This is a genomic window from Roseovarius sp. (assembly GCF_030373445.1).
GTDB lineage: Bacteria > Pseudomonadota > Alphaproteobacteria > Rhodobacterales > Rhodobacteraceae > Roseovarius.
Genome location: NZ_JAUCYU010000004.1, coordinates 280481 through 371476, shown reverse-complemented (window position 1 = coordinate 371476; position 90996 = coordinate 280481). Strand labels below are relative to the sequence as shown.

Annotated in this window: 91 protein-coding genes and 1 other RNA gene (1 of these 92 running past the window's edge); 34 read left to right on the top strand and 58 right to left on the bottom strand. The window is 65.7% G+C overall.

Features of this window, described 5'->3' with window-relative positions; genetic code table 11:
• Positions 1-155: 155 nt before the first annotated feature.
• Positions 156-806: a hypothetical protein gene (locus QUV18_RS10205; RefSeq protein WP_300893789.1), complete on the bottom strand. Its 651-nt coding sequence runs from the start codon at positions 804-806 to the stop codon at positions 156-158.
• Between the two features lie 146 nt (positions 807-952).
• Between QUV18_RS10205 and QUV18_RS10200 the strand changes: the two genes are divergently transcribed.
• Positions 953-2356 carry a cytochrome P450 gene (locus QUV18_RS10200; protein WP_300893788.1) on the top strand — a complete coding sequence of 468 codons (1404 nt, stop codon included), beginning with the start codon at positions 953-955 and terminating at the stop codon, positions 2354-2356.
• A gap of 185 nt (positions 2357-2541) precedes the next feature.
• Here the strand turns inward: QUV18_RS10200 and QUV18_RS10195 are convergent, their stop codons facing one another.
• Positions 2542-4965 carry a DNA topoisomerase IV subunit A gene (locus tag QUV18_RS10195; protein WP_300893787.1) on the bottom strand — a complete coding sequence of 808 codons (2424 nt, stop codon included), beginning with the start codon at positions 4963-4965 and terminating at the stop codon, positions 2542-2544.
• A 136-nt stretch (positions 4966-5101) separates the two neighbouring features.
• On the opposite strand from QUV18_RS10195, the gene QUV18_RS10190 reads away from it, so the two are divergent.
• The 6 genes from QUV18_RS10190 (at position 5102) to QUV18_RS10165 (ending at position 9330) form a co-directional block, all read left to right on the top strand.
• On the top strand, positions 5102-5716 hold the full coding sequence (locus QUV18_RS10190; protein WP_300893786.1) for an SH3 domain-containing protein: 615 nt from the start codon (positions 5102-5104) through the stop codon (positions 5714-5716).
• A gap of 19 nt (positions 5717-5735) precedes the next feature.
• Entirely contained in the window at positions 5736-6563 is an 828-nt protein-coding gene (locus tag QUV18_RS10185) for an SDR family NAD(P)-dependent oxidoreductase (protein WP_300893785.1), read from the top strand.
• An 84-nt stretch (positions 6564-6647) separates the two neighbouring features.
• Positions 6648-6857, top strand: a complete 210-nt coding sequence (locus tag QUV18_RS10180) for a twin transmembrane helix small protein (RefSeq protein WP_300893784.1) — start codon at positions 6648-6650, stop codon at positions 6855-6857.
• Position 6858: 1 nt separating this feature from the next.
• Positions 6859-7431 (top strand): cob(I)yrinic acid a,c-diamide adenosyltransferase, encoded by a 573-nt coding sequence (locus QUV18_RS10175; protein ID WP_300893783.1) that lies wholly within the window; start codon positions 6859-6861, stop codon positions 7429-7431.
• Positions 7432-7645: 214 nt separating this feature from the next.
• Positions 7646-8404 carry an electron transfer flavoprotein subunit beta/FixA family protein gene (locus QUV18_RS10170; protein ID WP_300893781.1) on the top strand — a complete coding sequence of 253 codons (759 nt, stop codon included), beginning with the start codon at positions 7646-7648 and terminating at the stop codon, positions 8402-8404.
• A complete protein-coding gene (locus QUV18_RS10165; RefSeq protein ID WP_300893780.1) occupies positions 8404-9330 on the top strand; it encodes an FAD-binding protein in 927 nt (308 codons plus the stop codon). Before QUV18_RS10170 ends, QUV18_RS10165 begins: the two co-directional genes overlap by 1 nt.
• A 73-nt stretch (positions 9331-9403) precedes the next feature.
• Here the strand turns inward: QUV18_RS10165 and QUV18_RS10160 are convergent, their stop codons facing one another.
• On the bottom strand, positions 9404-10231 hold the full coding sequence (locus QUV18_RS10160; protein WP_300893779.1) for a DUF6473 family protein: 828 nt from the start codon (positions 10229-10231) through the stop codon (positions 9404-9406).
• A 184-nt stretch (positions 10232-10415) separates the two neighbouring features.
• Here QUV18_RS10160 and QUV18_RS10155 point away from each other — a divergent pair, with 184 nt between their 5' ends.
• Positions 10416-11291: a 3-hydroxybutyryl-CoA dehydrogenase gene (locus QUV18_RS10155; protein WP_300893777.1), complete on the top strand. Its 876-nt coding sequence runs from the start codon at positions 10416-10418 to the stop codon at positions 11289-11291.
• A gap of 55 nt (positions 11292-11346) precedes the next feature.
• Here QUV18_RS10155 and QUV18_RS10150 read toward each other — a convergent pair whose 3' ends face one another.
• From QUV18_RS10150 to QUV18_RS10120, 7 genes are read right to left on the bottom strand one after another with little or no spacing between them, the layout of a single operon-like run.
• Positions 11347-12231 (bottom strand): lysophospholipid acyltransferase family protein, encoded by an 885-nt coding sequence (locus QUV18_RS10150; protein ID WP_300893775.1) that lies wholly within the window; start codon positions 12229-12231, stop codon positions 11347-11349.
• A 43-nt stretch (positions 12232-12274) separates the two neighbouring features.
• A complete protein-coding gene (locus QUV18_RS10145) occupies positions 12275-12553 on the bottom strand; it encodes an HPr family phosphocarrier protein (RefSeq protein ID WP_300893774.1) in 279 nt (92 codons plus the stop codon).
• Between the two features lie 28 nt (positions 12554-12581).
• The gene (locus QUV18_RS10140) at positions 12582-12974 is read right to left on the bottom strand and encodes a PTS sugar transporter subunit IIA (protein ID WP_300893773.1); all 393 of its coding nucleotides are present in this window, start codon (positions 12972-12974) and stop codon (positions 12582-12584) included.
• Positions 12971-13906 (bottom strand): RNase adapter RapZ, encoded by a 936-nt coding sequence (gene rapZ / locus QUV18_RS10135; protein ID WP_300893771.1) that lies wholly within the window; start codon positions 13904-13906, stop codon positions 12971-12973. Before rapZ ends, QUV18_RS10140 begins: the two co-directional genes overlap by 4 nt.
• 13 nt (positions 13907-13919) lie before the next feature.
• Entirely contained in the window at positions 13920-14381 is a 462-nt protein-coding gene (locus QUV18_RS10130) for an HPr kinase/phosphorylase (protein ID WP_300893770.1), read from the bottom strand.
• A 3-nt stretch (positions 14382-14384) separates the two neighbouring features.
• Positions 14385-16100: a sensor histidine kinase gene (locus tag QUV18_RS10125; RefSeq protein ID WP_300893769.1), complete on the bottom strand. Its 1716-nt coding sequence runs from the start codon at positions 16098-16100 to the stop codon at positions 14385-14387.
• Positions 16100-16801: a response regulator transcription factor gene (locus tag QUV18_RS10120; protein ID WP_300893768.1), complete on the bottom strand. Its 702-nt coding sequence runs from the start codon at positions 16799-16801 to the stop codon at positions 16100-16102. The genes QUV18_RS10125 and QUV18_RS10120 overlap by 1 nt, the downstream gene beginning before the upstream one ends.
• 372 nt (positions 16802-17173) lie before the next feature.
• Between QUV18_RS10120 and QUV18_RS10115 the strand changes: the two genes are divergently transcribed.
• A complete protein-coding gene (locus QUV18_RS10115; protein ID WP_300893767.1) occupies positions 17174-18778 on the top strand; it encodes a phosphoenolpyruvate carboxykinase in 1605 nt (534 codons plus the stop codon).
• A 60-nt stretch (positions 18779-18838) separates the two neighbouring features.
• Positions 18839-19345 carry a DUF3859 domain-containing protein gene (locus tag QUV18_RS10110; RefSeq protein WP_300893766.1) on the top strand — a complete coding sequence of 169 codons (507 nt, stop codon included), beginning with the start codon at positions 18839-18841 and terminating at the stop codon, positions 19343-19345.
• A gap of 3 nt (positions 19346-19348) precedes the next feature.
• Here the strand turns inward: QUV18_RS10110 and QUV18_RS10105 are convergent, their stop codons facing one another.
• The 4 genes from QUV18_RS10105 to QUV18_RS10090 all read right to left on the bottom strand — a co-directional run bounded on the left by QUV18_RS10105 (position 19349) and on the right by QUV18_RS10090 (position 24355).
• A complete protein-coding gene (locus QUV18_RS10105; RefSeq protein ID WP_300893764.1) occupies positions 19349-19798 on the bottom strand; it encodes a YtoQ family protein in 450 nt (149 codons plus the stop codon).
• A gap of 71 nt (positions 19799-19869) precedes the next feature.
• Positions 19870-20829 (bottom strand): hypothetical protein, encoded by a 960-nt coding sequence (locus QUV18_RS10100; protein ID WP_300893763.1) that lies wholly within the window; start codon positions 20827-20829, stop codon positions 19870-19872.
• A 216-nt stretch (positions 20830-21045) separates the two neighbouring features.
• Positions 21046-23445: a phenylalanine--tRNA ligase subunit beta gene (gene pheT / locus QUV18_RS10095; RefSeq protein ID WP_300893762.1), complete on the bottom strand. Its 2400-nt coding sequence runs from the start codon at positions 23443-23445 to the stop codon at positions 21046-21048.
• Positions 23446-23593: 148 nt separating this feature from the next.
• Positions 23594-24355 (bottom strand): sulfite exporter TauE/SafE family protein, encoded by a 762-nt coding sequence (locus QUV18_RS10090; protein ID WP_300893761.1) that lies wholly within the window; start codon positions 24353-24355, stop codon positions 23594-23596.
• 187 nt (positions 24356-24542) lie between these two features.
• Between QUV18_RS10090 and QUV18_RS10085 the strand changes: the two genes are divergently transcribed.
• Complete coding sequence (locus tag QUV18_RS10085) at positions 24543-26231, top strand: acyl-CoA dehydrogenase family protein (protein WP_300893760.1); 1689 nt, start codon at positions 24543-24545, stop codon at positions 26229-26231.
• Positions 26232-26237: 6 nt separating this feature from the next.
• Here the strand turns inward: QUV18_RS10085 and QUV18_RS10080 are convergent, their stop codons facing one another.
• The 3 genes from QUV18_RS10080 to QUV18_RS10070 form a co-directional block, all read right to left on the bottom strand.
• Positions 26238-28187, bottom strand: a complete 1950-nt coding sequence (locus QUV18_RS10080; protein ID WP_300893759.1) for a cytochrome c3 family protein — start codon at positions 28185-28187, stop codon at positions 26238-26240.
• 44 nt (positions 28188-28231) lie between these two features.
• Positions 28232-28690, bottom strand: a complete 459-nt coding sequence (locus QUV18_RS10075) for a VOC family protein (RefSeq protein WP_300893757.1) — start codon at positions 28688-28690, stop codon at positions 28232-28234.
• Positions 28691-28753: 63 nt separating this feature from the next.
• Positions 28754-29380 (bottom strand): TetR family transcriptional regulator C-terminal domain-containing protein, encoded by a 627-nt coding sequence (locus QUV18_RS10070; protein WP_300893756.1) that lies wholly within the window; start codon positions 29378-29380, stop codon positions 28754-28756.
• Between the two features lie 221 nt (positions 29381-29601).
• Here QUV18_RS10070 and QUV18_RS10065 point away from each other — a divergent pair, with 221 nt between their 5' ends.
• The 8 genes from QUV18_RS10065 to QUV18_RS10030 all read left to right on the top strand — a co-directional run bounded on the left by QUV18_RS10065 (position 29602) and on the right by QUV18_RS10030 (position 38553).
• Positions 29602-30852 (top strand): Zn-dependent hydrolase, encoded by a 1251-nt coding sequence (locus QUV18_RS10065; RefSeq protein ID WP_300893755.1) that lies wholly within the window; start codon positions 29602-29604, stop codon positions 30850-30852.
• An 83-nt stretch (positions 30853-30935) separates the two neighbouring features.
• Positions 30936-32399 carry a dihydropyrimidinase gene (gene hydA, locus QUV18_RS10060; protein WP_300893754.1) on the top strand — a complete coding sequence of 488 codons (1464 nt, stop codon included), beginning with the start codon at positions 30936-30938 and terminating at the stop codon, positions 32397-32399.
• A 97-nt stretch (positions 32400-32496) separates the two neighbouring features.
• Entirely contained in the window at positions 32497-33282 is a 786-nt protein-coding gene (locus tag QUV18_RS10055; protein ID WP_300893751.1) for an ABC transporter ATP-binding protein, read from the top strand.
• 234 nt (positions 33283-33516) lie between these two features.
• On the top strand, positions 33517-34392 hold the full coding sequence (locus QUV18_RS10050; RefSeq protein ID WP_300893750.1) for an ABC transporter permease: 876 nt from the start codon (positions 33517-33519) through the stop codon (positions 34390-34392).
• Positions 34389-35234, top strand: a complete 846-nt coding sequence (locus QUV18_RS10045) for an ABC transporter permease (RefSeq protein ID WP_300893749.1) — start codon at positions 34389-34391, stop codon at positions 35232-35234. Before QUV18_RS10050 ends, QUV18_RS10045 begins: the two co-directional genes overlap by 4 nt.
• 30 nt (positions 35235-35264) lie before the next feature.
• Positions 35265-36257, top strand: coding sequence for an ABC transporter substrate-binding protein (locus QUV18_RS10040; RefSeq protein WP_300893748.1), 993 nt, complete (start codon positions 35265-35267; stop codon positions 36255-36257).
• A 270-nt stretch (positions 36258-36527) separates the two neighbouring features.
• A complete protein-coding gene (locus tag QUV18_RS10035; RefSeq protein WP_300893746.1) occupies positions 36528-38036 on the top strand; it encodes a D-alanyl-D-alanine carboxypeptidase family protein in 1509 nt (502 codons plus the stop codon).
• 166 nt (positions 38037-38202) lie between these two features.
• Positions 38203-38553, top strand: coding sequence for a hypothetical protein (locus QUV18_RS10030; RefSeq protein ID WP_300893744.1), 351 nt, complete (start codon positions 38203-38205; stop codon positions 38551-38553).
• A gap of 12 nt (positions 38554-38565) precedes the next feature.
• Here the strand turns inward: QUV18_RS10030 and QUV18_RS10025 are convergent, their stop codons facing one another.
• The 6 genes from QUV18_RS10025 to QUV18_RS10000 form a co-directional block, all read right to left on the bottom strand.
• The gene (locus QUV18_RS10025) at positions 38566-38919 is read right to left on the bottom strand and encodes a VOC family protein (protein ID WP_300893742.1); all 354 of its coding nucleotides are present in this window, start codon (positions 38917-38919) and stop codon (positions 38566-38568) included.
• A gap of 9 nt (positions 38920-38928) precedes the next feature.
• On the bottom strand, positions 38929-39087 hold the full coding sequence (ccoS, locus tag QUV18_RS10020) for a cbb3-type cytochrome oxidase assembly protein CcoS (protein ID WP_300893740.1): 159 nt from the start codon (positions 39085-39087) through the stop codon (positions 38929-38931).
• A 2-nt stretch (positions 39088-39089) separates the two neighbouring features.
• The gene (locus tag QUV18_RS10015) at positions 39090-41273 is read right to left on the bottom strand and encodes a heavy metal translocating P-type ATPase (protein ID WP_300893739.1); all 2184 of its coding nucleotides are present in this window, start codon (positions 41271-41273) and stop codon (positions 39090-39092) included.
• 111 nt (positions 41274-41384) lie between these two features.
• Entirely contained in the window at positions 41385-41840 is a 456-nt protein-coding gene (locus tag QUV18_RS10010) for a FixH family protein (RefSeq protein WP_300893737.1), read from the bottom strand.
• On the bottom strand, positions 41840-43279 hold the full coding sequence (gene ccoG, locus QUV18_RS10005; RefSeq protein WP_300893736.1) for a cytochrome c oxidase accessory protein CcoG: 1440 nt from the start codon (positions 43277-43279) through the stop codon (positions 41840-41842). The genes QUV18_RS10010 and ccoG overlap by 1 nt, the downstream gene beginning before the upstream one ends.
• 148 nt (positions 43280-43427) lie before the next feature.
• Complete coding sequence (locus QUV18_RS10000) at positions 43428-44324, bottom strand: LysR family transcriptional regulator (protein WP_366914630.1); 897 nt, start codon at positions 44322-44324, stop codon at positions 43428-43430.
• A 99-nt stretch (positions 44325-44423) separates the two neighbouring features.
• Between QUV18_RS10000 and QUV18_RS09995 the strand changes: the two genes are divergently transcribed.
• Both QUV18_RS09995 and QUV18_RS09990 read left to right on the top strand, forming a co-directional pair.
• Positions 44424-44576, top strand: coding sequence for a hypothetical protein (locus QUV18_RS09995; protein ID WP_300893735.1), 153 nt, complete (start codon positions 44424-44426; stop codon positions 44574-44576).
• Between the two features lie 212 nt (positions 44577-44788).
• Entirely contained in the window at positions 44789-45607 is an 819-nt protein-coding gene (locus QUV18_RS09990) for an alpha/beta fold hydrolase (protein WP_300893734.1), read from the top strand.
• 156 nt (positions 45608-45763) lie between these two features.
• Here QUV18_RS09990 and ccoP read toward each other — a convergent pair whose 3' ends face one another.
• Genes ccoP through ccoN form a run of 4 tightly spaced genes read right to left on the bottom strand, consistent with a single transcriptional unit; the run spans position 45764 to position 49263 of the window.
• Positions 45764-46630, bottom strand: a complete 867-nt coding sequence (gene ccoP / locus QUV18_RS09985) for a cytochrome-c oxidase, cbb3-type subunit III (RefSeq protein ID WP_300893733.1) — start codon at positions 46628-46630, stop codon at positions 45764-45766.
• 5 nt (positions 46631-46635) lie between these two features.
• Positions 46636-46830 (bottom strand): cbb3-type cytochrome c oxidase subunit 3, encoded by a 195-nt coding sequence (locus tag QUV18_RS09980; protein WP_300893732.1) that lies wholly within the window; start codon positions 46828-46830, stop codon positions 46636-46638.
• An 11-nt stretch (positions 46831-46841) separates the two neighbouring features.
• A complete protein-coding gene (ccoO, locus tag QUV18_RS09975; protein WP_300893803.1) occupies positions 46842-47612 on the bottom strand; it encodes a cytochrome-c oxidase, cbb3-type subunit II in 771 nt (256 codons plus the stop codon).
• 43 nt (positions 47613-47655) lie between these two features.
• Positions 47656-49263, bottom strand: coding sequence for a cytochrome-c oxidase, cbb3-type subunit I (gene ccoN / locus QUV18_RS09970; RefSeq protein WP_300893731.1), 1608 nt, complete (start codon positions 49261-49263; stop codon positions 47656-47658).
• A 228-nt stretch (positions 49264-49491) separates the two neighbouring features.
• Here ccoN and QUV18_RS09965 point away from each other — a divergent pair, with 228 nt between their 5' ends.
• Entirely contained in the window at positions 49492-50331 is an 840-nt protein-coding gene (locus QUV18_RS09965; RefSeq protein ID WP_300893730.1) for a universal stress protein, read from the top strand.
• 82 nt (positions 50332-50413) lie between these two features.
• Here the strand turns inward: QUV18_RS09965 and fnrL are convergent, their stop codons facing one another.
• A complete protein-coding gene (gene fnrL / locus QUV18_RS09960) occupies positions 50414-51160 on the bottom strand; it encodes a transcriptional regulator FnrL (protein ID WP_300893729.1) in 747 nt (248 codons plus the stop codon).
• 71 nt (positions 51161-51231) lie between these two features.
• Between fnrL and hemN the strand changes: the two genes are divergently transcribed.
• Positions 51232-52587 carry an oxygen-independent coproporphyrinogen III oxidase gene (gene hemN, locus QUV18_RS09955; protein ID WP_300893728.1) on the top strand — a complete coding sequence of 452 codons (1356 nt, stop codon included), beginning with the start codon at positions 51232-51234 and terminating at the stop codon, positions 52585-52587.
• Positions 52588-52627: 40 nt separating this feature from the next.
• Here the strand turns inward: hemN and QUV18_RS09950 are convergent, their stop codons facing one another.
• From QUV18_RS09950 to QUV18_RS09925, 6 genes are all read right to left on the bottom strand, one after another.
• Positions 52628-54235 (bottom strand): ABC transporter ATP-binding protein, encoded by a 1608-nt coding sequence (locus QUV18_RS09950; protein WP_300893727.1) that lies wholly within the window; start codon positions 54233-54235, stop codon positions 52628-52630.
• Positions 54232-54555 (bottom strand): hypothetical protein, encoded by a 324-nt coding sequence (locus tag QUV18_RS09945; RefSeq protein WP_300893726.1) that lies wholly within the window; start codon positions 54553-54555, stop codon positions 54232-54234. The genes QUV18_RS09950 and QUV18_RS09945 overlap by 4 nt, the downstream gene beginning before the upstream one ends.
• On the bottom strand, positions 54552-55658 hold the full coding sequence (locus tag QUV18_RS09940) for an ABC transporter permease (protein WP_300893724.1): 1107 nt from the start codon (positions 55656-55658) through the stop codon (positions 54552-54554). Before QUV18_RS09940 ends, QUV18_RS09945 begins: the two co-directional genes overlap by 4 nt.
• Before the next feature lie 118 nt (positions 55659-55776).
• Positions 55777-56859, bottom strand: coding sequence for a microcin C ABC transporter permease YejB (locus QUV18_RS09935; RefSeq protein ID WP_300893723.1), 1083 nt, complete (start codon positions 56857-56859; stop codon positions 55777-55779).
• 51 nt (positions 56860-56910) lie between these two features.
• The gene (locus tag QUV18_RS09930; RefSeq protein WP_300893722.1) at positions 56911-58851 is read right to left on the bottom strand and encodes an extracellular solute-binding protein; all 1941 of its coding nucleotides are present in this window, start codon (positions 58849-58851) and stop codon (positions 56911-56913) included.
• A 177-nt stretch (positions 58852-59028) separates the two neighbouring features.
• Complete coding sequence (locus tag QUV18_RS09925; protein ID WP_300893721.1) at positions 59029-60345, bottom strand: cytochrome c family protein; 1317 nt, start codon at positions 60343-60345, stop codon at positions 59029-59031.
• Positions 60346-60474: 129 nt separating this feature from the next.
• Between QUV18_RS09925 and QUV18_RS09920 the strand changes: the two genes are divergently transcribed.
• Complete coding sequence (locus QUV18_RS09920) at positions 60475-61308, top strand: prephenate dehydratase (RefSeq protein WP_300893719.1); 834 nt, start codon at positions 60475-60477, stop codon at positions 61306-61308.
• A 320-nt stretch (positions 61309-61628) separates the two neighbouring features.
• Entirely contained in the window at positions 61629-62378 is a 750-nt protein-coding gene (locus tag QUV18_RS09915) for a hypothetical protein (RefSeq protein WP_300893718.1), read from the top strand.
• A 54-nt stretch (positions 62379-62432) separates the two neighbouring features.
• On the opposite strand, the gene QUV18_RS09910 is transcribed toward QUV18_RS09915, so the two are convergent.
• The 3 genes from QUV18_RS09910 to nudC form a co-directional block, all read right to left on the bottom strand.
• The gene (locus QUV18_RS09910; protein WP_300893717.1) at positions 62433-63353 is read right to left on the bottom strand and encodes a PHP domain-containing protein; all 921 of its coding nucleotides are present in this window, start codon (positions 63351-63353) and stop codon (positions 62433-62435) included.
• Positions 63354-63411: 58 nt separating this feature from the next.
• Positions 63412-63879, bottom strand: a complete 468-nt coding sequence (locus tag QUV18_RS09905) for an SRPBCC family protein (RefSeq protein WP_300893716.1) — start codon at positions 63877-63879, stop codon at positions 63412-63414.
• Between the two features lie 83 nt (positions 63880-63962).
• A complete protein-coding gene (nudC, locus tag QUV18_RS09900; protein ID WP_300893715.1) occupies positions 63963-64934 on the bottom strand; it encodes an NAD(+) diphosphatase in 972 nt (323 codons plus the stop codon).
• Positions 64935-65180: 246 nt separating this feature from the next.
• On the opposite strand from nudC, the gene QUV18_RS09895 reads away from it, so the two are divergent.
• Both QUV18_RS09895 and ffs read left to right on the top strand, forming a co-directional pair.
• The gene (locus tag QUV18_RS09895; protein ID WP_300893713.1) at positions 65181-67106 is read left to right on the top strand and encodes a bifunctional 2',3'-cyclic-nucleotide 2'-phosphodiesterase/3'-nucleotidase; all 1926 of its coding nucleotides are present in this window, start codon (positions 65181-65183) and stop codon (positions 67104-67106) included.
• Between the two features lie 16 nt (positions 67107-67122).
• An RNA gene (gene ffs / locus QUV18_RS09890) (signal recognition particle sRNA small type) lies at positions 67123-67221 on the top strand.
• A 38-nt stretch (positions 67222-67259) separates the two neighbouring features.
• Here the strand turns inward: ffs and QUV18_RS09885 are convergent.
• The 4 genes from QUV18_RS09885 to QUV18_RS09870 all read right to left on the bottom strand — a co-directional run bounded on the left by QUV18_RS09885 (position 67260) and on the right by QUV18_RS09870 (position 69536).
• Positions 67260-68228 (bottom strand): lysophospholipid acyltransferase family protein, encoded by a 969-nt coding sequence (locus tag QUV18_RS09885; protein ID WP_300893712.1) that lies wholly within the window; start codon positions 68226-68228, stop codon positions 67260-67262.
• 64 nt (positions 68229-68292) lie between these two features.
• The gene (gene nthA, locus QUV18_RS09880; protein ID WP_300893711.1) at positions 68293-68940 is read right to left on the bottom strand and encodes a nitrile hydratase subunit alpha; all 648 of its coding nucleotides are present in this window, start codon (positions 68938-68940) and stop codon (positions 68293-68295) included.
• 1 nt (position 68941) lies between these two features.
• A complete protein-coding gene (locus tag QUV18_RS09875) occupies positions 68942-69205 on the bottom strand; it encodes an SH3-like domain-containing protein (RefSeq protein ID WP_300893709.1) in 264 nt (87 codons plus the stop codon).
• The gene (locus tag QUV18_RS09870; RefSeq protein WP_300893708.1) at positions 69198-69536 is read right to left on the bottom strand and encodes an SH3-like domain-containing protein; all 339 of its coding nucleotides are present in this window, start codon (positions 69534-69536) and stop codon (positions 69198-69200) included. Before QUV18_RS09870 ends, QUV18_RS09875 begins: the two co-directional genes overlap by 8 nt.
• Positions 69537-69639: 103 nt before the next feature.
• On the opposite strand from QUV18_RS09870, the gene QUV18_RS09865 reads away from it, so the two are divergent.
• The gene (locus QUV18_RS09865) at positions 69640-70044 is read left to right on the top strand and encodes a GFA family protein (protein ID WP_300893707.1); all 405 of its coding nucleotides are present in this window, start codon (positions 69640-69642) and stop codon (positions 70042-70044) included.
• A 32-nt stretch (positions 70045-70076) separates the two neighbouring features.
• On the opposite strand, the gene QUV18_RS09860 is transcribed toward QUV18_RS09865, so the two are convergent.
• The 4 genes from QUV18_RS09860 to acnA all read right to left on the bottom strand — a co-directional run bounded on the left by QUV18_RS09860 (position 70077) and on the right by acnA (position 74590).
• Positions 70077-70781, bottom strand: a complete 705-nt coding sequence (locus tag QUV18_RS09860) for a tetratricopeptide repeat protein (protein WP_300893705.1) — start codon at positions 70779-70781, stop codon at positions 70077-70079.
• Positions 70782-70850: 69 nt separating this feature from the next.
• Positions 70851-71222, bottom strand: a complete 372-nt coding sequence (locus QUV18_RS09855; protein WP_300893704.1) for an Imm8 family immunity protein — start codon at positions 71220-71222, stop codon at positions 70851-70853.
• 200 nt (positions 71223-71422) lie between these two features.
• Positions 71423-71626 (bottom strand): hypothetical protein, encoded by a 204-nt coding sequence (locus tag QUV18_RS09850; protein WP_300893703.1) that lies wholly within the window; start codon positions 71624-71626, stop codon positions 71423-71425.
• Between the two features lie 186 nt (positions 71627-71812).
• Positions 71813-74590, bottom strand: coding sequence for an aconitate hydratase AcnA (gene acnA / locus QUV18_RS09845; protein WP_300893702.1), 2778 nt, complete (start codon positions 74588-74590; stop codon positions 71813-71815).
• 218 nt (positions 74591-74808) lie between these two features.
• Here acnA and QUV18_RS09840 point away from each other — a divergent pair, with 218 nt between their 5' ends.
• Entirely contained in the window at positions 74809-75507 is a 699-nt protein-coding gene (locus QUV18_RS09840) for a thioredoxin family protein (protein WP_300893701.1), read from the top strand.
• Between the two features lie 74 nt (positions 75508-75581).
• Here the strand turns inward: QUV18_RS09840 and QUV18_RS09835 are convergent, their stop codons facing one another.
• From QUV18_RS09835 to rbfA, 4 genes are all read right to left on the bottom strand, one after another.
• The gene (locus QUV18_RS09835; RefSeq protein WP_300893699.1) at positions 75582-76142 is read right to left on the bottom strand and encodes a DUF1643 domain-containing protein; all 561 of its coding nucleotides are present in this window, start codon (positions 76140-76142) and stop codon (positions 75582-75584) included.
• Positions 76143-76144: 2 nt separating this feature from the next.
• On the bottom strand, positions 76145-77065 hold the full coding sequence (gene truB / locus QUV18_RS09830) for a tRNA pseudouridine(55) synthase TruB (RefSeq protein ID WP_300893697.1): 921 nt from the start codon (positions 77063-77065) through the stop codon (positions 76145-76147).
• 62 nt (positions 77066-77127) lie between these two features.
• Positions 77128-77862 carry a phosphodiester glycosidase family protein gene (locus tag QUV18_RS09825; protein ID WP_300893696.1) on the bottom strand — a complete coding sequence of 245 codons (735 nt, stop codon included), beginning with the start codon at positions 77860-77862 and terminating at the stop codon, positions 77128-77130.
• Positions 77863-77866: 4 nt separating this feature from the next.
• A complete protein-coding gene (gene rbfA, locus QUV18_RS09820) occupies positions 77867-78262 on the bottom strand; it encodes a 30S ribosome-binding factor RbfA (protein ID WP_300893694.1) in 396 nt (131 codons plus the stop codon).
• 86 nt (positions 78263-78348) lie between these two features.
• Between rbfA and dapB the strand changes: the two genes are divergently transcribed.
• Positions 78349-79167 carry a 4-hydroxy-tetrahydrodipicolinate reductase gene (dapB, locus tag QUV18_RS09815; RefSeq protein ID WP_300893693.1) on the top strand — a complete coding sequence of 273 codons (819 nt, stop codon included), beginning with the start codon at positions 78349-78351 and terminating at the stop codon, positions 79165-79167.
• A gap of 57 nt (positions 79168-79224) precedes the next feature.
• Positions 79225-79578 carry a dihydrodipicolinate reductase gene (locus tag QUV18_RS09810; RefSeq protein WP_300893692.1) on the top strand — a complete coding sequence of 118 codons (354 nt, stop codon included), beginning with the start codon at positions 79225-79227 and terminating at the stop codon, positions 79576-79578.
• Between the two features lie 6 nt (positions 79579-79584).
• Here the strand turns inward: QUV18_RS09810 and QUV18_RS09805 are convergent, their stop codons facing one another.
• Positions 79585-79761 (bottom strand): DUF1674 domain-containing protein, encoded by a 177-nt coding sequence (locus QUV18_RS09805; protein ID WP_300893690.1) that lies wholly within the window; start codon positions 79759-79761, stop codon positions 79585-79587.
• A gap of 69 nt (positions 79762-79830) precedes the next feature.
• On the opposite strand from QUV18_RS09805, the gene QUV18_RS09800 reads away from it, so the two are divergent.
• Positions 79831-81102: an RsmB/NOP family class I SAM-dependent RNA methyltransferase gene (locus tag QUV18_RS09800; protein ID WP_300893689.1), complete on the top strand. Its 1272-nt coding sequence runs from the start codon at positions 79831-79833 to the stop codon at positions 81100-81102.
• Here QUV18_RS09800 and glp read toward each other — a convergent pair.
• From glp to fdhD, 4 genes are read right to left on the bottom strand one after another with little or no spacing between them, the layout of a single operon-like run.
• On the bottom strand, positions 81099-83201 hold the full coding sequence (gene glp / locus QUV18_RS09795) for a gephyrin-like molybdotransferase Glp (RefSeq protein ID WP_300893673.1): 2103 nt from the start codon (positions 83199-83201) through the stop codon (positions 81099-81101). The two genes, QUV18_RS09800 and glp, sit on opposite strands and share 4 nt — an antisense overlap.
• On the bottom strand, positions 83198-83689 hold the full coding sequence (mobB, locus tag QUV18_RS09790; RefSeq protein WP_300893671.1) for a molybdopterin-guanine dinucleotide biosynthesis protein B: 492 nt from the start codon (positions 83687-83689) through the stop codon (positions 83198-83200). The genes glp and mobB overlap by 4 nt, the downstream gene beginning before the upstream one ends.
• Entirely contained in the window at positions 83686-84288 is a 603-nt protein-coding gene (mobA, locus tag QUV18_RS09785) for a molybdenum cofactor guanylyltransferase MobA (protein ID WP_300893669.1), read from the bottom strand. The genes mobB and mobA overlap by 4 nt, the downstream gene beginning before the upstream one ends.
• Positions 84285-85175, bottom strand: coding sequence for a formate dehydrogenase accessory sulfurtransferase FdhD (gene fdhD, locus QUV18_RS09780; protein ID WP_300893668.1), 891 nt, complete (start codon positions 85173-85175; stop codon positions 84285-84287). The genes mobA and fdhD overlap by 4 nt, the downstream gene beginning before the upstream one ends.
• A gap of 54 nt (positions 85176-85229) precedes the next feature.
• Here fdhD and QUV18_RS09775 point away from each other — a divergent pair, with 54 nt between their 5' ends.
• Positions 85230-85943 (top strand): AzlC family ABC transporter permease, encoded by a 714-nt coding sequence (locus tag QUV18_RS09775; protein ID WP_300893667.1) that lies wholly within the window; start codon positions 85230-85232, stop codon positions 85941-85943.
• Positions 85940-86266 carry an AzlD domain-containing protein gene (locus QUV18_RS09770; protein WP_300893665.1) on the top strand — a complete coding sequence of 109 codons (327 nt, stop codon included), beginning with the start codon at positions 85940-85942 and terminating at the stop codon, positions 86264-86266. Before QUV18_RS09775 ends, QUV18_RS09770 begins: the two co-directional genes overlap by 4 nt.
• Positions 86267-86270: 4 nt before the next feature.
• Here the strand turns inward: QUV18_RS09770 and QUV18_RS09765 are convergent, their stop codons facing one another.
• The 4 genes from QUV18_RS09765 to QUV18_RS09750 all read right to left on the bottom strand — a co-directional run.
• Positions 86271-88055 (bottom strand): ABC transporter ATP-binding protein, encoded by a 1785-nt coding sequence (locus QUV18_RS09765; RefSeq protein WP_300893663.1) that lies wholly within the window; start codon positions 88053-88055, stop codon positions 86271-86273.
• A gap of 165 nt (positions 88056-88220) precedes the next feature.
• Positions 88221-88802, bottom strand: a complete 582-nt coding sequence (locus QUV18_RS09760; protein ID WP_300893661.1) for an amino acid synthesis family protein — start codon at positions 88800-88802, stop codon at positions 88221-88223.
• The gene (locus tag QUV18_RS09755; protein WP_300893659.1) at positions 88795-89637 is read right to left on the bottom strand and encodes a UPF0280 family protein; all 843 of its coding nucleotides are present in this window, start codon (positions 89635-89637) and stop codon (positions 88795-88797) included. Before QUV18_RS09755 ends, QUV18_RS09760 begins: the two co-directional genes overlap by 8 nt.
• Positions 89637-90996: the 3' portion of a 6-hydroxynicotinate reductase gene (locus QUV18_RS09750; protein ID WP_300893657.1), read on the bottom strand. The gene runs 98 nt beyond the window's last position; only the last 1360 of its 1458 coding nucleotides appear in the window; its start codon lies beyond the right edge, outside the window — the gene reads right to left on this strand; its stop codon occupies positions 89637-89639. The genes QUV18_RS09755 and QUV18_RS09750 overlap by 1 nt, the downstream gene beginning before the upstream one ends.

The following is a 90996-nucleotide window of genomic DNA, read 5'->3' as shown; positions in this document are numbered from 1 at the left end:
CAATCGTGCCGATGTTCACGTGCGGTTTCGAACGGTCAAACTTTTCCTTTGCCATATCTCGGGGCGCTCTCATGCTGTTGGGGGGCCAGACGGCCCGAATTGATACTCCGCGCGCATTTATTGGGTTGCGCGGGGGAAATCAAGCGCTTCCTGCGTCATTCCGCCGGGGTGCGGGCGGGCGCGGAAGATGCGGCGTCATCGACTTGCGCCGCCTCTTTGGCGGGGGCGGCGGCCGGTTCGGCAGCCGTCTCGGGCTTGCTGGCCGGCGCGGTTTCGAACCAGCCTTTCGCCCGCTTTTCCTTCCGCAGCCAGGTCTCGATCTGCTTGGCGGCGTTGCGGGCGAGGTTCTGCATCTGCTCTTCCCGGGTCAGGGTCAGGCCCGAGCCCACGACCGTGTCGGCGGAAAAGCTTTCCGCGACGGTGATGCGCTTGGGCGAGGCGGTCAGCTTCTTGCCGGCCGCGTCATCCCAGATGTTGACGTTGAGGATCAGGAGGGACTTGGGCGCCGCGACCACGGGAATGCCGGGCTGGGCCAGCACGTAGCCGTCGACGCTGATGCCGAGGTGGTAGAGGCGCGTGCCCTCGTAGCGGCCGAAGCGTTCGTCGATCGCGGTTCTCATCACCGCGATCCACTCCTCCTTGCTGGCCTCGCGCGAGAACGGGCCCTTGTAGAGCTTGGGCGCGACCACGACGTTGTGGCCAAGGTGGAAGTCGCCGAGATCCACGCGCGGGCCGTCCAGATCGCCGGCATCGGTGCAGGCGATGAGCGCCAGCGCGACAAGACAGAACACGATCAGACGCGGCATCCGCGGCCCTTTCCGGTAAAATGCGTCCTGACTGGATACCGCAGGCCCGTATTCATCGCAACGCTGACGGGCGGTGGCATTTGCCCCGAATTTGCCCCGCCCCTGCCCCGCGCCTATATCTGGAACAGCGGAAAGGAAGCCATGTCATGAGCCCCAAGGACCCCCGCCCCACCACGCCCGTGAAGGTGCCGCTGGTCACCCGGCCGCTGGGTATCCTCGGCAGCCTGAACGCGGCGCGCAGCAACATCCTGTCGATCATCCCCGAGATTGCCACGAAGCAGCCGATGGTGTCGGGGCGCACGGCCAAGCGATGGCACATGGTGATGGACCCGGATGCCATCAAGCGAATGCTGCTGGAGAACCTCGATACCTATCCGAAATCACTGGTGACGAAGAACTTGCTGAAGCCGGCGATCGGCGAGTCGCTGTTCATCGCGGAAGGGGCGCACTGGCGCTGGCAGCGGCGGACGGCGGCGCCGGTGTTTTCGCATCGCAACGTGATGAACCTCGCCCCGGTGATGAGCGCTGCGGCGGAGCGCAGCGCCGAGCGGATCGGCGCGGCCCATAACCGGGCGGTGGACGTGGCGCAGGACATGGTGCGCACCACCTTCGACGTGATCGCCGACGTGACCTTTTCCGGCGACGGAATGTTCGATGCCGAGGGCGTGCACCAGGGGATCGACGCCTATATCGCCGAAGCGGGGAAGATATCGCTGCTCGACGTGCTGGGGGCGCCGAACTGGGTGCCGCGGCCCGGGCGACTGATCTATTCGCGGGGGCCGGTACGGGACATGCACCGGATCGCCGACCAGGCAATCGAGGCGCGGCGCGAACGGGGCCCCGATGGCGTGCCGGACCTGCTGGACCTGCTGCTGGAGGGGGAGGACCCGAAGACCAAGCGGCAGATGAACACGGCCGAGCTGCGCGACAACCTGCTGACCTTCATCGTGGCGGGGCACGAGACGACGGCGCTGACACTGTCATGGGCGCTGTACCTCTGCGCCTTCGATCCGCGGGTGCAGGAGAAGGCGCGGGCGGAACTGGCCGAGGTGCTGGGCGAGCGGCAGACGGTGACGGGCGAGGACGTGGCCAACCTGCCCTATATCCGGATGATCGTGGACGAGGCGCTGCGCCTCTACCCGCCGGCGGGCATGGTGTCGCGCACCGCCGTGGCGAAGGATGAGCTGTGCGGGCGGGAGGTGCGGCCGGGGGACACGGTGATGATCCCGATCTACGCGCTGCACCGGCATCACATGCTGTGGGAGGAGCCGGACGCCTTCCGGCCCGAGCGGTTCAGCGACCGCAAGGCGGTGCCGCGCTATGGCTACCTGCCCTTCGGGGACGGGCCGCGCATCTGTATCGGGGCGTCCTTTGCCATACAGGAGGCGGTGATCATCCTTGGTACGCTGCTGTCGCGGTTCCGGTTCACGCCGGTGGCGGGGAAGGAACCGAAGCCGGTGATGATCCTGACGCTCAGGCCCGAGGGCGGGGTGTGGCTGGAGGCCGCGCCGCTGGCCGGGCCGGGCAGCCCGTCTCGCGAGGCGGCCTAGGGTTCGGGCGTTGCGCGGGTGGAGGGTGAGGGATTGAGGGGCCAGCCCCTCAAGCTCCCCGGGATATTTCCGGCCAGAAGAAACACCAAAAGAAGCAGAGACGCGCGCGGGGCTTCTTCTGGCGTCAAATATCCCCGCCGGAGGCATCTGTCGCGACACCGCCTGAGAAGGCGGGGGAGCTGGGCTCAGGTGAAGGTGTTGTCGCGGGGGAAGCCGCGGGGGGCCATGCGGCCGGCGCCGGCGCGTTTGCCGAGCCATTCGGCAAGCTCGGTCTCGGTGCGGGTGCGGCCAGCCGGATCGCGCCAACTGAGGCCTTCGGCGAGGTTGAAAGTCGTGGCGTCGGAGAGGCCGCCATCCTTGTAGCGTTGCAGGCGGACGCCCTTGCCGCGGCCCATTTCGGGCAGCTCGTCGGCCGGGAAGACCAGCACCTTGCGGTTCTCGCCGACACAGGCGACATGGTCGCCGGTGGCCGGCTTGCAGACATGCGCGCGGACATCGCCGCGCACGTTGAGCACCTGTTTGCCGCTGCGGGTCTGGGCCACGACATCGTCCTCGCCCACGAGGAAGCCGTCGCCCGCGGAGGACGCCACGAGCAGCTTGCCGCCGGGGCGGTGGATGAAGAGCGAGATGATCTCGGCCTCGTTGGGCAGGTCGACCATCAGGCGCAGCGGTTCGCCCATGCCGCGCCCGCCGGGCAGGTTGGCGGCGCTGAGCGTGTAGAAACGGCCGTTCGAGCCGAAGACGAGCAGGCGGTCGGTGGTTTCGGCGTGGAAAATGAAGCGGGGGCCGTCGCCATCCTTGAACTTGAGCTCGCGGGTGAGGTCGATATGGCCGGTCATGGCGCGGATCCAGCCCATCTTGGAGCAGACCACGGTGATCGGCTCGCGGTCGATCATGGCCTCGAGCGGCACCTCCTCGACCTCGCCGGCCTCCTCGATGCGGGTGCGGCGGGCGCCGCCCGCGTAGTCCTTGCCGAAGGTCTTCTTGACCTCTTTCAGCTGGCTGGCGATGGCGGTCCACTGCACGGTTTCGTCTTCAAGCAGGTCCTCGATCTGGAAGCGTTCGGCCATCAGGTCGTCGCGTTCCTTGACCAGCGCCTCTTCCTCGAGCCGGCGCAGGCTGCGGAGGCGCATGTTGAGGATTGCCTCGGCCTGGACGTCCGAGAGGCCGTTCTCGCGGCCCTCGTACATCTGCGGCATTTCGCGTTCGGGGGCGGTTTCGGCGAGGATTCCGGTGGCCGCCGCGTCGGCCTCGGAGATCAGGGTCAGCGACGCGATATCGACACCGGCGAGAGGCGAGCGGTACTGGGTTTCGTCCATCGCGCGCGTAAGCGAGGCCTGGTGCAGTTTGCTCCAGTCCTCGTACATGAGCGCCGCCTTGGGATCGTCGTCGTAGCGGATGATCTCGATCACCCGGTCGAGGTTCAGGAAGGCCGTGATCAGGCCCTGCAGCACTTCGAGCCGGTGGTCGATCTTTTGCAGGCGGTGCCGAGAGCGGCGGATCAGCACCTCGCGCCGGAAGTCGAGGAAGGCGCGCAGCACCTCCTTCATCGAGCAGACCTTGGGCGTGACCCCGTCGATCAGCACGTTCATGTTGAGCGAGAACCGCACCTCGAGGTCGGAGTTGCGGTAGAGCATGCCCATCAGCACGTCGGGCTCGACATTCTTCGAGCGGGGCTCGAGCACGATGCGCACGTCGTCGGCGCTTTCATCGCGCACGTCGGCGAGGATCGGAACCTTCTTGGTCTGGATCAGCTCGGCCAGCTTCTCGATCAGCTTGGATTTCTGAACCTGGTAGGGGATCTCGGTGACGACGATCTGCCATTGGCCGCGGCCGAGATCCTCGGTGTTCCACAGGCAGCGCAGGCGGAAGGCGCCGCGGCCGGTGCGATAGGCCAGCGCCATGTTCTCGTGCGGCTCGACGACGACGCCGCCGGTGGGGAAATCGGGGCCCTTGACGAAATTGAGGAGCGTGTCGTCGCGGCAGTCGGGCGTCGCGATGATGTGCAGGCAGGCATCGACCAGTTCGCCGATATTGTGCGGCGGGATGTTGGTGGCCATGCCGACCGCGATACCCGAGGAGCCGTTGGCCAGCAGGTTCGGGAAGGAGGCGGGCAGCACCACGGGCTCGCGCAGGGTGCCGTCGTAATTGTCGCGGAAGTCGACCGCGTTCTCGTTCAGCCCGTCGAGCATCGCCTCGGCGACGGCGGTCATCCGGGCCTCGGTGTAGCGGCTGGCGGCGGGGTTGTCGCCGTCGATATTGCCGAAGTTCCCCTGCCCGTCGACCAGCGGGTAGCGCACCGCGAAATCCTGTGCCAGCCGCGCCATGGCGTCGTAGATCGCGGCGTCGCCATGCGGGTGGTAGTTGCCCATCACGTCGCCCGAGATCTTGGCCGACTTGCGGAAGCCCCCGGTGGAGGAGAGCCGGAGCTCGCGCATGGCGAAGAGGATGCGGCGGTGCACCGGTTTCAGCCCGTCGCGCGCATCGGGCAGCGCGCGGTGCATGATCGTCGACAACGCATAGGTCAGGTAGCGCTCGCCGATGGCACGGCGTAGCGGTTCTGCCACAGCTTCGGGGTCTATATTGGGGTCGTCGAGCAAATCACTCATAGATGCTGTGATAGCTTCGGCGGGAACGGTCGTAAAGCGTCAAGCGGGCCCCTTGCGCGCCTTTTCCTGTGATGGATGCAACCGAATCATGTAGTTTGGCGTTCGTTGCCTGAACACTTGGGGAGAATCGTACGCCATGTGGCGTTTCGTGCTGGTATCATTCGTGGCCCTTGGCTGGTCGTTCTACGTGCTGAGCGGCGGGTCCGACTACGCGCCGGTCGAGAATTCCATCCAGGTGCAATCCAGGATCGAAAAGCCCGAGCCGGAGCCGGAAGAAGACACGCGGCAGGCTGAGCTGAACAGGCAGTTGCAGACGCTGGCGCAGGTCGAGGCGATGATGGACAGCATGGAAGAGACCGAGGCCGAGACCGAGGAACTTTCCGTCACGCTGGCCGCCACCCGCAGCGACGGGCTGGGCGTCATAGAGGCCGAGGCGAGCCGGCCGAAGGCGGAGCTTCTGCAGATGAACATCGACGACCGGAATTTCGAGACGCAGGAATCGATCGACGCCGCCGTGTCCGCCGCGCTGGGCGATCCGAGTGTCGACCCGTCGCAGCTGCGCTGGGTCAAGGAAGGCATGGTCGATTTGCGCTCGGGCCCCGGCCTGACCTTCGACCGGGTCGCCCAGGTGACCAAGGGCACCGAGGTCGCCGTGCTGGAAGACCCCGGCCATGGCTGGCTCAACGTGCGGATCGTGGACAGTTACGAGACCGGGTGGCTGGCCGAGTGGCTGGTGACCGAGCCGGAATGATTTGGGCCGCGCGGCGCTGATGTCCGACCGATCACTTCTCATCACCGGGTGTTCCTCGGGCATCGGGTGGGATGCGGCGCAAGGGATGCGCGCGCGGGGCTGGCGGGTCTTCGCCTCCTGCCGGAAAGAGGAAGATTGCGCCCGGATGCGCGAGGCGGGCTTCGAGAGCCCGCGGATCGACTACGAGGACGGGGCGACCATCACCGCCGGGCTGAAAGAGGTGCTCGACGCCACCGGCGGCACGCTCGACGCGGTGTTCAACAACGGCGCCTTCGCCTGCCCCGGCGCGGTGGAGGACTTGCCGACAGACGGGCTGCGGGAGGTGTTCGAGGCGAATTTCTTCGGTTGGCACGAGCTGACCCGGCAGGTGATCCCGGTGATGCGCCGGCAGGGGCACGGGCGGATCGTGCAGAACTCCTCGATCCTCGGCTTCGTCGTGGCGCAGTGGCGCGGGGCCTACGTGAGCTCGAAATGGGCGCTGGAAGGGTTGACCGACACGCTTCGGATCGAGATGCGGGGTACGGGCATTCACGTCATCCTGATCGAGCCGGGGCCGGTGACCTCGAAGATAAGGGTGAATTCCATCCCGCATTTCGAGCGCTGGATCGACTGGAAGGGTTCGGCCCGGCGGGAGCAGTACGAGGGGCTTCTGCACCGGCTTTACGAGGACCGGGGGCGCGATACGTTCGAGCTGCCGGCCTCGGCGGTGACCAAGAAATTGGTACGTGCGCTGGAATCGCCCCGGCCAAGGCCGCGCTATTACGTGACCACGCCCACCTACCTGATGGGGGCGCTGAAGCGGGTGCTGCCGACGCGGGCGCTGGATTGGCTGATCTCGAAGGGGTGAGGCCCCCCGCGACGGTTTTTCCCTTTCGCCTGACGGCGCATCCGCTCTACATGGGCGGGCAGGACCGCAACGGAGGCCGACCCCATGCTCGACGACCCGCTTTTCATACTGGTGGCGCTGGCCTGTGGCGTCGTCGCCGCCATCCTTCTTTTCGGGATCAGCACGTTCGGAAAGGAGGGGCTCGAGAACTCCAAGCGGGCGAACAAGCTTATGCGCTGGCGGATCATCGCCCAGGCGGTGGCAGTGGTTCTGATCCTGCTTTTCGTCTTTATCCGACGCCAAGGAGGGCAGTGACATGGTCGTTCTGAACAAGATCTACACGAGGACCGGCGATGCCGGGGATACCGCGCTGGGCAACGGCGTGCGGGTGGCCAAGCACTCGATGCGGGTGATGGCCTACGGCACGGTGGACGAGGTGAACGCCACGGTGGGGCTGGCGCGGATGAAGGCCAGCGGCGAAAGCGACGAGGCGCTGGCGCGGATCCAGAACGACCTGTTCGACCTTGGCGCCGACCTGTGCCGCCCGGACATGGAGAAGGACAAGGAGGCGGAATACACGCCTTTGCGCGTGTCCGACACCCAAGTGGCGCGGCTGGAGACCGAGATCGACGCCATGAATGGCGAGCTGGAACCGCTGCGCAGTTTCATCCTGCCCGGCGGGTCTGAGCTGGCGGCGTATCTGCACCTGTGCCGGACCGTGTCGCGCCGGGCCGAGCGGCATGCGACCGAGCTGGCGGTGGAGGAAGAGGTGAACCCGGCGGCGGTAAAGTATCTCAACCGGCTGAGCGACTGGTTCTTCGTGGCGGCGCGAATCGCCAATGACGGGGGCAAGGCCGACATCCTGTGGGTGCCGGGCAAGAACCGCTAGGCAAAGAGCAAGAATCTTTCGTGTGCCCTCTCGCCGAGTTTCAAATGCGTCCTGCCCGATTTCAGCGGGAAACTGCGAAAACGCGACGTCTGTGGCCGCAAACGTGACGATTTTCCCCTGTTTCCCGCCATCACAAACCTATATCAACGCGCGGGAGACCGATTGATGAGGGGCCGCTTTGCGGCTCTTCAACCACTTTAAGGAGAAGAACGCGATGAAGGTGCTGGTACCTGTCAAGCGCGTGATCGACTACAACGTGAAGGTCCGCGTGAAAGCGGACGGATCGGGTGTCGATCTCGCCAACGTCAAGATGTCGATGAACCCGTTCGACGAGATTGCGGTGGAAGAGGCGATCCGTCTGAAGGAAGCGGGCAAGGCCGAAGAGGTCGTGGCCGTTTCGATCGGCGTGAAGCAGGCGCAGGAGACGCTGCGTACGGCGCTGGCGATGGGCGCGGACCGGGCGATTCTCGTGGTGGCCGCGGATGACGTGCACACCGATATCGAGCCGCTGGCAGTGGCCAAGATCCTTGCGAAAGTGGTCGAGGAAGAGCAGCCGGGCCTGGTGATCGCCGGGAAACAGGCGATCGACAACGACATGAACGCCACGGGCCAAATGCTGTCGGCGCTGCTGGGCTGGAGCCAGGGCACCTTTGCCTCGGAGCTCGACATCGAGGGCGACCATGCCAAGATCACCCGCGAGGTGGACGGCGGCCTGCAGACCATCAAGGTGAAGATGCCGACCATCGTGACGGTCGACCTGCGCCTCAACGAGCCGCGCTATGCGTCGCTGCCGAACATCATGAAGGCGAAGAAGAAACCGCTCGACGAGAAGACCGCCGAGGATTACGGCGTCGACGTCTCCCCGCGCCTCGAGGTCGTCAAGACCGACGAGCCGGAAGCGCGCCAGGCCGGTGAGATCGTGCCGGACGTGGATACGCTGGTGGCCAAACTCAAAGAAAAGGGGGTCGTGTGATGGCTGTTCTTCTTCTTGCCGAAGTCAATGACGGTGAACTGGCGCTGGACGCCACGGCGAAAGCCGTGGCCGCCTGTGCCAACCTGGGCGACGTGACCGCGCTGTGTGCCGGGGGCTCTGCCGCCGCCGCGGGCGAGGCGGCCGCCAAGATCGATGGCGTTTCCAAGGTTCTGGTGGCCGAGGATGCCTCGCTGGGGCACCGGCTGGCGGAATCGACCGCCGCTCTGATCGTGTCGCTGGCAGGTGATTACGACCACATCGTGGCCCCTGCCACCACCGACGCCAAGAACGTGCTGCCCCGCGTGGCCGCACTGCTGGACGTGATGGTGATCTCGGACGTGGCGGGCGTTGTCGATGCCGACACGTTCGAACGGCCGATCTACGCGGGCAACGCGATCCAGACGGTGAAATCGAAAGACGCCAAGAAGGTCGTCTCGATCCGGACCGCGAATTTCGACGCGGCGGGCGAGCAGGCGGCGGCACCGGTCGAGACCACTTCGGCGGCCGAGAACCCCGGGCTTTCCGAGTGGGTCGAGGACAAGGTGGCCGAGAGCGACCGTCCGGAGCTGACCAGCGCGGGCATCGTCGTCTCGGGCGGCCGCGGCGTGGGCTCGAAGGAAGACTTCGCGATCATCGAGAAGCTGGCCGACAAGCTGGGCGCCGCCGTTGGCGCGTCGCGCGCCGCTGTCGACTCGGGGTTTGCACCCAACGACTGGCAGGTCGGTCAGACCGGCAAGGTCGTGGCGCCGGACCTCTACGTCGCAGTCGGCATCTCGGGAGCCATTCAGCACCTCGCGGGCATGAAGGACTCCAAGATCATTGTGGCGATCAACAAGGACGAGGAGGCGCCGATCTTCCAGGTGGCCGATTACGGCCTCGTGGGCGACCTGTTCACCGTCGTGCCGGAGCTGACCGAGAAGCTGTAATGCCGGTCGGCGCGCCGAAAGCGCACCCCTTGGAAATCGAAAGGGCCCGCCAGCTTGGCGGGCCTTTTTGCGTTCAATTCTCGAGAATGCCGGCAAGCACCGGGCGCAGCGCCTCGGCGGCGCGTTCGTGGGCGCGGGAGCTCAGCATTTCCTGGGCGACGCGGCGGACCTGCGGCGATTGCCGTGGCGCCGGGTCGATCCCCCTGTCGGCGGCGCTCAGGCCCGGCTCGATGATGGCATGGGCGTGCTCGCGCAGCGCCTCGAGCATGTCGCGGGTGACGAGCGCCGGGTCGTCCCAGAGCCCCGCCCCTGCGGCGGATTCGGGGGCGCGTGCCGAGAGCCAGAGCAGCGCGACGGGAGCCTCGATGCGCTGGAGGATGTCCTTCATCCCCATCACCCAAAGGGTTTCCAGCTCGCGCCGGACATAGCCGAACCGCTGGCCGGAAAGCGCGTGCAGGCGGCGCATCATGTGCCGGGTGAAGCTGAACTCGGTAAAGTCGACCTCGGGGAACAACTCTCTCATCGCGTCGGTGGCCTGAAGGAAGCGGTCGTTCCGCCTAGGATGCACGCGGTAGTACATGTTCGACATGTTGATCGCGCCGGGCACCTGCAGCACGCAGAGCCGCGCCCGCCCCGCACAATCGAGCAGCGCGCCATCCTTGGCGAAGACGTCGACCCCGGCATTGGGCCAGCCGAAATTCACGCAAGCCGTTCCCGTTATCCCCTCCAGGAGGTCGGGATAGGGTTGTGAAATGAACTTGCCGAAGGTTTCCGTGCCGCCGAGACAGGCGACGAAATCGCCCTCGAGCGTGCGGCGCGGCCCGCGAAAGAGCAGCCGCGACCCGTCATACCGGCATTGATCGACACCCGAGGGCAAGCGCCCTGCATTTTCCTGGTACATGTTTCCCACCACGTTTTCGTTTTCCCGAGGACAGGATTCGCCGATGGGCGTTGAGAAACCGCTAAAGGGTGAAATCGTTGTGAGTTTTACGGGATTGGGCGCCGCCCGCGGGGCGCGCGGCCCCTTGCGGCCCGGCCTCCGGGGGGCCTATGGTGACGCCAAAGCGAAAGACAGAGGCGAGCCGATGGATATCCGGAAAGTAGGCGTGGTGGGCGCAGGTCAGATGGGCAACGGCATTGCGCATGTGCTGGCGCATTCGGGGTACGACGTGCTGCTGACCGACATCACGCAGGAGGCGCTGGACAAGGGTGTCGGCAACATCCGCAAGAACATGGAGCGGCAGGTGGGCCGCGGCAAGATGGAAGAGGCCGTGATGGAGGCCGCGCTTGGCCGGATCACCACGACGCTGGCGCTGAAGGACCTTGGCCAGACCGACCTGGTGATCGAATCCGCCACCGAGCGGGAGACGGTGAAGCAGGCGATCTTCGAGGATCTCGTGCCGCATTTGCAGCCGCACACGATCCTGACCTCGAACACCTCGTCGATCTCGATCACCCGGCTGGCCAGCCGCACCGACCGGCCGGAGAAGTTCATGGGCTTCCACTTCATGAATCCGGTGCCGGTGATGCAGCTGGTCGAGCTGATCCGCGGCATCGCCACCGACAAGGAGACCTACGAGGCCTGTCACGCCGTGGTGGAGAAGCTGGGCAAGACAGCGGCCAGCGCCGAGGATTTTCCGGCCTTCATCGTCAACCGCATCCTCATGCCGATGATCAACGAGGCGGTCTATACGCTTTACGAGGGGGTGGGGAACGTCACCTCGATCGACACCTCGATGAAGCTTGGGACCAATCACCCGATGGGGCCGCTGGAACTTGCGGATTTCATCGGGCTGGATACGTGCCTTGCGATCATGAACGTGCTGCATGACGGGCTGGCCGATACCAAGTACCGGCCCTGCCCGCTTCTGACCAAGTATGTCGAGGCCGGCTGGCTTGGCCGGAAGACGGGCCGCGGCTTCTACGATTACCGGGGCGAGACGCCGGTGCCGACGCGCTGAGCGGCGCGGCCGGGATTATTGAGTATTTTCGGAAAGATGAAAGTTGGGGCTGGGCCTATTTCTGGCCTTCGCCCAGCTTCAGCGTGTGTTCACGCAGCCATGCCATGAAGCCGCGCGGGTCGGAATGAAGCATTTCCATGTGCTCGGCGTCGATGGGTTTGCCGACCACGGGGCGCTGGGGATGGTTGCAGCTTTTGACCACCTCGTGCAGCAGGAAGCTTTGCCGCAGGGTGGCGGAGATGCGGTTGGCGGCTTGGTAGACGCGGGAGTTGGAGCCGGGGAAGAAGATCGGGACCACGGTCGCGCCCGAGCGGCGGATCATCTGGGCGGTGAAGACGTTCCATTCCCGCTCGATCACCGGGCCGAACATGGTGTCGGAGGAGGCGACGACGCCCGAGGGGAAGACCGAGATCAGCCCGCCTTCCTTGAGATGCGCCATGGCGTTGGCGCGCATCTCGACCGATTTGCGCTGGGCGTCGGGTTCGTGCGGGAAGGGCACCGGGATCATGTAGGAGGCCGCGACCTCGTCGATACCGGTCAGCAGGGCGCGGGTGAGGATCTTGTAATCGGTGCGGCGACGGCCGATCAGGTCGGCGAGGATCATACCATCGACCAGACCGTGCGGGTGGTTGGCCACCACGACAACCGGGCCGTCGGGCGGGATGTTGTCGATCTCTTCCTGCGGGGTTTCGAGGGGGATGCCCATCGTGTCGAGCGCCGCGCGCCAGAACGGCTGGCCGGTGGGGGCACCGCGCTTTTCGAACTCGCGGATCATCTTGATGATGGTCAGCTTGCCGGTGAACCACTCGATCGCGCGGATGGTGAAGGCGGTGCCGGGCGAATCGAAGGAATTGGCATAGGTCAGGCTGCGCCGGTCGTACTTGGTGAAATTCACCGTTTCGCCGGGCTGCTGCTGGGCCTGATCCTTTGCGTCCGCCACGTGGTTCAATCCCGTCCCAAGCCGCTGTTGTGCGGGGCGCGCGTCACATCGCCTCGCCGAAGCGGTCGGCGACAAGTGCCTCGACCGCGTCAGCGAGGGCTTCCGCGTCCGGGCCCCACGCGCGCACGTCAATAGTCTTTCCTTTCGACGCTGCCAACATCAAAAGCCCCATGATGCTGTCGGCGCCGCTCGACTGGCCGTCGAGGCTGACCTCGGCCGAGGCGTCGAACCCTTCGGCGACCTCGACGAGCTTGGCCGCGGCACGGGCGTGCAGGCCTTTCTCGTTCACAATCTTCAGATGCCGTGAAATCGCTTCGCTCATCGGGTCTTCGTCTTTTCTGGCTTCCAGCTCACTCGGGGGTCACGTTGTGGCTGTCTATGTATTTGCGCCCGGCATCCATAGCGGCCCGGGCGGCCTCTGCAACATCGAGGTGGCGGCTTTTGGCCAGTTTGATCAGCATCGGCAGGTTGGCGCCATAGAGAATGCGGCGGTCGTCCGGCTGGCAGGCCTTGAGCGAAAGGTTGGAGGGCGAGCCGCCGAACATGTCGGTGACGATGACCACCCCGCCGCCGGTATCGACCTCATCGGCCGCGGCGCAGATCTCGGCCTGCTTGCCGGCGCGGTCGCAATCGTTCTCGATGGTGATGCCGCGCAGGCCCGGCTGGGCGCCGACGACATGCTCGATCGCCTTCACGTATTCATGGGCCAAACCGCCATGTGCGACGATCACGATCCCGATCAAAGCTTGTCGCCTCCCTTCATTGCGACGGTCTCCGGCACGGGCCGGGGCGGCGGGCTTGCGGGCGCGTGCCGCTCAAGCTCGCGGTGCCTTATAGACACCTGCCAGCCGCCATCTGCAAGGGCCTTGGCAAGGGTTTCGGCCATGGCGACGCTGCGATGCTGGCCGCCGGTGCAGCCGAAGCCGATGGAGAGATAGGCCTTACCCTCGGCCTCGTAGGCGGGAAGCAGGAGCTGCGCGAGGTCGGCTACCTTTTCGCTGAAGGCCGCGAAACGCGGATCGGCGGCGACATAGGCCGCGACATCGCCGTCGCGTCCGTCGCGCCCGCGCAGGGATGGCTCCCAGTAGGGGTTCCGCAGGAAGCGGCAGTCGAGCACCATGTCGAGCCCGCGCGGCAGGCCGCGCTTGTAGGAAAAGGACTGGACGGTCACGGCCAGCCGCGTCTTGCCCTCGGGCGCGAACCAGCGGGCCAGCTCGGCGCGCAGGTCGTGCGGGGTCATCTCGGAGGTGTCGATCAGCATGTCGGCGCGCGCCTTGATCGGCCCGAGCAGGTCGGCTTCGCGCTGGATGCCCTCTTCGGGGCTTTCGGCGGGGGCCAGCGGGTGGCGGCGGCGGGTTTCGGAGAAGCGCCGCAGGAGCACGTCGGTGCTGCAGTCGAGATAGAGCACCTGGATGCCGACGGGATTGTCGCCGCCTTCGCGGTCGATGGCCTCGATCAGGCCGAAGGCCGAGAAATCGCGGTTGCGCACGTCGATGCCCAGCGCCAGCGGCTTGTCGGGTGCGGGCCCGTCGAGCAGGCGCGGCAGGAAGGAGAGCGGGAGGTTGTCGATCGCCTCGTAGCCGAGGTCTTCCAGGGCACGGATCGCGGTCGTGCGGCCCGCGCCCGAAGGGCCGGTGACCAGAATGACCCGATTTGTCACGGCATCCTGTGCCATGCGCGCCTTTCCTTTATGCGTCCCGTGTCCCGCATAGATATGTCAGGATCGCCGCCGGAAAATGCGTCAGTTCGGATTTTCTGGCAAGCGGTATGTCTGCTCCCAACAATGTGACCGTGCGGTGTTCCGGCAAGCGGTCGGTTTCGGTCTCGTCCATGTCGATGACCAGCGCCACCGGGGCGGGCCCGGCGGGCGGGGCCGTCAGGATGCCGACTTCGCGTGCCTCGATCCAGCCGCGGATCGCCGGCGGGGCATCGGCCATCAGCGTGTCGCCCTCGCGCCAGAGGCGGGTGCGGTCATCGGCAACCAGCCCGGCACCCAGTGCCATCAGTTGCAGCGCCAGCCCGGACTTGCCGCTGCCCGAGGCGCCGCGGATCAGCACCGCGCGCCCGTCGCGCGCAACGCAGGAGGCGTGGACGATCGTTTCGCCGTGGGAGGGGACCGTCTCGGAAAACTCGCTTTCGCCGCGCGGCATCGATCAGACCGGCAGGCCGACGACGAAGCGGGCGCCCAGCGGGTCGGAGGTGAGGTCGGCATCGGTGGGGCGAATGTTCTCGGCCCAGATGACGCCGTCATGCGCCTCGACGATCTGCTTGGAGATCGACAGACCGAGACCGGAATTGTTGCCGAAATCCTTCTCGGAGCGCTGAGAATAGAAGCGCTGGAAGATCTTGGTGAGCGCCTGGTCGGGGATGCCGGGGCCGGTATCCTCGACCACGACGACGACGCGGTTCTCGCGCTTGCGGGCCCAGAGGCGGATGGCGTCGCCATCCTCGCAGAAACTGATGGCGTTGGTGATGAGGTTGACGAAGACCTGTGCCAGCCGCCCTTCGAGACCGGTGATGATGATCGGCTCTTTCGGGAAGTCGGTGATGAACTCGACGCCCTTCTTCTCGGCCTCCTCGCCGAGGTACTGAGACAGGTTGGTCAGCATGCCGATCAGGTCGAAGGCTTCCTGTTCCTCTTTCACCAGCTCGCTGTCGAGGCGGGAGGCGTTGGAGATGTCGCTGACCAGCCGGTCGAGGCGGCGCACGTCATGTTCGATCACGTCGAGCAGTTTCGAGCGCTGATCCTCGCGCTTGGCCAGCCGCATGGTGCCCACGGCGGATCGGAGGGAGGCGAGCGGGTTCTTGATCTCGTGCGCCACGTCGGCGGCGAACTGTTCGTTGCCGTCGATCCGGTGGTAGAGCGCCGCGACCATGCCGCGCAGCGCGCCGGAGAGGCGGCCGATCTCGTCGGGGCGTGCCGTCAGGTCGGGGATGCGGATGCGTCCGCCCTGCCCGCCCTTGGCGCGGTTGCGGGCGCCGCCCACTTCGGCGGCGGCGGCCAGTTCGGCCAGCGGGTTGGCAATGGTCGAGGCGAGGATCAGGCTGAGCCCCACGGACACCAGCGTCGCGACCAGGAACATCTGCAGCACGCGCTCGCGCTCGACCCGGACAAGCTGGTCGATTTCGCCGGTGGTGTTGGCGACGGCGACCACGCCCACGGGCGTGTCGCCCTGGATGATCGGCGAGGCGACGGAGAAGACCGAGCTGTGCACGTTCTGGCCCCGGCCGACACTGGTGCCGTTTTCCAGCGTGGGGGCGACAAGGGCGCGCACCTGCTCCTCGACACTGGGGGGCGGGCGGCGTTCCGACTCGGGCGAGAACGGGGCCGAGACCCTGTCCCACACCCAGGAAATCGCGTCGGTGATATAGGTCGGGTGGCGGGCCGAGGGCATCTCGTAACCCTCGGTGCTGCTTTCGACATGGCCGGCCAGGCGGCCGTCGGGATCGAAGACATAGACCTCGATCCCCGGGCGCAGGTCGATCCCTTCGAGCGTGGCGTCGACATCGATGCCGTCGCCGGTGGCAAGGCTGACCGGTGCGGCCGATGGCAGCTGGGCCTCGAACACGTCGGCGATCAATTCGGTCTCGCTGGCGAGGCTGTCGGCGCGCTGTTGCGCGAGCCCGTCGCGGGACGAGTTGAGGTAGAGGATGCCGGCAACGAGGACGTTGAGGGCGATCAGGTTGAAGGTGATGATCTTGCGGGTCAGCGACGCCCCGCCACGCGAAAAATAGCCCCGCTTCTCGCGGCGAATACGAACCTCGTCTTCGACCACGTTCTCCGGGGCTACGAAATCATCTCCGAGGACGACGCCATCGTCGTCAGAGAGCGACTGATCGCGCACGTTTATCCCCTCGGCCAGCGCCATTATTCTTCGTTGTAACGGTACCCGATCCCGTAAAGCGTCTCAATGGCCGAAAACTCCGGATCGACCATCCGCATCTTCTTGCGGAGGCGCTTGATATGGCTGTCGATTGTGCGGTCGTCGACATAGACCTGATCGTCATAGGCTACGTCCATCAGCTGGTCGCGGCTTTTGACGAAGCCGGGGCGCTGTGCCAGGGCCTGGAGCAGGAGGAACTCGGTCACGGTGAGCGACACGTCCTGCCCCTTCCAGGCGACGGCGTGGCGCAGAGGGTCCATCCGCAACTCGCCGCGTTCGATCACCTTGGTATCCTCGGTGTCGGCGACGATCTCGCCGGCGTTCGCCTCCTGCCGGCGCAGCAGGGCGCGGATGCGTTCGACCAGCAGCCGTTGCGAGAACGGTTTCTTGACGTAATCGTCGGCGCCCATGCGCAGGCCCAGCACCTCGTCGATCTCGTCATCCTTGGAGGTCAGGAAAATCACCGGCATCGAGGTTTTCTGGCGCAGGCGCTGCAGCAGGTCCATCCCGTCCATACGCGGCATCTTGACGTCGAGAACGGCCATGTCGGGCAGCTTCTTGCTGAAGGCGTCGAACGCCTGTTGACCGTCGTTATACGTATCAACCTCGAAACCTTCGGCCTCGAGTGTCATGGAAACGGACGTTAGAATATTTCTGTCATCGTCCACCAGGGCGATTCTTGACATGATGTGATCCCTTTAGCTGCCCAAATTGCCTGCTTTTTTCGGCATTATGCGCCTTTTCGCCGTTTTTAATCAATCCCAAAGTGCGAATCGGCCGCCGGGACGCCTGCATTTGAGACCGAAAATGCTTAGGAATGGCTAAATTGACTCACTCGCGCCGCATTCGATCCGACCGATTTGGCGGTCTGCCGCTGTGGTTGCGCTAACTTGGGCTTGGTTGCGCTAACTGTGTTAAAGCGTCCTGTTCAATCAAGAAACCGTCATGTTAAGAGCCAAATCGCGAGGCGACGCGCATCGCCACACCGGGCGTGACCGGTGGCGAGTTTTTCTGGGCCGGCCTCGGCACGGCCACCGCGACCAAGGAGTTTGCAGAACATGGCATTCGGACGGGTAAACCCGCAATTCCGGCTGGAGGATCAAGGCATCACGGGGCTGGACAATGTCCATTACAATCTCATCGAGCCGGCCCTGATCGAAGCGGCGCTGCGCAACGGCGAGGGGCGGCTGGGCCGCGGCGGCACGTTCCTGGTGTCGACCGGCAAGTTCACCGGCCGTTCGCCCAAGGACAAGCACGTCGTCAAGACCGACAGTGTCGCCGACAGCATCTGGTGGGAAAACAACGCCGCGATGAGCCCCGAGGGGTTCGACAGGCTGTATGACGACATGCTTGCCCACATGACCCAGAGCGGCGGCACCTACTACGTGCAGGACCTTGTCGGCGGTGCCGACCCGGCGCATTCGATCAACGTGCGGATGATCACCGAGCTGGCCTGGCACGGGCTGTTCATCCGCCACATGCTGCGCCGCCCCGAGCGCGAGGCGCTCGACCGGTTCGTCGCCGATTTCACCGTCATCAACTGCCCCAGCTTCAAGGCCGACCCGAAGAAGCACGATTGCCAGTCGGACACGGTGATCGCGCTGAACTTCGACCGCAAGATCATCCTGATCGGCGGCACGGAATACGCGGGCGAGAACAAGAAATCGGTCTTCAGCCTGCTCAACTACATCCTGCCGGAAAAAGGCATCATGCCGATGCACTGTTCGGCCAACCACGCTCGCGGCAACCCGGTCGACACCGCCATCTTCTTCGGCCTGTCGGGCACCGGCAAGACCACCCTGTCGGCCGACCCCGAGCGGATCCTGATTGGCGATGACGAGCATGGCTGGTCGGATCGCGGCACCTTCAACTTCGAGGGCGGCTGCTATGCCAAGACCATCAACCTCGACCCCGAGGCCGAGCCGGAGATCTACGCCACCACGGCCAAGTTCGGCACCGTGATCGAGAACATGGTCTATGACGAGGACACGCTGGAGCTGGATTTCGCCGACGATTCGCTGACCGCGAACATGCGCTGCGCCTATCCGCTGGAGTATATCTCGAACGCCTCGTCCAACGCGCTTGGCGGGCATCCAAAGAACATCATCATGCTGACCTGCGACGCCTTCGGCGTGCTGCCGCCGATCGCGCGGCTGACGCCGGCGCAGGCGATGTATCACTTCCTGTCGGGCTTCACCGCCAAGGTGGCCGGAACCGAGCGCGGCGTGACCGAGCCCCAGCCGACCTTCTCGACCTGCTTCGGCGCGCCCTTCATGCCGCGCCGGCCGGAGGCCTATGGCAACCTGCTGCGCGAGAAGATCGCCAAGCACGGCGCGACCTGCTGGCTGGTCAACACCGGCTGGACGGGCGGCGCCTATGGCACCGGCTCGCGGATGCCGATCAAGGCCACGCGCGCCCTGCTGACGGCCGCGCTGGACGGGTCGCTGTCGAAGGTCGATTTCCGCAAGGATCCGAATTTCGGCTTCGAGGTTCCGATCAAGGTTCCGGGCGTGCCGGAGGTTCTGCTCGACCCGCGCCGGACCTGGGGCAACCCGGAAGGCTACGACGCGCAGGCCGCCAAGCTGGTGAAGATGTTCGCGGACAATTTCGAACAGTACCAGCCCTATATCGACGACGACGTAAAAGCGGCGGCGATCGGGTAGGGGCGGCGATCTCCGATGTTTCGGGCCACGCATACCGGTTTCGCGAAAGCGGCCCTGTGCGTGGCCCTTTTCGTTTGCGGCACTCCGCTGGCGGCCAACCCGGTCACCAACGGCGTGGCGCAGCTTGAATACGGCTACATGTGCAAGGTCGCGACGGAAGAGGAGATGGTGGCCGAGGATACCATCTCGGGCACCGTCTCGCTTGTCACCGACCCGCCGCCCTTCACCTATCGCGGCACAACCGTGCCGGCAGAGATCGGCGTGGAGTTCGGCGTGCGGGTGATGGTTCTGCCGCAATTCGAAGGGCCTGCCACGGTGCACGTGGAGCATCCGCCGCACGGCGCGGCGGGGATCACCCATGAAAGCTGGCAGACCTACCTGTCAGCCGATGACATGGGCTATGCAAGCTTTTCGTTCGAGGCCGATTACGAGGTCACGCCGGGCACCTGGACCATGTCGGCCAGCTCGAACGGCCGGATCGTGTATTCGGTGACCTTCGACGTGATCGCGCCGATGGGCTCTGCAACCGACGCGATGGGCTGCAACGAACCGGACTTCGTGTCCTGAGCCTCAGCCCGGCAAGGTACCTTCCAGCACGTAGCGCAGGATATCGACCACCTGCCCCGGCTCGCGCGCCACGGCCATCGCGGCGGCGTCGACCTCCTTCAGGGCGTGGTCGTGCTCGGGCGGTTGCAGGATGATCAGTGACTTGCCCAGCGCGCTGGCGACACCGGCATCGAAGGCGGCGTTCCACTGCTTGTACTTGTCGCCGAAGCGGACGACGACCACGTCGGCATCCTCGATCCCCTTGCGGGTGCGGATGGAGTTGACCAGCGCGCCCTTGCGGTCGTGCCAGAACTTGTCGTCCTCGGCACCCAGGATGGCCACCCCGCAATCGTCGGACGCCGCGTGATCGGTCACCGGTGAATTGAACCAGACGTCGAGCCCGTGGGCCCCCTCGACGATCTGCTGGCGCCAGTCGGTGTGGATTTCACCGGACAGGTATACTCTCAGCCCCATGGGTCATGTCTCCTTCTTGGTCGCCCCAAGGGATAGCGCCGGGACAGGCAGGGGCAACCCCTCGCCTGCCCCTAGAAGGCCATCTTCCAGAAAAGCGGCCTGTCCTTCGGCAACCGCGACAGGTGCTTGCGCCGCTTGCGCCGCAGGAAGGGCGGTACGTCGCGCGTGGGCTCGAAGCAGAAGGCTTTCGGCAGCGACGAATAGAGCGAGACGGGCGGGCGGGAGTGTTTCAGCACCGCCCCCGGTCCCGGCTGGTGATAATAGATTTCCGCAATCCGCAGCCGATCGCGCAGCAGCTTCAGCGCGGCCAGAAGCACGGCACGCGGCCAGACCTTCTCGTACCGCGCGGTTAGCGCCGCTTCGTAGGCCTGCGTATCGCGCAGGGCGCGGGAGCGGGGGCGGAGGTGGCGCAGGTCGTCCAGCTCCCACCGGACGAAGCGCAGCCAGTCGGACTGGATTTCCTCGATCAGCGCCACCCCTGCCCCGCGGTCGATATCGAGCCGCGCCCAGGCGAGCGTCGGCCGCCCGGTGCGGCGCACCGGGTGCTCCGGGCATTCGAACTTGCCACGGTCCTGCAGCCCAACGGTGCGTTCCAGGAGGGCTGCGTGATCGCCGGGAAAGTTAAGTTGCAGCACGAGGTTGCGCCCGGGGCGGCTGGTCTGGGCCCAGTGCCAGTTGCTGTTGCCCCAGACGGTGAAGCTCAGTTCGAAGTCGAGCCAGGGCAGATCGAAAGCACGTTCCAGCGCGGCCAGTGTTGCGGGGGTGAGGCTTTCGTAGGGGATGGGGCCGTCGGCATGGGTCAGCACCTGAAGGTCGGCGCGGCGGATCATCCCGTCGCCTGCGGCGGTGAGGGGTTTCACCAGCGGCCTGTCGAGCAACTTGGCCAGCGGCCCTTGGCGCACAGCGCGCACGGGAGCGTCGGCGGGCAGCAAGGCCTGAAGCAGCCAGGCGCTTTCGCGGTCGGTGTAGTAGTTGAACGGCTCCGCGCTCGGCAAGTCCTGCCGCAGGCGGATGATCTCGTCGGGGGTCATCGGTCTGATCCTGGGGTATGCGCCATCGCGCCCGCAGGTCAGGCCGCGGGCAACTAGAGGGTCTTGTCGGGCGGGCTTGGCCGCCAATCGTGTGCAGACATGTCTCTCTCCTGCAAAGTGGGAGTCGTTGCGTAAGGCGCCTGAATACGAGAAGGGCTCGAGTCGCCTCAAGCCCTTCTGAAATTCACTCAGGGAAACTGTGACCGGCGGGTCACGTTACTTGCGCAGCACGCCGCCGGTGGCTTTCTCGACCTTCTCGACGATCTTCTGCGACACGGCCTCGATATCGGCGTCCTTCAGGGTGCTGTCGGTCGGTTGCAGGCGCACGGTGATGGCGAGGCTTTTCTTGCCCTCGCCGAGGCTGCCGCCGATGAACTCGTCGAAAACGCGGACATCCTCGATAAGCGCCTTGTCGGCCCCGGCGGCGGCGTTGACGAGGTTGAGCGCCTCGACATTCGCATCGACCACGAAGGCGAAGTCACGCTCGACCGCCTGCAGCCCGCTCACCTCGAGCGCACCGCGGTTGGCGCCGGCCTTGCGGGGCAGCGGCACCTCGGCGGGCCAGATGGTGAAGCCGACGACGGGGCCTTTCACATCCATCTCGCGCAACACCTTGGGGTGCAGTTCGCCGAAGATGCCCAGCACCTTTTTCGGGCCCAGGCAAATCTTGCCGTGGCGGCCCGGGTGCCACCAGCCCTCGGCATCGCGCAATATCTGTACTTTCGCCGGGGCGCCGATGGCGGAAAGCACGGCCTCGGCATCGGCCTTGGCGTCATACAGATCGACGGCGCGCGACTGGCCGTGGACGTCCTTGGGACCGGTGCGGCCGACAAGGATGCCGGTGGCCAGCAGGTGCTGTTCACCCGGCTCACCGCCCTGGAAGGCGTGACCCACCTCGAAGAGCGCCATGTCCATGATCCCGCGCGCCTGGTTGCGGGCGGCGGCCTGCAACAGGCCGGGCAGCAGCGCCGGGCGCATGTGGCTCATTTCCGAGCTGATCGGGTTCGCCAGCATCTCGGCATCGGTGCCGCCGCCGAAAAGCTCGGCCGCCGGTTTGTCGATGAAGCTGTAGGTGACGCATTCGTTGTAGCCAAGCGCGGCACAGGTGCGGCGCGCGATCTGCTCGCGCTTCTGGATCGGGCTCAGGATGGGCTTGGGCACGCCGGCCGACATGCGCGGCATGGGCTTGCCCTTCAGCTTCGTCAGCGAGGCGACGCGGGCCACCTCTTCCACCAGATCCGCCTCGCCCATCACGTCGGGGCGCCAGCTTGGCACGTGGGCCATGTTGCCCTCGAGCCGGAAGCCGAGCCGGGTGAGCGTCTGGCGCTGGTCGCTTTCGGGAATGTCCATGCCGACAAGCGACTGCACCCGCGCGGGATCAAGCCGGTAGGCGCGGCTGACATCGGGCACCTCGCCCGCGACGACCACGCTGGACGGCTCGCCGCCACAGAGATCGAGGATCATCTGCGTGGCCAGCTCGTGACCCTGCATATTGAATTCCGGGTCGATGCCGCGCTCGTTGCGGTAGCGGGCGTCGGAGTTGATCTTGAGCGCGCGGCCGGTATGGGCGATCTGGATATGATCCCAGACGGCGGCCTCGAGAAACACGTTGGTCGTCTCTTCGGTACAGCCGGTGGCAAGGCCCCCCATGATGCCGGCGATGCTCTCGACGCCCTCGTCGTCGGAGATCACCACCTGCCCTTCCGAGAAGGTGTAGGTCTTCTCGTCGAGCCCTTCCAGCGTTTCGCCGCCCTTGGCGCGGTGGATGCGCAGGTTGCCCTTGACCTTGTCGGCGTCGAACACGTGCAGGGGGCGGTTGCGGTCATGGGTGAAGAAGTTGGTGATATCCACCAGCGCCGAGATCGGGCGCAGGCCGATGGCGCGCAGACGGTCCTGCAGCCATTCGGGGCTGGGGCCGTTCTTCACATTCCGGATCAGGCGGCCGGCGAAGACATGGCAGCCGCTCTCGCGCGTGTCGTCATCGATGGTGACGTCGATCGGGCACGGGAACTGCCCCTCGACATGGGCCTCGGGGGCGGGCTTCATCGTGCCGATGCCACGCGCGGCAAGGTCGAGGGCGATGCCGCGCACGCCCAGCGCGTCGGGGCGGTTTGGGGTGATGGCGATCTCGATCACCGGGTCGACCTTGGCCGGGTCATTGGCGGCCAGCCAGTCAGTAAAACTCTGACCCACCTCGCCCGACGGCAGTTCGATGATGCCGTCATGCTCTTCGGAAAGCTCCATCTCGCGCTCCGAGCACATCATGCCGAAGCTCTCGATGCCGCGGATCTTGCCGACGCCGATGGTGGTATCGATGCCGGGCACGTAGACACCGGGCTTGGCGATCACGACCGTGATCCCCTCGCGGGCATTGGGGGCGCCGCAGATGATCTGCTTTTCGCCCTCGTCCGTCATCACCTGGCAGACGCGGAGCCGGTCGGCATCGGGGTGCTGCTCGGCCTTGACGACCTTGCCGATGGTAAAGGCCGACAGGCGGGCGGCGGGGTTCGAGATTTCCTCGACCTCGAGACCGAGATCGGTCAGCGCCTCGGCGATTTCATCGACCGTGGCGGTCGTTTCAAGGTGGTCTTTGAGCCAGGACAGGGTGAATTTCATCGTGCGTCTTCCGCCGGTTTTTCGAACTCACGCGGGCTTTAGCGGATAAGATGCGGTGTTGGAAGGGGGCGCTGCCCCCAACGTTGGACCCCTGCAGGGGTCCAACGCCTCCCCCGGGATATTTCCGGCCAGAAGAAGCCGGGCCGTGTCACCCCGCGAAGAGGGCGCGGCGCAGGAGGTTGAGGCCTGCCAGCAGCAGAAGGATCAGGGTCAGCCGTCGGAAGGCGGCCTGGTCGATCCGGTCATTGATGGCAAAGCCCGCCCAGATGCCCAGGAGCGCCGGCGGCACCAGCAGGGCCGAGACCTTGAATGTCTCGGCGTTGAGCACGCCCGAGGCGAGGTGTGCGCCCATCAGCACCACGGCGCCCGCGCCGTAGATCACGCCCTGCACGCGCAGATGTTCGGATTTCTCGGTGTCGAGCGCAGTCAGCAGCGCCACGGTAGGCGGGCCCCAGACGCCCGAGATGCCGCCGAAGAACCCCGCCACGGCCCCGGCACCGTATTCCACCCGCGCGCCCGGCGGGCTGGGGAGGCGCAGAGGGCGGCCCGCCAGGGTGAGCCCGGCGTAAAGCGTCATCGGCACGCCGATCACAAGGAACAGCACCCCGCTGGGGATCGAGGTGACAAGCTGGGCGGCGAAGACCATCAGCACGAACCCCGCTAGCAGGAAGCGCCGGAAGCGGCGGACCGAGGCCCATGCCGCCCCCGCCCCCTGCCGCAGGGCCTGCCAGAGATTTGTGACCAAGGTCGGCAGGATCAGCCAGCCCAGCGCCACGTCGGGCGGCACCATCATGCTGAGCCCGGAAATCAGGATCATCGGCATGGCGAAACCGACCAGCCCCTTGACGAGGCCGGCCAGCAGGGCCACCGCGCAGGCGACGGCCACCAGTTCCGGCGTAAGTGCGTCCATCGGCCCCCTCCTAGCACTTTCCCCGGCGGGCGCACGGGCTATTTGAGGTTTGGCAGCTGGAAGGCGTGCTGCGCGTGCGGCATGAGGGCGCAAGATTAGAACAAAACCTAAGGGTATTCGGCATAATAGTTGCGCTGCACCTGCAAAGTGGCTAGGACGGGGCGACTTCGAAAAGGGGAACTGATTCATGGCTCATGACGGACAGGACAGCGTGACGTCGAACCCGGTCGTGCTGGACGATCTTCTGACCCTCACCGGCGCCGCAGTGGCGCCCGCCGAAACCGTGCTGGAAGCCGCGAAGGAGGCCGTGCGGGCCATGGTCGTCGTCGATGGCCGCGTGTCGTCGCGCGCCGTGGAGGCGCACCAGAGCGCGGCGCACGGGCTGGCGTGGCTGGCGACCTACGTCGAAGCGCTGCGGCAGATGCAGAAATGGGCCGAGGGGCTGAAGGAGGACGGCAAGTTCGGCGAGGTCGAGCAGCTTATTCACCAGATCGCCTTTGGCGAGTACCTGCACCAGATTGCCGGCGGCATCGCCATGAACCAGGGCGAGGTGGTGCGCCTGCAGGAGATGGGCCTTGGCTGGGATGCGCTGCCGGGCTTCCAGTGCAGCGAAGTGCAGACCCTGATGGCCCGCGGCAACAGCCAGGCCGCGCGCACGCGGCTTGTCGAGCTGATGCAGGAGCGCAGCGCCGAGACCACGGTGGGCGCCACCGGGCTCGATGAAGAGCTGGAGATGATCCGCGAGCAGTTCCGCCGCTTCGCGCTCGACAAGGTCGAGCCGCACGCGCACGAATGGCACCTCAAGGACGAGCTGATCCCGATGGAGATCATCGAGGAGCTGGCCGAGATGGGCGTGTTCGGCCTGACCATTCCCGAGAACCTTGGCGGGCTGGGCCTGTCGAAGGCGTCGATGGTGGTGGTTTCGGAAGAGCTGTCGCGCGGGTATATCGGCGTCGGCTCGCTCGGCACGCGGTCGGAGATCGCGGCGGAGCTGATCCTGGCCGGGGGCACGGACGACCAGAAATCGCACTGGCTGCCGAAGATCGCGAGCGGTGAAATCCTGCCGACGGCCGTCTTTACCGAACCCAACACCGGCTCGGACCTGGGCAGCCTGCGCACCCGCGCGGTGAAGGACGAGAACGGCGATTACAGCATCACCGGCAACAAGACCTGGATCACCCATGCCGCGCGCACCCACGTGATGACGCTGCTGGCGCGGACCGATCCGTCGACGACCGACTACAAGGGCCTGTCGATGTTCCTGGCCGAGAAGACGCCGGGCACCGACGAGGCCCCCTTCCCCACCGAGGGCATGACCGGCGGCGAGATCGAGGTGCTGGGCTATCGCGGCATGAAGGAATACGAGCTTGGCTTCGACAACTTCATGGTCAAGGGCGAGAACCTTCTGGGCGGCGAAGAGGGCAAGGGCTTCAAGCAGCTCATGGAGACATTCGAGAGCGCCCGCATCCAGACCGCCGCCCGCGCCATCGGTGTGGCGCAGTCGGCGCTGGATATCGCCATGCGCTATGCCGTCGACCGCAAACAGTTTGGCAAGTCGCTGATCGAGTTTCCGCGCGTGTCGGGCAAGCTGGCGATGATGGCGGTCGAGATCATGATCGCCCGCCAGCTGACCTATTACAGCGCATGGGAAAAGGATAACGGCCACCGCTGCGACCTCGAGGCCGGGATGGCCAAGCTGCTGGGCGCCCGGGTGGCGTGGGCGGCGGCGGATAACGGGCTGCAGATCCATGGCGGCAACGGCTTCGCGCTGGAATATTCGATCAGCCGGGTGCTGTGCGATGCGCGGATCCTGAACATCTTCGAAGGCGCGGCCGAGATCCAGGCGCAGGTGATCGCGCGGCGGCTGCTGGGGTAGCCCGGCTCAGTCGAGCATCGCCGCATGGCGGGCAGCCTCATCGGTACGGCCCGCGAATTCCAGCAGGGCAATCAGGTCGCGGCGCAGGTCGTCGGCCTCGGGCGCGACGTCTAACGCGCGGGTCAGGTGCCCGATGGCCGCATCGGTCTCTCCGGCATCGGCGGCGATCCGGCCAAGCAGCGCCATCGCCCGCCACGACACCGGGCGCAGGGCCAGCGCTTGTTGGGCGGCGGCCCAGGCGCCGTCGATATCGCCGCTGTCATACAGCATCCCGGCAAGGTTGATCTGGCCGCTTGCAACGCCGGGGTCCGCTGCCAGCCGATCCTGTTGCAGGCGGATGGCGCGCCCCTGCTGACCGGTCTTGAAAAAGGCCGAGGCGGCGAGGTTGACGCTGGTGTGGTTTGCCGGATCTAGCGAGAGGGTGTGCTCGGCGATACGGTCTGCCTCGACGAAACGGTTCTGGGTCACGTAGGCGCGCAGCAGGTGCATCCACGGCTCATGCGCGGCGATCGGGTTTTCGGCCAGCAGATCGCGCAGCGCGTTTGCCGCATATCCCGCCCGATAGCCCGTGTGCTGCAGAACGGCCGCGATCTTGAGCGCCAGCGCCTCGTCCTCGGGCACGGCCGCATCGGGGTCGGCAAGGTAGACCTCGAGCACCTGCGCCGGCAGCTTCTCGATCGGTTCCAGCAGGCCTGTACCGGGGCGCCGGACGATGCGGTGATCGGTCATCCAGACCTCGATCACGTCCTGCGTGCGCCGCTCGGGCATGTGGCAGGTGGTGCAATCCTCGCTTGCGGCAATGTCGGGGTGCAGCCCCTCCGCCAGCACCATCTCGGGCAAGCCGTTGGCGTCGGTTTCGTGGCAGCTCAGGCAGGCCTCGCGGTAATGCGCCGCCCGCTCCTCGGGTTTGATCTTCACATGCGGATCGTGGCAGGTCAGGCAGCCCAGCGCACCCTCGCTGGCGGTGAAACAGGCGCTCTGCTCCATGCGGTAGGGGTGGTGGTTGATGTCAAACCGTTCCCCCTGTTCGCGATGGCCGTCGACGATGTCGAGTTGGAGGATGAAATCGCCCAGATCCTGCCCCGGCCGAAAGGAATACGGCCCCCGGCCCAGCCGGAACTGGCCGTTCACCGCCACGGTGGGCTGCATGTGACAGCCGTAACAGATCGAGTAGAGCCGCTCGCGATCAAGCTTGCCCGGCTGGACGATGGCGGCCCGCAGCGTTTCGATATCTGTATCGCCGGTCATGGCGTGGCGCACATGCTCTGCCCCAGGGCCGTGGCAGCGCTGGCAGCCGATCCCCTCGGGCAGGTCGGCGGGGTAGAGCCACGCCATCCCCTCACGCCCGCTGCCCTCCGCGTACTCGGCATAGGCGTTGTGACATCCCATGCAGCGCGGGCTGACCTCGCGCAGCACACCGCCGTGATCGGCGAACTCATAGCCCGGCGCCATGGCCCATTTTCCCTCCTGCGAGTACCACGCCAGAGGCAACTGGTGCAGGGCGCCGTCAGGAGTCTGGTACAGGTAGACGCGGGAATGGTTGCCCGACCCCAGAACCCAGTCGACGGCGACCGAGAACCGGTCAATCTCCGTCCCGTCCGGGGTAAGCCGGTGGCGGTGGAACCAGTAGGTGCCGTCGCGCCATTCCATCCGGTAATGCCGGTTCGATGGGGCGTGGAAATAGGTGCCCGGCTCGAAATCCTCGATCACCTTCTCGGCGGCAGGGCGGTAGAAGCTGCGGGCCATGCCCATCTCGGCAAAGCTTTCGGCCTTGTCGGCGTGGCACTCCGCGCAGGTGGCGTCGGGCACGTAGCCGCTTGCAGCGCCATGGCTGACATTCACCCCGAAATCGGCCAGGATCGCGGCTGTATCCGGCAGACCCTCCGCCGCGGTGGATAGCGGCGCAAAAAGCAGCGCCAGCAATGCAGTCGCCGGAAGGGATAAGGTCCTGAACATGCTGGAAAGAGCGTAGCAGCGGGCCAATGACCCGGCAAGCGCGGTCAGGCGTCGGCTGGCGGGTCGATCCCCTTCTCGCGCAGTTCCTCCAGCGCCTCCTCCGACTTGCGCAGGCCTTCATGCCCCGAGGAGTCGAGCACCTCGCGGGCCTTGAGGAACTGGATATCCGGGTAGGCCACGACCTCGACCCGGTTGCCCCAGGGGTCGAGGAAGTCGAACCGCTTTTCGGACACGAAGGTGATCCCCGCCGCTTCCATCCTGGCGCGCAGCCCGTCGCGATCATCCACGACGAGGCCGAAATGGCGGTGATTGTCGGTGGTGATCTCCTCCACCTCCATCAGGGCGAGGAACTGGTCGCCCATGTCGAGGAAGGCCGAGCCCTCGCCGCGCCCGCGCAGCTCGAAATCGAACCACTGGCCGTAGAAATCGAGCGCATCCCCGATGTCACCCACTTCGAGGGCGACATGGTTGATGCCGACAAGCTTGGGGCGTTTGGCAGGCATGGGACAGCTCCGTTTCACGAGACGCTAGAGGGTAGCGCGGGGGCGCCGCCCGTCCAGCCTGCGTCAGGGCGTCAGCAGCCGCCGGTAGAGCGTGTCGAGATAGGCGCTGGCGCCCTCGAGAACGTCCTGGCCTTCCATCAACACCTGCAATTGCGCGTCGAAATCGGCGTAATGCTGTGTCGTTGCCCAGATCGAGAAGATCAGGTGACGCGGGTCGACCGGCGCGATGCGGCCCTCGGCGACCCAGCCGTCGATCATCGTGGCGGACTGTTCCAGCAGCGGCTTCAGCACGGTCTCGAGGTCGGGGCCCATGCGTGGCGCGCCGTGGATGATCTCGTTGGCGAAGAGGCGGCTCTCGCGGGGAAACTCGCGGCTCATCTCGAGCTTGCGATGGACGTATTGGAGCAACTCCTCCAGCGGGTCGCCCTCGGGGTCGATCTTGCGCAGCGGATCGAGCCAGGTATCCATCAGCGCGTTGAGCAGGGTGACGTGAATTTCTTCCTTGCCCGAGAAGTAATACAGGATGTTCGGCTTCGACAGCCCGGCCTCGGTGGCGATCTGGTCGAGCGTCGCCCCTCGGAAGCCGTATTGCGAGAACACCTCGAGCGCCGCGTCGAGAATACGCTTGCGGTTCCGGCGCTGAATCCGGCTCGGTTTCGGGGTCTCCGCCGCCGGGGAACTGTCCTGCATCAGGGGTCCTTTCCTGCACTGCTCAAATCTCTAGCATCAATGGCCTGCCACTGGCCAGATCGGCGGGGCTCCGCACTCGCGCCTTGACAGGGAAAGCCCGCTCCGCAATCGTAACTTGACCAAATGGTAAAAAAGCCACGACCGCAAGAGCCGGCCCCTGATTTGCGCATCCCGCGCGACTCGGGCACCTTGGACAGGTCAACAGCAAGGGGGATGATGCCATGGCGGCACCGGGCGAGAACCTGAAGATCAACGGCGACCGGCTCTGGGACAGCCTGATGGAGATGGCCAGGATCGGCCCAGGCGTGGCCGGCGGCAACAATCGCCAGACCCTGACCGACGAAGATGCCGAAGGGCGCGCCCTTTTCCAGAAATGGTGCGAGGAAGCGGGCTGTTCCATGGGGCTTGACCAGATGGGCAACATGTTCGCCCGGCGCGAGGGCACCGACCCCGACGCGCTGCCGGTCTACGTGGGCTCTCACCTCGACACCCAGCCGACGGGCGGCAAGTATGACGGGGTGCTGGGCGTGCTGGCCGGGCTGGAACTGGTCCGCACCCTGAACGACCTCAACATCAAGACGAAGCACCCGATCGTGGTGACCAACTGGACCAACGAGGAAGGCACGCGGTTCGCGCCGGCCATGCTGTCCTCGGGCGTCTTCGCGGGGATGCACGAACAGGACTGGGCCTACGGGCGCAAGGATGCCGAGGGCAAGAGTTTCGGCGACGAGCTGGAGCGGATCGGCTGGAAAGGCGAGGAGAAGGTGGGCGACCGCAAAATGCACGCGTTCTTCGAGCTGCATATCGAACAGGGCCCGATCCTCGAGGCCGAGGAAAAGGATATCGGCGTCGTCACCCACGGTCAGGGCCTCAGCTGGACACAGGTGACGATCACCGGCAAGGATGCCCATACCGGCTCGACGCCCATGCCGATGCGCAAGAATGCGGGGCTGGCGATGGCCCGCGTGCTGGAACTGGTCGAGGAGATCGCCCTGTCGCACGCGCCCGACGCCGTGGGCGCGGCGGGGCATATCGAGATCTACCCCAACTCGCGCAACGTGATCCCCGGCAAGGCGGTCTTCACCGTCGATTTCCGTTCGCCCCAGCTTGACGTGATCGAGGACATGGTGGCCCGGATGAAGGAAGGCGCGAAGAAGATCTGCGCCGACATGGGCTGCGAGGTGGAGTTCGAGAAGGCCGGCGGGTTCGACCCGGTGGAATTCGACGAGGGCTGCGTGACCGCCATCCGCAACGCGGCCGACCGGCTGGGCTATTCCCACCGCAACCTCGTCTCGGGCGCCGGGCACGATGCCTGCTGGATCAACCGTGTGGCGCCCACCGCCATGGTGATGTGCCCCTGCGTCGACGGGCTGTCGCATAACGAGGCCGAGGAGATCTCGAAAGAGTGGGCCACGGCGGGGACGGACGTGCTGATGCATGCCGTGGTGGAGACGGCGGAGATCGTGGAGTAATTGGGGGCCAGCCCCCAAACCCCCGGGATATTTTGCCCAAGAAGAAGGCAGATACTCTGCGGGATAAACCAGGGAGTTAAACAATGACCACCAAAGTCATCAAGAACGGCACCGTCTGCACGGCAGACCGGACGTGGAAGGCCGACGTCCTGATCGAGGGCGAGACGATCAAGCAGATCGGCGAGGACCTCTCGGGCGACGAGTATATCGACGCCGAGGGCGCCTATGTCATCCCCGGCGGCATCGACCCCCATACGCACCTGGAAATGCCATTCATGGGCACCACGGCCGCCGAAACCTTCGAGACGGGCACCTGGGCCGCGGCCTGTGGCGGGACGACCATGCTGGTCGATTTCTGCCTGCCGGGCGCCGACGGCTCGCTCAAGAACGCGATCAACGAGTGGCACCGCAAGTCGGGGCCGCAGATTTGCAGCGATATCGGCTACCACATCGCCGTGACCGGCTGGAACGAGACCATCTTCAACGAGATGAAGGACGCCGTGGAAATGGGCGTCAACTCGTTCAAGCACTTCATGGCCTACAAGGGCGCGCTGATGATCGAGGATGACGAGATGTTCGCCTCGTTCAAGCGCTGCCGTGAGCTGGGCGCGCTGCCGATGGTGCATGCCGAGAACGGCGATATCGTCGCCGACCTGCAGCAGCAGATGCTGGAACAGGGCATCACCGGGCCCGAGGGGCACGCTTATTCGCGGCCGCCGGAAGTGGAGGGCGAGGCCGCTAACCGGGCGATCATGATCGCCGACGCGGCGGGCGTGCCGCTCTATATCGTGCACGTGAGCTGCGAGCAGGCGCATGAAGCCATCCGCCGCGCTCGGCAGAAGGGGATGCGGGTCTATGGCGAGCCGCTGATCCAGTTCCTGACCCTCGACGAGAGCGAGTATTTCAACAAGGACTGGGATCATGCCGCCCGCCGCGTCATGTCGCCCCCGTTCAGGGACAAGGAGAACCAGGACGGGCTGTGGAACGGCCTTTCCGCCGGGTCGTTGCAGGTGGTGGCGACCGACCACGCCGCCTTCTCGACCGAGCAGAAGCGGATGGGCGTGAACGACTTCACCAAGATCCCCAACGGCTCGAACGGGCTGGAGGAGCGGCTTTCGGTGCTCTGGACCAAGGGCGTGGAGACCGGTCGCCTGACGCCGCAGGAATTCGTGGCCGTGACCTCGACGAACGTCGCCAAGATCCTCAACATCTACCCGAAAAAGGGGGCGATCGTGGAAGGGGCCGATGCCGATATCGTGGTCTGGGACCCGAAGATTTCCAAGACGATCTCGGCGGCCAATCACCATTCGATCCTCGATTACAACGTCTTCGAGGGTTTCGAGGTGACGGCCAACGCCCGCTACACCATCTCGCGCGGCGAGGTAATCTGGGCCTGGGGCCAGAACTCGCAGCCGCAGCCCGGCCGCGGCCGTTTCGTGCCCCGCCCGGCCTTCCCCTCGGCGCATGCCGCGCTGTCGAAGTGGAAGGAGCTGACGGCGCCGAAACAGATCCACCGGGACCCGATGAACATTCCGGCGGGGATCTGAGACGAACCGGCCGGTCCCGCCAACAGGCGGGACCGGCCCATTGACAACACCGGGCCAGCATGGGCGCAATCTGCGCGGTGCAAGCGGGGGAAGACACGTGACGGGAAATTCGGTCATCAGCGCAGAGAACCTCTCGCTGACCTTCGAGACGAATGACGGGCCGGTTCATGCGCTCAAGGACGTGACGCTTGACGTCCGCAAGGGCGATTTCGTGTCCTTCATCGGGCCATCGGGCTGTGGCAAGACCACCTTCCTGCGCTGCATGGCCGATCTGGAGCATCCCACCGGCGGCACCATCACCGTCAACGGCGTCAGCGCCGCCGAGGCGCGGATGGCGCGGGCCTATGGCTATGTCTTCCAGGCGGCCGGGCTCTACCCGTGGCGCACCATCGGCGGCAATATCCGCCTGCCGCTGGAAATCATGGGCTACGGCAAATCCGAGCAGGACCGTCGGGTGAAGGAGGTGCTGGAACTGGTCGACCTGGCGGGATTCGAGAAGAAATATCCCTGGCAATTGTCCGGCGGGATGCAGCAGCGCGCCTCGATCGCGCGGGCGCTGGCCTTCGATGCCGACATCCTGCTGATGGACGAGCCCTTCGGCGCGCTGGACGAGATCGTGCGCGACCACCTCAACGAGCAGCTTCTGCAGCTCTGGGACCGGACGGAAAAGACGATCTGCTTCGTTACCCATTCGATCCCCGAGGCGGTTTATCTTTCGACGCGCATCGTCGTCATGTCGCCCCGGCCGGGGCGGATCAGCGACGTGATCGAAAGCCCGCTACCGAAGGAACGGCCGCTCGACATTCGTGATACGCCGGAATTCCTCGAAGTCGCCCATCGCGTCCGCGACGGGCTGCGCGCGGGGCACAGCTATGATGAGTAGCACCCGCTCCTCCGCCCTTGCGGGCGGCGTCGCCATTTGCGGGGGTGCCCCCGCCCTTTTGACGGGGCGGAGGACTTTCACCTTTCGCGGTCATCGGCTCTCCAGCCTGTACCGCTCTATCAATAAGCCACCAAATCCTTTCATCTTTCAAAAAATACTCAATATCCCCGCTCTCGGAAGACGGAGCAATTCGAGTATTTATGGAAAGATGAAACACCGGGCGGGGACAACCTGATGCGGAATGCCGTGCCTGTCCTGACCGTGGTCGCCGTGATCTTCGCCTTGTGGTACGGGGCCGCGGTCGTGCTGAACGCGCCATGGGCCTATGACAAGGCCAAGCGCGCCGACGTGACGCTGGGCTTCTCGGAGCTCGTGGCCGACACCTGGAGCCAGGACAAGCCCAAGCTGCCCGCGCCACACCAGGTGGCGGTGGAAATCTGGAACACCACCGGCGAGATGATCAAGGACGGCCGCGCCTTCTCGAAGCGGTCGCTGATCTATCATGCCTGGGTCACCTTCTCCTCGACCATGCTGGGGTTCCTGCTGGGCACCGGCCTCGGCATCGCGCTGGCGGTCGGGATCGTCTACAACCGGACGATGGACATGAGCGTCATGCCGTGGGTCATCGCCAGCCAGACCATCCCGATCCTGGCCATCGCGCCGATGATCATCGTGGTGCTGAACGCGGTGGGCATATCCGGGCTGCTGCCCAAGGCGATGATCTCGATGTATCTCAGCTTCTTCCCCGTCGTGGTCGGCATGGTGAAGGGCCTGCGCAGCCCCGGGCCGATGCAGCTTGACCAGATGCGCACGTGGAACGCCTCGGCCTCGCAGACCTTCTGGAAGCTGCGCCTGCCCTCGTCGATGCCCTACCTGTTCACCTCGCTCAAGATCGCCATGGCGGCGAGCCTCGTGGGCGCCATTGTGGGAGAGCTGCCCACCGGCGCCGTGGCCGGCCTTGGCGCGCGGTTGCTGACCGGCAGCTATTACGGCCAGACCATCCAGATCTGGAGCGCGCTGATCATGGCCGCGACGCTGGCGGCCGTTCTGGTGGGACTGATCGGGCTGATGCAGCGGATCACGCTCAAGCGGATGGGGATGGCGGAATGATGTGGGTGGTCGCAGGTCTTGCCGCGTGGGCACTGGGGTGGTGGCTCAACCACGTGCTGTCGCACCGGCCGCGCACCCGCTTCACCCGGCTGGCGGTGCCGGTGATCTTCGGACTGACGATCATCGTGGTCTGGGAATGCATCGTGCGGGGGTTCGACATCCCGACCGTGCTCTTGCCCGCGCCAACGCAGATCGCCGCGCGTTTCGCCGCCTCCACCGGCATCCTGTGGCAGGATTTCGTGCAGACCGCCATCAAGGGCGCGCTGACCGGCTATATCCTGGGCTGTGGCGCCGCCGTGCTGTTGGCCATCGCCATCGACCGTTCACCGTTCCTCAAGCGCGGGCTGCTGCCGGTGGGCAATTTCGTGGCCGCCCTGCCCATCGTCGGCACTGCGCCGATCCTAGTGATGTGGTTCGGCTTCGACTGGCAGTCGAAGGCGGCGGTCGTCGTGGTCATGGTGTTCTTTCCGATGCTGGTGAACACCGTGCAGGGACTGCAGGACACCGAGGCGATGCAGCGTGACCTGATGCGCACCTATGCCGCAAGCTACTGGCAGACGCTGTTCAAGCTGCGCCTGCCAGCCGCCATGCCGTTCATCTTCAACGGGCTCAAGATTGCCACCACGCTGGCGCTGATCGGCGCCATCGTGGCCGAGTTCTTCGGCTCGCCGATCAAGGGCATGGGCTTTCGCATCTCGACCTCGGTCGGGCAGCTCTCGATGGACCTTGTCTGGGCCGAGATCGTGGTCGCCGCGCTGGCGGGCTCGGGCTTCTATGGCGGGGTTGCGCTGATCGAGAAGGCAATGACATTCTGGCACCCGTCACAAAGGGGCCGGGCATAACCGGAAACCACAACAAGGGAGACGACAAAGATGAAGAAACTTGCCACCACAATCGGCCTTGCGGCCGCGGGGCTTGTCGCCGGCATGGCGCAGGCCGCCGACGAGGTCACGATCCAGCTCAAATGGGTCACCCAGGCCCAGTTTGCGGGCTATTACGTGGCCCAGGACCAGGGCTTCTACGAAGAGGAAGACCTCGACGTCACGATCAAACCGGGCGGCCCCGACATTGCGCCGGCCCAGGTCATCGCCGGCGGGGGTGCCGACGTGATCGTCGACTGGATGCCCTCGGCGCTGGCCAGCCGCGAGAAGGGGCTCGACCTCGTCAACATTGCCCAGCCCTTCAAGAGCTCGGGCATGATGCTGACCTGCCGCAAGGATACAGGCGTCGAGGGCCCGGAAGACTTCAAGGGCAAGACGCTGGGCGTCTGGTTCTTCGGCAACGAATACCCGTTCCTGAGCTGGATGAGCCAGCTTGGCATCCCGACCGAGGGCGGCGATGACGGGGTGACCGTGCTGAAGCAGGGCTTCAACGTCGACCCGCTGCTTCAGGGCCAGGCGGCCTGCATCTCGACCATGACCTATAACGAGTACTGGCAGGTCATCGACGCGGGCCTCACGCCCGACGAGCTGGTTGTCTTCAAGTACGAGGACCAGGGCGTCGCCACGTTGGAAGACGGGCTTTACGTGCTGGGCGAGAACCTCGAGGACCCGGAGTTCGCCGACAAGATGGTGCGCTTCGTCCGCGCCTCGATGAAGGGCTGGAAATGGGCCGAGGAGAACCCCGACGAGGCGGCGATGATCGTGCTCGACAATGACGCCACCGGCGCCCAGACCGAAGAGCACCAGAAGCGGATGATGGGCGAAGTTGCCAAGCTGACCGCGGGCTCGAACGGCGCGCTCGATCCTGAAGATTTCGAGCGGACGGTCGAATCGCTGCTGTCGGGCGGCTCGGCCCCGGTGATCACCGAGCACCCGGGCGATGACGCATGGACCCATGCGATCACCGACGAGGCGCTCAACTAAAGCGTGATTCCGCCATGCGGGTGACGGGCCCTGGCCGGAAACGGCCCAGGGCCCGTTTTTTGTGCAGAGCATCCTCGCCACATTCCCGCCACATTGGCACGGGTTGGGAGCGACGCGAATCTACATACCACATGTTGTGGAAACGCAACCCAGCACCCGGATAACTCTTTTAAATGACGGCTTTATTCGAATTTCGCCTTGTGTTACCAATAATCCCATAAAGTAAAAAACCCGCCAAAAGTGCGGGACGAGGCAGAGAAGAGCAGGTTCATGAGAGCCCGGAGCAAACAGCCGATCCGGTGGGGTCTGGTGGCGTTGGCCGCCCTCTGGATGATGGTAATAGTCCCCCTTAGCGCCGCGGCGGCGCCCTATGCCGCCCTCGTGATGGATGCCCGTTCGGGCGAAGTACTGCATGCCCGCAACGCGGACACGCGGCTTCACCCGGCATCCCTCACCAAGATGATGACCCTCTACATCGTGTTCGAAGCCGTCGAGAACGGCGAGATCGGGCTTGATGACAGGATCAAGATATCCAGTCACGCCGCCAGCGAGCCACCCAGCAAGCTGGGCCTTCGCGCCGGGCAGAGCATCCGCCTGCGCTACCTGATCCGCGCGGCCGCCGTGAAGTCGGCCAATGACGCGGCCACCGCGCTCGGCGAGGCGATAGAGGGCTCCGAGGCCCGGTTCGCGGCGCGGATGAACCGTACCGCCAAGGCGCTCGGCATGAAGAACACCACCTTCAAGAACGCCCACGGGCTGACCGAGTCCGGGCACCAGTCGACCGCCCGCGACATGACGATCCTCGGGCGGCACCTGTTCTACGACTATCCCGAGTACTACAACCTGTTCTCGCGGATCACGGCCGATGCGGGCGTGCGCAAGGTCTATCACACCAACCGCAAGCTGCTGAGCAGCTACCGGGGCGCCGACGGCATCAAGACGGGCTATACCCGCGCCGCCGGCTTCAACCTGACGGCAAGCGCGGAACGGGACGGCAAGCGCATCATCACCACCGTCTTCGGCGGCCGCTCGACTGCCTCGCGCAATGCCAAGGTGGCCGAGCTGCTCGACCTCGGCTTTGCCCGGTCGAAGACGCATGTGGCCATCAACAAGCCGTCGAAGCCACCTTATATGGGCAAGATCAACGGCGACGATGTGCCCGGCGGTGTCGGCAAGGTCGTGCGGCTCGCCAGCGCCGCCGCGGTCAAGAGCAGCCTGCGGCCGGTGATGCGCCCCGTGCCCGAGGAGCCGGCACCGGTGCTGGTGGCCGACAAGGCGGATATCGAAAACGCGATCCTCGCCGCGCAGGAGGTCTCGCTGGACGAGCCCGAAACCGAGCCAGAGCGCAATACCGCCGAGGCGGAAGAAGCCGAACTCGTGCCCGAGCCCGGCTCTGCAATGCTGACCGCGGCGCTTGACGTGAACCCGGACGTCACGCCGGAACTGCGGCCCGAAAGCATCGTTCTCGCCTCACGCGAGATCGGCGAGCCCAAGGGCGACCCCGAGCAGGAGATCGTCGAGCGCGTCTCGACCTCGGGCGGGCGCCACTGGGGCATCACCGTGGGCCGCTACCCGAGCCAGTACAAGGCGCGCAAGGTATTGCTGCAGATCGCGCTGAACGAGATGTCGACGCTCGATGGCAGCCTGCGCAAGGTGCTCAAGCGCAACAGCGGTTACGACGCCAATTTCATGGGCATGACCCGCGAGACGGCCGAGCTGGCCTGCCGCCGGCTTCAGGCCAAGAAGATCACCTGTTTCATGATCGAACCGACGGGGTAGCGCCCTGTCGGTCGCGCCGATCCCCGTTACGAAGGGCCGGGTGACGACCACACCTCCCCTAACCGGGACGTGCACCTCCCGGACGCGGCCCCCACCGCCGCGTCCGGGAACTTTGCTTCTGGCCCCGGCGTTCTATCTTTTAGCTGTACGCCGCTGGGAGGTTGCCATGCTGAAACATATTCCCTTCATCCTCGTCCTTGCCATGGTCGCATCGGGCCCGGCCACCGCCGCCGACACGACGGCCATGTGTCTCGATCAGAGCGGCAACGACGACACCCAATGCGAATGCGCGACCGACGCTCTTGCAGAGGAGATCGGCGAGGAAGACGCCGACATGTACAACGCGGTCGGTGTGCTCTACCTCGACGGCAAGGCCAACGGCCAGGAGGAAGAGGCTGCGTGGGACGCGGCGATCGAAACGGTCGCCGGGCAAAACGATACCGACCGTGAGGAGCTGCTCGAGCGGATGAACGCCGCGCGGGAGGCGCATGACGAGGCCATTAAATCCTGCGAGTGACCTCGCCCTGCCCTATCCCTTGTGCGAGAGGATGTTGACCAGCTTGCCCGCCGGGTCGCGCAGGTAGAAGCGCCGCACACCCCAGGGCTCGTCCGTCAGTTCATAGGCAATGTCGCACCCCATATCCTGTGCCCGGGCATAAGTGGCATCGACGTCATCCACCTCGATCGAAAGATCCGGCACCGGCGTGCCTGAACCGCCCTCGGACATGATGCTCACCTGTGTCAGCGCCTGCGCGCCCGAGGCCAGCGTCGCGATCCAGCCCATGTCCATCGCCGTCTCCAGCCCCAGGAGCTCGGAATAGAACGCCCGCACCTCCGCCACGCGTTCCGTTGCGATGTTGGCGACGATCCGCTTGACGGCCATGGCCTTCCCCTACTGCTTCGGCTTGTCGTCGTACTCGTCCGAGAGGATGCGCCGGGCGTCGCCCTCGGGGTCGTCATACTGGTTGGTCTTCACCGTCCAGATGAAGAAGGCCAGCCCCAGCCCGCCCATGATCAGCGAGATCGGAATGAGATAGGCGAGGATGGTCATGGCTACCTCAGGCGCAATGCGTTCAGAGACACGGTAATCGACGAGGCCGACATGGCCAGGGCCGCGATCAGCGGAGAGCACAGCCCCGCCACCGCCAGCGGCACAGCCACGATGTTGTAGATGGTGGCGATGCGGAAATTCTCCCGGATCCGGCGGGTTGCGGATGTCGCGGTGCCGCAGGCCGAAGGGATGGGCGACAGGTCACCGCCCAGCAGCACGATATCGCTTGCCACCCGCGCGGCATCCAAGGCTGAAGCCGGCGAGATCGACACATGCGCCGCGGCCAGCGCGGCAGTATCGTTGAGCCCGTCGCCCACCATCAGCACGCGCCGCCCCTCGTCGGTCATCGCACGCACCCGCGCGGCCTTGTCCGCCGGAAGCGCCTCGGCCATCCAGCGCTCTATCCCCAGCCTCTGCGCCAGCGCCTCGACAGCCACAGTGGTATCGCCCGACATCAGGTACACCTGCTTGCCCGCCGCCTTCAGCTCGGTCACGGCCTCCTCCGCCCCGGTCCGCAGCCGGTCGGCTAAGATGAACCCCACCGGCGCGCCCTCGCCCCGCTGAAGGAAAGTCGCCGTCACCGCCAAACCCTCGGCCCCGGTCCAGCTCGCCCGGCCCAGCCGCACCTCCTGCCCGTCCGCGATACCCCTCGTACCATAGCCCGGCACCTCGCTGACATCGCTCACGCGGGCCGGTGCATACCCCGCCGCCCTTGCCGCCTTGGTGATGGCTTGCGCCAGCGGATGCGACGACCCCTGCGCCAGCGCCAGTGCAAGCTCCACATCCGACCGCTTCAGATCGCCCAGGTTGGTCAGCTCTGGCGTTCCCTCGGTCAGCGTGCCGGTTTTGTCGAAAACCACCGCATCGACCTCGGCCAGCCGCTCCAGCGCCGTCTCGTGCTTGATCAGCATGCCGCGGCGGAAAAGCCGCCCGCTTGCCGCCGTGGTCACCGCCGGCACGGCCAACCCCAGCGCGCAGGGACAGGTGATGATCAGCACTGCCGCCGCGATGTTGAGGGCGGTGCGCACGTCGAAGGTGTAGAGATACCAGCCCACGAAGGCCAAACCGGCAAGGATGTGTACCCCCGGCGCGTAGAGCTTCGCCGCCTTGTCGGCCAGCGAGGTATAGCGCGACCGCCCCGACTCGGCGATCGCCACAAGGTCGGCCATCCGGTGCAGAGAGGTATCGGCGCCCACCGCCGTCGCCCGCACTCTCAGCGGCCCGGTCAGGTTCACCTCGCCGGCCGACACGGCCTGACCGGCGCCGGCGAACACCGGGACCGTTTCGCCCGTCAGCAGCGACCTGTCGATCTCCGACGTACCCTCGATAATCTCGCCATCGACCGGCATCCGCCCACCGGGGCGCACCAGCACCATGTCACCCACGGCGAGCTCGGCCACCGCCACCGTCTGCTCAACCCCGTCGCGCAGCCGCACCGCACGCGGCACCTCCAGCGCCGTCAGCTCCTCCGCCGCCGACCGGGCAATCGCCCGCGTGCGATGATCCAGGTACCGCCCCGCCAGCAGGAAGAAGGTCAGCGCCAGGGCCGCGTCGAAATAGGCGTGCTCGCCAGACAGCGACGTCTCCCAAAGCGAGGTGACCACTGCCAGAAGGATCGCCAGCGTGATCGGCACATCCATGTTGAGCTGCCGCTTCTTCAGCGCCGCCCAGGCGTTCACGAAGAAGGGCTGGCCGGAAAAGGCGATCGTCGGCAGGGCGATCGCCGCGGAAATCCAGTGGAACATGTCCCGCGTCGCATCCTCGGCGCCGGACCAGACCGACACCGACAAGAGCATCACGTTCATCGAGGCGAAGCCGGCCACCGCCAGCCGCATCAGCAGGTTGCGCCCGGCCCGGTCGTTGGACGTGGCGTTGAGCGTACCGGGGTCAAGCTCGTGCGCCTCGTAGCCCAGCCCCTCGACCAGCGCCTTCATGTCCTGCGCGGTGACATCCTCGTCGGCCTCGACGCTTGCCCGCTTGAGTGTCAGGTTCACCCGCGCCGAATGCACCCGTGGATCGGCGTTCAGCGCCTTCTCGATCTTGGTAATGCAGGCCGAGCAATGGATCGTCGGCAGGCTCAGGGCGATATTTGCCCCACATTCGCCGTTTCCGGCCAGCGCTTCGGCCGCCGGCGCCGCCGAACAGGCCGGACAGGCCGAGGCAGAGGGGCGCATCGTGGCGGTCATCGCGCCACCTGTCCCGGCCCCCGCACCGGAACCTCCCCGCCAGCCGCAAGGCCCCGGGCCGGCGCCGGGGCGCGATGTACTGGATATTCGATCGTGCCCGCCATCCCTGCATCAATCCTTGATCAGAACGACACGCTGTTGAAACGCCGTGCCGTCGCCCGCAACCGCTTCCATCCGGATGTTCCAGTTGCCGCCACCCAGGTCCACCGGCGCCACGTAGGCGTTGCCGTCGAACCGGAACTCCGGCGTCACGTCCTGTGCCACGTTCGTAGCCCGGCCAACAGTGGCGTCCAGCTTGGCCACGCGCACTGGTTCGCCCGCCTCGTCAGTGATCGACAGGGTCAGGATGCCCTCGTGGTGATGTGCCCCCACGGTCCAGCCCAGCGCCTCCTGCGCGGCCTTGCGGTCGTCGAATGTCTGGCTGGCGATGTAGGAATTTTTCACCTCGAGCCCCGGAAAGGTCTTCACGGCCGAGACCGCCAGCAGGATGTTCACCCCGATGATCACGCCGAAGGCCATGACGAAGCCGATCAGCACGTGTTTCCCGGTGATCTGTTTCTCGGCCATCACTGGTTCGCCTTCCCGTTGAAGATGGTGTCCTTGTAGACCCGGTCGCCATTGATCTCGTCTTCGACCCACAGGCGCACGTCGCTGCGTTCAGCCTGTGCCGCCGCCGACCCGGCGGGCGCGATCAGGTAGACCCGCTGAAGCCTCTGGGCGTTCGCCCCAACCTCTACCGTAGCGTCAGCCGTTCCTTCAAGCTCAAGCTGAACCGCGTCGTTGTCACTCACTGAAAGGGTGAACGGCCGCGTCTCGCCATGCTTGTTGCGGAGGCGCACCTCGTAGGTGTTGCGTACGGACCCGTCCGACAGGGTCACGAAGGTCGGGTTGCGCACCGGCGCCACGGTCAGGTCGATATCGGCCCGGATGAACAGCGCGAACAGAAGCCCCAGCCCCACCAGCGACCACAGCGACGTGTAAAGGATCGTGCGGGGCCGCAGGATGTGCTTGATCACCGGCTTGGGCGGCTGGCCCTGGCGCTCGCGCTGTTCGTCGGTCAGCGCCATGTAGTCGATCAGGCCGCGCGGCTTGCCGGTCTTGGCCATGATGTCGTCGCAGGCGTCGATGCACAGCGCGCAGGTGATGCATTCCATCTGCTGCCCGTCGCGAATGTCGATCCCCATCGGACAGACATTCACGCAGGCCATGCAATCGATGCAGTCGCCCTGCGGCTCGCCCGCCTTCACCGCCTCGGAATGCTTGCGCGGCTCGCCCCGCCATTCGCGGTAACCCACGGTCAGCGTGTCCTCGTCCATCATTGCCGCCTGGATGCGCGGCCACGGGCAGGCATAGATACAGATCTGTTCCCGCGCGAAGCCGCCGAAGAAGAACGTCGTGCCGGTCAGGATGGCGATGGTGGTATAGGCGATCGGGTGCGCCTGAAGCGTGAACAGGTCCACCAGCAGCGTCGGCGCATCGGTGAAATAGAACACCCAGGCCCCGCCGGTCGCCACCGCGATCAGCAACCACACCGCCCATTTCGTCAGCCGCAACCGCACCTTGCGCGCATCCAGCTTCTTCTGCCGGTGCAGGCGCAGGCGGGCGTTGCGGTCGCCCTCGATCCAGCGCTCGACAAGGATGAACAGGTCAGTCCATACCGTCTGCGGGCAGGCGTAGCCGCACCAGACCCGGCCCAGCGCAGAGGTGAACAGGAACAGCCCCAACCCCGCCATCACCAGAAGGCCGGCCACGAAATAGAATTCGTGCGGCCAGATCTCGATCCAGAAGAAGAAGAACCGCCGATGCGCAAGATCGACCAGAACCGCCTGGTCGGGCAGCTCCGGCCCGCGATCCCAACGAATCCACGGGGTCAGGTAATAGATGCCGAGGGTGATGATCATGATCACCCATTTCAGGTTGCGGAACTTGCCGTAGACCCTTTTGGGAAAGATGGGCTCGCGCGCGGCATAGAGGCTCGGCGGTGCGCTTGGCTGAGTGTCGGCCAACGGGAATCACTCCACTGGTTGTGGCGGGTTATCCGACCTTTTCTCAGACCGGCCCCGTCAGGGCTTTGACCTGCATCAAATTCTGATTCTGAAATTGATCTATTCCCGCGCCGGGCGGAATGCGGGTCGATGCCGCAGTGGCGCCGGCTCACGCCTCGGTCAGCGCCGCGGCCTCCTTGCCGTGCCGCCTGAGCCACTGGACAAACGCCTTGGCCGGCGGGCGCAGGATGCCGGGGCGGGTCACGATGTGATAGCCCGTCTCGCCCGCATCGCGGAACAGGATGCGCAGCCGCCCCGCCTTGACATCTTCCTCGACCGAGGACATCGCCGTGCTGATCACTCCCTGCCCGGCCCTCGCCCCCTCCAGCATCAGGTTGCCGGGCACGTGGGTCAGGCTTTTCACGCAGCCCTCCGTCACCCCGTGCGAGCGCAGCCAGTCCATCGATTCGTTGGTCCCCAGTTCCTGCAGCCACGGAAACCGCAACAGGTCGGCCGGCTCTACCACGTCGCACTCGCCCACCAGCGACGGCGCGGCGGTGATGACGATATCCGCCGGCACCAGCATCTCGGCCTCGAGCCCCGGCCAGTTTCCGTCGCCGAACCGCAGGCACAGGTCGATCCCCCCCGGCGCCGGGTCGCTGATCTCGGCGGTGGGGTGCACCATCAGGTCGACACCCGGGTGCTTGGTCTGGAAATCCAGCAGCCGCGGCATCAGCCAGGTGCTCGCGAAAAGCTGGGTGGTCGATATCTGCAGGGGCCGCGCCGCGTCGGCCCCGGTCAGCGCCTGGATCGTGCGGTAGATCGTGCCGAACCCCTCTGTCAGCGCCTCGGCCAGTTGCGCGCCCTCGGGCGTCAGCTCCAGCCGCCGGCCCGACCGGTCGACCAGCGACAGGCCCATATGGGTCTCGAGCGTGCGGATCTGTTGGCTGACAGCGGCATGACTCACGTTCAGCCGCTCGCCGGCCTTCGTCACCGACCGGCTTTCCGCCAGGGCAGCAAAGGCGCGGAGCGCCGAAAGGGGCGGCAGGGCGATCCAGTCAATCATGTAATCCCACCTTACATTAACCAATTTTTCCTGAGTCGCATCATGACCCGCCGTAGCCCATATTCCAAGGCATGCAGCAGCCTAACGAAAGGAAACGCCATGTTCCACATCTTCGCAAATACTTTCAGGACCGCCACCCGTAACGAACACCGCGACCACTGGAGCGCGCCTTCGCACTGGGTCCGCGGCGAACGCTTCGACAACCGCCGCAACGCCGAGATCGAGGCGCACCTGGCAGGCCGGCGCTTCTGATGGACACGCTTATGTTCCACCCCGGCCTCGCCGCCCGCGAACGCCAGACGGAGCGCTGGCCGTGGCGCGGCCGGCGCTGGCCATATCCCCTTCGCTGACCCCGATACGGGGCGCGCGCGCACCGTGCGCCCCAGTCTCTCCCCTGACTGGCCCGTGGCCCCGGCATCCCCGCCGCGCCACGGGCTTTTTTTGACCGAACTGGAAGGACACCCATGGCCTGGCACCTGACCCGCACCGCCATCACCCCCGCCGGCACCGTTGCCTGGGGCAGCGCCGGGGCCGGCCCACCGCTGGTGCTGGCGCATGGCTGGCCGTGGTCCTCGGTATCGTGGCACCGCTTGATTCCCGCCCTCGCCCGCAGCCACACCGTCTACTGGTACGATATGCCGGGCTATGGCCGGTCGGAGAAACGCGCCGAACAACCTACGGGGCTCGACATACAGGGCGAGGTCTTCGCCTACATGCTGACCCACTGGGGTCTCGACCGGCCACGCGTGGTGGCACATGATTTCGGTGGCGCGACCACGCTTCGCGCGCATCTCCTTCACGGGGCGGAATTCGACCGTCTGGTGCTGATGAACGTGGTGGCGATGCGGCCCTGGGGGTCGGAGTTCTTCGACCATGTCGGCCGCCATGTCGACGCCTTCACCGGCCTGCCACCGCATATCCACGAGGCAATCGTCCGGGCCTATATCGACGGCGCGCTGGTCACGGCCCTGCCCCCCGAGGATGCCGAGGCGCTGGTCGCCCCCTGGCTCGATGAGGCCGGGCGCACCAGCTTCTACCGGCAGTTCGCCCAGGCCGACGAGCGCTTCACCGCCGAGATCGAGCCGATGTTCGGCGATGTCCGCTGCGCGGTGCACATCCTCTGGGGCGAGGCCGACCCGTGGATTCCGCTCGCCCGTGGCCGCGCCCTGCACGGGCGGATGCCCGCAGCCGGGTTCGAGGCGCTGCCGGGCGTGGGCCACCTGCCCCAGCTCGAGGCGCCCGAAGCCGTGCTACGCGCCCTTGGGCACGTCTTCCGCAGCTGAGCCCGCCTGCCGGGCCGCGGCCCGGCCTTTCGATCAACCTGATTTCTGGTAAAAGAAGGCACCGACCGTTCCAGGAAACGCGCGAACAGGACGGAACGGCCGGTGCCAGGGCTCGCGGGCAGCACTCACTCCGCCCGCGAGTTTCTCGTAAGCGGCCTACTCGCCGCCGCCCAACTGGTGGACATATGTCGTGACGGCGCGGATCTCGGCCTCGGAGAGGCGCTGGTTCCACGGAGGCATCACGCCAAAGCGGCTGTAGGTCACTGTGTCGTGCACGGTGTCGTAATCGCCACCGTAGAGCCAGATCGCGTCGGTCAGGTTCGGCGCACCCTGCGCCCGGTCGCCAGTGCCGTCATCCATGTGGCAGGCCGCGCAGTTGTCGAGGAACACCTGCTCCCCGGCCGTTGCGGCCTCGGCATCGCGCGGCTCCTGGCCGGACAGGGTCATGACGTAGTTGACCACCTGCCCGATCTCCTCTTTTTCGAGGATCTCGCCAAAGGCGGGCATTTCGGAATACCGCGCGTCGGGGTCTTCCTCGTTGCGGATTCCGTGGGTGACGGTGGTGTGGATATCCTCCATGGTGCCGCCCCAGAGCCATGCATCGTCCTGCAGGTTGGGATAGCCCTTGGCCCCGGCGGCGCCCGACCCGTGGCACTGGGCGCACCATGTCTTGAACACGGCCGCCCCGGCAGAAGTGGCATAGCCCTGCAGCTCGTCATCGCCCTGGATCGCCGTCAACTCGACCGAGGCCAGCTTCTCGTTGATCCCGGCATTCGCCGCCTCGGCCGCGGCAATCTCCTCGGCCACGTTGGCGCGGGTCGACCAGCCCATGTAGCCGGCGGTGGCCTCTTTGATCCCCGGCCATGCCGGGTAGGCGACGCTGTACCAGATGCCCCAGACGATCGTGAGGTAGAACACCCACACCCACCAGCGCGGCAGCGGGTTGTTGAACTCCTGGATGCCGTCCCACTCGTGCCCGGTGGTTTCCGGATCGTTGTTCTGGATTTGCGGTTCTTTTGCCATTGTCCTCACGCCTCCTTGGCGCTCTCCGCGCGGTCAGGCGCGGGCTTGTCTTCGTACCGGAAGGGGATGCTGGCCGTGTCCTCGTATTTCTTCGACGCACCGGGCCGGAACACCCAGACCACGACGCCGATGAAGAAGGCGAACAGGAAAAGCAGCATCCAGCTGTCGGCGAACTGGCGGAGCAGGGAATAGGTTTCCATGATATCCTCCCTTACCGGCTGGCCACGGGCGTGAAGGTCGAGAAGTCGACCAGCGTGCCCAGCATCTGCAGATAGGCGATCAGCGCGTCGGCCTCGGAAATGCCGGCCGCCCCGTCGAAGTTGCGCACGTTGACGTTCTCGCCATACCGCTCGACCAGGCCGTCGAAATCGCCGTAGGGGTCGATCTGGGCCGCGAAATCCGCCTGCGCGTTCTCGATCATCTCCTCGCTATAAGGCACCCCGACGAAGGCGTTGGTTGCCAGAACGTCGCCGATATGCTCGCCCTCGATCAGCCTGTCTTCAAGATAGCCGTACTTGGGCATCACCGATTCCGGCACCACCGATTGCGGGTCGCGCAGGTGGTCGACATGCCACTCGTCCGAATACCGGCCGCCCACGCGGGCAAGGTCCGGCCCCGTCCGCTTCGAGCCCCACTGGAACGGGTGATCGTACTGGCTTTCGGCGGCAAGGCTGTAATGCCCGTAACGCTCCACCTCGTCCCGCATCGGCCGGATCATCTGGCTATGGCACACGTAGCACCCTTCGCGGATGTAGATGTTACGCCCGGCCATCTCGAGCGGGGTGTAGGGGCGCATGCCCTCCACATCCTCGATCGTGTTTTCCAGCCAGAACAGCGGCGCGATCTGGACGATCCCGCCGATCGACACAACGATCAGCGACAGTACCGCCAGCAGCGTGACGTTCCGTTCGAGGATCTGGTGCCGGTCGAGGAAGGTCTTTTTCTTCGGTCGGTCGCCGACACCCGTGGCAGAGGCCGGCATCGCGGGTTTCTTGTTGGATTCGTTTGCCATTGTCCGGCCCTCCTTATTCAGCCGGGACCGCGGAACCGGCGGCCGCTTGAGTGGCCGGGCTCCGACGAATGGTCATGTAGAGGTTGTAGCACATGATGATTGCGCCGCTGATGTAGAGCACCCCGCCCAGGCCACGCACGACGTACATGGGGAATTTGGCGGCCACGGTGTCGGCGAACGAGTTCACGAGGAAACCGTTGGCATCCACTTCGCGCCACATCAGGCCCTCCATGATACCCGTCACCCACATGGCGGCGGCGTAGAGGATGATCCCGATCGTCGCGAGCCAGAAGTGCCAGCTCACCATGCTCAGGCTGTAGAGCCGCTCCTTGTTCCAAAGCTTGGGCACCAGGAAGTAAAGCGCGCCGAAGGTGATCATGCCGTTCCAGCCAAGCGCGCCGGAGTGCACGTGTCCGATCGTCCAGTCGGTATAGTGCGACAGCGAGTTGACCGCGCGGATCGACATCATCGGCCCTTCAAAGGTCGACATGCCGTAGAAGCCGATCGAGATCACCATCATCCGGATCACCGGGTCGGTGCGCAGCTTGTCCCAGGCGCCCGACAGCGTCATCAGGCCGTTGATCATGCCACCCCAGGACGGCATCCACAGGATGACCGAGAACACCATGCCAAGCGTCGAGGCCCAGTCGGGCAGCGCGGTATAGTGCAGGTGGTGCGGACCGGCCCAGATGTAGATGAAGATCAGCGCCCAGAAGTGCACGATCGACAGCTTGTAGCTGAAGACCGGCCGTTCGGCCTGTTTCGGCACGAAGTAGTACATCATGCCCAGGAAGCCGGCAGTCAGGAAGAAGCCCACGGCGTTGTGGCCGTACCACCATTGCGTCATCGCGTCCTGCACGCCCGAGAAGACCTGGACCGATTTCGAGCCGAAGATCGAGACCGGGATCGACAGGTTGTTGACAATATGAAGCATTGCGACGGTCAGGATGAACGACAGGTAGAACCAGTTGGCCACGTAGATATGCGGCTCTTTCCGCTTCATCAGCGTGCCGGCGAAGACCAGAAGGTAGGCGACCCAGACAATGGTCAGCCACCAGTCGACATACCATTCCGGCTCGGCGTATTCCTTGCCCTGCGAGGCGCCCAGCACGTAGCCCGTCGCGGCCAGCACGATGACAAGCTGGTAGCCCCAGAACACGAACCACGCCAGGTTCCCGCCCCAGAGGCGCGCCGCGCTGGTTCGCTGGACCACGTAGAAGGACGTGCAGATCAGGGCGTTACCACCAAAGGCGAAGATCACCGCGCTGGTATGCAGCGGCCGCAGCCGGCCGAAATTCAGGAAGCCTTGCGACCACTCGAAATTCAGCTCGGGAAAGGCAAGCTGGAACGCGATGAACGTGCCAACGAGAAACCCGACCACGCCCCAGAGCGCAGTCGCGATCACGCCGTAGCGAATCACCTCGTCCATGTATTCCCCGGACAGGTCCTGCCGAATCACCGGTTCGTCGGTGTTGCGCAGAACCCAGATGAACAGCCCCCCGGCCGCCAGCGCCACTGTCAGCGCATTGACCAGATAGGCCAGATCGCGCGCGAAATTGGCCGCCATCAATGCCAGAAGCACGATGACGCCAAGCGCGATCAGCTTGATGTAGTTCGCCATAACTCTTCGTCCCTTCGTCCTCGACTGCTGCGGAAATGGAATCACCGCGCAGGCGCGTTTTACTGGTGCCGTAATGCTGCCCCGGCGGGTTTGCCGCCTTGATCTACATCAATGATGGCCGGCACCATTCCTAAACCTAAAGTTGCACAGTAAATTGACACGCATCAAGGCGCGGGTTTCCTTTCCGCCCTAGCCTGCGGTTATGAACGCTTTGTTAAGGGAGGCGAAATGTCCTACAACTGCCTGTTTTCCGTTCTGACGGATACGGCGCTGGTCGATGAAACCCTCGACCACGCCATCGCCATGGCTGGCGCGCATAACGCGCATCTCGACGTGCTCTGCCTTGGCGTCGACCGTAGCCAGACCGGGTATTACTACGCCGGCGCGAGTGCCGTGGTGCTTCAGGAAACCATCACCCGCGCCCAGGAAGAGGCCGAGGAGATCGACGCGAAGGTGCGTCAGCGCCTCGGGCGCGAAGACATGCTCTGGGCCAGCGAGAAGGGCGTGTGCCAGCTTGCCGATCTGGGACGCCACGTGGCGTCGCGAGCCAGGTTCTCGGACCTTGCGATCCTGCCGCAACCCTATGGCGAGGGCCGCGGCGCCGAGCTCGAGCCGGCCGCCGAATCGGTGCTCTTCGACGGCCGGACGCCCGCGCTGATCGTGCCGCCCACCGCCGCGCCAGCTGTCTCGCCCCGGCGCGTTGTCGTGGCATGGAACGAAAGTGCCGAGGCGCTCGCCGCGGTCCGAGCGGCCTTGCCGGCCCTGACAACCGCTGACCAGGTTCACTTGTCCATCATCGATCCGCCCACGCACGGGCCGACGCGCTCGGACCCGGGCGGGATGCTGTCGCAGTATCTCGCCCGCCATGGCGTGAAGGTCGAGATCGACGTGTTGTCCAAGACACTGCCAAAGGTCTCCGACATCCTCATCCGCCATGCCACGGATATCGACGCCGACCTGATGGTGATGGGCGCCTACGGCCATTCCCGCTTCCGCGAGGCGATCTTTGGCGGCGCCACCCGCTCGATGCTGGAAGATGCGAGGCTTCCGGTGCTGATGGCGCACTGACACGGTCAAAGGCCCCCGCCCCAACCTCCGGGGCGGGCGCCACCTTGAATTCAACCTGGAAAATTCCGGTCGGAGTTTTGGTTCAGGCCAGCAACCCGCCGTCGCTGTCATCGCCCGCCTCTTCCATCAGGCGGTTGAAATCCGGCACCGTCACGTGCCGTTTGCCTTCCAGCACGATCACCCCGTCCTTGCGCAGCGCCGAGATTTGCCGGCTCACCGTCTCCAGCGTAAGCCCGAGGTAATCCGCCATCGCCTCCCGCGTCAGCGGCAGGTCGAACACCATCGGCCCCGTCGTCTTGCCGAAGGTCAGCGACGCGTCCCGCCGCGCGATGATCGACAGAAGCGATGCGATCTTCTCCCGCGCCGTCTTCCGGCCCAGAACCAGCATCCATTCCCTTGCCGCGTCCAGCTCGTCGAGGGTCATCTCCAGCAGCCGCTGCGCGATGTGGGGCGTTACCACCATCATCTCTTCGAACGGCTTCCGGCGGAAGCAACACATCACCATGTCGGTGGTCGCCACCACGTCGTAGGCCGCGGTCTCGCGCCCCGGACGGCCGACGAAATCGCTCGGCAGCAGAAGGCCCACCATCTGCGTGCGGCCGTCTTCCATCGCCTGCGTCAGCGTGGCGATGCCCGAGACGACCGAGCCCACGAACTCCATCTTGTCCCCGGCCCAGATCACCGTCTGGCCGGCTTCGAAACTGCGGTAGTACTTGATCTTGTCGAGATGCTCCAGCTCGTCCGCCTCGCAGCGCGCACAGACTGCCCGATGCCTGATCGGGCAATCCCCGCATTCCCGGGGAACGGCTTTGACAGATTCATTCAACATGGGGGCTCACACGCGGCAAAGGTTGATCTGCGTCAAAGATCGTCTCGTCGACCTGCTCTAAGGGTAATTCCATGGTTACGAAATCTCAACTGGGCAAACTGGGTCTTTTTGACGCTAAGGTGCCACGCTACACAAGCTACCCCACCGCCCCCCATTTCGGGCGGGACGTGGGGTCGGATCGGTTCGCAAGCTGGATCGGCGCCATCGCGCCGGGGTCGAGGATATCGCTCTATGTCCACGTGCCCTTCTGCCGGCGGCTCTGCTGGTTCTGCGCCTGCCGCACGCAGGGCACGCAGACCGACAAGCCCGTCGCGGCCTATCTCGAAACCCTCAAGACCGAGCTTCGCCTGCTGGCCAAACACCTGCCCGAAGGCGTGAAACTGTCCCGCCTGCACTGGGGCGGCGGCACGCCGACCCTGCTGTCACCGCAGATGATGGAAGACCTCGCCGGCGCGATCCAGGAGGTCGCACCCTTCGCCGACGGCACCGAGTTCTCGGTCGAGATCGACCCGAACGAGATCGACGCCGCCCGGCTCGACGCGCTGGCCCGCGCCGGCATGACCCGCGCCTCCATAGGCGTGCAGGACTTCGACCCTGACATCCAGGCCACCATCGGCCGGATGCAGAGCTACGACATCACCCGTGACGCGGTGGAAGAAATCCGCGCCCGTGGCGTCGCCAGCCTCAATGCCGATATCCTCTACGGCCTGCCGCACCAGTCGCGCGCGAAGATTACCGAAAGCGTCCAGAAACTCCTATCGCTCAACCCCGACCGGGTGGCGCTTTACGGCTATGCCCACGTGCCGTGGATGGCCAAGCGTCAGCAAATGATCCCGTCCGACGCCCTGCCCACCCCGGCGGAACGGCTTGACCTCTTCGACACCGCCCGCCGCCTCTTCCTGTGGGATCATTACGAGGAGATCGGCATCGACCACTTCGCCACCAAGGATGACGGGCTGTCCATCGCCCGGAAGACCGGCCGCCTGCGCCGCAATTTCCAGGGCTACACCGACGACACCGCCGAGGTGCTGATCGGCGTCGGCGCCTCCTCGATCTCGCGATTCCCGCAAGGCTATGCCCAGAACGCCCCCGCCACCGGCGCCCACACCGCCGCCATCCGCGAGGGGCGCTTCTCTACCACGCGCGGCCATGTCTTCACGTCGGAAGACCTGATGCGCGGCCGGATGATCGAACAACTCATGTGCGAATTCCGGATCGACGCCGCTGAAATCCGAAGCCGCTTCGGTGTCTCGGCCCCGGCGCTTTCGTCCATGCTGGAACGGATCAACCGGGATTTCGATGGCTTGCTTCGCATCGATCCCGAAGGTCTCTCGATCCCGCAGGAGGCGCGGCCACTGACCCGCATGGTCGCCCGCAACCTCGACGCCTACGAACTCGACAAGGCCGGCCACAGCTCAGCCATCTGAGACATCCGCACGCCCCGGACTTGATCCGGGGCCTCGCCCCTCATGCCGGCACCGACGACTTCAGATCCAGGGCCGCGTGCAGCAGCGTCCTGGCATAGGCCGTGCGCGGGTTCTCGAAGATCTCCTGCGCCGAACCGTATTCGACGATATCGCCGTCCTTCATCACCGCCACGTTATGGCTCATCGCCCGGACCACGTTCAGGTCGTGGCTGATGAACAGGTAGGCCAGCCCGTATTTCTCCTGCAACTTCCGCAACAGGTCGACGATCTGCACCTGCACCGTCATGTCGAGCGCGCTGGTCGGCTCGTCCAGCACCACCATCTTGGGCCGCAATATCATCGCCCGTGCAATGGCGATCCGTTGCCTTTGCCCGCCTGAAAACTCGTGGGGGTAGCGGTCCATCGTGGCGGGGTTGAGGTCGACCTCCTCCATCACCTCGGCCACAAGCTCTCGCGGCGACCGGCCATCGGGGTTGCCATGCACACCCAGCCCTTCGGAAATGATCTGCTCGCATGTCATCCGCGGGCTCAGGCTGCCGAACGGGTCCTGGAAGACGATCTGCATATCCGCCCGCCGCTTGCGAAGCTGCCGGGTCGACCAGCGATGCACGTCCTCGCCGTCGAAGGTGATCCGGCCCTGCGACGATGCCAGCCTCATCACCGCCATCGCCAGCGTCGTCTTGCCCGACCCGCTTTCGCCGACGATTCCCAGCGTCTCGCCCGCGCGCACCCAGATCGTGGCGTCGTTCACCGCCTTGATGTGGCCCGTGGTCTTCCGCAGGAACCCCCGCTGGATCGGGAACCACACCCGCAACCCCTCGGTCTCGACGATGGTTCGCGCCCCCTCGGGCACCGGCGCGGGTTCGCCCGTGGCCCGCGCCCCCAGGAGCTTCTGCGTATACGCATGCTGCGGGTTGGCAAAGATCTCCTTGGTCGGTCCCGCCTCGACGATCTTGCCATCCTTCATAACGCAGACCCTGTCGGCGATCCGCTCGACGATCCCGAGGTCATGAGTGATGAACAAGAGACCCATCCCTTCCTCGCGCTTGATTCGTGCCAGGAGTTCCAGGATCTGCGCCTGGATCGTCACGTCGAGCGCCGTGGTCGGCTCGTCGGCGATCAGGATATCGGGTTTGTTGGCCAGTGCCATGGCGATCATCACCCGTTGCCGCTGCCCGCCCGACAGCTGGTGCGGATAATCCTTCAGGCGGCTTTCCGGGTTGCGGATGCCCACCATGTCGAGCAGTTCGACAATCCGGTCCCGCGCCGCGTCACCGACGATCCCCTGGTGAAGCTGCAGGCTCTCGCGGATCTGCTTCTCCAGCGTGTGAAGGGGGTTGAGCGAGGTCATCGGCTCCTGGAAAATGAAGCTGATATCGTTTCCGCGCACGTTGCGCAGGCGCTTGTCCGACGCGCCGATCATTTCCTGCCCGTCATAGGTGACACTGCCGCCGACCCTGGCCGACGCGCCCAGCAAAGACACCGTCGAAAGCGCGGTCACCGACTTGCCGGACCCGCTCTCGCCCACCAGCGCCACGGTCTCGCCCCGCCCGACCGAGAAGGACACGCCCTTGACCGCCTCGATGGTCCGGCCATCCTGGGAAAAGCTGACCGTCAGGTCGCGCACGTCGAGAACGGCATCGCTCATGTCAGGTAGCTCCCGATAAACAGCAGCAGGAACAGCGCCGCGGCCCCGGTGCTCAGCGCCATATGTGTTGGCGACGGCCGCCAGCCCCGACGACGGCACATCCACGCCGACAGCAGCGCTACTGTCGAGGGCAGCGCCGGCAGCAGCACCGGCAGCGCGATGAGCACCGAACCGACGCCGTCAGGCGCCGAATCTGCGCCCACGCCGATCCCGGCAACCCAAAGCGCCGCGACCAAAAGCGCCGCGACGATGCCGCCATGCACCGCCAACGCCGCAACGAAGACCCGGCCAAGCCAGGGGGAGGCGGCCGCCGCGCTCATTCGAAGGTCTTTCTCGGGTCGAAGGCGTCCCGCACGCCCTCGAAGATGAACACCAGAAGCGACAGCATGATCGCGAAGGCAAAGAAGGCCGTGAAGGCCAGCCACGGCGCCTGCAGGTTCTGCTTGGCCTGCAGGGTCATCTCGCCCAGGCTCGGCGCCGACGAGGGCAGCCCGAAACCAAGAAAATCGAGCGCCGCCAGCGTGCCGATCGTGCCGGTCACGATGAACGGCAGCAGCGTCAGCGTCGCCACCATCGCGTTGGGCAGCATGTGGCGGAACATGATCGTCAGGTTCCCCACGCCCAGCGCCTTGGCGGCGCGCACGTATTCAAGGTTCCTGGCGCGAAGGAACTCGGCCCGCACGACACCCACCAGCGCCATCCAGCCGAAAAACACCATGATCCCGACCAGCAGCCAGAAACTTCGTGGCAAGATCGCGAACAGGATGATGATCACGTAAAGCTGCGGCGTGGCCGACCATATCTCGATGATCCGCTGGAAGATCAGGTCGGTCAGCCCGCCGAAATACCCCTGCACAGCGCCTGCGAAGATCCCGATCACGCTGCACAGGAACGTCACGATCAGCGTGAACAGCACCGACAGCCGGAAGCCATAGATCACCCGCGCCAGCACGTCGCGCTTGGTGCCGTCGGTGCCAAGCCAGTTTTGCTCGTTTGGCGGCAGTGGCGCCGCGCCGGGCCGGTCGACCGGCGTGTCGAAGCTGTAGGGAATGGGCGGCCAGAGGGTCCAGCCCTTGTTGATCGCCTCTCCGCCGATCTCGCCATCCTGCGCGTCGTCAATCACCCCCTCGGGATCGTCGAAGCAATCCTCGCGACCGCCCGACACGATCAGGCATTCGACCTCCGGATCGGCATAGATCGCCTCGGTCGCGAAATCCCCGCCGAAGGCCGTCTCGGGATAGAAATTGAAGATCGGCGTGTAGAACTCGCCCTGGTAGCGCACCAGGATCGGCCGGTCATTGGCCACGAACTCGGCCGGCAGGGTGATCACCATCAGCACCGAGAAGATGATCAGCGACCAGAGCGCCCGCTTGTTGCGCTTGAAATTGCGCCAGCGGCGCCGGTTGAGCGGCGAAAGCTTCATCCTGCGCAACCCCACGGCTTCTTCTGGTCGGAAGTATCCCGGGGAGCGTTGAATGCCTGCAAGGCATCAAACGTGGGGCAGCGCCACTCTTCACACTGCGAAAAACAAATCGTCCGCATCACCCCTCCCGCGTCTCGAAATCGATCCGCGGGTCGACGAGCACGTAGCACAAGTCGCTCACGATATTCACCAGCAGCCCGATCAGCCCGAGCAGGAACAGCGTGCCGAACATCACCGGGTAATCCCGGCTCAGCGCCGCCTCGAAGCCCAGCCGCCCCAGCCCGTCGAGCGAGAAGATCGTCTCGATCAGGAGGCTGCTGCCGAAGAACACCCCGATGAACACCGCCGGGAAGCCCGCGATCACGATCAGCATCGCGTTGCGGAAGACATGGCCATACAGGACCTTGCGCTCGGAAAGCCCCTTCGCCCGTGCGGTCATCACGTAGTGTTTCTTGATCTCGTCGAGGAACGAATTCTTGGTCAGCAGCGTCAGCGTCGCGAAGGAGGCGATGGTCGTCGCAACCACCGGCAGCGTGATGTGCCACAGGTAGTCGACGATCTTGCCGAACAGGCTGAGGTCGGCGAAATTGTCCGAGGTCAGCCCCCTTAGCGGGAATATCTGCCAATAGCTCCCGCCTGCGAACAGAACCACCAGCAAAACCGCGAACAGGAAGCCGGGGATGGCGTAGGCCGCGATGATCACGCCACTGGTCCAGCTGTCGAAGCTCGACCCGTCGCGCACCGCCTTGCGGATACCCAGCGGGATCGAGATCAGATAGGCGATGAGCGTCGACCACAGCCCGAGCGAAATACTCACCGGCATCTTTTCGAGAACAAGGTCGGTCACGCTGATCGAGCGGAAATAGCTCTCGCCGAAGTCGAACCGCATGTAGTTCCACATCATGTTGACGAACCGCTCCAGCGGCGGCTTGTCCAGCCCGTACTGCGCCTCCAGCTCGTCGATGAACTCCTGCGGAAGGCCCCGGGCCCCCATGTAGCCCTCGCCCTGACTCTGCTGCAGCGTGGCGTCCTCCCCCCCGCCGGCGAAGGCGCCGAACACGTCGCCCTCGCCCTGCATCTCGGCGATGATCTGCTCGACCGGCCCGCCGGGCACGAACTGTACCAGCACGAAGTTGATCACCATGATGCCGAACAGCGTCGGGATGATCAGCAGGATCCTGCGAAGAATATAGGCGCCCACGTCAGCACGCCCTCCGGCGCGGGGTCAGTATGGCCGCAAAACGGCGTGGGGTCATTGCAGCGCCCCCGACGCCTTCAGCTCCTGGGCCTTCTCCTCGTTGAACCACCAGAAATCCAGCGTGCCCAGCGCATAGGGCGGAATTTCCTCTGGATGCTCGTACATGTCCCAGTAGGCAACCCAGTGATCGGGCTTGTAGCCATCCGGGATCACGATGAACTCGTGCCTCAGAGCCCGGTCGAGAGCACGGATCGTCACGTCCTCCTCTTCCTGGCTTTCGGTCATCAGCGATTCCTCGATGATCCGGTCCACCAGCGGGCTGGCCAGCCCGGCGGGGTTGAACAGGCTGTACTCGGCCGCTTCCGACCCAAGCCGCTGCGCAAGCCCCGTGCCGGTGCCCAGCAGCGCCGGGTAGCCATCGAAGACAAGATCGTAATCCCGATCCCGCTCTCGCAGGGAATACTGCGACGAATCGACCGACTCGAACCGCGCATCCACGCCCATCGCCTTTAGGTTCACGATGAAGTTCTCGGCGATCGCCCGGCTGGTCGCCTCGTCCGACGCGTTGAAGAGGAAATCGAGCCGCATGGTCTCGCCCTCGGCATTGCGCAGTCGGCCGCCCTCGCCCACGGTCCAGCCCGCCTCTTCGAACAGCTTCAATGCCTGCCGCAGGTTCTTGCGCGAGCTCAGCCGGTCGGGATCGGATTCATGCGGCACCCACGGCTCCTCGGTAAAGATCTCTTCGGGCACCACGTCGCCCAGCGACTTCAGGAACTCCAGTTCCTCGCCCTCGGGCAGGCCCTTGGCTTCCAGTCGCGTGCCGTCGGAATACGACCGCTGCTGCTCGTAAAGGCCGTAAAGCAGCGACTTGTTGGTCCATTCGAAATTCAGCGCCAGCGCCACCGCCTCGCGAACCCGCTTGTCCTTCAGGGGCTCCGACCCGAGGTTGAAGACGATCCCGCTCATGTTTGGCGGCATGCCATCGGGCAGCTCCTCGCGCACCACGTCGCCACGGTTCAGCGCCGGGAAGTCATAGCCACTGGCCCATTTCTTCGGGTCTGCCTCTGTCCGGTACGTCACCTCGCCCGCCTTGAACGCCTCGAAGGCGGCGGTGCTGTCGGCGAAATACTCCAGCCGGATGGTATCGAAATTGTGCCGCCCCTTGTTGATCGGCAGGTCCCAGCCCCAATAATCCGGGTTACGCTTGAGGATCACCCGGCGGTTCACGTCGATATCCTCGATCACGTAGGGCCCCGAGCCCGGCGACGTCTCCAGACGGCTTTCGTCCAGCTTCGCGCCGCTCTCCTCGAACCACTTCTTCGACCAAACCGGCACGCTGCCCACCTGGTCGATCAGCGACCGGCGCGAAATGCCGTCGGCAAAGTAGAACTTGATCGTGTGATCGTCGATCACCTCGGCCTTGGGAATGCGCTTGCGCACCGCCTCGGCATAGGATTTCAGCCCCTCGTCCAGCAACAGGTTATGGCTGAAGAGCACGTCATGCGCGGTGACCGGCGTACCGTCGGAAAACTCCGCCTCGGGGCGCATGTGGAAGATGACCCACGACTTGTCCTCGGGGTACTCGATCGTGTGCGCCAGCAGCCCGTACATCTCGTCGTAATCATCCGCCGGCAACGCCCCGCTGCCGGCCAGAACCTGCCCCAGCAGGCTTTCATACATCACCGTCGACAGAGCCGCGGCCTTGCCCTTCCGCGTGTAGGGGTTCATCGAATCGAAACTGCCCGACAGCGCCAGGGAAATCTCTCCGCCCTTGGGCGCATCCGGGTTCACGTAATCGAAATGCTCGTAGTCCTCGGGGTAGGACAGGTCGCCGAAGAACGAGTAGCCGTGACTCTTGATGATCGTCTCGTCGCCGCTCTCCTGTGCCAGCGCCGTCTGCGCCAGCAGCGCCGCGATGCAAAGCCCTGTCAAGGCCGCCACCATCGCGCGGGGGGCAAAGCGCGCAGCGCGGGCCCGGCTGTTGTATCGGATCATCTCTTTCTACCTCCTGCCGATCTGCGATCTGGCGCTTTTCTTTGCCGCAAGGCTAATCAAGGCCGCCGAGGACATTCAAGCGCTGTTACGTCTGTTTTCCCCCAATATGGGGCCTGACAAGCGAAAGGCCACCGTCCCGTCCGGGTCGGTGGCCTTCAACGCGTGTTTCTGCCGGGTTCAGTTCGCCTGGCTCTCGATATAGGCGACCACGGCGGCGCGGTCTTCCTCGTCCTTGAGACCGGCAAAGGCCATCTTGTTGCCCGGCGCCATTCCCTTGGAATCTTCCAGCCACTCGTTCAGCCGGTCCTCTGTCCACTGCCCGCCGAGCTCCTGCAGGGCCTCGGAGTAGCGGAACCCCTCGACGCTGGCGACATCGCGGCCCACGAGCCCAACAAGGTGGGGCCCGACACGGTTCTGCTCGCTTTCGACCACGTGACAGGCCTTGCACTTGCGGAAGACCTTCTCGCCATCGGCGGGATCAGCCGATGCGACCATCGCCGCGAAACCGTCGCCTTCGGCCGAAGCTTCTTCTTCCTCGGCGGCCTCGTCCGACGCGCCTTCTTCGGCGGGCTCTTCCTCGGCAGCACCCTCGTCCGCGGCGCCTTCTTCGGTAGCTTCACCCTCGGCAGTAGCCTCCTCTTCGGCGGCTTCACCCTGGGTAGCACCCTCGTCCGAAGCACCTTCCTCGGCGGCTTCACCCTCGGCAGCACCCTCGTCCGAAGCACTTTCCTCGACGGCTTCACCCTCGGCAGCGCCCTCGTCAGAAGCGCCTTCCTCGGCGGCTTCACTCTCGGCAGCGCCCTCGTCCGAAGCGCCTTCCTCGGCGGCTTCACCCTCGGCGGCGCCCTCGTCAGAAGCGCCTTCCTCGGCGGCTTCACCCTCGTCCGATGCACCCTCTTCACCCTCGGCAGAGGCCTCTTCGGTACCTTCGTCCGACGCTTCTTCCTCGGGCACTTCCATCTCGTAAGTGTCACCATCGGTCTGGTCGAGGAAGGCGATCAGGTTGGCCCGGTCCTCGATGCTGCCCAGGCCCGAGAAGCCCATCGTCGTGCCCGGCGCGTAACCGGAGGGGCTTTCAAGGAATTCGTTCAGGTTCTCCGGCGTCCACACATCGGCCACCGCGACAAGGCTTCCGGAATAGGAAAACCCGTCGGCCGTGCCCACGTCGCGGCCGACCACGCCGTGCAGGTAGGGGCCCGTCCCGTTGGCGCCTTCTTCGAGGTTGTGGCAGGCCTTGCACTTGTTGAAGACGCGCTCGCCCTTGCCGGTATCGGCCGACACGAAAAGCTCCGCGAAACTCGGGCCGGACTCGCCCTCCGAGCCGCCTTCGCTCCCCTCGCTTCCGGTGTCGATCACGTAGCCCTGCGCATGATCCTCACCATGCCCGCCGGGGCCGTGATAGATCAGTTCCGCGGCCCATTTGCCCAGAAGGAAAATCAGCAGCGCGCCGCAGAGACCGCCGACGATCTTGGTGAATGTCATCGTATCGAACATGTGCCTCGATCCCATTTATCTCTCGGGCGGTATCTATCCGCTTCCACTACGAAGGCGCAAGGTGTAGTTTGCGCGACCAAACGACCGCACCTGCCTCAGGTCGCGGTGAGGGACAGAAACGGACAAGAAATGACCAGACGCATTGCCTTTCAGGGCGAGCCGGGTGCCTATTCGCACCAGGCCTGCCACGAGACTTACCCCGAGATGGAGGCCATGCCCTGCCGCACCTTCGAGGACGCCATCGAGGCGGTCCGCACGGGCGAGGCCGACCTCGCCATGCTGCCGGTCGAGAACTCCACTTTCGGGCGCGTGGCAGACATCCACCACCTGCTTCCCGAATCCGGCCTTTTCATCGTCGCCGAGGCCTTCGTGCGTGTCCGGATCAATCTGCTCGCCATCCCCGGCACGCCGCTGTCGGAAATCACCCACGCCATGAGCCACACCATGCTGCTCGGCCAGTGCCGCGGCTTCCTGGGTGACAACAACATCCACCGCGTCACCGGCGCCGATACAGCCGGATCGGCCCGGCAGGTCGCGGAAGATGGCCAGCCCCAGGTCGCCGCCCTGGCAAGCGAGCTTGCCGGCGAGATCTACGGTCTCGATGTATTGGCCCGCGACATCGAGGACGAGGGCAACAACACCACCCGCTTCCTTGTCATGGCAAAAGAGCCCGACTGGACCCGTCGGGGCGAAGACGGGATGATGACCACCTTCGTCTTCCAGGTCCGCAATATCCCCGCAGCGCTCTACAAGGCGATGGGCGGTTTCGCCACCAACGGCGTGAACATGACCAAGCTGGAGAGCTACATGCTGGGCGGCACGTTCTTCGCCACCCAGTTCTACGCCGATATCGAGGGCCATCCGGAGGACCCGGCGGTGCAACGCGCGCTCGAAGAGCTCGATTATTTCACCTCCGAGATCACAATGCTGGGCGTCTACCCTGCCGATCCCAAGCGGCACTGACCCGGTGACGGCGTTCCGGCCTACGTAAATTCTCCGGATTAGTTTCCCTTCCCGCGCCGGAATTCCGTCGCAATTGTTCACTTTTTGCAATTACGTAGAAAAAACACCCCTTTTCAGTCGGTTGAGTTGTCTCATGCGGCAGGGCGACGCACCCGTCTTGCAAGCCACCTCACGTCGATTTGTCTCTGCATGAGTGCACAGTCACTGGTGCGGCATCGGCGTTTCACAACTTGAATGCGCACCCTACTTGATGGCCACGCAACGACGGAACAGTCCGCCGCTGAGTGAATGGAAACCAACACACCTCAAAGGAGGACGCCATGAAAAGCTTCAAATTGATCGCCATCGCGACCGCTGCCGCACTGCCCGCTCTTGCCGCCTATTCCGCGACGGGGCCGGCCCCGCTGCACAGCCTCGTTCTGAAAACCGCCCAGACGGAATACCTCGATCTGGTCGAACTGAGTGACCGTGAGCGCCAGACCGACATCGCCGAGCTTAGCGAGCGCGAGCGTCAGACCGATATCGCCGAACTCAGCGAGCGGGAACGTCAAACCGACATCGCTGAACTGAGCGAGCGGGAGCGTCAAACCGACATCGCCGAACTCAGCGAGCGGGAACGTCAAACCGATATCGCCGAACTGAGCGAGCGGGAACGTCAGACCGACATCGCCGAACTCAGCGAGCGGGAACGTCAAACCGACATCGCCGAACTGAGCGAGCGGGAACGTCAGACCGACATCGCTGAACTGAGCGAGCGGGAACGTCAGACCGACATCGCTGAACTCAGCGAGCGGGAACGCCAAACTGACATCGCTGAACTGAGCGAGCGGGAACGCCAAACCGATATCGCCGAACTCAGCGAACGCGAACGTCAAACCGATATCGCCGAACTCAGCGAGCGGGAACGTCAGACCGACATCGCCGAGCTTAGCGAGCGCGAGCGTCAAACCGATATCGCCGAACTCAGCGAGCGGGAACGCCAAACCGACATCGCCGAACTCAGCGAGCGTGAGCGTCAGATCGACATCGCCGAACTCAGCGACGAAGAGCGTAAGCCCGGCATCGCGTAAGGCTTCAGGCCTGTCCGGCCCCGGCCCAGCGGCCGGGGCCGCAATTCTGCCCCGTCAGTCCTTCCATACCGGGTTCGACCAGGCCGCGCGCCCCGCGGCGTCCAGCACGGTAACCCGCACCCAGTCGCCACCGGAAAACTTCGCCAGCTTGATCCGCGCCCCGGTCAGCGACCTCCCGGTCTCGCAAAGCGCCGCGCTGCCATGGCCCTGGACGACCACACGTTCCACGGCCGAACATTCCACCACGACGTCCTTGCCCTCGATACGCACATCGCGCAGTTCCGGGCCCTGCGTGGCATAGAAATGTCCCGCCTTCAGCGCCGCCAGCAACGGCTCCGGCGCGTTCTCCTCTGCCTTCACCATCACCCAGCCGCCGAACGCATCCGGAGACGCGAAATGCGCGTCATCCGTTGCAATCGCGGTCAGCCGCCGGCCCGCCGACAGCATCAGGTCGGCCATGTGCCAGCCGTCGCCCCGGCCGGCCTCGACCGCACAGCCGTGGTTGTAGATCTCCACCGCGTGCGCCGCCTCGATCGACATCGCGTCCTCGAAATGCATACCACTCCATTGCGGATGCGCCACCGTGACGAACGCTCCGGCCTCCCTTGCCCGCGCCGCAAGCGCCGGCCCGCTCTCCTGCCCTTCGACGGGGCCGAAATGCGGCGCGTTGGCCTCCGCGAAATCCGCGGGCAGTCCGACCGCGAGAATATGCCAGATCTCCCCGTTCCGCATCGCCCCTGAATGCAGCTCGGCGCCAAGGATCGTGGTGAACCCCTCGCCCCGGAATGGCACGGTATCTGCGACCGGATAACCATAAAGCCCGATGAAATGGTCGGTCAGCGCGATGAAATCATACCCTTCCGCCCGGTAGCGGCGGCACACCTCTTCCGGCGCCAGCCGTCCGTCGGACAGGGTCGAATGGGTGTGCAGGTTACCGCGAAAGAACCGCCCCGGCGCGGTAAAGGCTGTCTGCATGGCCGGCCTCCCTTGTCGTCCTTGGCCTACAATTCCCTTGTAACCGTTTTCCGACCGTTCACGCGGTCTGCTTGTACCGCCGCTCGATTTCTTTCGAATAGGCAGCCATCCGTTCATTCAGCCGGTTCATCAGGCTTTTCTTCGCCAGCTTAAGCGACTGCACCAGCAGCTTGGCGGTCAGGTTCTTCGGTTCAAGCTCCACGTCCATCGTCACCCGCGTTCGGGTGCGCGACAGGGCCACCAGCTCCGCCGTCATCTTGCCTCCCAGACCGGCCGAGCGCGACGCCATCACCAGCCCGTTCGGCGGATCGTACTCGGTCAGCTCCAGCTTGATCTCGCGAGTCTTGCCCCGCAGCTCGAACGCGGCGTCCCACATCATGCCCGTGCCCTTTTGGGTCAGCTTGTCGACCCGCTGCACTTCGGCCCCGCGTCGCATCGCCGCGCGCTCGATCGCCTTGAAATCCGTCATCTGCTCGAAAACGAACTCGATCGGTGCCTCTATGTCTTCCCTGGTTCCGAATTTCATGCCTGTTCCTCGTTGCGTCCGTCAGCCCTGCCCCGGCGTGTGTTAGCACATTTTCCGCCCCCCGCCACGCCCTGCTTGTCTCGTCAGTCCAGCGTATCTGCAAGCCAGTTCCGCAACAGGAAATGGGCGATTGCCCCCTTGCGTGCGGGCAGGATTCCCGGGTTCTGCCCGGCGAAGGCATCCATCACTTCCTCCTTGCTGACCCAGATCGCATCGTCGATCTCCTGCGGATCGATCCGGATATCGTCGGTCAGCGCCTCACCCCGACAGCCGAACATCAGCGAGCTGGGAAAAGCCCAGGGCTGGCTCGACAGGTACTCCACCCGCCCCACACGGATACGCGACTCTTCGAACACCTCTCGCCTGACGGCCGCCTCGATGGTCTCGCCCGGCTCCACGAACCCGGCAAGACAGGAATACATCCCTTCCGGCCAGCCCGGCGACCGGCCCAGAAGCGTGCGGTTGCCCCGGGTGATCAGCATGATCACCACCGGGTCGGTCCTCGGGAAATGCTGACCGCCGCAGGCATCACAGGACCTCTGCCAGCCCGACAGGATCATCCGGCTCTCGGCGCCACAGCGGGCACAGAACCTGTGGCTCACGTGCCAGCCCGCAATCGCCTTGGCGGTCGAGGCCAGCTCCGCATCCCGCGGGCTCAGCCGCGTCATCATGCGCCGCAGTTCGGCAAAGGCGCTGTCCCCGGGCAGGTCGGGGTGCTGCTGCAGGCTGGTATCGAGAAACCGGTTGATCTCCGCCTCGTCCAGCGCCTCGGGTTCCCAACTTGAAATATCCTGCGCCATCACCAGCCGCCCGCTCTCCTCGCGGCCCAGAAGCACCGGATGCATCGTCGCGCTCGCCAACACCGGGTGATCGGCGGGCAGCCGCACCAGCCGGTCCAGCTCCGGCGCCTCCACCAGCAGTTTGCCGCGCCACAGGAGCACCACGTCCACCGCGCCCTCGGTCAGCCGCAATGCCAACGCGTTCTCGTCACCGCGCAGCTCTGCCGCCCGGTCCAGCCCTGATCCTCCGAATGTCACCGTTTCGGCGTGCTTCATGCCAACTCCTTTTTCCTTCGGGTGCCACGTTCAACGCAGGCAGGCAAGAGAGCGCCGCTTACCCCTGCAGAAACGGGCGATCTTCCCGCGCCCGCGGCGCGTTTTGAAACAGTCCGTTCACGGTAAGCGATTTTCACTATGCGTGTTTACAATCTAAAAGTGCCGATCTACCCTGATGCCCCGTCCCGCGACGGACCCGGCCCAAGAGATACAATAACAAGTTGCAATTTAAATGATTGTTCGGGGATGAAAGAGCCCGCCACACTTCAGCCGGCCCAGACCGTTCAACAGCCTTTCGGGCCCTTTCACCTGCGCCTGCTCGCTACCTCGGACATCCACGGCGCCATATTGCCCTACGATTATGCCGCCGACCGGCCCGACAGCGGCTACAGCCTCGCCTGCGTTGCCAGCATCGTCGACATCGCCCGCGCCGAAGCGCCCGGCGCCTGCCTGCTGATCGACAACGGCGATTTCCTCCAGGGCAGCCCGCTCAGCGACCTGTACGATCCGGTTTCGGGCGCCCCGCACCCGGTCATCGCGGCGATGAACCGGCTGGGTTACGACGCGGCCAATCTCGGCAACCACGAGTTCAATTTCGGCCTGCCGGCGCTCCGGACGGCGGTGGAACAGGCCGACTTCCCGGTCCTCAGTGCGAACACCCTCACCCGTAAAGGCACCATGCCCGGCGAGGATGAAACCCTCCTGCCCCCGAGCACCATCGTCACCCGCGCCTTCACCGACGCGGCGGGCGAAACCCGTACGCTCAATATCGGCCTGATCGGCCTCTTGCCACCGCAGATCACTCTCTGGGACAGGTTTCACCTCGGCGGCGAGGTCACCGCCCGCGACATGGTCGAGACCGCCACTCATCACGTGCCGGCCCTGCGGGCACAAGGCGCCGATATCGTGATCCTGCTCGCCCATACTGGCATCGACACCGGTGCGGCGGGGCCGGACATGGAAAACGCCGCCCTGACGCTGGCCCGACTGGCCGGGGCAGATGCCATCGTCGCTGGCCACAGCCACGAGCTGTTTCCCCATGGCGACATGCCGCCCGACGGTGGCGAGGCCGATCATCTGGGTGGCACCTTCTCGGGAACGCCCGCCGTGCTGCCGGGCTATCGCGGCTCGCATCTCGGGCAGATCGACCTCGACCTTACCCATGATGCGGACGGCTGGACGGTCACTGGCCATCGCGCCCGGCTTCACCCGGTCACAAACGACAGCACCCCGGCCCACCCCGACATTGCCGAAACCGTCCACCACAGCCACGCCGCCACCCTGGCCCGGATGCGCGCACCCCTCGGCCACTCCGCCCGCGCCATCCACAGCTACCTTTCGCTTTATCGCGCCGACCTGCCGGTGCGCCTCGTGGCGGAGGCCAAGCGCCGCGCAGTCCGGGACGCCCTCACCGGTACCGCGCTCGACGGCGTGCCCGTGCTCGCCGCCACCGCGCCGTTCAACACCGGCGGCCGCGCCGGGCCCCGCGCCTATACAGACATCCCCGCGGGTGATCTCACCCTGCGCAACGCCGCCGACCTGCAACCCTTTCCCAACTCGCTCTGCGCGCTCCGCTTCACCGGGGCCGAAGTAAAGGACTGGCTCGAACGCGCCGCGTCCTGTTTTCACCGGGTCACGCCGGGCCTACCGGACCAGCCGCTCTGGAACCACGCCTTTCCCGGTCACGCCGCCGACACCATCGCCGGCCTCACCTACCGGATCGACCTCTCCGAACGGCCCCTCTACGACGACAGCGGCCTGCCCCTGCCCGGCCCCGCCGGACCGGGCCGCATCCGCGACCTCGCCCATGACGGCATGCCCGTCAGCCCGGGCGACACGTTCATCGTCGCGGTCAACAATTACCGCGCCTTCGGCGGCGGCCCGTACCCGGTGCTGCCCGAAAACCGACTGGTCCATTCCAGCCGCACCTCGGTGCGCGACCTACTTGCCGATTTCTTCCGCGCCGGCGGGCATCACGACCTCGCCCCGGAACCGCCCTGGCGTTTCCTTCCCCTGCCCGACACCTCCGTGCTGATATGGTCCGGCCCCGGCCTGCGCGACCATCCAGGCGACATCGCGGCCCACGACCTCACGGATCTCGGCCTGTCGCCGGAGGGCTTTCTCTGCCTGCGCATGCCGCTCGACACGGTGCCTTGCGAATCCGCGATGTAACCCCTATGTAACGCCTCGAGAGGTTGGCGCGGGCAAGCGCCTCGCCAACCCGGTCAGGTCCGGAAGGAAGCAGCCGTAACGAGCCCCGCTTGGGTCGTTGTCCAGCCTCTCACCCTCATCCCTGCATTAAGCGACGTGAACCGCCCCTCCCCCTCAGGAGATCGGCGCCTTCGGGTCTTCCGCCAGCTTGCGCTCCAGCGCCTCCAGCTCCTTCGCGCGCATCTCGCCTACCGCGTTCGCGCCATCCTTCCAGCGGCGGTGAATCCAGAACCACTGCTCCATGTTCGCGCGCACGACGGCCTCGAGCCGGCGGTTGAACTCGCGGGTCATTGTCAACGGATCGGAATGCGGGATCGGCGCTTCGAAAGTCATTCGGAAATCAAGCCCGTTGGGCTCCCGCAGCGCCCAGAGCGGCACCAGCGGTGCGTCGTATTTCAACGCCAGCTCAGCCGCCGAAAGCGAGGTCAGCGCCGGGTGCCCGAAGAACTCCAGTGGCAGGCCGTCATGGGTATTCAGATCGTTCATGATCGACACGACGCCCCCCTTGCGCAAATGCCGGACCATCTGCACCAGCCCCTGGCGGCTCTGTTCGATCACCGGCTGGCTGATCCGCTCCATCGCCTCGGCGTAATGCGCATTAAACGGGCGGTTCGACATTGGCCGGTAGAAGCTGGCGCTTTCGATCCCGTTGGCGGCGATCCCCGTGCGCGCGGCGTTGAAACTGCCGATATGGGCCGAGATGATGATGCCGGGGCGGCCTTCGTCACGGGCATCCTGCAACACCTTCAGACCGGGGCCGGTGATCGGCATCCGCTCTCGGACACGCGGGGCGAACTCGGGCGAATACAGCTCGACCATGTTGCGCCCGGCATTGTCGGTCACACCCCGGGTGATCCGCTCGACCTCTTGCTTGGAAAGCTCCGGACAGGTCAGAGCAAGATTGTCCCGCACGCGTTGCGAGTATCCCGCCAGCGGCGCAAGGATGCGCGAGGTGAACCAGCCCGCGAACGGCACGCGCCAGCGATAGGGCAGCAGCCGCGACAGCCGCACCGGCAGGAACAGAAGCTGTCCGGTCAACCGTTCCGAGAACGGGATCGTGTCCTTTGGGGCCGTGTCGGTCATCCGGGTTCTTCGTCTTGCTTGGGTCCGCGTCACATACGCCGCACGCCGCCCGCGGGCAAGCCCGTCAGGGCCTTCGGGGCAGGCCCGTGCCGATCATCGAATCACGGGTCACGAGCGCGGCAAGCTGCTCCTCGCTCATTCCCTCGGTCCCTGCGGGCCGGGCGGGCAGCACGATATAGCGCATGTCAGCGGTGCTGTCATGCACCCGGACCTGCACGTCGTCGGGCAACTCCAGCCCGAATTCCCGAAGCACCGCCCGCGGCTCGATCACCGCACGCGACCGGTAGGCGCGCGTCTTGTACCAGTCGGGCGGCAGGCCCAGCAGGTTTCGCGGATAGCACGAGCAAAGGGTGCAGACGATCAGGTTATGGGTCGTATCGGTATTCTCCACTGCAATCAGGTGCAGCGGCCCGATGTCGAACCCCATCTCCCGGCTGGCAGCCGAGGCATCCTGCAACAGCCGCTCCTTGAAATCCGGGTCGGTCCACGCCCGCGCCACCACCGCGGCGCCATTGGCCGGGCTGCGCGCATCCATCGCGTCGATCTGGCGGGCGATCTCTTCGGATGACACAAGCCCCTTCTCGATCAGCAACTCCCGCACCGCGATCTCCATCCGCTGCCAGTAGGTCAGCGCAGCATCGTTGTCTTCGCGGTACGGATGGCCCGAAGGGCTCATCCCCTCGTGCGAATGGGAAGGGTGATCATGCGGCATCTCAGAGCCTTTCCAGCCAGTGGCCATATATCTCGGCGTCGATCGTGTCGGTCGGACGCTCGGCGGCCTCCCCCCAGATCTCGGCCATGGTGAACCGGACGCGGTAGAGCGGCTGCTTTTCGGCCTCCAGCCCGTAAGCCAGTTGCTCAGGATTGGCGAACCGGCCCAACTCCCGCTCGATCTCGCCGGTCTTGCCGCGCAGGTAGGCGGGGGCGCGCACATGGCCCGGCGGCATCATCGACCTGACCCGCACCCGCTCAGCCATCCTGTGCCTCTCCATAGGTGGGGCCGCGGCCGGCCACCTCCTCCATCTTCTCGCCAAGCTCCTGCACCGTGTAAGCGCCAGCCTCGAGCAGGTTCTGGTTGGTCGCGGCGATCCAGCGCTCGTAATAGCTCATGGTCTCGAACGCGTCCTCGCCCATGTCCTCCAGCGCGCGGCGCAGCCCGTCGACGCTGAACAGGCCCTTCTGCCCGCACAGAACCATCAGCGCATCGACGCGCTTTTCCCAAAGGGCGAAATCGTGCTGGTCGAAGGAAAGCGGCCCGGCCTCTTTCCCGCCCATGTCGTGCCAGCGGCGTCCGTCGGTGTTGCTCATGGACCGGAGCGTATGCAGGCAAGCAGCCCTTGTCCATCTTGATCGTGGCCCCGCTTCGCAGCACAGTTTCCTCGCCAGACAGACCTTGCGAAGGAGGCCGGCCATGCTCAGCGGCGGATGCCAGTGCGGCGCGATACGATACGAGGTGCGATCGGCCCCGGTGGGCCTGTACGTCTGCCACTGCACGGAATGCCGGAAACAGTCGGCCTCGGCCTTCGGCATATCGGTGATCGTCCCGGCCGAGGCGCTGGCCCTCACGCAGGGCACCCCCTCCACCTGGTCCCGCGCCACGGACCGCGGCACCGGGCTTGACTGCTTTTTCTGCCCCGCCTGCGGCAGCCGGTTGTGGCACGTGCCGAACCCGGCCAAGGGAACCCTCTCAGTCAAGGGGGGCTCGCTTGATGCCCCGGTCGACCTCGGTGAGGCGGTGCACATCTGGACCGCAAGCCGCCAGCCCGGCGTGACCATCCCCTCCGGCGCGCGGAGTTTTCCGGGAGAGCCTGAATAGGGGCTATCGCCCCAGAGCCCGTGCGAAGCGTTTCAGTCGGTGAGCCGGAGAAACTCGAGCAGATCGGCATCTCCCGGGGTGTCCGCCAGGCGCTCTCGTGCCAGCTCGCGCCCGCCCGAAGTATCGCCCGCCAGATGCATCGCCCAAGCGAGTTCGGTCCAGTTTCGTGTCTCCTCCGGCGCGAGGGACAAAAGCTTTCTGGCCAGTGGCAATGCGCGGTGGCCATTGCCCAGCATGTTATGGGCTCGCGTGGTGAAGTAGAGCGCGTCGGTGTTGTCTGGGTCGCGCAGCACGGCCTGTTCGCAATCCGACACCGCACGGTCGAACCGGTTGCGATCCTGCCGGACCACGCAGCGCGACAGCCAGCCCTGCCAATGGTCGTCGGTTTCCAGGATCCTGGTATAGAGCGCTTCGGCTTCTTCGTAGCGCTGCATGGTGCGGTAAGTCCATGCGAGCATTCGCATGTGGGGCGTGACCGGGTCGAGGCGGATGGCGGTCTCGAGGTCGTCCGCGCTTAGTGCAAGTTGGCCGAGTTCGCGGTGGGCGACGCCGCGGTTGGCATACGCCTCGGCCAGCCACGCGCCTTCGAGCGTGTCCGAGGCGATGGCCGCCGTGCAGTGCGGAATCGCAATCCGGGGGTCGGTATTCGGGTCGGTTTCGAAACAGGTGAGGGGGCCCTCGGCTTGGGCGGCGAAGGGGATGAATGTCAGCAGGAGCGGGAGGAGGCGGTTGGGCATCTGAGTGGGGCGCTTCGGGTTTGGGGGCCGGATGGGTGAAGGCGGGTGGGTTCGCGCCCACCCCAAGGATCAGGGAACGCGGGGTTCTCCCAAGGAATAGTTATAGTCTTCGTATTCCCAGAGGAGGTAGCGGCTCAGACGCTCGGTGAACGCGGGCCAGCTGTGCGAGCGCCGGAATTGGTAGACGAGTGCCTCAAGCGTTTTCTGGACGTGGCCGGGGGTTATGGTCTCGACGATCAGCATGCCGCGCGGCCAGAGGCCCGAGCCGTTGGGCACCTGGGTGGCGATCCAGGCGGGGTTGCAGACGATGAGTTGGAAATTGTCCGCCGCGTCATTGCCACGCTCGCCTATGGACGCGGTCATGGCCAGCATCGCGGGGGTGCCATCGTTGGGCGGGAAATCGTCGGACCAGTCCAACGATTTCACTTCGGGGTCGACCATAGTATGACGGTCCTCTGCCGTGGCGTTGCAGGAACGTATCACGGGCAGGGAGGGGCACAATAATAGTTTGCCGGGGGGAGCAGGACCATTTGTGCATTGTTTGGTAGGGAGGTGGGTTTGCACCCACCCTACGGGGGCGCATGGTTCCTGCCGCGCGGGGCGCGGTTTTCTGCGTGCATTTGGGCCGTAAGCGGCGAGGGTCAGAAGAGGTCGGCCCCATCATCCTGCGCCGGCGGAGGGGTGCCCGGCGCGGGCAGAAGAATGATGGCATCGACGAAGTCGCCGACGGATGCGCCTTGCGTGTCACCGGCGACGCCGATTGCGGAGAGGGCCTCGAAGAGTTCCTCCTGATCGACGCGGAGGTCGGTGGGGCTCAGCGGGTGGAAAATGAAGCTGTCGGACATGGTATTCCCCTCTGTCTCGGTTCAGTCATGGGGGGCAGTATATCACAGAGTGGCCGAAAAGAGGGGGTGCGGGTGTGGTGTGGCGTTTTCCGAAGAAAACTATCCGGAACTTCCTGAAAAATCCGGGGCCGGACGAAGAAAGGGCGGGGAAACTCCCCGCCCTTTCTGTTTGGTCTGTCGCCCGGCTTATGCCGACTTGGCGAGGTTGCGGAGCACGTAGTGCAGCACGCCGCCGTGTTCGACATATTCGATCTCGATCGCCGTATCGATCCGGCTTTTCAGTGTGATCTCTTTCGTCGAGCCATCGGCATAGGTGATGGTGCAGGGCACCTCGGCCTGCGGCTTGATGTCGCCTTCGAGACCGGTGATGTCGAAGGTTTCCTCGCCCGTCAGCTTGAGCGACGAGCGGGTGTCGCCGCCGGTGAACTCGAACGGGATGACGCCCATGCCGACGAGGTTCGAGCGGTGGATCCGCTCGAAGCTTTCGGCGATCACGGCCTTGACGCCCAGCAGATTGGTGCCCTTGGCCGCCCAGTCGCGTGAGGAGCCGGCGCCGTATTGCTCGCCGCCCACCACGACCAGCGGCACGCCCTGGTCCTGGAACGCCATCGCCGCCTCGAAGATCGAGGTCTGCTTGCCGTCGGGGCCCTTGGTATAACCGCCCTCGACGCCGTCCAGCATCTCGTTCTTGATGCGGATGTTGGCGAAGGTGCCGCGCATCATCACCTCGTGGTTGCCCCGGCGCGAGCCGTAGGAGTTGAACTCCCGCACCGGCACCTGGCGTTCGACAAGGTACTGCCCGGCGGGCGTGCTTTCCTTGAAGGAGCCGGCGGGTGAGATGTGGTCAGTCGTCACCATGTCACCCAGAAGCGCCAGCATCCGCGCCCCCTTGATGTCGGAGATCGTGCCGGGATCCTTCGACATGCCCTGGAAGTAGGGCGGGTTCTGAACATAGGTCGATTGCGGCGGCCAGTCATAGGTTTCGCCTTCGGAGGTCTCGACCTCCTGCCACTTCTCGTCGCCTTCGAACACCTCGCCGTATTTCTCGATGAACGACTCGCGCTTCACGGTCTTCTGCACGAGATCGGCAATCTCCTTCTGGCTCGGCCAGATGTCCTTGAGGTAGACGTCGTTGCCGTCCTTGTCCTGCCCCAGCGGCTCGCGGGTGATGTCGACATTCATGTCCCCCACCAGCGAATAGGCCACCACCAGCGGCGGCGAGGCCAGGTAGTTGGCACGCACGTCCGGGCTGATCCGCCCCTCGAAGTTGCGGTTGCCCGACAGGACCGACACGCCGATCAGGTCGTTGTCGTTGATGCATTTCGAGATTTCCGGCGCCAGCGGGCCGGAGTTGCCGATGCAGGTGGTGCAGCCATAGCCGACGAGGTTGAAGCCGATGGCATCGAGATCGTCCTGAAGCTCGGCCGCCTCGAGATACTCGGTCACCACCTTCGAGCCGGGCGCCAGCGAGGTTTTGACCCACGGCTTCCGGTTCAGCCCCAGCTCGCGCGCCTTGCGGGCGACGAGGCCGGCGCCGATCATCACGTAGGGGTTCGAGGTGTTGGTGCAGGACGTGATCGAGGCGATCACGATCGAGCCGTCATGCATCTGGTACTTGTTGTCGTCGGTCGAGACGAAGCCGCGGGCATGGTGGCCCTGGTCGCCGGGGATGTCGACGGGCTCGGGCGCGCCGCCTTCGGCCTCCCAGCGGGCCTCGGACTTGCCGTTGATGTCGCGGCCTTCACGGAAGTTCTTGACGTAGGCGTGGAATTCGGTCGCCGCGGCGTCGAGGTTGATGTGATCCTGCGGGCGTTTGGGGCCCGAGATGGCCGGCACGACGGTGCCCATGTCGAGCTTGAGCGTATCGGTATAGACCGGGTCGTAATCGGGCCCGCGCCAGAAGCCGTTCTCCTTGGCATAGGCTTCGACCAGCGCGATGCGGTCCTTGTCGCGGCCGGTGAGTTCGAGATAGCGCAGGGTCTCGTCATCGATCGGGAAGAAGCCGCAGGTGGCGCCGTATTCGGGGGCCATGTTGGCGATGGTCGCCCGGTCGGCCAGCGGCAGGTTGTCGAGACCGTCGCCGTAGAACTCGACGAACTTGCCCACAACGCCCTTCTCGCGCAGCATCTCCACCACTTTCAGCACGAGGTCGGTGCCGGTAGTGCCTTCGACCATCTTGCCGGTCAGCTCGAAGCCCACGACCTCGGGGATCAGCATGGAAATCGGCTGGCCGAGCATCGCGGCCTCCGCCTCGATCCCGCCGACGCCCCAGCCGAGGACGGCCACGCCGTTGATCATCGTGGTGTGGCTGTCGGTGCCCACCAGCGTATCGGGATAGGCCACCATCTCGCCATTCTGGTCCTCGTCGGTCCAGACGGTCTGGGCGAGGTATTCGAGGTTCACCTGGTGGCAGATGCCGGTGCCCGGCGGCACCACGCGGAAGTTGTTGAACGCGCCCTGGCCCCACTTGAGGAACTGGTAGCGTTCCATGTTCCGCTCGTACTCGCGGTCCACGTTCATCTGGAAGGCGCGCGGGTTGCCGAACTCGTCGATCATGACCGAATGGTCGATGACAAGGTCGACGGGGTTCAGCGGGTTGATCTGCTGCGCGTCGCCGCCCAGCGCCACGATGCCGTCACGCATGGCGGCGAGGTCGACCACGGCCGGCACGCCGGTGAAATCCTGCATCAGGACGCGGGCCGGGCGATAGGCCAGCTCGCGGTTCGCCTTGCCGCCATTGTCGGCCCAGTCCGAGAAGGCCTTAATGTCGTCTGTGGTGACGGTCTTGCCGTCCTCGAACCGCAGCATGTTCTCCAGCACCACCTTGAGCGCGGCAGGCAGGCGCGAGAAATCGCCCAGGCCGGCTTTCTCGGCGGCAGCGATGGAGTAATAGGAAACGGTCTGTCCGGCGACGCTGAGCGTCTTCCGTGTCTTCGAGGTATCCTGGCCGACTGTGATGGGCATGCGGGCATCCTTTCGCGATGAGGGCTGGCATTCCGGCCTGCTTCTGACCCATTTGGGCGTGGCGATCAAGGGGGCAGGGCGGTTTTGTATACTATTGCACACAATTACCCGAGTCGCAAGCATCACCCGGCTCTCGCGAAACCTTGATTGGTCATGTATGACGGGGGCGGGTAATCCTCGACGGGCACCAGAACAGACACAATTTCCGGACGGTATACATGGCTAGATTCGGCGCTTTGCTGACCGCATTCCTGATCACCCTCGCCGCCCCGGCGGCAGCACAGGAGCGGCCCGTGCTGGTCGAACTCTACACCTCCCAGGGCTGTTCCTCCTGCCCGCCGGCCGATGCCTTCCTGCACAAGCTCGCCAGCCGCGACGACGTGATCGCGCTCGCCCTGCACGTGGATTACTGGGATTACATCGGCTGGAAAGACAGCTTCGCCCGCCCCGAATACACCGCCCGCCAGCGCGCCTATGCCAAGGTTGCCAACCGACGCATGGTCTACACGCCCCAGATGATCATCAACGGCACCGACCACGTGGTCGGCACCCGGCCGATGGACGTGAAAGACCTGATCCGCAAACACCACGGCGGCGCGTCACAGGTCGCCCTTTCCGTGGCGGAGCGCCAGGGCAAGCTGGAAATCGACGCCACGGCGGCCGCCGGCACCGGCGGCACAGCCACCGTGCGGCTGTTCCGCTACCTCCCGCAGGAGACCGTCGCCATCAAGCGCGGCGAGAATGCGGGCATGTCGGTGAACTATTCCCACATCGTCACCGACATGGACGTGGTCGCCAACTGGGATATGCGCCAACCGCTCGATATCGACGTCCCGCTCAATGGCGACTTGCCGGCCGTGATCGTCATCCAGCGCAACAGCTTCGGCCCGGTCGAGGCGGTCGCGAAGATAGACTGATCCCTACCCCTTCGCCGCGCCATCCAGGCATCAATTGCCTAGAGTTGAAGGCAGGCCCCGCTCGCGCGGCTGCCTCACGCACCCGCCATCGGAAAATCCATGAGCGGCGTATCCTTCCGCAGGTAAAGCGGATGCTTGGCCGAGCCGTCCAGGTTCAGCCCGAGGCACTTGATGGGCCGTCCGGTCGCGGCGATGTCTGCGATCATCTCGGCCACCAGCCCCGCGAACCGCTTGTGCAGCTTGCCGTATGCCATGACCACGAGGTCCGAGTCCCGTGCCATCTGTACTAGAGTCGGAATATTGGCCGGACTGCAGGCCAGCGCCGGGTCGGCGGGGATATCCTTTGGCGAGGTCGCCCGCCAGTCCAGCACGTTGCCCTTGAGGTAACGGGTGAAGCCCCAGTCCTGCGCGAACATCAGTTCGCGGTGGCAGGTCGGGTCCGACGCGGCGGCATCGGCCACCGACGGGTTCATGCCGATGAACAGCACCGTCCGCGGCGGCGCCCCCTCCGGCGTCCAGTCTCGCGTCAGCGCCTGCCGGTAGCGGCCGCAGTCGGAAAACGTCGCTCCGCCGATTACCCCATCGGGCAGGCGCAGGCGGACCTTGCCGCCGGGATCATGGGGCGCCTCGGCCATGCTCAGCCCTCCAGTGGTCCGGTGTTGAACACGCGCGAGGGGTGCAGCTCGCCCCCCTTGAACCGGCCCATCGCGATGGCGCGCCCCTTGTGCGCAGCCCAGCATTCGTCGCCGTACTCGACATCGCGCGCGATCACCATGCCCGGGTTGCCGTTGCGCAGGCGCACGGCGCCTTCCTCGGTGCAACTCACCTGCGGCAGCCCCTCAAGCCCGTCTTCCAGCGGCCGCAGCCGTGCATCTAGCTCGGGCGTGTGGGCCAGCCTGTCGATCTCCTCGATGCTGATCCCCTCCTCCGCCTCGAACGGCCCCGACCAGATACGGCGCAGCCACGCCACATGCCCGTAACACCCCAGCGCCTCGCCCAGGTCGCGGGCGATGGCGCGCACGTAGCCGCCCTTGCCACAGACCATCTCCAGCGTGACATGATCGGGGTCGGGGCGGTCTGTCATCACCAGTTCCTCGACCCAGAGCGGGCGCGCCTCGATCTCGACCTCCTCGCCGTCACGCGCCAGCTTGTAGGCGCGCTGGCCTTCGATCTTCACGGCGGAGTATTTCGGCGGCACCTGCATGATGTCCCCGAGGAAGGGGGCCAGGGCCGCCTTGATGGCGTCGTCATCCGGGCGCGTATCGGAGGAGGCAATCACCTCGCCCTCTTCATCGTCCGTATTGGTCGCCTGCCCAAGGCGTACGGAAAACTCATAGGCCTTCAAGGCATCGGTAATGAACGGCACCGTCTTGGTCGCCTCGCCCAGCGCCACGGCCAGGACACCGGTCGCCGCCGGGTCGAGCGTGCCGGCATGGCCCGCCTTCTTCGCCTGCAGCGCCCAGCGCACCTTGTTGACCACGGCGGTCGAGGTCATGCCCGCAGGCTTGTCGACCACCAGCCATCCGGAGATGTCGCGACCCTTGCGTTTGCGTGCCATGCGCCCTGCGCCCCGTTGCGATTGTCGTGAGACACGCGAGCTACCAAGGCCCGCGCCCGGCGTCAATTGCCGGCCGGCGCCACCACGCCCACGATCGGCCCCATCGGGAACCCGCCGTCATGCCGCTTCAGCCCCGGCACGTAGAGGCGCGAGATATTGCCGTCGAAATACAGCGCCTGCGGCGTGCCCAGCTTGTCGCGGAAAAGCGAGCCGAAACTGTGGAAGTTGACCGCGTCCTCGGAAATGGCGAACCACACCGTCTTGCCATCCCCCGAGACGCCTACGCCGTTGCGGATATAGGTGCTGTCGCTGTCCTTCAGGAATTTCGGGTGCAGTTCCCCGTCGATCACCAGCATCGGCCCCGATTGCGTGGCGTAGACACAGGGCGGCGGGTCGTCCTTGTAACGGCGGGTCTCGATCACCTGCGCAAATCCGTCGCCGATACAGAAAATCCCGTTTGGCAGAAGCCCGAAATTGCCCGGCCCGTCGGAGGTGATGACGCCCCGCGCCTCGTCCCCCTTCTCGACGTAATGGCCCACCGGGCTTCTGTCCTGGTGATACATCCCGGCGTTCATCGCGAATTCCAGCGTCAGCCCTTCGTCGGCCAGCAGGGTCTCGACATTGCGGAAACTGCCCAGTGGCTTGCCGCTTCCCGGATCGTTGAGGAACAGCCGCAGGTCGGCCTTCGAGGCGTCGAACCGGCAAACCGTGTAGTCTTGCCCGCCATGTTCCACGTTGCCGCAATCGAGCGCGGCGGCGGGTGACGCCATCATGAACAGCGCGAAAAGCCAGCGCATCCTGTTACCCCTCGACATCGCGGCGCACGTTGTCCTGTTCGAACAGGCGGCGGGTTTCGTCCATCTTGTCAAAGGTTTCGTCGATGCGGAACCGCAGGTCAGGCGCGTATTTCAGCTCGAGCTTCTTGCCGATGATCCGCCGCAGTTCGCCCTTGTTGCGGGCCAGCAGGCCGATCACGTCCTCCTGCCCTTCGCCGCCCAGCGGCAGAACATAGGCAGTCGCGACCTTCAGGTCGGGCGAGGTGCGCACCTCGCCCACGGTCACCGACAGGCGGTTGAGATCCGGGTCGTGGATATCGCCGCGCATCAGCACGTCGGACAGTGTCCGCCGGATCAGTTCGCCCACCCGCAACTGGCGCTGCGACGGGCCGGGACCATCATGAAACTTGTTCTTTGCCATGCCCTGCATCTAAGGCTTCGCGGATGCTTTGCCAAGCGATGATCCGTGCGCTAGGGAGGGCGGCAACGCAAGCAGGAGAAAACCAGATGAGCGATGTGCCGGGCATAGTGGTGACGGGCGCCTCGGGCCGGATGGGCCAGATGCTGATCCGCACCGTGATGGAAAGCGACCGGGCCAAGCTGGTCGGCGTGGTCGAACGCGATGGCCATGACTGGATCGGGCAGGATATCGGCAGCGCCATGGGCGGCGCGCCGCTCGACGTGACCGTCAGCGACGATCCGCTTGAGGTGATCGCCAAGGCCCACGCGGTGATCGATTTCACCGCCCCGGCAGCCACGGTCGACTTCGCCGGACTCGCGGCACAGGCGCGTTGCGTGCACGTGATCGGTACGACCGGGATGACCGACGACGACCTTGCCAGGCTCAAGGCAGCCGCGCGGCATGCCACCATCATCCGGGCCGGGAACATGAGCCTTGGCGTCAACCTGCTGGTCCAACTGACCAAGCAGGTCGCCGCGGCGCTCGACGAGGATTTCGACATCGAGGTGATCGAAGCGCACCACAACCAGAAAGTCGACGCCCCCTCCGGCACCGCCCTGATGCTGGGCGAGGCCGCCGCCGAGGGGCGGGGCGTGTCACTGGACGCGGTTGCCGACCGGGGCCGCGACGGCATGACCGGCAAGCGCGAGCGTGGGCATATCGGCTTTCACGCCATCCGCGGCGGCGACATCGTGGGCGAGCATGACGTGCTTTTCGCCGCGGCGGGCGAGCGCATCACCCTGCGCCACGTGGCCTCCGACCGGGCGGTCTTTGCCCGTGGCGCACTCAAGGCCGCGCTATGGGGACAGGGCCGGAAACCGGGCGAATACGACATGCTCGACGTGCTGGGATTGCGGAAAGACTGATCCGCCCCGGCTTTCGCTGCGTAACCCTCAGGACATTGCAGAAATGGACCTGAGCCCATGCCGCGTATGATTGCCCTTGTTTCCGTCCTTTTGCTGGCCACCCCGGTCTTCGCTGAAAGCTTCAAACCGGTCACCAGCCGCGACAGCTTCGTCTCGCTGATGCAGAACCGCGAGCTGACGCGCCTCGGGATCAGCCTTACCGTCACCCCCGACGGCCGGATCGACGGCCGAGCCTTCGGGCGGGATGTCAGCGGCGCATGGCGCTGGCAGTCGGGGTATTTCTGTCGCGACCTCTACTGGGGGTCGAAGAACCTCGGCCCCAATTGCCAGGCGGTCAAGGTCCAGGGTGAGACGGTACGCTTCATCTCCGATCAGGGCACGGGAGAATACGCCGACCTGACCCTGCGCTGAGCCGGGTCAGAAGTCGATCGCCAGTCCCTTCTTCTCCCAATCGCCGTAGCGCACCGGTTCGGGCCCCTTGCGGCCCCCCAGCTCCTTGGGCAGTTCCAACTCCCCGGCTTGGCGCCGCCGCTCCTCGGCCTCGGCCAGCGCACGCAGCGCTTCGGGGGGCAGGTCTTTCTTCTCGGGATCCATGGTTTGGCTTCCTTCGGCTTGGCCCCCCTGATATAGCCCCCGCCTGTGCAAAGGCCAAGGACCGCCCCGATGTCACCGAAACCCAGCTCCCCCCGCGCCGCCGCGGTCAGCCTGCTTGACGAGATCACGGGCGAGGGCCAGCTCATGTCGGACCTGACCGAGCGCCGCGCCTTCCAGCGCCTGGCGGCACAGGACCGGGCGGCGGCCCAGCGTTTGGCCACGCAAACCCTGCGCGGGCTGGAACGGGCCGACCGCATCCTCGACCGGCACCTGCGCAAGCGCCTGCCGCTCGGCATCAAGAACATCCTGCGCCTCGGCACGGTCGAGCTGTGCCTCGGCGGCGATGCGCATGGCGTGGTCAACGAACTGGTGGCGCTGGCCCCGCCGCCCAAGGGGCGCGGCAACTATCGCGGGCTGATCAACGCGGTGCTGCGCAAGGTGGCAGAGGAGGATGTCCGGCGCTGGAACGATCTGCGCATCCCGCGCCTGCCGGGCTGGCTCCGCGACCCGCTGGTACAGGCCTGGGGCAAGGGCGCCGTCAACGCGATGGAGAAGGCCCATTTCGCAGGCGCGCCGCTGGACCTGACGGTCAAGGGCGATGCCGAAGCCCTCGCCGCAACGCTGGGCGGCACCGTGCTCCCGACCGGCTCGGTCCGGATCGAAAACGCCGGGCAAGTCTCGCTCATGGAAGGTTACGAACAGGGCGACTGGTGGGTGCAGGACGCCGCCGCCGCCCTGCCCGCGAAACTCCTCGCCGCGCAACCCGGCGAGCGGGTGCTCGACCTCTGCGCCGCGCCGGGCGGCAAAACCCTGCAATTGGCCGCCGCGGGCGCCGAGGTCACCGCGCTCGACATCTCCGAACGCCGCATGGCCCGCGTGCAGGAGAACCTCGACCGCACCGGCCTGACCGCCTCGCTCATTACCGGCGATGCGCTGGAACTTCAGGCCGCCCCCTACGACGCCATCCTGCTCGACGCCCCCTGCTCCGCCACCGGAACGATCCGCCGCCATCCCGACCTGCCCTTTGCCAAGGATGGCTCGGAATTCGGCGAGCTGATCGGTCTTCAGGCGCAGATGATCGACCACGCCATGACCCTCCTGAAACCCGGCGGGCGGCTGGTCTTCTGCACCTGCTCCCTCCTCCCCGACGAGGGCGAATGCCAGGTCGAAGAGGCCCTCCAGCGCCACGATGGCCTGACCGTCGACCGCGCCGCGCTCGACCACCCCGGCATCGACCCCAAATGGATCACCGAGGAAGGCGGCCTGCGCCTGCGCCCCGATTACTGGCCCGAGATTGGCGGGATGGACGGCTTCTACATCGCCGTGCTGCGCAAACCCTAGCGGAAGCTGCCGAAGGGGATGTAACGCACCGGATCGCCCGGTTCGATCTGCGCGGCGCCGTCGGGCAACTCCACCAGCCCCTCGGCCCAGCTCAGCCCGCTTATCCGGCCCGAGCCTTCCGACTTGAACACCTCGGCCCGCCCGTCGCGCATCCGCGCCCGCAGGTATTCCCGCCGCCCCGGTTTCTTCGACTTGGAGAACCCCGCCGGCACCTCGAAGCCTTGCGGTTCGACCCAGCCCTGCCCGGCCATCAGCGCCATCGCCGGCCGCGCGAAAACCAGCGTGCAGACCATCGCCGCCACCGGGTTACCCGGCAGGCCGAAGACCGGCGTGCCGCCCCAGACGCCCAGCGCCAGTGGCCGGCCCGGCTTCAGCGCGATCCGCCATTCCGCCATCGCGCCCGCTTCGTTCAGCAGGGCCGAGACATGGTCCTCGTCCCCCGACGACGCGCCGCCCGAGGTCAGGATCACGTCGGCCTCCGCCGCGCCCCGGTCGAGCGCGGCACGCAGCGCAGCGCGATGGTCCGGCACCCGGCCCAGATCGACCGCGCGATAGCCGAATTCCTCCACCAGCGCGGTCAGCATCGGACGGTTGGCATCGAAGATCTGCCCCTCGCCGGCCTGTCCGCCGGCTTCCACCAACTCGTCCCCGGTCGAGATTACTGCCACGGTCAGCGGCTCGTAGGTGTTCAGCTCGGCCACCCCCACCGCCGCGCAAAGCGCAAGATCAGCCGGCGACAGCACCCGGCCCGGCGTCAGGATCGTGTCGCCCTCCGCCACATCCTCCCCCGCTTTCCGCGTGTTCGCCCGCGGCTTCAGCCCGCCGCGAAAGGCAATCTCGCCCTCGCCCACCCGCACGTCTTCCTGCAGGATCACGGTATCGACCCCGTCGGGCAGCGCCGCACCGGTCAGCACCCGCACGGCAACCCCCTCGGGCACCACGCCCGGAAACGGTTTGCCAGCCGCCGCCCGGCCCTTGACCAGCGGCAGCACCTGGTCGCCATCGCCAAGCGACGCATGGGCGAACCCGTACCCATCCACGGCGGTATTCGCCTGCGGCGGGTTGGCGCGCTGCGCCATCACCTTCTCGGCCAGCACCCGGCCGCGCGCCTCGCCCAGTGGTTGGCGCGTGGTTCCCACCACCGGCTGCAACCGGCTGCGCAAAAGGTCGAGCGCTTCGTCCACCGGCGTCCAGTCCACCCCCGCCGGCAGGGCAAAGCAATCGTCGCGCAGCGGCGGCGGTTTCAGCGTCTCACCTGCCGCGCGCTCAAGCTTGTCTTCGTGGTCCAGTCCCATGATCCAGCCCTCTTCCGGCGCGTCGACATTCAACATGGCATCGCGCTCCTCCGGGTGCAAACCCGCCACCGCCCTGGCCAGCAGCCGCACCTGGTGCGCGTCGCGGATCCCGCCCGCCGCCTCGGCCCGTTTCACGACCCCGTTGATCAGCCCCGGCCAGATTTCCACGAAGGCCACCGGCCTGTCCAACTGCTCGAACGGCCAGACCGCCACTTGCCCCGCAAACCGCCGCCGCAGCCGGTTCAGAACCGGCAACCCTGTCAACACCTGCCCGCCCACGGCCCCGGCGCCGCCCAGCTGCCAGCAGGTGAACGCCCCCGGCGTGCCTTGCTCCGCCTCGCGCCGCTCGGGCAGGCCATGCCCCTCCCGGCTGTCCCTGCGTGGCAGGCCGGGAATGTCGCGCTTCAGACCGTTGAACCAGAACGGGCCGGTCCCGGGAAACCGAGCGTTGATCTCCGCGGCAAGGTCAAACCGGTTATTCGCCCTCGGTCCGTCCTCGATCCGCTCTTCCAGCCAGTCCCAGACGGCGAAGGGATTGGCCCGGCCCGTCAATCCCTCGGCAAACCCCTTCGGATAGCCGAACGGGAAATCGAAGCCCACGAACAGTCGCCGCCCCGCTGCAAGCTCCTGCTCGATCAGCCCGGCAACGAGCCGCTCCGCCTCCATACGATTACGAATGTAAACCGGCGCCTCGTCCACTCCCTCCCGCGTCACGCCCATCCAGATCGCGTCCTTGCGCGGGCGCGGGCCGGTGTCGTTGCCGCCTGACCAGTCGATCACAGCGACGGTGTCGAACTGGCTCACAAGCCAACCTCGCGCAGGATGAAATCGGCGATGGCACCGGTGTCGTCGAGGTCGAACACCGGCCGGTCAAGCTCCAGCAGCGTGTCCGAGGCGACCGCCCGCACCGTGGGGTCGTCCGTGGCGATCAGCGGATTGCCCGTCACGGCCCGGTGCGCCTCGACCTTGGGATGCGCGTCGCGCTTGTAGCCCTCGACCAGCACCAGGTCGACCGGGCCCAGCCGTTGCAACAGCACCTCCAGCGTCGGCTCCGCTTCGTCGCGCAGCTCGTGCATCAGGGCGATCCGCTTGCGCGAGGCCAGCAGCACCTCCCTTGCCCCGGCCACCCGGTGCCGATGGCTGTCCTTGCCAGGATGGTCCACGTCGAACGTGTGATGCGCGTGCTTGACCGTCGAGACGCTGATCCCCCGCCCGGTGATCTCCGACACCAGCCGCTCCATCAGCCCGGTCTTGCCCGCGTTCTTCCAACCGACGACCCCGTAAAGCCTCATGCCGCGCCCCCAGCCATCGCCTGCGCTTTCTCGAGATCCTCAGGCGTATTCACGTTGAAGAACGGCTCGCCCGCCTCGTCGAACATCGCCTCGCGACCGTCATGCCGGTCGGTCCACATCACCACCTTGCGCAACCCCTCCTGCAACGCCGACCTCAGATCATCGCGCAGCGCCACCGGCCAGAGGCCGAAGGTGGGCTGTCGGCCATCCGGCGTCGCGGCCAGCGCCAGCGGATGCGCCATATCCTCCGCCGCCAGTTGCAGGCGCGGCACCAGGTCACACGGGAAGAACGGCGTGTCGGCGGCGACGGTGACGATACTCTCGGCCCCCTGCCCGGCGGCCCAGTCGAGCCCGGCCAGAACCCCGGCCAGCGGCCCGGGATGACCCTCGATGCTGTCGGCCAGCACCGGCATCCCCAGCGCCGCGAACCGCGCCGCATCGCCATTCGCATTCAGCGCCATCCCCGCCACCTGCGGCGACAGCCGGGCCATCACCTGGTCTAGGATCGTGCCTTCGCCCAGCGGCAAGAGCCCCTTGTCGCCCCCACCCATCCGGGTCGCCTTGCCCCCGGCCAGTATCACGCCCAGCGGCTGCTTCATGCGCCCGCACTCTTGCGGCGGTGCTTCTTGTCCTCCTCCGGCACGCTCTCGGGGTCGACATCCCGCACCAGCCGCTCTTCACCGGCCAGACACACGAACCGCCGCCCCCGCATCCGGCCCACCAGCGTCAGCCCCACTTCGCGGGCGATCTCCACCCCCCACGCGGTAAAGCCCGAGCGCGAGGCCAGCGCCGGAATGCCCATCAAGGCCGTCTTGATCACCATTTCCGAGGTCAGCCGCCCGGTGGTGTAAAGCAGCTTGTCCTCGGCGCTCACCCCTTCCGAGAACATCCAGCCCGCGATCTTGTCGACCGCGTTGTGCCGGCCAACATCCTCCATGTAGACCAGCGGCTCACCGCCCTGGCACAGCACCGTGCCATGAATGGCGCCGGCCTCGAGATACAGCGAGGGCGTCCGGTTGATCACCGAGGCCAGCCGGTAAAGGTCGGAGGTCTTCACCTTCAGGTCGGGCAGGCGCACCTGTTCCAGCCCTTCCATCATGTCGCCGAACACCGTGCCGACAGCACAGCCGCTGGTGCGCGTCTTCTTCTTCAGCTTTTCCTCGTAATTGGTCTGGCCATCAGTCCGCACCACGACGGTTTCGAGATCCTCGTCGAAATCGACGCCCGTCACCGTCTCGTCGGCCCCCAGCATCCCCTGGTTTCGCAGGAACCCCAGCGCCAGGTACTCGGGGTAATCCCCGATCGTCATCGCGGTGACGATCTCCTGCCCGTTGAGAAAGATCGTCAGCGGCCGCTCCTCGACCACGGAAATCCCGGTGGGTTGGCCGTCATGGTCGACCCCCTCCACCTTGCGGGTCAAACGCGGCGCGCCCGGGTCGGGCGCGATGATGTAGGCCGGAAGATCGTCGGTCACGGGCAATTGCAACTCCTCCCGCTTGTCGATAGGGCAAGCGTATCGAGGGCAATCTAGGATTTTCAGGTGCCGACGGAAACCACGAAATCGATCTTCCTGACGGGCGCGCGCGAGGCCTCTCCGTTCATCCTGGTGGTGGGCCCGTTCGGCCTGCTGTTCGGCGTGGTGGCAACCGAGGCCGGGCTCAACGTTCTGGAAACCATGACCTTTTCGATCCTCGTGATCGCCGGGGCGGCGCAGCTTACCGCCCTGCAGCTGATGACCGAAAATGCCCCGACCATCATCGTGATCATATCGGCGCTGGCCGTGAACCTGCGGATGGCAATGTATTCCGCCTCGCTTGCCCCCTATATCGGGCCGGCGCCACTGTGGCAGCGTGCGCTTGCGGCGTATTTCCTTGTCGATCAGAGCTATGGGCTTGCCGCCGTGAAATACGAAACGGAGCCGGCCTGGACCGTGCGCCAACGTATGGCCTATTTCTTCGGTACGATCGCGCCGGTCTGTCCGTTCTGGTATCTCTCCACCCTGGCCGGCGCCCTGATTGGCAGTTCCGTGCCCGAATGGCTGGCGCTCGATTTCGCCATGCCGATCACCTTCATCGCCCTGATCGCCCCGGCGCTGCGGACCCGGGCGCACGTGGCGGCGGCGCTGGTTTCGATCACCGTCGCCCTGGGCCTTGCATTTCTTCCCTACAATCTCGGGCTGCTGGTGGCCGGCATCGCCGGGATGGTGACCGGGGCCGAGGTGGAACGGCAGACGATGAAAAGGGCGGCGTCATGATCGACACGACAACAATCTGGATCGTGATTGCCGCGCTCGGGGTCGGAAGCTATTTCTTCCGTTTCGTCTTTATCGGGCTGATCGGCGACCGTGCCCTGCCCGCGTGGGTCTTGCGGCATCTGCGTTATACCGCCGTCGCCGTCCTGCCCGGGCTGGTGGCGCCGCTGGTGGTGTGGCCGCCGGCGACGGAGGGCCAGACCGACGGGCCCCGCCTGATCGCGGCGCTTGTCACGATCGCTGTCGGCCTCTGGACCCGCAACGTCCTGTTGACCATCGCGGCCGGGGCGGTGGCCCTCTATCTCGGGCTCTATATCGCGGGCTGACAGGCTACCGCCCGTCATAGCCCTTTTTCTGCGCCCGGTAGAGCTGGGAATAAAGCCCGCCACCCTCCAGCAGCTCTTCGTGGCGGCCCTGCTCGACCAGCTGCCCGGCTTCCAGCACGAAGATCCGGTCGGCATCGGCCACCGACGACAGGCGGTGCGCCACCACGATCGTGGTCTTGCCCTTGGTCAGCCGCGCCAGCGCCGACTTGATCCGCTCCTCCGTCGCCTGGTCGAGCGCGCTTGTGGCTTCGTCCAGCAAAAGGATCGGCGCATCGCGCAGGAAGGCGCGGGCGATGGCGATCCGCTGTTTCTGCCCGCCGGAAAGCTGCGCCCCCTTTGGCCCGACCGGCGCATCGCCCCGGCGGCGGATCAGGTCGGCGATCTCGGCATCCTCGGCGGCGCGCCAGACATCCTCGTCGCTGGCCTCGGGGTTCACGTAGCGGATGTTCTCCCAGATCGAGTTGTTGAAGATCACGATATCCTGCGCCACGACGGAAAATGCCCCGCGCAGGCGGCTGACCTTGAGGTCTTCGATCGGCTGGCCGCCTATGGTGATCTGCCCGCCCTTCACGTCGTACAGCCGCGACAGCAGCGACAGGATCGTCGTCTTGCCCGACCCGGTCGCGCCGACGATGGCCGAGACCTGACCGCCCCGGAACGTCATGTCGAGCCCCTCGAACAGCGGCTGATCCTCGGAATAGGAGAAGGTCACGTCGTCCAGCACGATATCCCCGCCGGTGTCGAACTCGGTCACCGCGCCGGGGGCATCGTTGATGCTGGGCTTCTCGTCATAAAGGTTGCGCACCCGGTCGAGCAGCACGAGGTTCGATTGCAGCGCCCCGAAATACTGCGCCAGAAGGCGGGCCGGGTCGAACACCATGACCATGCCCAGCAGGAAGGTGATGATCCCGGCCCCGTCGACATCGAAGTCGGGCGAAAGCACCATGTAGCCGCCGCCACCGATGACCAGCACGTAGACGAAGGCGGAACTCAGGTCGATCGACGGCATCACCAGCGCCTGCGTGGTCTGCACACGTTTCATCAGGTCGCGGATCGCGCCCGTGCCCTTCATCAGCCGCCCGGCCTCGACCTGTTCCTGGCTGGCGATCTTGACGGTGCGCATGCCGTTCACCGTTTCCTCGATGCCGTTCATGTAATCGGCCAGCGCATGCTCGGCCTGCCCCTGCGCCACCTTCACCCGGTCGGAGACGAAGTTCATCACCCAGATGATGAAGGGCAGCACCACCACGGCGGTGGCGAACAGGATCGGGTTCTTCCAGATCAGGTAGCCCGACACGATCACCACGGTCACGGCATCGCGCACCGCCCCCGCGGTGGCGAGGCCGAAGAAGACGCCAAGCTGCTGGGTCTGCGTCACCAGCCGGTGAATGATCTCGCCCGACTTGGTCCGCTCGAAATAGGCCAGGTCGAGCGACATAAGGTACCCGATCAGGTCGCGCCGCATCTCGAAGATCGCCTCGTTCGACAGCCGCACCGTCACCAGCGGCACGAGGTAGGACATCAGGCCACGGACCGCGAAGAGGAAGAACACGCCGACGCAGACCAGCACCAGGCGGCTTACCTCGCCGCTTTCGAAGATCACGCGAAGGCCGCTTTCGGTCATCGACAGGAACTGCTGGTAGACGAGCCCCTGGACCAGGATCATCACCAGCACCAGCGCCAGCCACGGCGCGCGCTTCCTGAGATAACCCTGCCAGAGCCAGCGCAGGTTGCTGCGGTCCTCGGGCGAAAAGATCGGCTCGCGTTTTGTCTTGGCTTTGTCGGTCATGCGGGGCCTTCAACGGGGTTCCGCCTGCCTATAGTGGGTTCCGGCGGAAAGGTCAGCCCAAGATTTCATGACTCCGGCGGGGAGTTCGCAAGCTTCCCGGAAACTCTCCAGTGGAGCGTTTCGCCTGTGAACGGGCGGAGCCCAGGGAAGGGGGCTGGCCCCCAATCAGCGCAACCCGTCCTCGCCCTTCACCTCGTTCACCGTCAGCCCGCCCATCCGGTCATGCACCCGGCCGCCGCGCGACATGGCGAGGATGAACAGCAACTCCCCGGCCCGTGGCCCGTCGGGAAGGCCCACCTCCATCGCGTCGAAATGGCTGCGGACATACGCGGCGTTGATATGCCCCAGCGGCACGTCGATCCGGGTGCCCGGCCCGCCCTGTTTCATCGCCGAGGGCACGATCGCCTTCGCCTCGCCCAGCCGGGCGCGCATGGCATAGCCGCCGGGCACGTGCCAGAGCGCGGTATGCTCCAACTCGCCGCCCTCGCCCGCCATCGCGGCCTTGCCATAGCCGTCGATCCCCTCAAGCCCGCCCATCGCCTCGATCAGCCGCTCGGTCATCATCAGGCCCAGCGGCTTGAGGTCCTCCATCGCCGGCTGCAGCTCGGCGGTATAGCCGCCCGCGAACGGGTTGGCGACCAGCGCCGCGATGGCCGCGCGGCGTCGTGGCTTGTCCGGCGCCGGGCCGCCGTCGTGGTGGATGTCCTCGACGAAGAGCGCCGTCTTGCGCAGGGTGAAGTCAGGCATGGGCAGGGTCTTTCATGTGGGGCAGAAGCTGTGGCCCGAGGCCGCGGACGACGCCGCTGAGGCTGAGAAGCGCGCCCTGGATCAGGCCGCGGGCGTGGAAGGTATCGGCCAGCGCGGCGCCGGCGGCAAGGGCCGTGGTGATCTCGCTGTCGGTCAGCGGCCCCACGTCGGTGGTGACGGGCGTGTCGCCCAGGTCGCTGTCGGGGGAAAGCTCGCTGGCGGGCGAGCGGATCACGGACGGGTGCCCCGGCAGGTCGACCGCGTTGGCCAGCAGCGTCGCCGCGGCGTCGGCCAGCGCGGCAGAGCGCGCCAGCACGGTGACGCTGTCGGCGATGCCGAGCGAATAGCTCCGCCCGCCACGCCCCGAGGTGGCAATGCCCCGGATCGGGTCGCGTCGCCGGATATTAATCGAGCCGCCGGTGGGCGAGGCCACGGCCGCCTGCATCTGCTGGCCTTTCGCCAGGTAGAACGCCACGTCGCCGCCGTTGTTGACATAGGCCTTGTCCACGCCCTCGCCTTCGCAGATGGCGGCCAGGATGGTCTCCGCTCCGGCGCCGGCCACCGCCGCCATCGGGGTGATGAACATCGAGGCGAAGGGAAAGGTTGCCTGCACCATGCGCCGGGCGGTTTCTCCCTCCGGCATCTTGCCCCATCGCGACCGCAGCCGCGGCAGTTCGGCGGCCAGTTCCTCCAGCAGCGTCTCGAACCGCTTGGCCGCGCGCTCCAGCGCCGATTCTCTCCCCGGCCCGGTCACATCGGCGATCATGTCGATCGGCCCGTGATGCAGGTGCAGCCGCCGCTCATCGGGCAGGAAGGTGATCTGGGCGCCGGACATCAGCCCCGCCCCCGCGTGTCGCGCACCGCGCGGAAGGCCGCGCCGTATTCTCCGCCTTTCGCGAGTACGTCGGCCACGCTGCGCACCTGCGCGTCATGCCCGCCCAGCGCGCGGTAATGCTCGCGCTCCAGCGTGAATTCCAGCGGCGCCACCAGTGCCGGGGTGGGGACGTAGCCGAAAGAGCCGTCGGGCATCTTGGTCACGTCCACCATCAGCGTGATCCCCCCGCCCGGCCAGACATAGACCGGCGCGCCGCCACAGGTCACATGGGTTTTCAACGCCTGCACGGAACGGGTCAGTTGCACCGGGTTCTTCGTCACCCCCGAGCGCAGTGATCCGCCCGCCCCCGCCTGGAACATCACCGTGCACAGCGCCGGTTCGCAATTCTCGGCAATCAGGTCGACAGACGGTCTGAGCGCATCCGGCAAGGGGGCCGCCCGTGGTTCGAGATCGTCGTCGAGCACGTAGTAGCCGTATTGCTCGCCCGTGGTGGAGACCATCAGCAGGGTCAGGCCCGGCCGCGCGCCCTTCTTGGCCAGCCACGGATTGAGGATGGTCAGCGGATCCTCGATATCCGTCCCGCCCCAGCCGCGCCCCGGCTGCGCCACCTGGAAATACCGGCCGGGGGTGGAGCGACGGCCCTTGATGCGGATCCCGGTATCGGGCCAGTCCAGCACCTTGCCCGCCTGGTGCTCGCTGACCACGCCGGTGATGTGGTCGTCGACCACCACCACCTCGTCGACCAACCCGTGCCATTGCGAGGCGAACATGCCGATCGTGGCCGAGCCGCAGCCGACGCGCATCCGCTCTTCCCGGTTGCCGTCGACGACCGGCGGCTGCCCCGCCTGCACCTCGACCGTGGCGCCATCGTCGATGGTCAGTTCCACCGCCTCGCGATTGCAGAGCCGCAGCAGCGCATCACAGGTCACGCGCCCTTCCGCCTTGCTGCCCCCGGTCAGGTGTTCGACCCCGCCCAGCGACAGCATCTGCGAGCCGTATTCCGACGTGGTGACATGCCCGATCGCCTCGCCCTCGGCGCGCACGGTCGCGGCCTCGTAGCCGAGGTGGCGGTCGGTGTCGATCTTCACCTTCACCCCGCAATAGGAGAAGATTGCCTCGGTCACCACGGTGATGAAATCGGCGCCCTCGACCTCGCGGCTGACGATGAAGGGGGCGGGCTTGTAATCCGGGTAGGTGGTGCCGGAGCCCACGCCCGAGACGAACACGTCGTCCCCCGCCAGAACCTGCCCGTCCCACTCCGTCGCAAGGAAGGGCCGGATCTCGCCGCCCTGCTCGACCCGGCGGTGCAATATGGTGATCGGATCGCATCGCACGATGCGCCCGTCCTCGTTGGCATAA

Coding starts and splice junctions, on each gene's coding strand:
- pheT (WP_300893762.1), bottom strand. CDS start 23,445: ATGAAATTCACCCTGTCCTGGCTCAAAGACCACCTTGAAACGACCGCC.
- QUV18_RS09810 (WP_300893692.1), top strand. CDS start 79,225: ATGCCGCGTATGATTGCCCTTGTTTCCGTCCTTTTGCTGGCCACCCCG.
- nudC (WP_300893715.1), bottom strand. CDS start 64,934: ATGAAGCACGCCGAAACGGTGACATTCGGAGGATCAGGGCTGGACCGG.
- rbfA (WP_300893694.1), bottom strand. CDS start 78,262: ATGGCAAAGAACAAGTTTCATGATGGTCCCGGCCCGTCGCAGCGCCAG.
- QUV18_RS10165 (WP_300893780.1), top strand. CDS start 8,404: ATGGCTGTTCTTCTTCTTGCCGAAGTCAATGACGGTGAACTGGCGCTG.
- QUV18_RS10195 (WP_300893787.1), bottom strand. CDS start 4,965: ATGAGTGATTTGCTCGACGACCCCAATATAGACCCCGAAGCTGTGGCA.
- fnrL (WP_300893729.1), bottom strand. CDS start 51,160: ATGTTGAATGAATCTGTCAAAGCCGTTCCCCGGGAATGCGGGGATTGC.
- QUV18_RS10075 (WP_300893757.1), bottom strand. CDS start 28,690: ATGCCTGCCAAACGCCCCAAGCTTGTCGGCATCAACCATGTCGCCCTC.
- hydA (WP_300893754.1), top strand. CDS start 30,936: ATGACCACCAAAGTCATCAAGAACGGCACCGTCTGCACGGCAGACCGG.
- QUV18_RS09855 (WP_300893704.1), bottom strand. CDS start 71,222: ATGGTCGACCCCGAAGTGAAATCGTTGGACTGGTCCGACGATTTCCCG.
- QUV18_RS09925 (WP_300893721.1), bottom strand. CDS start 60,345: ATGTTCGATACGATGACATTCACCAAGATCGTCGGCGGTCTCTGCGGC.
- ccoN (WP_300893731.1), bottom strand. CDS start 49,263: ATGGCGAACTACATCAAGCTGATCGCGCTTGGCGTCATCGTGCTTCTG.
- QUV18_RS10170 (WP_300893781.1), top strand. CDS start 7,646: ATGAAGGTGCTGGTACCTGTCAAGCGCGTGATCGACTACAACGTGAAG.
- dapB (WP_300893693.1), top strand. CDS start 78,349: ATGAGCGATGTGCCGGGCATAGTGGTGACGGGCGCCTCGGGCCGGATG.
- QUV18_RS10070 (WP_300893756.1), bottom strand. CDS start 29,380: ATGCAGGACAGTTCCCCGGCGGCGGAGACCCCGAAACCGAGCCGGATT.
- QUV18_RS10045 (WP_300893749.1), top strand. CDS start 34,389: ATGATGTGGGTGGTCGCAGGTCTTGCCGCGTGGGCACTGGGGTGGTGG.
- QUV18_RS09990 (WP_300893734.1), top strand. CDS start 44,789: ATGGCCTGGCACCTGACCCGCACCGCCATCACCCCCGCCGGCACCGTT.
- QUV18_RS10180 (WP_300893784.1), top strand. CDS start 6,648: ATGCTCGACGACCCGCTTTTCATACTGGTGGCGCTGGCCTGTGGCGTC.
- QUV18_RS09870 (WP_300893708.1), bottom strand. CDS start 69,536: ATGAGCAACACCGACGGACGCCGCTGGCACGACATGGGCGGGAAAGAG.
- QUV18_RS09770 (WP_300893665.1), top strand. CDS start 85,940: ATGATCGACACGACAACAATCTGGATCGTGATTGCCGCGCTCGGGGTC.
- rapZ (WP_300893771.1), bottom strand. CDS start 13,906: ATGGCACAGGATGCCGTGACAAATCGGGTCATTCTGGTCACCGGCCCT.
- truB (WP_300893697.1), bottom strand. CDS start 77,065: ATGGCACGCAAACGCAAGGGTCGCGACATCTCCGGATGGCTGGTGGTC.
- mobB (WP_300893671.1), bottom strand. CDS start 83,689: ATGAGGCTTTACGGGGTCGTCGGTTGGAAGAACGCGGGCAAGACCGGG.
- QUV18_RS09850 (WP_300893703.1), bottom strand. CDS start 71,626: ATGTCCGACAGCTTCATTTTCCACCCGCTGAGCCCCACCGACCTCCGC.
- QUV18_RS09980 (WP_300893732.1), bottom strand. CDS start 46,830: ATGGAAACCTATTCCCTGCTCCGCCAGTTCGCCGACAGCTGGATGCTG.
- QUV18_RS09765 (WP_300893663.1), bottom strand. CDS start 88,055: ATGACCGACAAAGCCAAGACAAAACGCGAGCCGATCTTTTCGCCCGAG.
- QUV18_RS09805 (WP_300893690.1), bottom strand. CDS start 79,761: ATGGATCCCGAGAAGAAAGACCTGCCCCCCGAAGCGCTGCGTGCGCTG.
- QUV18_RS09885 (WP_300893712.1), bottom strand. CDS start 68,228: ATGACCGACACGGCCCCAAAGGACACGATCCCGTTCTCGGAACGGTTG.
- QUV18_RS09920 (WP_300893719.1), top strand. CDS start 60,475: ATGACCAGACGCATTGCCTTTCAGGGCGAGCCGGGTGCCTATTCGCAC.
- QUV18_RS10080 (WP_300893759.1), bottom strand. CDS start 28,187: ATGTTCAGGACCTTATCCCTTCCGGCGACTGCATTGCTGGCGCTGCTT.
- QUV18_RS10100 (WP_300893763.1), bottom strand. CDS start 20,829: ATGACCCCCGACGAGATCATCCGCCTGCGGCAGGACTTGCCGAGCGCG.
- QUV18_RS09905 (WP_300893716.1), bottom strand. CDS start 63,879: ATGAAATTCGGAACCAGGGAAGACATAGAGGCACCGATCGAGTTCGTT.
- QUV18_RS09860 (WP_300893705.1), bottom strand. CDS start 70,781: ATGCCCAACCGCCTCCTCCCGCTCCTGCTGACATTCATCCCCTTCGCC.
- QUV18_RS10000 (WP_366914630.1), bottom strand. CDS start 44,324: ATGATTGACTGGATCGCCCTGCCGCCCCTTTCGGCGCTCCGCGCCTTT.
- QUV18_RS10030 (WP_300893744.1), top strand. CDS start 38,203: ATGCTGAAACATATTCCCTTCATCCTCGTCCTTGCCATGGTCGCATCG.
- QUV18_RS09840 (WP_300893701.1), top strand. CDS start 74,809: ATGGCTAGATTCGGCGCTTTGCTGACCGCATTCCTGATCACCCTCGCC.
- QUV18_RS09910 (WP_300893717.1), bottom strand. CDS start 63,353: ATGCAGACAGCCTTTACCGCGCCGGGGCGGTTCTTTCGCGGTAACCTG.
- QUV18_RS09800 (WP_300893689.1), top strand. CDS start 79,831: ATGTCACCGAAACCCAGCTCCCCCCGCGCCGCCGCGGTCAGCCTGCTT.
- QUV18_RS10040 (WP_300893748.1), top strand. CDS start 35,265: ATGAAGAAACTTGCCACCACAATCGGCCTTGCGGCCGCGGGGCTTGTC.
- QUV18_RS09895 (WP_300893713.1), top strand. CDS start 65,181: ATGAAAGAGCCCGCCACACTTCAGCCGGCCCAGACCGTTCAACAGCCT.
- QUV18_RS09760 (WP_300893661.1), bottom strand. CDS start 88,802: ATGCCTGACTTCACCCTGCGCAAGACGGCGCTCTTCGTCGAGGACATC.
- QUV18_RS09940 (WP_300893724.1), bottom strand. CDS start 55,658: ATGAAGCTTTCGCCGCTCAACCGGCGCCGCTGGCGCAATTTCAAGCGC.
- QUV18_RS10090 (WP_300893761.1), bottom strand. CDS start 24,355: ATGGACGCACTTACGCCGGAACTGGTGGCCGTCGCCTGCGCGGTGGCC.
- ccoP (WP_300893733.1), bottom strand. CDS start 46,630: ATGGCAAAAGAACCGCAAATCCAGAACAACGATCCGGAAACCACCGGG.
- QUV18_RS10050 (WP_300893750.1), top strand. CDS start 33,517: ATGCGGAATGCCGTGCCTGTCCTGACCGTGGTCGCCGTGATCTTCGCC.
- QUV18_RS10145 (WP_300893774.1), bottom strand. CDS start 12,553: ATGAGCGAAGCGATTTCACGGCATCTGAAGATTGTGAACGAGAAAGGC.
- QUV18_RS10125 (WP_300893769.1), bottom strand. CDS start 16,100: ATGGCGCTGGCCGAGGGGATAAACGTGCGCGATCAGTCGCTCTCTGAC.
- QUV18_RS09930 (WP_300893722.1), bottom strand. CDS start 58,851: ATGATCCGATACAACAGCCGGGCCCGCGCTGCGCGCTTTGCCCCCCGC.
- hemN (WP_300893728.1), top strand. CDS start 51,232: ATGGTTACGAAATCTCAACTGGGCAAACTGGGTCTTTTTGACGCTAAG.
- QUV18_RS09755 (WP_300893659.1), bottom strand. CDS start 89,637: ATGTCCGGCGCCCAGATCACCTTCCTGCCCGATGAGCGGCGGCTGCAC.
- QUV18_RS10085 (WP_300893760.1), top strand. CDS start 24,543: ATGGCTCATGACGGACAGGACAGCGTGACGTCGAACCCGGTCGTGCTG.
- QUV18_RS09825 (WP_300893696.1), bottom strand. CDS start 77,862: ATGCGCTGGCTTTTCGCGCTGTTCATGATGGCGTCACCCGCCGCCGCG.
- QUV18_RS09835 (WP_300893699.1), bottom strand. CDS start 76,142: ATGGCCGAGGCGCCCCATGATCCCGGCGGCAAGGTCCGCCTGCGCCTG.
- QUV18_RS10185 (WP_300893785.1), top strand. CDS start 5,736: ATGTCCGACCGATCACTTCTCATCACCGGGTGTTCCTCGGGCATCGGG.
- ccoO (WP_300893803.1), bottom strand. CDS start 47,612: ATGCCGGCCTCTGCCACGGGTGTCGGCGACCGACCGAAGAAAAAGACC.
- QUV18_RS10190 (WP_300893786.1), top strand. CDS start 5,102: ATGTGGCGTTTCGTGCTGGTATCATTCGTGGCCCTTGGCTGGTCGTTC.
- QUV18_RS09945 (WP_300893726.1), bottom strand. CDS start 54,555: ATGAGCGCGGCGGCCGCCTCCCCCTGGCTTGGCCGGGTCTTCGTTGCG.
- QUV18_RS10105 (WP_300893764.1), bottom strand. CDS start 19,798: ATGGGGCTGAGAGTATACCTGTCCGGTGAAATCCACACCGACTGGCGC.
- QUV18_RS10200 (WP_300893788.1), top strand. CDS start 953: ATGAGCCCCAAGGACCCCCGCCCCACCACGCCCGTGAAGGTGCCGCTG.
- QUV18_RS10035 (WP_300893746.1), top strand. CDS start 36,528: ATGAGAGCCCGGAGCAAACAGCCGATCCGGTGGGGTCTGGTGGCGTTG.
- QUV18_RS10065 (WP_300893755.1), top strand. CDS start 29,602: ATGGCGGCACCGGGCGAGAACCTGAAGATCAACGGCGACCGGCTCTGG.
- QUV18_RS10010 (WP_300893737.1), bottom strand. CDS start 41,840: ATGGCCGAGAAACAGATCACCGGGAAACACGTGCTGATCGGCTTCGTC.
- QUV18_RS09875 (WP_300893709.1), bottom strand. CDS start 69,205: ATGGCTGAGCGGGTGCGGGTCAGGTCGATGATGCCGCCGGGCCATGTG.
- QUV18_RS10160 (WP_300893779.1), bottom strand. CDS start 10,231: ATGTACCAGGAAAATGCAGGGCGCTTGCCCTCGGGTGTCGATCAATGC.
- QUV18_RS09915 (WP_300893718.1), top strand. CDS start 61,629: ATGAAAAGCTTCAAATTGATCGCCATCGCGACCGCTGCCGCACTGCCC.
- QUV18_RS10175 (WP_300893783.1), top strand. CDS start 6,859: ATGGTCGTTCTGAACAAGATCTACACGAGGACCGGCGATGCCGGGGAT.
- QUV18_RS09995 (WP_300893735.1), top strand. CDS start 44,424: ATGTTCCACATCTTCGCAAATACTTTCAGGACCGCCACCCGTAACGAA.
- acnA (WP_300893702.1), bottom strand. CDS start 74,590: ATGCCCATCACAGTCGGCCAGGATACCTCGAAGACACGGAAGACGCTC.
- QUV18_RS09965 (WP_300893730.1), top strand. CDS start 49,492: ATGTCCTACAACTGCCTGTTTTCCGTTCTGACGGATACGGCGCTGGTC.
- QUV18_RS09865 (WP_300893707.1), top strand. CDS start 69,640: ATGCTCAGCGGCGGATGCCAGTGCGGCGCGATACGATACGAGGTGCGA.
- QUV18_RS10120 (WP_300893768.1), bottom strand. CDS start 16,801: ATGTCAAGAATCGCCCTGGTGGACGATGACAGAAATATTCTAACGTCC.
- QUV18_RS10015 (WP_300893739.1), bottom strand. CDS start 41,273: ATGACCGCCACGATGCGCCCCTCTGCCTCGGCCTGTCCGGCCTGTTCG.
- QUV18_RS10155 (WP_300893777.1), top strand. CDS start 10,416: ATGGATATCCGGAAAGTAGGCGTGGTGGGCGCAGGTCAGATGGGCAAC.
- QUV18_RS10025 (WP_300893742.1), bottom strand. CDS start 38,919: ATGGCCGTCAAGCGGATCGTCGCCAACATCGCAACGGAACGCGTGGCG.
- QUV18_RS10205 (WP_300893789.1), bottom strand. CDS start 806: ATGCCGCGTCTGATCGTGTTCTGTCTTGTCGCGCTGGCGCTCATCGCC.
- ccoS (WP_300893740.1), bottom strand. CDS start 39,087: ATGACCATCCTCGCCTATCTCATTCCGATCTCGCTGATCATGGGCGGG.
- QUV18_RS10115 (WP_300893767.1), top strand. CDS start 17,174: ATGGCATTCGGACGGGTAAACCCGCAATTCCGGCTGGAGGATCAAGGC.
- QUV18_RS10130 (WP_300893770.1), bottom strand. CDS start 14,381: ATGCCGCGCGGCGAAAGCGAGTTTTCCGAGACGGTCCCCTCCCACGGC.
- nthA (WP_300893711.1), bottom strand. CDS start 68,940: ATGCCGCATGATCACCCTTCCCATTCGCACGAGGGGATGAGCCCTTCG.
- mobA (WP_300893669.1), bottom strand. CDS start 84,288: ATGAAGCAGCCGCTGGGCGTGATACTGGCCGGGGGCAAGGCGACCCGG.
- QUV18_RS09950 (WP_300893727.1), bottom strand. CDS start 54,235: ATGAGCGATGCCGTTCTCGACGTGCGCGACCTGACGGTCAGCTTTTCC.